This is a genomic window from Nocardia sp. NPDC006630, from assembly GCF_040611495.1.
Classification (GTDB): domain Bacteria; phylum Actinomycetota; class Actinomycetes; order Mycobacteriales; family Mycobacteriaceae; genus Nocardia.
The window spans coordinates 626,870-741,824 of sequence record NZ_JBEXOK010000003.1 but is presented as its reverse complement, the minus strand read 5'-3'; the positions used below and the strand labels follow the sequence as shown (position 1 = coordinate 741,824).

General features: G+C 66.2%; 107 protein-coding genes (2 of these 107 cut by a window edge). 54 read left to right on the top strand and 53 right to left on the bottom strand.

Annotated features, from left to right (window positions below; genetic code table 11):
• On the bottom strand, window positions 1-562 hold the 5' portion of the coding sequence (locus tag ABZX86_RS11575; RefSeq protein WP_355122492.1) for a TetR family transcriptional regulator. It extends 86 nt beyond the left edge of the window; only the first 562 of its 648 coding nucleotides appear in the window; it begins with the start codon at window positions 560-562; its stop codon lies beyond the left edge, outside the window.
• Between the two features lie 70 nt (window positions 563-632).
• Between ABZX86_RS11575 and ABZX86_RS11570 the strand changes: the two genes are divergently transcribed.
• Complete coding sequence (locus ABZX86_RS11570; RefSeq protein WP_355122490.1) at window positions 633-2,051, top strand: cytochrome P450; 1,419 nt, start codon at window positions 633-635, stop codon at window positions 2,049-2,051.
• A 22-nt stretch (window positions 2,052-2,073) separates the two neighbouring features.
• On the opposite strand, the gene ABZX86_RS11565 is transcribed toward ABZX86_RS11570, so the two are convergent.
• On the bottom strand, window positions 2,074-3,084 hold the full coding sequence (locus ABZX86_RS11565) for a hypothetical protein (RefSeq protein ID WP_355122488.1): 1,011 nt from the start codon (window positions 3,082-3,084) through the stop codon (window positions 2,074-2,076).
• 123 nt (window positions 3,085-3,207) lie between these two features.
• Here ABZX86_RS11565 and ABZX86_RS11560 point away from each other — a divergent pair, with 123 nt between their 5' ends.
• Window positions 3,208-3,999, top strand: coding sequence for a 3-oxo-5-alpha-steroid 4-dehydrogenase (locus ABZX86_RS11560; RefSeq protein ID WP_355122486.1), 792 nt, complete (start codon window positions 3,208-3,210; stop codon window positions 3,997-3,999).
• Here the strand turns inward: ABZX86_RS11560 and ABZX86_RS11555 are convergent.
• From ABZX86_RS11555 to ABZX86_RS11545, 3 genes are all read right to left on the bottom strand, one after another.
• Window positions 3,950-5,257: a sensor domain-containing diguanylate cyclase gene (locus ABZX86_RS11555; protein ID WP_355122484.1), complete on the bottom strand. Its 1,308-nt coding sequence runs from the start codon at window positions 5,255-5,257 to the stop codon at window positions 3,950-3,952. The two genes, ABZX86_RS11560 and ABZX86_RS11555, sit on opposite strands and share 50 nt — an antisense overlap.
• 34 nt (window positions 5,258-5,291) lie before the next feature.
• Window positions 5,292-6,101, bottom strand: a complete 810-nt coding sequence (locus ABZX86_RS11550) for an SAM-dependent methyltransferase (protein WP_355122482.1) — start codon at window positions 6,099-6,101, stop codon at window positions 5,292-5,294.
• A gap of 156 nt (window positions 6,102-6,257) precedes the next feature.
• Entirely contained in the window at window positions 6,258-7,037 is a 780-nt protein-coding gene (locus tag ABZX86_RS11545) for a M50 family metallopeptidase (protein WP_355122480.1), read from the bottom strand.
• 171 nt (window positions 7,038-7,208) lie between these two features.
• On the opposite strand from ABZX86_RS11545, the gene ABZX86_RS11540 reads away from it, so the two are divergent.
• Entirely contained in the window at window positions 7,209-8,354 is a 1,146-nt protein-coding gene (locus tag ABZX86_RS11540) for an LLM class flavin-dependent oxidoreductase (RefSeq protein WP_355122478.1), read from the top strand.
• Window positions 8,355-8,483: 129 nt separating this feature from the next.
• Window positions 8,484-9,590 (top strand): GGDEF domain-containing protein, encoded by a 1,107-nt coding sequence (locus ABZX86_RS11535; RefSeq protein ID WP_355122476.1) that lies wholly within the window; start codon window positions 8,484-8,486, stop codon window positions 9,588-9,590.
• Here ABZX86_RS11535 and ABZX86_RS11530 read toward each other — a convergent pair.
• From ABZX86_RS11530 to ABZX86_RS11515, 4 genes are all read right to left on the bottom strand, one after another.
• On the bottom strand, window positions 9,554-9,997 hold the full coding sequence (locus ABZX86_RS11530) for an SRPBCC family protein (RefSeq protein ID WP_355122474.1): 444 nt from the start codon (window positions 9,995-9,997) through the stop codon (window positions 9,554-9,556). The two genes, ABZX86_RS11535 and ABZX86_RS11530, sit on opposite strands and share 37 nt — an antisense overlap.
• 331 nt (window positions 9,998-10,328) lie before the next feature.
• The gene (locus tag ABZX86_RS11525) at window positions 10,329-11,066 is read right to left on the bottom strand and encodes an ABC transporter permease (protein ID WP_355122472.1); all 738 of its coding nucleotides are present in this window, start codon (window positions 11,064-11,066) and stop codon (window positions 10,329-10,331) included.
• Window positions 11,066-11,809: an ABC transporter ATP-binding protein gene (locus tag ABZX86_RS11520; RefSeq protein WP_355122470.1), complete on the bottom strand. Its 744-nt coding sequence runs from the start codon at window positions 11,807-11,809 to the stop codon at window positions 11,066-11,068. The genes ABZX86_RS11525 and ABZX86_RS11520 overlap by 1 nt, the downstream gene beginning before the upstream one ends.
• Before the next feature lie 11 nt (window positions 11,810-11,820).
• The gene (locus ABZX86_RS11515; RefSeq protein WP_355122468.1) at window positions 11,821-12,483 is read right to left on the bottom strand and encodes an LppX_LprAFG lipoprotein; all 663 of its coding nucleotides are present in this window, start codon (window positions 12,481-12,483) and stop codon (window positions 11,821-11,823) included.
• A gap of 73 nt (window positions 12,484-12,556) precedes the next feature.
• Between ABZX86_RS11515 and ABZX86_RS11510 the strand changes: the two genes are divergently transcribed.
• From ABZX86_RS11510 to ABZX86_RS11500, 3 genes are all read left to right on the top strand, one after another.
• A complete protein-coding gene (locus ABZX86_RS11510) occupies window positions 12,557-12,910 on the top strand; it encodes a helix-turn-helix transcriptional regulator (RefSeq protein WP_355122466.1) in 354 nt (117 codons plus the stop codon).
• Complete coding sequence (locus tag ABZX86_RS11505) at window positions 12,895-13,578, top strand: permease prefix domain 1-containing protein (RefSeq protein WP_355122464.1); 684 nt, start codon at window positions 12,895-12,897, stop codon at window positions 13,576-13,578. The genes ABZX86_RS11510 and ABZX86_RS11505 overlap by 16 nt, the downstream gene beginning before the upstream one ends.
• A gap of 124 nt (window positions 13,579-13,702) precedes the next feature.
• A complete protein-coding gene (locus ABZX86_RS11500) occupies window positions 13,703-14,305 on the top strand; it encodes a hypothetical protein (protein WP_355122462.1) in 603 nt (200 codons plus the stop codon).
• Window positions 14,306-14,331: 26 nt separating this feature from the next.
• Here ABZX86_RS11500 and ABZX86_RS11495 read toward each other — a convergent pair whose 3' ends face one another.
• From ABZX86_RS11495 to ABZX86_RS11470, 6 genes are all read right to left on the bottom strand, one after another.
• Window positions 14,332-15,246, bottom strand: coding sequence for a 2-hydroxyacid dehydrogenase (locus ABZX86_RS11495; RefSeq protein ID WP_355122460.1), 915 nt, complete (start codon window positions 15,244-15,246; stop codon window positions 14,332-14,334).
• A gap of 57 nt (window positions 15,247-15,303) precedes the next feature.
• Window positions 15,304-15,459, bottom strand: coding sequence for a DUF6131 family protein (locus ABZX86_RS11490; RefSeq protein ID WP_355122458.1), 156 nt, complete (start codon window positions 15,457-15,459; stop codon window positions 15,304-15,306).
• A gap of 9 nt (window positions 15,460-15,468) precedes the next feature.
• Window positions 15,469-15,933 (bottom strand): hypothetical protein, encoded by a 465-nt coding sequence (locus ABZX86_RS11485; RefSeq protein ID WP_355122456.1) that lies wholly within the window; start codon window positions 15,931-15,933, stop codon window positions 15,469-15,471.
• Window positions 15,934-16,192: 259 nt separating this feature from the next.
• Entirely contained in the window at window positions 16,193-18,928 is a 2,736-nt protein-coding gene (locus ABZX86_RS11480) for a non-ribosomal peptide synthetase (protein WP_355122454.1), read from the bottom strand.
• A gap of 26 nt (window positions 18,929-18,954) precedes the next feature.
• Entirely contained in the window at window positions 18,955-19,779 is an 825-nt protein-coding gene (locus ABZX86_RS11475; RefSeq protein WP_355122452.1) for an SDR family oxidoreductase, read from the bottom strand.
• Complete coding sequence (locus tag ABZX86_RS11470) at window positions 19,769-20,770, bottom strand: alpha/beta fold hydrolase (protein WP_355122450.1); 1,002 nt, start codon at window positions 20,768-20,770, stop codon at window positions 19,769-19,771. Before ABZX86_RS11470 ends, ABZX86_RS11475 begins: the two co-directional genes overlap by 11 nt.
• Window positions 20,771-21,041: 271 nt before the next feature.
• Here ABZX86_RS11470 and ligD point away from each other — a divergent pair, with 271 nt between their 5' ends.
• The 4 genes from ligD (at window position 21,042) to ABZX86_RS11450 (ending at window position 25,542) form a co-directional block, all read left to right on the top strand.
• Window positions 21,042-22,013, top strand: coding sequence for a non-homologous end-joining DNA ligase (gene ligD, locus ABZX86_RS11465; RefSeq protein ID WP_355122448.1), 972 nt, complete (start codon window positions 21,042-21,044; stop codon window positions 22,011-22,013).
• Window positions 22,014-22,084: 71 nt separating this feature from the next.
• Entirely contained in the window at window positions 22,085-22,504 is a 420-nt protein-coding gene (locus ABZX86_RS11460) for a pyridoxamine 5'-phosphate oxidase family protein (RefSeq protein ID WP_355122446.1), read from the top strand.
• Window positions 22,505-22,662: 158 nt separating this feature from the next.
• Window positions 22,663-24,054: an amino acid permease gene (locus ABZX86_RS11455; RefSeq protein ID WP_355122444.1), complete on the top strand. Its 1,392-nt coding sequence runs from the start codon at window positions 22,663-22,665 to the stop codon at window positions 24,052-24,054.
• 96 nt (window positions 24,055-24,150) lie between these two features.
• Window positions 24,151-25,542, top strand: coding sequence for an FAD-dependent oxidoreductase (locus ABZX86_RS11450; RefSeq protein ID WP_355122443.1), 1,392 nt, complete (start codon window positions 24,151-24,153; stop codon window positions 25,540-25,542).
• Here ABZX86_RS11450 and ABZX86_RS11445 read toward each other — a convergent pair.
• Window positions 25,512-26,159, bottom strand: a complete 648-nt coding sequence (locus tag ABZX86_RS11445; protein WP_355122441.1) for a TetR/AcrR family transcriptional regulator — start codon at window positions 26,157-26,159, stop codon at window positions 25,512-25,514. The two genes, ABZX86_RS11450 and ABZX86_RS11445, sit on opposite strands and share 31 nt — an antisense overlap.
• Window positions 26,160-26,224: 65 nt before the next feature.
• Between ABZX86_RS11445 and ABZX86_RS11440 the strand changes: the two genes are divergently transcribed.
• Window positions 26,225-27,244, top strand: coding sequence for an oxygenase MpaB family protein (locus ABZX86_RS11440; protein WP_355122440.1), 1,020 nt, complete (start codon window positions 26,225-26,227; stop codon window positions 27,242-27,244).
• Window positions 27,245-27,264: 20 nt separating this feature from the next.
• Entirely contained in the window at window positions 27,265-28,617 is a 1,353-nt protein-coding gene (locus ABZX86_RS11435; protein WP_355122438.1) for an oxygenase MpaB family protein, read from the top strand.
• A 32-nt stretch (window positions 28,618-28,649) separates the two neighbouring features.
• Here ABZX86_RS11435 and ABZX86_RS11430 read toward each other — a convergent pair whose 3' ends face one another.
• From ABZX86_RS11430 to ABZX86_RS11420, 3 genes are all read right to left on the bottom strand, one after another.
• A complete protein-coding gene (locus tag ABZX86_RS11430; protein WP_355122436.1) occupies window positions 28,650-28,997 on the bottom strand; it encodes a hypothetical protein in 348 nt (115 codons plus the stop codon).
• Window positions 28,998-29,092: 95 nt separating this feature from the next.
• Window positions 29,093-29,743 carry a LysE family translocator gene (locus tag ABZX86_RS11425; protein WP_355122434.1) on the bottom strand — a complete coding sequence of 217 codons (651 nt, stop codon included), beginning with the start codon at window positions 29,741-29,743 and terminating at the stop codon, window positions 29,093-29,095.
• A 29-nt stretch (window positions 29,744-29,772) separates the two neighbouring features.
• A complete protein-coding gene (locus ABZX86_RS11420) occupies window positions 29,773-30,519 on the bottom strand; it encodes an SDR family oxidoreductase (RefSeq protein WP_355122432.1) in 747 nt (248 codons plus the stop codon).
• A gap of 60 nt (window positions 30,520-30,579) precedes the next feature.
• On the opposite strand from ABZX86_RS11420, the gene ABZX86_RS11415 reads away from it, so the two are divergent.
• Complete coding sequence (locus ABZX86_RS11415) at window positions 30,580-30,933, top strand: helix-turn-helix domain-containing protein (protein ID WP_355122430.1); 354 nt, start codon at window positions 30,580-30,582, stop codon at window positions 30,931-30,933.
• Between the two features lie 8 nt (window positions 30,934-30,941).
• Here ABZX86_RS11415 and ABZX86_RS11410 read toward each other — a convergent pair whose 3' ends face one another.
• Window positions 30,942-32,948: an APC family permease gene (locus tag ABZX86_RS11410; RefSeq protein WP_355122428.1), complete on the bottom strand. Its 2,007-nt coding sequence runs from the start codon at window positions 32,946-32,948 to the stop codon at window positions 30,942-30,944.
• Window positions 32,949-33,121: 173 nt separating this feature from the next.
• Between ABZX86_RS11410 and ABZX86_RS11405 the strand changes: the two genes are divergently transcribed.
• Window positions 33,122-33,898: a GntR family transcriptional regulator gene (locus ABZX86_RS11405; protein ID WP_355122426.1), complete on the top strand. Its 777-nt coding sequence runs from the start codon at window positions 33,122-33,124 to the stop codon at window positions 33,896-33,898.
• Window positions 33,899-33,975: 77 nt separating this feature from the next.
• Here the strand turns inward: ABZX86_RS11405 and ABZX86_RS11400 are convergent, their stop codons facing one another.
• Window positions 33,976-34,284, bottom strand: a complete 309-nt coding sequence (locus ABZX86_RS11400) for a hypothetical protein (protein WP_327140178.1) — start codon at window positions 34,282-34,284, stop codon at window positions 33,976-33,978.
• A gap of 137 nt (window positions 34,285-34,421) precedes the next feature.
• Complete coding sequence (locus ABZX86_RS11395) at window positions 34,422-34,598, bottom strand: hypothetical protein (protein ID WP_355122424.1); 177 nt, start codon at window positions 34,596-34,598, stop codon at window positions 34,422-34,424.
• Between the two features lie 495 nt (window positions 34,599-35,093).
• Between ABZX86_RS11395 and ABZX86_RS11390 the strand changes: the two genes are divergently transcribed.
• Both ABZX86_RS11390 and ABZX86_RS11385 read left to right on the top strand, forming a co-directional pair.
• Complete coding sequence (locus ABZX86_RS11390; protein ID WP_327140176.1) at window positions 35,094-35,330, top strand: DUF397 domain-containing protein; 237 nt, start codon at window positions 35,094-35,096, stop codon at window positions 35,328-35,330.
• A gap of 85 nt (window positions 35,331-35,415) precedes the next feature.
• Window positions 35,416-36,300 carry a helix-turn-helix transcriptional regulator gene (locus tag ABZX86_RS11385; RefSeq protein WP_355122422.1) on the top strand — a complete coding sequence of 295 codons (885 nt, stop codon included), beginning with the start codon at window positions 35,416-35,418 and terminating at the stop codon, window positions 36,298-36,300.
• Between the two features lie 116 nt (window positions 36,301-36,416).
• Here ABZX86_RS11385 and ABZX86_RS11380 read toward each other — a convergent pair whose 3' ends face one another.
• The gene (locus ABZX86_RS11380; protein ID WP_297621562.1) at window positions 36,417-36,665 is read right to left on the bottom strand and encodes a hypothetical protein; all 249 of its coding nucleotides are present in this window, start codon (window positions 36,663-36,665) and stop codon (window positions 36,417-36,419) included.
• A gap of 308 nt (window positions 36,666-36,973) precedes the next feature.
• Window positions 36,974-37,210, bottom strand: a complete 237-nt coding sequence (locus ABZX86_RS11375; RefSeq protein WP_355122420.1) for a hypothetical protein — start codon at window positions 37,208-37,210, stop codon at window positions 36,974-36,976.
• A 232-nt stretch (window positions 37,211-37,442) separates the two neighbouring features.
• Between ABZX86_RS11375 and ABZX86_RS11370 the strand changes: the two genes are divergently transcribed.
• Both ABZX86_RS11370 and ABZX86_RS11365 read left to right on the top strand, forming a co-directional pair.
• Window positions 37,443-38,276, top strand: coding sequence for an acyl-CoA thioesterase domain-containing protein (locus tag ABZX86_RS11370; protein WP_355122418.1), 834 nt, complete (start codon window positions 37,443-37,445; stop codon window positions 38,274-38,276).
• Between the two features lie 424 nt (window positions 38,277-38,700).
• A complete protein-coding gene (locus tag ABZX86_RS11365) occupies window positions 38,701-39,996 on the top strand; it encodes a lipase family protein (protein ID WP_355122416.1) in 1,296 nt (431 codons plus the stop codon).
• Window positions 39,997-40,074: 78 nt separating this feature from the next.
• On the opposite strand, the gene ABZX86_RS11360 is transcribed toward ABZX86_RS11365, so the two are convergent.
• Entirely contained in the window at window positions 40,075-41,625 is a 1,551-nt protein-coding gene (locus ABZX86_RS11360) for an acyl-CoA carboxylase subunit beta (RefSeq protein WP_355122414.1), read from the bottom strand.
• A 160-nt stretch (window positions 41,626-41,785) separates the two neighbouring features.
• Here ABZX86_RS11360 and ABZX86_RS11355 point away from each other — a divergent pair, with 160 nt between their 5' ends.
• From ABZX86_RS11355 to ABZX86_RS11345, 3 genes are all read left to right on the top strand, one after another.
• Window positions 41,786-43,162 carry an AarF/ABC1/UbiB kinase family protein gene (locus ABZX86_RS11355; RefSeq protein WP_355122412.1) on the top strand — a complete coding sequence of 459 codons (1,377 nt, stop codon included), beginning with the start codon at window positions 41,786-41,788 and terminating at the stop codon, window positions 43,160-43,162.
• 78 nt (window positions 43,163-43,240) lie between these two features.
• Window positions 43,241-46,423 carry a carboxyl transferase domain-containing protein gene (locus ABZX86_RS11350; RefSeq protein WP_355122410.1) on the top strand — a complete coding sequence of 1,061 codons (3,183 nt, stop codon included), beginning with the start codon at window positions 43,241-43,243 and terminating at the stop codon, window positions 46,421-46,423.
• Between the two features lie 42 nt (window positions 46,424-46,465).
• Window positions 46,466-47,611: an acyl-CoA dehydrogenase family protein gene (locus ABZX86_RS11345; protein ID WP_355122408.1), complete on the top strand. Its 1,146-nt coding sequence runs from the start codon at window positions 46,466-46,468 to the stop codon at window positions 47,609-47,611.
• A gap of 1 nt (window position 47,612) precedes the next feature.
• Here ABZX86_RS11345 and ABZX86_RS11340 read toward each other — a convergent pair whose 3' ends face one another.
• Window positions 47,613-48,227, bottom strand: coding sequence for a TetR family transcriptional regulator (locus ABZX86_RS11340; protein WP_355122406.1), 615 nt, complete (start codon window positions 48,225-48,227; stop codon window positions 47,613-47,615).
• Window positions 48,228-48,337: 110 nt separating this feature from the next.
• On the opposite strand from ABZX86_RS11340, the gene ABZX86_RS11335 reads away from it, so the two are divergent.
• The 15 genes from ABZX86_RS11335 (at window position 48,338) to ABZX86_RS11265 (ending at window position 61,089) form a co-directional block, all read left to right on the top strand.
• Window positions 48,338-49,564: an alkane 1-monooxygenase gene (locus ABZX86_RS11335; RefSeq protein WP_355122404.1), complete on the top strand. Its 1,227-nt coding sequence runs from the start codon at window positions 48,338-48,340 to the stop codon at window positions 49,562-49,564.
• Window positions 49,564-49,770, top strand: coding sequence for a rubredoxin (locus tag ABZX86_RS11330; RefSeq protein WP_355122402.1), 207 nt, complete (start codon window positions 49,564-49,566; stop codon window positions 49,768-49,770). Before ABZX86_RS11335 ends, ABZX86_RS11330 begins: the two co-directional genes overlap by 1 nt.
• Entirely contained in the window at window positions 49,760-49,945 is a 186-nt protein-coding gene (locus ABZX86_RS11325; RefSeq protein ID WP_355122400.1) for a rubredoxin, read from the top strand. Before ABZX86_RS11330 ends, ABZX86_RS11325 begins: the two co-directional genes overlap by 11 nt.
• The gene (locus ABZX86_RS11320; protein WP_355122398.1) at window positions 49,942-51,090 is read left to right on the top strand and encodes an FAD-dependent oxidoreductase; all 1,149 of its coding nucleotides are present in this window, start codon (window positions 49,942-49,944) and stop codon (window positions 51,088-51,090) included. The genes ABZX86_RS11325 and ABZX86_RS11320 overlap by 4 nt, the downstream gene beginning before the upstream one ends.
• A 292-nt stretch (window positions 51,091-51,382) precedes the next feature.
• Window positions 51,383-52,198 carry an ABC transporter permease gene (locus tag ABZX86_RS11315; RefSeq protein ID WP_297621659.1) on the top strand — a complete coding sequence of 272 codons (816 nt, stop codon included), beginning with the start codon at window positions 51,383-51,385 and terminating at the stop codon, window positions 52,196-52,198.
• Window positions 52,198-53,067 carry an ABC transporter permease gene (locus tag ABZX86_RS11310; protein ID WP_355122396.1) on the top strand — a complete coding sequence of 290 codons (870 nt, stop codon included), beginning with the start codon at window positions 52,198-52,200 and terminating at the stop codon, window positions 53,065-53,067. The genes ABZX86_RS11315 and ABZX86_RS11310 overlap by 1 nt, the downstream gene beginning before the upstream one ends.
• A 3-nt stretch (window positions 53,068-53,070) precedes the next feature.
• Window positions 53,071-54,099: an MlaD family protein gene (locus tag ABZX86_RS11305; protein ID WP_355122394.1), complete on the top strand. Its 1,029-nt coding sequence runs from the start codon at window positions 53,071-53,073 to the stop codon at window positions 54,097-54,099.
• A complete protein-coding gene (locus ABZX86_RS11300) occupies window positions 54,096-55,103 on the top strand; it encodes an MCE family protein (protein WP_355122392.1) in 1,008 nt (335 codons plus the stop codon). The genes ABZX86_RS11305 and ABZX86_RS11300 overlap by 4 nt, the downstream gene beginning before the upstream one ends.
• Entirely contained in the window at window positions 55,094-56,113 is a 1,020-nt protein-coding gene (locus ABZX86_RS11295) for an MlaD family protein (RefSeq protein ID WP_355122390.1), read from the top strand. The genes ABZX86_RS11300 and ABZX86_RS11295 overlap by 10 nt, the downstream gene beginning before the upstream one ends.
• Window positions 56,113-57,048 carry an MCE family protein gene (locus ABZX86_RS11290; protein ID WP_355122388.1) on the top strand — a complete coding sequence of 312 codons (936 nt, stop codon included), beginning with the start codon at window positions 56,113-56,115 and terminating at the stop codon, window positions 57,046-57,048. The genes ABZX86_RS11295 and ABZX86_RS11290 overlap by 1 nt, the downstream gene beginning before the upstream one ends.
• On the top strand, window positions 57,045-58,052 hold the full coding sequence (locus ABZX86_RS11285; RefSeq protein ID WP_355122386.1) for an MlaD family protein: 1,008 nt from the start codon (window positions 57,045-57,047) through the stop codon (window positions 58,050-58,052). The genes ABZX86_RS11290 and ABZX86_RS11285 overlap by 4 nt, the downstream gene beginning before the upstream one ends.
• Window positions 58,049-58,999, top strand: coding sequence for an MlaD family protein (locus ABZX86_RS11280; RefSeq protein WP_355122384.1), 951 nt, complete (start codon window positions 58,049-58,051; stop codon window positions 58,997-58,999). The genes ABZX86_RS11285 and ABZX86_RS11280 overlap by 4 nt, the downstream gene beginning before the upstream one ends.
• 229 nt (window positions 59,000-59,228) lie before the next feature.
• Entirely contained in the window at window positions 59,229-59,816 is a 588-nt protein-coding gene (locus ABZX86_RS11275) for a hypothetical protein (RefSeq protein WP_355122382.1), read from the top strand.
• Window positions 59,741-60,457, top strand: coding sequence for a TetR/AcrR family transcriptional regulator (locus ABZX86_RS11270; protein WP_355122634.1), 717 nt, complete (start codon window positions 59,741-59,743; stop codon window positions 60,455-60,457). Before ABZX86_RS11275 ends, ABZX86_RS11270 begins: the two co-directional genes overlap by 76 nt.
• On the top strand, window positions 60,454-61,089 hold the full coding sequence (locus ABZX86_RS11265) for a TetR/AcrR family transcriptional regulator (protein ID WP_355122381.1): 636 nt from the start codon (window positions 60,454-60,456) through the stop codon (window positions 61,087-61,089). Before ABZX86_RS11270 ends, ABZX86_RS11265 begins: the two co-directional genes overlap by 4 nt.
• Window positions 61,090-61,282: 193 nt before the next feature.
• Here the strand turns inward: ABZX86_RS11265 and ABZX86_RS11260 are convergent, their stop codons facing one another.
• Window positions 61,283-61,705 carry a cupin domain-containing protein gene (locus ABZX86_RS11260; RefSeq protein ID WP_355122380.1) on the bottom strand — a complete coding sequence of 141 codons (423 nt, stop codon included), beginning with the start codon at window positions 61,703-61,705 and terminating at the stop codon, window positions 61,283-61,285.
• A gap of 178 nt (window positions 61,706-61,883) precedes the next feature.
• Between ABZX86_RS11260 and ABZX86_RS11255 the strand changes: the two genes are divergently transcribed.
• Window positions 61,884-62,771: a helix-turn-helix transcriptional regulator gene (locus ABZX86_RS11255; RefSeq protein WP_355122378.1), complete on the top strand. Its 888-nt coding sequence runs from the start codon at window positions 61,884-61,886 to the stop codon at window positions 62,769-62,771.
• Between the two features lie 89 nt (window positions 62,772-62,860).
• A complete protein-coding gene (locus ABZX86_RS11250; protein ID WP_355122376.1) occupies window positions 62,861-63,742 on the top strand; it encodes an aldo/keto reductase in 882 nt (293 codons plus the stop codon).
• A gap of 98 nt (window positions 63,743-63,840) precedes the next feature.
• On the opposite strand, the gene ABZX86_RS11245 is transcribed toward ABZX86_RS11250, so the two are convergent.
• On the bottom strand, window positions 63,841-66,213 hold the full coding sequence (locus tag ABZX86_RS11245; RefSeq protein ID WP_355122374.1) for a tetratricopeptide repeat protein: 2,373 nt from the start codon (window positions 66,211-66,213) through the stop codon (window positions 63,841-63,843).
• A 233-nt stretch (window positions 66,214-66,446) separates the two neighbouring features.
• Window positions 66,447-67,058 carry a hypothetical protein gene (locus ABZX86_RS11240; protein WP_355122372.1) on the bottom strand — a complete coding sequence of 204 codons (612 nt, stop codon included), beginning with the start codon at window positions 67,056-67,058 and terminating at the stop codon, window positions 66,447-66,449.
• A gap of 81 nt (window positions 67,059-67,139) precedes the next feature.
• Here ABZX86_RS11240 and ABZX86_RS11235 point away from each other — a divergent pair, with 81 nt between their 5' ends.
• A complete protein-coding gene (locus ABZX86_RS11235; RefSeq protein ID WP_355122370.1) occupies window positions 67,140-68,231 on the top strand; it encodes an amidohydrolase family protein in 1,092 nt (363 codons plus the stop codon).
• 76 nt (window positions 68,232-68,307) lie between these two features.
• On the opposite strand, the gene ABZX86_RS11230 is transcribed toward ABZX86_RS11235, so the two are convergent.
• The 3 genes from ABZX86_RS11230 to ABZX86_RS11220 are packed head-to-tail and all read right to left on the bottom strand — an operon-like array spanning window position 68,308 to window position 70,810.
• Complete coding sequence (locus ABZX86_RS11230; protein WP_355122368.1) at window positions 68,308-69,477, bottom strand: erythromycin esterase family protein; 1,170 nt, start codon at window positions 69,475-69,477, stop codon at window positions 68,308-68,310.
• A gap of 34 nt (window positions 69,478-69,511) precedes the next feature.
• Window positions 69,512-69,916: a DoxX family protein gene (locus tag ABZX86_RS11225; protein WP_355122366.1), complete on the bottom strand. Its 405-nt coding sequence runs from the start codon at window positions 69,914-69,916 to the stop codon at window positions 69,512-69,514.
• Between the two features lie 36 nt (window positions 69,917-69,952).
• A complete protein-coding gene (locus ABZX86_RS11220) occupies window positions 69,953-70,810 on the bottom strand; it encodes a cyclopropane mycolic acid synthase family methyltransferase (RefSeq protein WP_355122364.1) in 858 nt (285 codons plus the stop codon).
• 296 nt (window positions 70,811-71,106) lie between these two features.
• On the opposite strand from ABZX86_RS11220, the gene ABZX86_RS11215 reads away from it, so the two are divergent.
• On the top strand, window positions 71,107-71,925 hold the full coding sequence (locus tag ABZX86_RS11215; RefSeq protein WP_355122362.1) for an expansin EXLX1 family cellulose-binding protein: 819 nt from the start codon (window positions 71,107-71,109) through the stop codon (window positions 71,923-71,925).
• Window positions 71,926-72,020: 95 nt separating this feature from the next.
• Window positions 72,021-72,950, top strand: coding sequence for an alpha/beta hydrolase (locus ABZX86_RS11210; RefSeq protein WP_355122360.1), 930 nt, complete (start codon window positions 72,021-72,023; stop codon window positions 72,948-72,950).
• A gap of 10 nt (window positions 72,951-72,960) precedes the next feature.
• Here ABZX86_RS11210 and ABZX86_RS11205 read toward each other — a convergent pair whose 3' ends face one another.
• Entirely contained in the window at window positions 72,961-74,364 is a 1,404-nt protein-coding gene (locus ABZX86_RS11205) for a wax ester/triacylglycerol synthase family O-acyltransferase (protein WP_355122358.1), read from the bottom strand.
• A gap of 269 nt (window positions 74,365-74,633) precedes the next feature.
• Between ABZX86_RS11205 and ABZX86_RS11200 the strand changes: the two genes are divergently transcribed.
• Window positions 74,634-75,284 carry a cutinase family protein gene (locus ABZX86_RS11200; RefSeq protein WP_355122356.1) on the top strand — a complete coding sequence of 217 codons (651 nt, stop codon included), beginning with the start codon at window positions 74,634-74,636 and terminating at the stop codon, window positions 75,282-75,284.
• 128 nt (window positions 75,285-75,412) lie between these two features.
• Here the strand turns inward: ABZX86_RS11200 and ABZX86_RS11195 are convergent, their stop codons facing one another.
• A complete protein-coding gene (locus ABZX86_RS11195) occupies window positions 75,413-77,446 on the bottom strand; it encodes an SDR family oxidoreductase (RefSeq protein WP_355122354.1) in 2,034 nt (677 codons plus the stop codon).
• Between the two features lie 437 nt (window positions 77,447-77,883).
• Between ABZX86_RS11195 and ABZX86_RS11190 the strand changes: the two genes are divergently transcribed.
• Window positions 77,884-78,372 carry a hypothetical protein gene (locus tag ABZX86_RS11190; protein ID WP_355122352.1) on the top strand — a complete coding sequence of 163 codons (489 nt, stop codon included), beginning with the start codon at window positions 77,884-77,886 and terminating at the stop codon, window positions 78,370-78,372.
• On the opposite strand, the gene ABZX86_RS11185 is transcribed toward ABZX86_RS11190, so the two are convergent.
• Together ABZX86_RS11185 and ABZX86_RS11180 are read right to left on the bottom strand one after the other, a co-directional pair.
• Window positions 78,362-79,225 (bottom strand): amidohydrolase family protein, encoded by an 864-nt coding sequence (locus ABZX86_RS11185; protein WP_355122350.1) that lies wholly within the window; start codon window positions 79,223-79,225, stop codon window positions 78,362-78,364. The two genes, ABZX86_RS11190 and ABZX86_RS11185, sit on opposite strands and share 11 nt — an antisense overlap.
• Window positions 79,226-79,238: 13 nt before the next feature.
• Window positions 79,239-79,979, bottom strand: a complete 741-nt coding sequence (locus tag ABZX86_RS11180) for an SDR family oxidoreductase (protein WP_355122348.1) — start codon at window positions 79,977-79,979, stop codon at window positions 79,239-79,241.
• Between the two features lie 102 nt (window positions 79,980-80,081).
• Between ABZX86_RS11180 and ABZX86_RS11175 the strand changes: the two genes are divergently transcribed.
• Window positions 80,082-81,236 (top strand): transposase, encoded by a 1,155-nt coding sequence (locus ABZX86_RS11175; RefSeq protein WP_355122346.1) that lies wholly within the window; start codon window positions 80,082-80,084, stop codon window positions 81,234-81,236.
• A gap of 46 nt (window positions 81,237-81,282) precedes the next feature.
• Here the strand turns inward: ABZX86_RS11175 and ABZX86_RS11170 are convergent, their stop codons facing one another.
• The 10 genes from ABZX86_RS11170 to ABZX86_RS11125 form a co-directional block, all read right to left on the bottom strand.
• The gene (locus ABZX86_RS11170) at window positions 81,283-82,497 is read right to left on the bottom strand and encodes a glycosyltransferase (protein WP_355122344.1); all 1,215 of its coding nucleotides are present in this window, start codon (window positions 82,495-82,497) and stop codon (window positions 81,283-81,285) included.
• A gap of 13 nt (window positions 82,498-82,510) precedes the next feature.
• The gene (locus tag ABZX86_RS11165; RefSeq protein ID WP_355122342.1) at window positions 82,511-83,833 is read right to left on the bottom strand and encodes a glutamate-1-semialdehyde 2,1-aminomutase; all 1,323 of its coding nucleotides are present in this window, start codon (window positions 83,831-83,833) and stop codon (window positions 82,511-82,513) included.
• Window positions 83,826-85,121, bottom strand: coding sequence for a GNAT family protein (locus ABZX86_RS11160; RefSeq protein WP_355122340.1), 1,296 nt, complete (start codon window positions 85,119-85,121; stop codon window positions 83,826-83,828). The genes ABZX86_RS11165 and ABZX86_RS11160 overlap by 8 nt, the downstream gene beginning before the upstream one ends.
• Window positions 85,118-86,443: a glycosyl hydrolase family 28-related protein gene (locus ABZX86_RS11155; protein WP_355122632.1), complete on the bottom strand. Its 1,326-nt coding sequence runs from the start codon at window positions 86,441-86,443 to the stop codon at window positions 85,118-85,120. The genes ABZX86_RS11160 and ABZX86_RS11155 overlap by 4 nt, the downstream gene beginning before the upstream one ends.
• A 65-nt stretch (window positions 86,444-86,508) precedes the next feature.
• Window positions 86,509-87,801, bottom strand: a complete 1,293-nt coding sequence (locus tag ABZX86_RS11150) for a GNVR domain-containing protein (RefSeq protein WP_355122338.1) — start codon at window positions 87,799-87,801, stop codon at window positions 86,509-86,511.
• Window positions 87,801-89,210: a hypothetical protein gene (locus ABZX86_RS11145; protein WP_355122336.1), complete on the bottom strand. Its 1,410-nt coding sequence runs from the start codon at window positions 89,208-89,210 to the stop codon at window positions 87,801-87,803. The genes ABZX86_RS11150 and ABZX86_RS11145 overlap by 1 nt, the downstream gene beginning before the upstream one ends.
• Before the next feature lie 28 nt (window positions 89,211-89,238).
• Window positions 89,239-90,243 carry a glycosyltransferase gene (locus ABZX86_RS11140; RefSeq protein WP_355122334.1) on the bottom strand — a complete coding sequence of 335 codons (1,005 nt, stop codon included), beginning with the start codon at window positions 90,241-90,243 and terminating at the stop codon, window positions 89,239-89,241.
• Window positions 90,240-91,514 carry an oligosaccharide flippase family protein gene (locus ABZX86_RS11135; protein WP_355122630.1) on the bottom strand — a complete coding sequence of 425 codons (1,275 nt, stop codon included), beginning with the start codon at window positions 91,512-91,514 and terminating at the stop codon, window positions 90,240-90,242. Before ABZX86_RS11135 ends, ABZX86_RS11140 begins: the two co-directional genes overlap by 4 nt.
• Window positions 91,515-92,388: 874 nt before the next feature.
• Window positions 92,389-93,561, bottom strand: coding sequence for a glycosyltransferase family 4 protein (locus tag ABZX86_RS11130; RefSeq protein ID WP_355122332.1), 1,173 nt, complete (start codon window positions 93,559-93,561; stop codon window positions 92,389-92,391).
• Between the two features lie 4 nt (window positions 93,562-93,565).
• Window positions 93,566-94,609 (bottom strand): glycosyltransferase family 4 protein, encoded by a 1,044-nt coding sequence (locus ABZX86_RS11125; protein WP_355122628.1) that lies wholly within the window; start codon window positions 94,607-94,609, stop codon window positions 93,566-93,568.
• A gap of 245 nt (window positions 94,610-94,854) precedes the next feature.
• On the opposite strand from ABZX86_RS11125, the gene ABZX86_RS11120 reads away from it, so the two are divergent.
• The 5 genes from ABZX86_RS11120 to ABZX86_RS11100 all read left to right on the top strand — a co-directional run bounded on the left by ABZX86_RS11120 (window position 94,855) and on the right by ABZX86_RS11100 (window position 103,224).
• Window positions 94,855-96,468 (top strand): serine/threonine-protein kinase, encoded by a 1,614-nt coding sequence (locus ABZX86_RS11120; RefSeq protein ID WP_355122330.1) that lies wholly within the window; start codon window positions 94,855-94,857, stop codon window positions 96,466-96,468.
• Between the two features lie 141 nt (window positions 96,469-96,609).
• On the top strand, window positions 96,610-98,097 hold the full coding sequence (locus ABZX86_RS11115; RefSeq protein WP_355122328.1) for a DUF222 domain-containing protein: 1,488 nt from the start codon (window positions 96,610-96,612) through the stop codon (window positions 98,095-98,097).
• Window positions 98,098-99,726: 1,629 nt separating this feature from the next.
• Complete coding sequence (locus ABZX86_RS11110; RefSeq protein WP_355122326.1) at window positions 99,727-100,830, top strand: serine hydrolase domain-containing protein; 1,104 nt, start codon at window positions 99,727-99,729, stop codon at window positions 100,828-100,830.
• A 157-nt stretch (window positions 100,831-100,987) separates the two neighbouring features.
• The gene (locus ABZX86_RS11105) at window positions 100,988-102,358 is read left to right on the top strand and encodes a polysaccharide pyruvyl transferase family protein (RefSeq protein WP_355122324.1); all 1,371 of its coding nucleotides are present in this window, start codon (window positions 100,988-100,990) and stop codon (window positions 102,356-102,358) included.
• A 29-nt stretch (window positions 102,359-102,387) separates the two neighbouring features.
• Complete coding sequence (locus ABZX86_RS11100) at window positions 102,388-103,224, top strand: glycosyltransferase family 2 protein (protein WP_355122322.1); 837 nt, start codon at window positions 102,388-102,390, stop codon at window positions 103,222-103,224.
• 33 nt (window positions 103,225-103,257) lie between these two features.
• On the opposite strand, the gene ABZX86_RS11095 is transcribed toward ABZX86_RS11100, so the two are convergent.
• A complete protein-coding gene (locus ABZX86_RS11095) occupies window positions 103,258-103,884 on the bottom strand; it encodes an MspA family porin (RefSeq protein ID WP_355122320.1) in 627 nt (208 codons plus the stop codon).
• 113 nt (window positions 103,885-103,997) lie between these two features.
• Entirely contained in the window at window positions 103,998-105,119 is a 1,122-nt protein-coding gene (locus tag ABZX86_RS11090; RefSeq protein WP_355122318.1) for a methyltransferase domain-containing protein, read from the bottom strand.
• A 14-nt stretch (window positions 105,120-105,133) separates the two neighbouring features.
• On the opposite strand from ABZX86_RS11090, the gene rfbC reads away from it, so the two are divergent.
• Entirely contained in the window at window positions 105,134-105,691 is a 558-nt protein-coding gene (gene rfbC, locus ABZX86_RS11085) for a dTDP-4-dehydrorhamnose 3,5-epimerase (RefSeq protein WP_355122317.1), read from the top strand.
• 6 nt (window positions 105,692-105,697) lie between these two features.
• On the opposite strand, the gene ABZX86_RS11080 is transcribed toward rfbC, so the two are convergent.
• The 4 genes from ABZX86_RS11080 to ABZX86_RS11065 are packed head-to-tail and all read right to left on the bottom strand — an operon-like array spanning window position 105,698 to window position 109,432.
• A complete protein-coding gene (locus tag ABZX86_RS11080) occupies window positions 105,698-106,726 on the bottom strand; it encodes an SDR family oxidoreductase (RefSeq protein WP_355122626.1) in 1,029 nt (342 codons plus the stop codon).
• A gap of 2 nt (window positions 106,727-106,728) precedes the next feature.
• Window positions 106,729-107,379 carry a PIG-L family deacetylase gene (locus tag ABZX86_RS11075; protein ID WP_355122315.1) on the bottom strand — a complete coding sequence of 217 codons (651 nt, stop codon included), beginning with the start codon at window positions 107,377-107,379 and terminating at the stop codon, window positions 106,729-106,731.
• Window positions 107,376-108,158, bottom strand: coding sequence for a sugar phosphate nucleotidyltransferase (locus ABZX86_RS11070; RefSeq protein ID WP_355122313.1), 783 nt, complete (start codon window positions 108,156-108,158; stop codon window positions 107,376-107,378). The genes ABZX86_RS11075 and ABZX86_RS11070 overlap by 4 nt, the downstream gene beginning before the upstream one ends.
• Window positions 108,155-109,432, bottom strand: a complete 1,278-nt coding sequence (locus ABZX86_RS11065) for a class I SAM-dependent methyltransferase (RefSeq protein WP_355122311.1) — start codon at window positions 109,430-109,432, stop codon at window positions 108,155-108,157. Before ABZX86_RS11065 ends, ABZX86_RS11070 begins: the two co-directional genes overlap by 4 nt.
• A gap of 548 nt (window positions 109,433-109,980) precedes the next feature.
• On the opposite strand from ABZX86_RS11065, the gene ABZX86_RS11060 reads away from it, so the two are divergent.
• The 3 genes from ABZX86_RS11060 to ABZX86_RS11050 all read left to right on the top strand — a co-directional run bounded on the left by ABZX86_RS11060 (window position 109,981) and on the right by ABZX86_RS11050 (window position 113,518).
• Entirely contained in the window at window positions 109,981-111,459 is a 1,479-nt protein-coding gene (locus ABZX86_RS11060; RefSeq protein ID WP_355122309.1) for a sugar transferase, read from the top strand.
• A gap of 101 nt (window positions 111,460-111,560) precedes the next feature.
• Window positions 111,561-112,796 carry a cytochrome P450 gene (locus tag ABZX86_RS11055; protein ID WP_355122307.1) on the top strand — a complete coding sequence of 412 codons (1,236 nt, stop codon included), beginning with the start codon at window positions 111,561-111,563 and terminating at the stop codon, window positions 112,794-112,796.
• A gap of 23 nt (window positions 112,797-112,819) precedes the next feature.
• A complete protein-coding gene (locus tag ABZX86_RS11050) occupies window positions 112,820-113,518 on the top strand; it encodes a TetR/AcrR family transcriptional regulator (protein WP_327140116.1) in 699 nt (232 codons plus the stop codon).
• A gap of 117 nt (window positions 113,519-113,635) precedes the next feature.
• Here ABZX86_RS11050 and ABZX86_RS11045 read toward each other — a convergent pair whose 3' ends face one another.
• Window positions 113,636-114,955 carry the 3' portion of an NACHT domain-containing protein gene (locus ABZX86_RS11045; RefSeq protein ID WP_355122305.1) on the bottom strand. 1,713 nt of this gene lie beyond the right edge of the window, so only the last 1,320 of its 3,033 coding nucleotides appear in the window; its start codon lies beyond the right edge, outside the window; its stop codon occupies window positions 113,636-113,638.

Below are 114,955 nucleotides of genomic sequence, written 5' to 3'. Positions count from 1 at the left end.
CCACCTTCAGCCCGCCGTCGAGCCACACCAGAATCAATTCCGCGGCGCCGCCCGTAATGAGCTGCGCCAGTGCGGTGAGCGCGGTGTCCTGCCCCTCGGGGATGTCCAGCAGCATGCGGGTCTGCTCGATGATCGTCTCGGCGACCTTCCGCATGCCCGCGAAGCGCCGCCGCATGAGGGCTTCGCTGCCGTAGGCCTGCGCGAAGGCGATATTCGCGCGCCGCGGATCATCGGTCATGGCGATGATCAGTGCGGCCACTCCGGCGCGAATCTTGTCCTCGGGTTCGCCGGGGGTCTCGGCCATGGTGAGCTGGGCCTGCTCCAGGGCCGCCTGCTGCACCTCGTCGAGGAGGGCGCCCGCGAGCGCGTCGAGATCCGGGAACGATTCGTAGAAGAAGCGCGGCCCGACCCGGGCCTGCTCGCACACCCCGCGCACGGTCAGTGCGGCCAGGCCCTGGGTCCCCACAATGTCGAGTGCGGCTTCGAGGAGCCGCCGCCGCCGCTGTTCGCGTCGTTCATCGGTGGAGGTTCCGCGATAGGTCCCGCTGAAGGCGCGCGTCACCTTCACAGCTTCGCACAGATATTGGGAAACGAGCGTTTACGGAAACAAGTGTTTCCGCTAACGTGAATGCATGGTGCCTCGTAGAGCCGTGCTGAACCATCGAATTCAAGGTCGTGCCGCCGGGGTGCTGGAGCGATATCCGTCCGCGCCCCGGGCCCTGGCCGCCCCGCCGCCCGGCAGCGGGCTCAAACCCGTCATGGGTGATTACGGACCGCCGGGCATCGGCCACATCGTGAGCATGCTGGCCGATCCGCTCACCTTCTCGCGCCGGCGGATGCGCCGCTACGGCCCGGTGCAGTGGACGGGTGGTTTCGGCCGCCGCATTGTCGGGGTGAGCAGCCCGGAGGCCGTCGAGGAACTGGTCCTGGATCGCAAGCATGTGTTCTCGGCGCAGCAGGGCTACGAATTCCTCATCGGCCCGTTCTTCCGGGGCGGAATCCTGTTGCGCGACTTCGACGAGCACAGCTACCACCGTCGCATTCTGCAGCAGGCCTTCACCCGCCCGCGCCTGATCGGCTATCTCGACCTCACCACGCCCCGCATTGTCCGCGCCGTCGACGGCTGGCGGCCCGGCCGCGATTTTCCGCTCTACGACCACGTCAAACAGCTGCTCCTGGAGCAGGCCACGGTGGTGTTCGCAGGCGCCGAACTGGGTCCGGAGGGCACCCGGCTGGCGCATGCCTTCGAAGACGCCGTGCGCGGGGGGCAGGCCGCCATTCGCACCAATATGCCCGGGGGAGTGTGGAATCGGGGCCTGCGGGGGCGGCAGACGCTGGAGGAGTACTTCCGCCGGGAAGTGCCCGCCAAGCGCGCCGGCGAGGGGGACGATCTGTTCAGTGTGCTCTGCCGCGCCACCACCGAGGACGGCGAATCCTTCAGTGACGCAGACATTGTCGACCACATGATCTTCACCATGATGGCCGCGCACGACACCAGCACCAATGCCATCTCCATGCTGGCCTACGAGCTGGCCCGGCACCCGCAGTGGCAGGAACGCCTGCGCGAGGAGTCCCGTGCGCTGGGCAAGTCCACGCTCGACTACGGGGATGCGGACCGTCTCATCGGCTTGGATATGGCGTTCCGGGAGACGCTGCGCATGTACGCGCCGGTCGGCCAGATCGTGCGGCAGGCCATCAGCGACACCGAGATCTGCGGGTACTTCATCCCCGCCGGGACCCTGATCATCGCCGGGGCGTTCACCATGATGCGCGCCGAGCAGAACTGGCACGATCCCGACGTCTTCGATCCGGAGCGCTTCGATCCGCAACGCGCGGAAGACAAATCGCATCGCTACGCCTGGCCGCCGTTCGGCGGCGGTGCGCACAAGTGCATCGGCCGGTACTTCGGCGGTATGACGGTGAAGGCCGTGCTGCACCGCATGCTGCTCGAGTACCGCTGGAGCGTGCCCGCCGGCTACGAGGTGCCGCTGGTGGCCGGTACCGGACCCAAACCCGCCGACGGGCTGCCCATTCACCTGCAGCGACTCTGACGCCGGTGAAAGGGGCTGCGGCTCAACGCACGTCGCGCGGCACCCCGAGTTCCGCATCGAGATAACGCAACTCGGGATCGCGCCGCCGCCCGTTGCGGAAGGCCCGGAACACCAGATCCTGCGGGTGCTGCACGGCGAACACCTCCCGGAAGGTTGTCACCGTCCGCTGCGGCGCGCTGAGCAGTCGCGGGTTGTGCCCGGCTCTGGCCTGTGGACCCTCCCAGATGAGCGCCGCCCCGCCGGGCACGCTGTGCGGTGCGAAGCTCCAGCCCAGATCCTGCATGCGCCGGTCGAATTCGCCCGCGCCGAGCCCGGCGACGTCCCAGCCGCTGGCCTCGTTGAACAGCTGCCGCCCGTGCAGAAATTGCACGAAGCACGGATCGGGCCCGGGATGCGGGGTGCTGAGATTGATCACGCCGTCCCAGGGCAGGGTGGTGAGCGCCCAGGCCAGCCGGATCTCGAAATCGGCCCAGTCGGCGCACTGGGTGGTCGCATTGCGCTCGCTGGGGCGATCGGCGGGCAGCCCGTAGGCGCGGACGGTATCGGGCGCGTCCAGGCTCCAGGCGCTGAAGCGCAGCCGATCCGGTGTCATGGCCAGGCCCCGATCCAGCACCGCCACCACCGATTCCGCGATCTTCCTGCGCTGCTCCAGGGGTGCGCCGCGCCGCCAGCCGGCGGCCCATTCGCGCGCCAGTTCCGGTTGCTCCTGCACCCGCTGCACCGCCCGCCACTGCGGATCCGGTGTGGCGGTATCGGATTCGAGCGGCAGCGGGCACGGATCCCAGGTGCCCTCCGGCTGCGCCCGCAGTGCGGTGCGTAGTCGCTCGGCGTCAGCGGGATCGTCGGGGACGGTGATCAGCACTTCGATCTCACTGCCCTGCTGCGCGAAATGCGCATGGCGCCCGGTGTTTTCGTCGCGCGCCTGCATGAATCGCGGATTCCAGTCCAGGCCGAATCGATCGGCCGCCTCCTCGTCCTCCTCCAGGAAGAACGGCATCCACTTCAGGAGTACATCCCAGCCCTCTGCACCCATCTACGCCTCCCTCCAGGCTCTCGCCAACCTACCGGGCGGTTAGGTGTCCTGCCCGCGTATGGGTACCGGATCGTATGCCCGGCGTGGTAGAACCTGTTCTAGTTTTACTACGAAGGACCATGAATGAACTGGTATACCGGTAACACCGTCTACGACACCGTGCTCACGATCGCGTTCGCATTCGCCGCGTTCGTGCTGGTGGGCGGGCTGTTCGGGCAGAGCCCCTACGGCCGATTCGCCACCGCCAAACTCGGCCTGAACCTGAACCCGAAACTCGGGTGGTGGCTCATGGAGATTCCGGCCACCGTGGTGTTCGCGGTCGCGTACCTGACCGGACCGCACCGGTTCGAGCCCACCTCGCTGGTGCTGGCGGGCATCTGGATCCTGCACTACGCCAATCGCGGCTGGTTCTTCCCGCTCTCCATCCGCCAGGTGCCAGGCAAGACAAGCAGTTTCAATGTTTCGGTGCTCGGCATGGGCATGCTGGTGACCTGCATGCACGGGTACCTCAACGGCGCGCTGTTCAGCCATGACTACCTGGGGCAGTACGGCACCGGCTGGCTGACCGATCCGCGCTTCCTCGTCGGCCTGGTGGTGTACCTGTGCGGTTTCGGGCTGCTGGTCAGCTCGGAGTGGATCGTTCGCAATCTGCGGGACAAGAACAATCCGGGCGCAACGGAATACAAGATCCCGTTCGGCCTGGGCTTCCGATTCGTCACCAGCCCCACCTATCTCGGTGAGCTGCTGGCCTGGGCGGGCTTCGCGCTGCTCACCTGGGCGCTGCCGGGTGTGGTCATCTTCCTGATCACCTTCGGCAATCTGGTGCCGCGCGCCTTCGCCACGCACAAGTGGTACCGGGAGAAGTTCAGTGATTATCCGGCGGAGCGAAAAGCGCTGCTGCCCTTCGTGATCTAGCGGCCTTATCGCGGTACATGGCGGTGTCCACGGCATGCATGAGCTCGTCGATGGCGGTCGAATGGGTATCCACCAGCGCGGTGCCGATGCTCGCGCCGACCGTCACCGACAGGCCCGCGACATCGAACGGCTGGCGCAGCGCCCCGAGAATGCTGTCCGCCACGGCCGTCAATTCCTCACGGCCCGAGCAGTGTTCGACCAGCACGATGAATTCGTCACCGCCCAGCCGCGCGGCCACGGCGTTCTCCGGCAGGACGGCGCGCAGCCGCTGCGCCACATCGCAGAGCACCCGGTCGCCGGCGGTGTGGCCGCGGCGGTCGTTGATCTCCTTGAACCCGTCCAGATCCAGATAGCACACGCCGACCTGACCGTCCGCCGCGGTGAGCCGGTCGAAGAACAGCAGCCGGTTGGGCAGACCGGTGAGCGAATCGTGGTGCGCGTCGTACCAGAGCTGATCGGCGAGCTGTTTGCGTTCGGTGACATCGACGGTGACACCGATGAGGAAGCGCGGATTGCCGTCGCTGTCGCGCACCACGGACATGGACAGGTCGATGATGGTGATGGTGCCGTTCGGGCGGGTGTGCACCGATTCGACGCGGAAGCTGTCCACCTCACCGGAGAACAGCTGCTGGAAGCGGGCGAAGGCATCGCCGATATTCATCGGCCCGAGAATGTCGGCCACCGAGCGTCCCGGCATGGATTCGGCTGGGACGCCGAGCACTTCGGCCATCGCATTGTTCACATCGACCACCTGGCCGGTGGTGATATCGATGGTGCCGATGCCCACCGACGCGCCCGCGAAGATGGCCTGGAACCGCGCCTCCGACAGTTGCCGCCGCGCCTCGGCCTCCCGGGCCGCGGTCAGGACGGCGGCCATGGTGCTCTCCTGCTCGGCCAGTGCGGCATTGCGCAGGCCCGCGGTGAAGGCGGCGGCGAATTCGGCGGCCACCTCGATGGCGCGTTCCCGAACGGGAACGAACTCGGGGCAGTCGGGATCGGGGCAGACGGCGTCGACGAGGTCCTTGCAGAGCACCAGTACCGAGCGGTGCACCGCAAGGGGGTCACGATAATTGGCCGCGACCAGCGCCGCGGCCGCGTCGGCCGCCACCGTTGTCACGCCGGTGCCGCGCACCGCCTCGATCAGTCCGACGGCATAGGGATCCAGCAGCTGCTCGACCTGGGTGCGGTTGAGTGTGGGCGCGACGGCGCCGTCGAGCATGGCCGCCCATCGCACCGCCAGTTCGTGTGCCGCACCCACCGCTAACCCCCTGCCCCGAAAGTCCTACTCCTGCTCAGCCTTTGCGCCCCACACCGGCCAAACCGAGTGAGCGGCCGGGTGCTTCGTGCTGATCGCGTTCGGATTCGGGCCGCCACACCGGCAGCTCGACCACGCCGGGCTCCACCAGGTCCCAGCCCTCGAAGAATTCGGTGATCGCCTCGCGCGAGCGGAAGTGGATGCCCACATTGCTCTTACCGGCCGCGTTCGCGCCGAGTTTGGCGGCATCCTCCGGCCGGGAGGCCGAGGAGAGATGCGAGAGGGCGATATAACTGCCCGCGGGCACCGCGGCGCGCACCGTGGCGACGGTATCGGCCGGACGGTCGTCATCGCCGAGCAGGTGCAGGACGGCGAACAGCAGGACGCCGACCGGCTGCTCGAAATCGATCATGCCGCTCTCGCGGGCCGCGGCGAGCAGATCGACCGGCTTGCGCAGATCGGCCTCGATGGCGGCGGCGTGGTCATTGCCCTGCAGGATGGCCCGCGCGTGTGCGACGGCCACCGGATCGATATCGGCGTACAGCACCCGGCAGCCCGGGTCGATCTCCTGCGCGATCTCGTGCACATTGCCCGCGGTCGGAATGCCGGAACCGATATCCAGGAACTGCCGGATGCCCGAATCCACCAGGAAGCGCACCGAGCGCCGCAGGAAGGCGCGATTGCTCAGGGCCAGTCGCGGCAGGTCCGGCACCAGCGCCTTGCCCATTTCGGCGGCCCGGCGGTCGATATCGAAATTGTGTGAGCCGCCCAGCAATGCGTCGTACATGCGAGCCGGACTCGCCTGCGCCATGTCCACGCCCTCCGGGGCCCATGCCGGTCTTTCCATCCCACACCCTCCTGCACTGACGATCGAACCCGGCCGGACGATCGAGGAAGGGGTTCGCCGTGTTCCCGATCACCCGGACGGTGCACCGCGAATGTTAGCTCGCATTCTCCAGAAATCTTGTAGCGGCATCGATCTCGTGATGTTGCGCGAGGTTCGTCACCGCTCGGCGGACGCGGAACACGTGTTGTGAGTGAGCGGCGGCACGCACACTCCGGTCACGTCGTTCAGCAACAGCCGGGCGCCCAGCACCAGTGAGCACAGGGCTACCGCTCCGAACGCCAATACCCACAGTAGTCCGGGTACGCGAGTGAGGCGCGCCAGCTGATCGGCATCGGAATTGGGTTCGTTCCGGCGATTACGCTGCAACTCGATCACCGGTCGCACCGCGGCCAGCAGCAGGAACCAGGCCGCCAGATAGGCCACTGCCGCCTGAACGGTATCGGTGCCGAACCAGGAGACCAGGAAGATCAGCCCGCCGGTCAGGAAGACCGTCAGGAGGCCGTATCCATTGCGTACCTTCAGCAGCAGAACCGCCAGCAGTGCGATGGTCAGCCACAGCATGAGGGTGATGCGATGTGCCCCCAGCAGTGCCGCGTAGCCCAGACCCAGCAGCGCGGGTGCGGGATAGCCGGCGGCGCTGGTGAGAATCATGCCGAGCCCGTACGGCTTTCCGCTCGAGACGGTGAGTCCGGAAGTGTCCGAATGCAATCGGATGCTGTTGAGCCGCCGTCCCGTCAGCAGCGCCGTGAACGCGTGTCCGCCCTCGTGCGCGATGGTCACCACATTGCGCAGAATCCGCCAGGTCGGGCGGAAGGCCACCAGTAGCAGCGCAACAACTCCCGTGCCGACCACCAATTGCCACGGCTGTGCGGACTGCTGGGATGTCACCCGATCCATGATCGTGCTGCCGCGTTCGATCAACTCTGCGCTCTGCATCGCCGAACCATAGCGAGTGTCGCCGTCCGGGGCCAGATCACCGCTGGACAGATGGCTTTTCGCGGGGTACGGGCGCGGGGCGGATGCGCGCAATCACCGGACGTGACAGGGGGATCGACGCGATAATCGGCGAGGGCCCGATTCCGGTGTGCCCGCCGAGAGGAGACCATCGTGTCGGACTCGCAGCAGAAATCATTCGCGGTAGGCACCCTCGCCGGTGTGAATCCGCCCTTGGCCGCAGCGCGCCTCATGGTGCGGATGGCCCGGCTCGGACGGCTGGATTCGGTGCTGGCACCGGATCATTTGATCGGTGTATTCCCACGTGCGGTGTGGGACAGCGACTTCACGCCACAGGCGAAGGCGGTCGCGAGCCCGGACGAACAGTTCGACTACGCGCCATTGCTCGCGCATCTGGCCGCCGGGGCGGGCCGGGTGCAGCTGGGCGTCGGTGTGACGGATCCGCACCGCCGGCATCCGGTATTGCTGGCGCAGACCTTTCTCACCCTCGCGCATATGACGAAGGTGCCGCCCATCCTGGGGATCGGGTCCGGTGAGCGGGAGAACCTCGATCCGTACGGGTTCACCTGGAATCGCCCGGTGGACCGCCTGGAGGAGGCGCTGCAGGTGCTCCGCGCGGCGCTCACCGCGACGGAGCCGCTCGAATTCTCCGGTAGGTATTACAAAATCGACAGGGCGCCAATGGATTTGACGGCGCCGCCCGGGCGGATGCCGCAGGTGTGGATCGGTGCGCACGGACCGCGCATGCTGGAGTTGACGGGGCGATATGCCGACGGATGGTATCCGTGGGAGTCGATGTCACCGGACGAGTACCAGCGGCGGCTGGGGCTGGTGCACGCCGCTGCCCGCGCGGCCGGGCGCGATCCGGCGGCGATCGTGCCCGCCCAGATGCTCTCGATCGTCACCGCGCGTACGCAGGCGGGAATCCGGCGGCTGCTGCGCAATCCGTCGGTGCGCTATCTGGGTCTGATGGCTCCGGGCGCGGTGTGGACGCGCTGCGGCGCGAAACATCCCTTCGGAGAAGACTTCCGGGGTCTCATCGATCTGATGCCGCACCAATTGACCCGAGCCGAGGTGCTGGCGGCGATCGAGGAGGTTCCGGACGAGGTCCTGCACGAGTGGCTCGTGATCGGCACGCCCGCGGAGGTGCTGGCCCGAGTGCGCGCCCTGGCCGATGCGGGACTGCGGCACGCCATCATCTTCCCGTCCTCCGCGCTGGTGTCCAATGCCGATGCGGCCTTCGGCTACGGCGTGGTGCTGTGGCTGGCGGCCCGGCTGCGCCGCCCACCGGCGGAGTGACATGGATTACAGTCCATGCGGTTGCTGCATTATGGCTGAATAGACTGCGATACGCAGCCGGAGCGGGGTGTCCGGTGCTGTGCGGTTCGTCAGTGCAGGAGGGTTCGTCCGGCGCCGAGGGGGCAGTACATGCGGGTTGGTCTGCGGTTACTTCGCGATTGGTGGCGTGAGGACGTCGACTACGGATGGGTGGTCGACGCGATCGCGTCCCGGTCGGCACTCGGGGTGCTCAAGGTTGCTATCGGTGTGTGCGGGTTGGTGGCGCCGGCGATCTGTGTGCTGATGCTGCTGTCGCCGCAGGCGCCGGACGCGCCGCTGGGGCGGGCGGTGCTGTGGCTGCTCGTCGGTGCCGGAGTGGCCTGGGGTGTGCGCTGGGTTGTGCTGCCTTGGCCGGCCGAGGCGGAATCGCTGGTGCTGGTGGCGATCGCCGATGTGTCCGTCACCGTGGTGTGCGCACTGAGCCCCGGCTATGTGGTGCGGTCCGTGGGAATGCTGCTGCTGTTGATCGTCGGCATCTATGTGAGCGCGTTCCATGCTCCGAAAGCTCTTGCCGTGCACACGATGTGGTCACTCGGCTCGGCCGCGCTGCTCGCGGCTCCGCTGATCGGCAGCGGCGATGTGACCTCGGCGGCGATCATGATGCTGGGTATGGCCGCGGCCGTCGTGGTACCGCCCGGACTGCAGTTCTGCTACTGGGTGCTGCGCAGCGAAATGCTTTCGGACCCACTGACAATGCTGCTGAGCCGGCGCGGGCTCGACTACCATTCGGCGGCCCTGCTGGCGCGTCCGTCACTGCTGCCGGTATGCGTGATGATGATCGACCTCGACCGGTTCAAATCCGTCAATGACAGGTTCGGGCATACCGCCGGTGACGAGGTGCTGGTGTGCATCGCCGATCGATTGCGCCGGGCCGCACCCGCCGGCAGCATCGTCTCCCGCTTCGGCGGTGAGGAGTTCGCGGTCATCGTGCGGTTGCCCGGTGCGGCGGCGGTGGCCGCGGCCGAGCGATTACGCGGCGCCGTTGCCGCGCCGATCGGTTCGATATCGGTCACTGCCAGCCTCGGGCTCGCAATCGTCGATATGGCGGCCATCGGTGATCGCCGGGGTACTCGGGACTCGCTGCGGGAGATCCTCGGATCCGCGGACCGGGCTATGTATCAGGTGAAACAGCGGGGTGGTGACGCCGTCCTGGCGGCGCCTCATTCATGCAGTGCGCAAGCGAGTTCGGCTAGTTGACCGAGGGTGCGGTCGAGCTGCTCGTAACCGTGCTTTTCCAGCACCTTCGTCACCGAGTCGGTGATCAGCAGTCCGGTGAAGGTGATGCCCGCGGTGACGGTCGTGCCGGCCGCCGTCCCCTGCAGCCAATAGGTGAAATCGCATTGCACACCGGTCTGCCCGATGCCGCGCAGCACCACGCGATTGGGTTCGTCGAGTCGCCGCGCGGTCCACTCGACCTCCTCGGCCATACCGTGGATCAGCACCTCGGAGACCACGGTCGAGCCTTCCATCAGGCGCTCGGGCGGTTTGCCGACGAATTCACGGTGGATGCCGAACCAGTGTTCCCATGTGGTCGGAGAAATAATGGTGTTGAACAGTGCCTCGGGGGTTCCGGGCAGATCTCGGCTGAGAAGTATCGCTCCCAATGCGGCTCCTGGGTGGTATTGGCAGCGCCCTGTTCTCGAATACCGGTTACTGTGTGCCACAGATACTTTCGTGGTGCACCACAAACCATTCGATCGAATGTGCTTGAAGTCAAAGGGAAGTAGCCCTCCACGGACAAAGAGGTGGTCGAGAGTGGTTGCGCTGGTGCGGATTGCCGACCGCCTCCGAATAATTCCCCCCGAGCCGACGCGGTTGATCTTGGCACACGGAAAACGGCAGCACAACAGGAATGTAAACCCAGATTAACGGTGATTTTGCAAATGAAATCGCATTCTGATGATCATGTGGCACAGGAGGTTTCGGCCCCGTCGATCAGCGGGTCTGGCGGCGCAGTGTGGCCGCGCCGCCGAGCAGGGTGGCAATGGCGAACAGGGCGATGGCCAGCAGGTCCAGCCAGAGTCGGGTGGTCGGGAGCGGGAAGGTGCCCACCTCGCCCATGGCCTCGGCCGCGTAGCGCAGCGGCATGACATCGCCGGCCCACTGCAGGGCGGTGGACATTTCCGCGCGGGGCCAGATGAGTCCGCAGAGCAGAATCTGCGGGAAGACGATGGCCGGCATGAATTGCAGGGCCTGGAATTCGGTGCGGGCGAAGGCGCTGGTCAACAGCCCGGTGCAGCAGCCGAGAATGGCCGTGCTGACAGCGATCAGCAGGACCGTCGCAATATTTCCCTGGGTGCGCAGACCGAGCAGGCCGTAGGCGACGGCGCAGGCGACGCAGGCCTGGATGGCCGCCAGGGCGGCGAAGGCGATGGCATAGCCGAAGAGCAGATCGAGTTTGTGCACGGGAGTGCTGAGCAGGCGTTCGAGGGTGCCGCTGACGCGCTCGCGCAGCATGGCGACACTGGTGATGAGGAACATCGAGGTGAAGGGGAAGATGCCCAGCAGCATCAGCCCGATCTGATCGAAGATGTCGAGACGGTCGACGAAGATGTACCGCAGCAGGGCCAGCAGCAGACTGGGGACGGTGATGACCAGTGCGATGGTGCGCCGATCGTGCCGGACCTGGGTGAGCACGCGCGCGGTGGTGGCGAGAGTGAGCGAAACAGTCATCAGGCGAGCACCTTTCGGTCGTCGGAGTCGCCGGTCTGCTGCAGGATCAGGCGCAGGAACGCGTCCTCGAGATTCGGCGCACCGGTGGCGGCGCGCAGGTCGTCCGGTGTCTCGTCGGCGAGCAGTCGGCCGTCCCGCAGCAGGAGCAGTCGCTCGCAGCGGTCGGCTTCGTCCATCACATGACTCGAGACCAGCAGGGTGGTGCCCGCATCGGCGAGGGTGTGGAACCGGGCCCAGATATCGCGGCGCAGTACCGGATCGAGGCCGACGGTCGGTTCGTCCAGGACCAGTACGGCCGGGTGCGCGAGCAGTGCGCAGGCCAGGGAGACGCGGGCGCGCTGGCCGCCCGAGAGCGCGTCGACCATCCGATCGGCGATATCGGCGAGGCCCACATCGCGGATCGCGGCTTCGGCGGAGGCCGCGCCGGTGCCCTGGATCTTGGCGAAATAGCGAGCGTTCTGGCGGATTGTCAGATCGCCGTAGACCGAAGGCTGCTGTGTCACATAGCCGACCTGCCTGCGCAATTCGGCCGTACCCGCAGGACGGCCCAGGACGGTGACACTGCCGGACCGGATGCGCTGCACGCCGACAATGGCGCGCAGCAGTGTGGTCTTGCCCGATCCGCTGGGGCCGAGCAATCCGGTCACACTGCCCGGCGGCAGCGCGAAGCTGATATCGCGCAGGACCTCCTGCTTACCTCGGCTGACACTCAGATCCAGCACATCGATTGCGCTGTCGGTCATTTCGGAATCCTTCATGATTGCTTGCCCGGTAGGGAGGCTGCCTGTGATTTGGACACCGCGACATTCAGATGAGCGTCCGGGTGCTCGGGAAATCCGAGGATGGTCTGCAGCGGCAGATGGGCTCCCCGTACACGGACCCATATGGTCAGAGTCGCGTCCTCGGTGGCGCCCGGCAGTATCGCCGCGAGCGATTCGGCCGGTACCGCCGCCTGGATCTTGAACGCATCGATGCCGGTGAACTGTTCGCGCCCAACGGTTTCCGGATCTCGCAGTGAGCGCAGCAGCCGGGCGAGCCCGCCGTCGCGCCCGATCATGCCGCTCGGACTGGGGAATCCGGACGGCAGCGGGACGAGAGTTCCGTTGTCGGATCTACTGAAAACCTTGCCCTGGGAGGCGACGAACCGCGTCACCGATCCGGTGGGCAGTGTCGCCGTGCCGGTCGCGCTGCCGCCGTCGCTCTTGGCGACATCGGCCTCCAGTCCGCGCAGTGGGAAACCCGGCACCGACCCCTCGGCCTGGAGCACCAGATGTGCGGAATCTATTGCGCCGGCGGAGATTGCGGCATCGCGCATCATCAGCCCGGCATCGGGCAGTCCCCCCGATCCGTCGGCGCAGCCGGTCAGTACACCGGCCGTGGTGAGCGCGAAAATCGCGCTCGCAATCCTGTAGCGCACCGGGACCTCCTATGGGTAGGGACGCTACCCATAGGCTAGGGCACTTTCGCCTTGAAGGGTAGGCTTGCTACCCATGAGTGCAGAAGTGCTGAAAGGGCACCTGGACGGGATGATCCTGGCCGTGCTCGCCGCCGGACCGCGCCACGGCTACGGCGTCATCGATGCCCTCCGCACTCGCACCGGCGGCCGTTTCGATCTGCCCAAGGGCACCATCTATCCGGCCCTGCATCGGCTCGAACAGGCGGGGCTGATCGACGGTGCGTGGTCCAGGGAGGGTGGCCGGCAGCGGCGCACCTATACCCTGAGTGCTGCCGGGCATCGGCAGCTCGGACAGGAGCGGGCGTCCTGGCGGGACTTCGTCGCCGCGGTCGGCGCTCTGATGGAGGGGAACGCTGTCATGGGGGAAGAGCCTTGGCCCGCACTGTGATCGACGACTATCTCGACGACCTGGGTACGCGGTTGTCGGGCACCTGGTGGGAACGCCAGGCGATCCTCGCCGAGATCGGCGACGGGTTGAACGACGCCGTGGAACATTATCGCGCGCAGGGGCTTTCGCTGGAACGAGCAAGTACCGCCGCCATCGAGGAATTCGGCGGTCCGACGGTCATCGCCGCCGAGTTCGTACCGGTGCTGTCCTCCAAGCGGATTCACCGCTACGGCTGTACGTTCACCGCGATCGGGCCGGTCATCGGTGTGCTGTGGGGTACCGCTGCGCTCCTGGGTTCGTTCAGTGCGGTACCGCGGTCGCTGACGATCGCCGGCCTGGTACTCATGGGCTTCGCGGTTGTCGTCGGCGTACCGTGCACCGCCTTGGCCATCGCGTCCACCGGCCGGGCGAGCCGCGTGGTGCGCATCCCGACGCGACTGGCCGCCAGGGCGCTACTCGTCACCGCGACGGTATCGGTGTTCATCGACGGAACCCTGCTGATCACCCTGATGACCCTGCTCGCCGAGGCTCCTCGCGATCTGGTCATCCTGCCGGTGACTCTCGGTGCGCTGGTGAGTATTACGCGCATCAGTATCGCGGTGACCAGCGTGCCGCGCCTCGGCCCGGCCCGCTGCGCACCGGCCCTGTGGACCACGCCGCCGGCCTAGACACGCCGCCTGCCAACCGTTGTGGCCAGATTGCCGCTGGACAGATGGCTGTTCAAGGGGTATTTAAACGGGTACTGCTACCGATGACATCGGTGCAGTGGCGCCGTGGAGGGAGGTGGTCCAGGTGCCGGAGGGTCCTTCAGCTGTGGTGCGGGTGTGGCGGGTTCGACCGTGGAACCCCAATCCGCTCATGCGTGTTTCGGATCGGTTCGAGGTCCTGGTGCGGGTGCTGGCGGTGCTGGCCGTGGTGGTGGCCGTGCCGATCTCCGGCGCCATCGGAACCGTGAGCTATACCGGCGCGGTGGCGCGGATCGCCGCACAGGACGCGGGCAAGACGCAGGTGACCGCCACGCTCACCGCCGATGCGCAATTGCTGCCGACGGCGGATCACTATGGCGCCCAGCCGGACCGATACCAGGTGCCCGTGCAATTCATGTTCGACGCGCACGCCAGGACCGCCACCATCGAGCTTCCGAAACCGCAATTGTCGGGGTCGACCACCGCGCTGTGGATCGGACCGGATGGAAATCCGGCCACGGCTCCGGCGCGACCGGGTTCGGCCGCGGCCGAGGGAGTCGGCACCGGGCTGGCCATCCTGGTCGAAAGCTGGTGCGCCACTGCCGCATCGGTGTGGATCACCGCCGCCGTGCTCGATTCGCGGCGTAGCGCCCGCTGGGAGCGGGAGTGGCGCCTGCTGAATCGGCCGATCGGCAAGGATTCGCTGTAGCCGCCGGCGAGATCATCCGGGGGAGATCAGTATTCGCCGTGCACGAGATTCTCCGGCGCCTCCCCGGCGAGATAGCGGCCGATCTGGCGGGTCGCAATCGCCCACCCACGTTCCTGTGCGCCCCGGCTACTGCCGCCCACATGCGGGGTGAGCAACAAGCCGGGCGCGTCCCACAGCGGATGGCCGGCGGGCAGCGGCTCCGGATCGGTGACATCGAGAACGGCACGCAGACGGCCGCTTCGGAGCTCGGCCAGCAGCGCATCGGTGTGCACCACCGGGCCGCGGGCGGCATTCACCACAATCGCGCCGTCGGCCATGCGGGCCAGGAAGGCCGCATCCACCATGCCGATGGTCTTACTGGTCACCGGCACCATGAGCACCACAGCATCGAAATCGCCGAGCAGCTGCGGCAGTTCGTCCACACCGTGCACTCCCTCGCGGGCATGCGTACCGACCAGGACGCTCGTGGCATCGAACGGTGCGAGTTTGCGCTGCAGTTCCGCGGCCAGATCGCCGGCGCCGATGATCAGAATCCGCTTGCCGGACAAGGTGTCCGTCTGATGCTGCGTCCAGCGGTGCTCCCGCTGCGCCGTCGCGAACCCGATGAATTCCCGGTACACGGTGAGCAATCCGGTGATCGCCCATTCGGCGGTGCTCGCCCCGTGCGCTCCGCGGGCGATGGAGACCTGCACGCTCGCGGGCACCTTCCCGACCCAGGCCTCCGCACCGGCGGTCAGCAGCTGCACCAGCCGCAGTTTCGGTAGCGCCCAGGTCATCTGCACCGCTTCGGGGCCGACCAGGAAACCGGGCACCAGCACCTCGGCCTCATCGGCCCCCGCGGGCAGCGGCTCGCCGAGCCGGAAGCGCAACGCCCGCACGCCCTCCAGACGCGAAACCGCCGCGAGGCCGTAGTCATCCGGAACCAGCACCGTCACCGTCATAGGTTTCAAGCTAGTGGATGGGCCCCGCGGCGGTCCGCGAGCATTACTCAGAGACAGTTAGTAATACCAGCGCCTGCCGCCGACCGGGCGGCCCATCGAGCCCAGTGCCCACAGCACCAGACCGGCGACGATGGCGATGATTCCCAGCGTGGTGACGATCGGGATGCCGACCAGCCAGCCGATGACGAGCAGAACAATACCGAGAGCAATCATGACTAATTCCTATTTCGATTTGGAGAGCGAAGTAGCCGGCTTCGCGGGCGTGGAGCGGTTCATGAACCGGTTGAAGGACCAGGTCGGCTGCGACGGCGCTGCTGCGGCCGCCTTCTTCGGATCCGCCGGCAGGGCAGATCGTTTGGGCGGCTGCGGTTCCGGTACCGGCTTGGTGGTCAGTTCGCGCCGGGCCGCAGCCATTTCGCGACGCGAGTTCCGGAGATCGCGGCGTGCCGCGACCCCGCGCCGGGACGTGGCCCACGTCCCGGCCAGCAGCATGATCAGCCCACAGGTGCCGATCGCCCCGATCAGGATGCCGTAGGCGAACAACAGGCCGGACGATCCGGCATAGGTGTGCTCGAAGACGGTGAAACCGCCTGGAATCAGATGATTTTCGCCGCTGTTGGCGGCAATGCCGGCAACCCCGACCACCACAGCGCCGATGAGGACGACGAGCCCGATGATGATGAACATAGGGCGGCAATTCCCGCTCCCGGCAACATCAAACGTGCAGGAAGCGGTGTTGTCCGCCCTTGCCCGCAACGGGTCTCGCCGGGGTCTACCGAACCCCCATGCGGAAGAGGATGCCGGCGAAGAGCAGAACCAGATCGGAAATGACCATGACACTTCCTCGCTGTAGACGGGCACGCCGATGCTCCAGCGTCTCCTTTTCGGAGTAACCGCAGCGATCAGGTCCAAACGTGCCGGGGTCTGCCCGGCACGTCGTCCCTGCTCAGTGCGCCTTTTCGCCGATGGCGGCCAGCAGGTCCTTGAACACCGGGTACTGGTACACCATGCTCAGGGGCATGGGGACCGCGTTCTTGCCGAGCTCGGTGCTGAGGTGGATGGCCGCGAGTGAGTTTCCGCCGGAGAGGAAGAAGTTGTCGTCGGCGCTCGGCTCCACGCCCAGGACCGAGGACCACACCTTGGTGAGAATCGGTTGTGTCCCGCTGGTTTCCGGTGCGGGCTCGGACTCGGGTGCCGAATCGGCCTGGTGCGGACCGCTGTCCGGCGCCGGCAGGCGTGCGATATCGGCTTTTCCATTGGTGGTCAGTGGAATCTTGTCCACGACCGTGTAGAACGCGGGCCGCATGTACGAGGGCAGCATGCGGGCGACCGCGCCGCGCAGTTCCGGCAGATCCAGCTCGTCGCCGACCAGGTAGGCATCGAGGCGGGTGGTGGCGAACTGGCCTTCGGCCCGGTGGCACACCACGATCGCGTCGCGGACGCCGGGTTGGCGCCTGAGGCAGTTGCGGATCTCGTCGAGTTCGATGCGATAGCCGTTGATCTTGACCTGGTGGTCGATGCGGCCGAGATGTTCGAGCGTGCCGTCGGGGCGGAGGCGTCCGAGATCGCCGCTGCGGTACCAGCGCTGTCCGTCCGGGCCCGCGACGAACTTCGTCGCGGTCAGGGCGGGCTTTCCCGAATAGTAAAGCGCCAGACCGGCACCGGCGACGACGATCTCACCCGGAAAGCCCGGGGGAGCGGGCCGCAGATCCGGACCCAGCACGGTGGTGTGCCAACCCGCGATGGCATGCCCCACCGATCGGGGCGCGCGCAGTGTGGTGTGTTTGGTGACCGGTTGCACGGTGACGTGGACGGTGGTCTCGGTGATGCCGTACATATTGATCAGCCGGCAGCGATTTGCCGGGTAGCGGTCCAGCCAGGCGGCGGAACTGCCGGCCTGCAAGGCTTCTCCGCCCAGGATCACCAACCGGACCGTGTCGAGCAGCGGCGCCTGCGCATCGAAACTCACCAGGTGTGCGAAGGCCGACGGCGTCTGGTTCAGCACCGTCACACCGGCACCGCGCAACAGCTCGTGGAACTGCCGCGGATCGCGCGCCGCGCTCTTGGGCACCACGGCCACCGCGCCGCCGGTGGCCAGCGCGCCCCAGATCTCCCAGACCGAGAAATCGAACGCGGGGGAGTGGAAGGCGCTCCACACATCGGTCTCCGAGAGCGAGAACTGCTCGGTGAGCGCGTCGATGAGGGCGAGCACACTGCGGTGCGCGATCACCGTGCCTTTGGGCCGGCCGGTGGTGCCCGAGGTGTAGATCGCGTAGGCGGGTGCGTTCTCCGACAATCCTTGCGGCAGTGCGGCATCGGATGTCTCCGAGGTTGCCAGGGCCGAAATGTCCACCGCACGAGCCGAATCCGGTACCGCGCCGAGCAACTGCGGCTCGACCACGGCCACCCGCGCACGGGAGTCCTCGATGATGTATCGCAGCCGTTCCATCGGGAATTCGATATCGACGGGAACGTAGGCCGCGCCGCACTTCCAGATGCCCAGCATGGTGGCGAAGAGCGTCGCTGATTTCGCCGCCGCGACCACCACGAAGTCACCCGGGAGCACCCCGAGCTGCAGCAGCCCCGCCGCGATGCGCTGCGATTGCGCCTCGAGTTCTCCGAACGAGGTCGACGTGGTCGCGTCCAGCACCGCGGTCGAGGAGGGGCGGTCGGCCGCATGGGCGGCAATGCGCTGTTCCATTCGGCCACCCGCACCGGGGGCGCGTACGGCCTCGACCGAGATCGATTCCGGGACATCGGCGTAGGCGATATCGAGCAGTCGCAGATCCGGGCCCTTCGCCTGGATCTGCGCGTAGACGAAGCCGAGCACCTGCGCGATCTGATGGATGAACTCGGCCGCTTCCTCCGACCGGGTCCGCAGCAGTACCCGGGCGATGCCGGGATCGGACGTCGGATGGATCGCGATGTCGAAGTCGTGCGATGCGGCCGGCTTCGGAAGGAAAACGCCTGGCGCGTCGGTGTAATCGATGATCCGCACCGACCGCAGGCCGTGGTCGGATTCCGGCCCTGCCGCGGTTGCCTCCGGCGTGGCGGCCGAGAGCTGAGAAACGACGTCCCCGATCGAACCGTGCACTCCGAATTCGCAAGTGCCGGCACCGGATTCGGAGAACATTCGCGCACGGGCGGCGGGTGACCGCAGCAATAAGTCAGCAGTCGCCAGATCGACCGCGAGCGCTGCGGTATCCAGGAATCGGCCCAGCACAATGACGGCCGCAGCAGCCAATTCGGTGGTCTGGTACGCCTCGCCGAATTCGATGTCGATCGCGCCGGCCAGTGCGTCGGACGTGTCGGGCAGGGCCGGTAACGACCGTGCGCCGGCGCGATCGAACTCGGCGAGCACACCGCTGAGGTCACCGTCCGCCAGCAGCACCATATCGGTGACACCGCCGAGATAACTGGTGCAGGTCAGCCGGGCCCGCAGCCCCGGGGCCAGCGGATGTGCCCGCTGCTGGCGCACGATTCTGTCCGCCGGATTCGACGCGGAGTCGAAAGGGGCGCTCTGATACCAGATTCCGATGGTTTCGGGATCCCCGCCGAGCGCTTCGGCGCACCGGGCGGCAAGGGCGTCGACACCGCCGGGCGTCGAGACGCGGACCGCGATTCCGGCCGGGTGCGAGGGGGTTTCGAGTCCGTCATCGGTGACGTCGTGCATTGTTTTCATGACTGCAGCTTCTGTCCGAGGGCCGATTAACGAGAGGTGAAGCCGCCGTCGACGGTGACGATCGAACCGACCACGCTCCGGCTTCTGCTGGAAGCCAGCCACGCGACAGTCTCGGCAATGTCCTCCGCGGCGACCAGCGCGTTGGAGGGTTGATCGCGCAGGAACATCTGCTCGTGGTCGCCGTTCAGGTCGAGTGCGTTCGCCACCTCGCGCAGCATTCTTCCTTCGAGTTCCGGTGCGTCATGGACCGATCCGGGGCACACCGCATTGACGCGGATTCCGTGGGGAGCCAGATCCAGCGCGGCGGCCTTGGTCAATCCGACCAATCCGTGCTTGGAGGCCACGTATCCCGCGAAATGCCGGTATCCCACCAGGCCGGCCGTGGACGCGATATTGATAATGCTGCCCGAGCCCTGCTGCTTCATTATTCGCGCGGCCGCGGACAGGACCTGGAATGGTCCGGTGAGATTGATATCGAGCATGGTCGACCAGTCGTCGGAGGTCACCTCCTCGACACTGCTGCCGGAGGGACTGACAATCCCGGCGCAGTTGACCACAACGTCCAGCCGCCCGAAGCGCTGCATCGCGAGCCGCATCGCTTCGTCGATATCACCGATATTCCGCACATCACCGGTGGCTGTTTCGGCATTCGCGCCCATGTCGACGCACAGTCGCCGGGTGTGTTCGAGCTGGCTCTCCGAACCCAGCGAATAGGGCACCTCGGAGGCGTCCTTGCCGATATCCATCAGCACCAGAGACATATTCGCCTCGGCCAGTCGAACGCTGCAGGCCCGCCCGATCCCGCGTGCCGCGCCGGTGACGAGCGCGACTAGATGATCCTCACTTGCCATGGGAGATACGCGTGGTTTCCGCAATGAACTCCAGGGTCTCCTCGAGCCGGTCGGCGAGGTACATATGGCCGCCCTGGACCGTCTCGATCGAGAAGTTGCTGGTGGTCGCATTGCGCCAGCCGAGCATATCGGCCTCCGACACCAGGGCGTCGTCGGTTCCGCGCAGCGCGGTGATGGGCACATCGATGACGGTGCCGCTACCGGCGATATACGACTCGTGCATGAGCACATCGGCCCGCAGGATGGGCAGAATCAGCTGTCGCATTTCCGGATTGGCGAGTGCGGGATGGGTGTAACCCGCGAAAGCCTCCACCTTCGCCATGAACTCTTCGTCGGTCAGCGTCGAGGCGCGCTCGCTGCGCGGATGCCAGGGATCGGGCGACCCGCTCACGAAAACGTGATCGACCATGGCCCCGAGGGCGAGGGCCGTCTCGAAAGCGAGAATTGCTCCCATGCTGTGGCCGAAGACCAGTATTCGGCTGTCCGAGTCGCTCTCTGCCCGCACGTAGTCCGCAACCTCGGCGGCCGCCGTCCGGACGTCTACGAAAGGCGGATCGATGAACCGCTCCTCGTGACCGGGCAGCTGGATCGGCAGGAGATCGATCCCTTCCGGGGACTTCGTGTTTCGAAAGAACGAAGCGCCGGAGCCAGCAAACGGAAGACAAACAAGCTTGAGATTCGACACTCGGCGATGATTGCATACGCCCGTGGTCGAGTCTCGAGTTCGGAGTTCAGGCAGTACCGCCCTGCTCGGAGCCACTGCCGCCACCGGGATCGGATTGCGCCTTGATCTGTCTTGATAGTTGAAACGAATCAAAGTCACTGTGACGCAGATCACTTTGTGTGCGAGGGTCCGCAATGAGACCGCCCGCCGGCAAGCGTCGGCAGCGGCCTCGGTGTCAGCCCTCCGAGAGCCGGTGCGCAGCAGGTTCACCGCCTGTGCGCCCGGGTGGAATTCGACGTCGGCTACCGCGCTGATCTCCCGCGCCATGGCAGCAGCCTGCCCAATGAACGGTTTGTGATAGGAGCCGAACGCCCACTCGGAAAAGCCACGGAACGTAAATTACGCGATATTCCGGTAACTCGCACAACATGGATCGCGGCCGCCACCGGCCTGCGCCGTTGCGTTAGGACCCGTGAAACTTTCTGGGTGACAACTGAATCGGAATGGCGCGGCGAGCCGCCGATATGTATTGGCAATTATTTGGCAAACTATCGCCATGTCTTTTTTGCCCGATTGTCTACACGGGTAGCGGCGCACCGTGCCCTGGCCGCTCCCCGGTGTTCCCGCGCCCATGCTGGCGATCGGGGGAGCGCCGCCGGATGCGGCCGGCTGGGCCGTGGAGATGAAGTGGGACGGGGTGCGGATCATCGCGGTGTGCGAGGCCCGGCAGTGCCGGCTCTACAGCCGCAACGGCAATGACGTCGGCGGTTCCTATCCCGAGGTGGTCGCCGCACTGAAAGTGTTGTCGGGGAACGGAAATCTGATACTCGACGGCGAGATCGTGGCGCAGGAACCTGATGGCGCTCCGTCCTTCGGGCGGCTGCAGCGCCGCATGCATGTCGCGCTGCCCGGGGAGCAGCTGGTGGCGGAGGTCCCGGTGCAGTTCTTCGCCTTCGATGTGCTGCGCATCGGCGCTCGCGACACCATGCCGGAGCCGTATCTCGAGCGCCGGAAACGGCTGGCCGAAGTGGACTTCGCCGCCCCGCTGTCCGCGCCGCCGCACTGGATCGAGGTCGATGCGCAGGCATTGCAGCGGGTGGCGCTGGAGCATCGGCTGGAGGGAATCGTCTCCAAGCGTGTCGATTCGGTGTATCTGCCCGGGCGGCGATCGCCCGCGTGGATCAAGACGCCGCTGCGGCAGCGCACCGAGGCGGTGGTTGCGGGCTGGACGCCAGGTGCGGGCGCGATGGGATCCACCTTCGGTTCACTGGTGCTCGGCGCCTATGACGAGAACGGCCGCTTCGTCTACATCGGCAATGCGGGTACCGGCTTCACCCAGGCGGCCCGCCGCATCATTCGCGCCACTCTCGGCGAAATCGAAACCTCGGCAAGTGCTTTCGACGAACCACCGCCCGAAGCCGTCGCGGCGGGCTGGCGCTGGGTGGACCCGATCCTGGTCGGAGACGTCGAGTATCGCGAATTCTCCGGTGCGCGCCTGCGTATGCCGAGCTGGAAGGGATTGCGCACCGACAAGGTTCCGGCGCAGGTCGACGTGCCGCCGCTGCGCTGAGTGGACTTGCGAACACCCGCTTGCGGCAACACAATTGGCGAAACTCCGGGAGATCGACCACAATTGGAGGGATGGGCGGCGAAGGGGCACGAAAGCTGCGCGAGCTCTCGGCTGCCGATTCGCTGAAGCGGTTGGCCGGCGCGCAGTACGGGCGAATTGTTTTATCGCGCCGCGGAATTCCGATCATTCGGCCGGTGAACCACATCGTCGAAGAGGATGCGGTGCTGGTGCGCGCGAATTTGGGCGCGAGTCTGCTGGGTGGTGACGGGCAGGTCGTCGCGTACGAGGCGGACGACTTCGACGAGCACACCCGCCGCGGCTGGAGCGTCATCGTCACCGGGGTCGCGCGCGTGATCACCGATCCGGAACAGGTGCAGCGCTACGAGACCCTCATCGATTCGTGGATCACCATGCCGATGGATCATCTGATCCGCATCGAGACCGAGGTGGTCACCGGTGTCGAGCTCGTCGATGACATTACCGGCGAGTAGTTCCACGACCGGCCCACTGTGACGGCCACTACGTCTCCGGTAGCGTGACACGCCGTTGGCTCGAGCACGGCAATCCGCCGGCAAGCTCGGCGTGGCCCGCGCATCTGTGCCGATGACGGCCGGGATGCGGTGCGGCCGCACGCACGTGGAAGGAATACATGACAGCCTCTGAGAGACAGACGCCGATCGAATCGGCCGAACTACCCGGGGACGAGGGCTACGCCCGGGGACTGTCACCGCGCACCATCCAGATGATCGCCATCGGCGGTGCCATCGGCACCGGGCTGTTCTACGGCGCAGGCGGGGCGATCGCACAGGCGGGCCCCGCACTCATCCTCGCCTACCTGGTCGCAGGCCTGGCCATCTTCATCATCATGCGGGCGCTGGGCGAGCTGCTCACCTACCGCCCGGTCACCGGCAGCTTCGCCGAATACGCGAACGAATTCCTGGGCCGCTTCGCCGGCTTCGCCACCGGCTGGACCTACTGGGCCGTCTGGGTGAGCACCTGCATGGCCGAGATCACCGTCGCCGGCAAGTACGTGCAGTACTGGTTCGACATCCCGCAGTGGGTCACCGCGCTGGTGGTGCTGGGCATTATGTTCGGGCTGAACCTGGTGTCGGTGAAGCTGTTCGGTGAGGGCGAGTTCTGGTTCTCCATCATCAAGGTCACCGCCATCGTCGCCATGATCGCCATCGGCATCGGCGTGCTCATCTTCCACTTCGGCCATGCCGTCAATCCGACGCCCGCCAATTTGTGGAACGACGGCGGTGTGTTCCCGAACGGTTTCGGGCAGGCGCTGCTGGTGCTGCAGATCGTGGTCTTCGCCTATGTCGGTGTGGAGCTGGTCGGCGTCACCGCCGGTGAGGCCCGCGACCCGAAGCGCACCCTGCGCAAGGCCATCAATACCCTGCCGTTCCGCATCGGCCTGTTCTACGTGGGCGCGCTCATCGTCATCATGTCGGTCTCCAGCTGGCGGAATTTCCATGCCGGGCGCAGTCCGTTCGTGGAGGTGTTCGAGCAGATCGGCATTCCGGGCGCGGCAGCCATCATCAACTTCGTGCTGCTGACCGCGGCGCTGTCCTCGTGCAATTCGGGCATCTACTCCACCGGCCGCATGCTGCGCAGTCTGGCGCAGCGCGAGGAGGCGCCCGCCAAGTTGGGCGCACTGAGCACCCGGTCGGTGCCCGCGACCGGTATCGCGGTATCGGCGGCGGTCATGGTGATCGGCGTGGCGGTGAACTACTTCTCCCCGGAGAAGGCCTTCGGCTACGTCACCTCGGTCTCCACCATGGGCATCATCTTCGTGTGGGGCATCATTCTGGTCTGCCACCTGATCTATCGCGCCCGCGTGAAAGCCGGACTGCTCCCCGCGAGCGACTATCGCCTGCCGGGCGCACCGGTGACTTCGCTACTGGCCCTGGCCTTCCTGGCGCTGGTCGTGGTGCTGCTGTTCTTCACCGATTCGGGCCGTACGGCCATCGTGGTCGGTGTCGTGTGGGGTGCGCTGGTCTGCGCGGCGTATCCGGTGCTGTCGCGTAAGCGCGCGTAAACGGCTGCTCCACCTCGCTTTTCGGGCGAATCAGGTACGCCCGTCGATGCGGCGGGCGTACCTTCCCTTCTGTAGGTTTCGGCTACGGGAGCGCGCATGAACGATCCGCGGCGGTATGTGGTCATCGGGGGCGGACTGGCGGGGCTGGCCTCCGCGGTGTGGCTGGCGGAGGCCGGTAAGCAGGTCACGCTGCTGGAGCGGCGCGGACGGCTCGGCGGGCGCACCCATGCCCTGGAAGTCGCCACCCTGCACGATATTCCGGACAACGGCCAGCATGTGATCGCCAGCGGCTACGACCATCTGTTCCGCTATCTGACCAGTGTCGGCACCCGGAAATTCGTGGAATTCCCGCACAGCGGCGTGCTGCGCTGGCCGGGCGGGCGCGCGACAACCATGGGCACCAAGGGTTTCCAGGCGCTGCGCGCACTGCTGGGTGCGCATCCCGACGCCGGCCCCGTGGACCGGGCCCGGGCGGCGCTGGCCACCGCGCGCCTGGGCTGGCAGTGCCTGCATCAGCCCGGCGATCTGGCCGATCTCACCACCGATCAATGGTTCCGGCGGCTCGGCATGCCCGCCACCGCGCGGGTGGCGCTGTGGGACTGGCTGGCGCTGGGCATTGCCGCCGAACCGGTGCGACAGGAGTCGGCGAAGGTCTTCGCCGATGTGCTGGCCACCGGAATTCGCCTGGGCATCAAGCACAGACGGCCGGTCTCCATCGGCTACCCCACCACCGATCTCGACACCCTGTTCGTCACCGGCGCGCATCAGATCTTCGAGAAGTACGGCGTGGCGGTGAAATACCGTGCGGTGGCACGGCATATCGATATTCGGGACGGTGTGGTCACGGGGGTGACGCTCGCCGACGGCGATACCGTGCCCGCCGATGCGGTGGTGTGCGCGGTCCCCAACTCGTATCTGGGCGGCCTGCTGGACGAGCTCCCCGAGCACGACGAGATCTACGCGGCCGCCGACAAATTGGGCTACACGCCGATTGTCAGCACCAATCTGTACCTGGATCGCCCGCTCGGCACCGAGGGCGCCATGGAGGCGCTCATCGGCGGCGCGGAGGTCGTCGACCAGGTCTTCGATCGGCAGCGCATGCACGGCCGCAGCACCGAGCACGGGTGGTTGTACTGCCTGACCACCAGCGGCGCCTACGAGCAGATACACAAGCCGCACGATGCGGTCGTCGACGAGCAGCTGGCGCTGCTGCGCCGCTACTATCCGGCCGCCCGGGAGGCGAAAGTGCTGCACGCCCAGGTGGTTCCGATGCCGCGCGCCACCTTCTCACAGGTGGTCGGCACGGATGGGCTGCGGCCGGGGCAGGGCACCTCGGTGCCGACCCTGGTGCTCGCGGGCGACTGGACCCGCACGGATTGGTCGGCCACCATGGAGAGCGCGGCGCAGAGTGCCGCCCGCGCGGTGGATCTCCTGCTCGCCCTGCCCGAATACTCGCATCACGCTCGCGGCAACGGCTCCCGGAAGTAGTTGAGCACCAGCCGGGTGATATCGGCCAGGAAGCGGTCGCGAGGGATCGGCGGATCGTCGAGCAGGTAGCGAATGGTCAGATGTTCGACCACCCGCACCAGCATCCAGGCGGCCGCATCGGAGTCCACCTCGGCGGGCATGGCGCGGGCGTGCATGGACAGGGCCAGCCGCGCCAGCTCACCGATCTGCTGTTCGAAGGCCACGACCGTCGCGCCGGAGGACAGTCGCGGCGTCTGTTCGACCACGGCTCGCAGCAGTTCGCGGTGTGTGCCCAGGGCATCGAGCAACTCCGAAATCGTCTCCGGCACCGCGACTTCCGGATTGCGGGTCATATTGGCCACCACCCGGGTGCGAATGCGATCGGCGACCTCGGTGGTGTAGCGCTCGATCACCGCGGCCACCACGGCATCCTTGTTCGGGAAGTACTGGTACAGCGATCCGGGACTGATGCCGGCCGCCTCGGCGATCCGATTGGTCGAGGCGCCGTCGTATCCGTGCGCGATCAGCACCCGCTGACCTGCGTCGACAATGCGCTCGACCATGGCGCGCGAGCGTTGCTGCTGCGGCGATTTCCGGGGTGCGGCAGGTGATTTCGGGGGTGTGCGTTTCGGTGGCATAGCGTTTCCGCAGCGGTTGGGAATGCGAATTGAATGCGAGTAATTATTCGTGTCAGCCTGTGGCCATGGTGTCACAAGCAGCGGTTTCGCACGAGCCCCATCCCGAGCCGAGGCCGCTCGGACCGGACTCGCTGACGTGGAAGATCTTCGGCTCGCTCTACTACGGGCCGACGGGATTCTTCATGGGTATGGTGCAGAACATGCATCCCGGACTCGGTGCGGGCGTGGAATTCCACTCCGATATCGGGAGTGAGCCCTATCAGCGTGTCCTGCGTTCCTCCTACCCGATCCTCGGCGTTGTCTTCGACGGCCCGCGGGCGCGGCAGACGGCGCAGGAGATCGTCGGGTACCACCGCGAGATCAAGGGCGTCGACGCGCAGGGCCGCCGGTACCACGCGCTCGACCCGGGCACCTTCTACTGGGCGCACGCGGTGTTCTTCATGCAGACGCTGCGCACGGCGGAACATTTCATGGGCGGCCTGACCGGTCCGCAGCGCGAACAGCTCTGGCGCGAGCACTACCAGTGGTACGAGATGTACGGCATGAGCATGCGGGTGGTGCCGCAGTCCTGGAACGACTTCCGCCGCTACTGGCGCGATATGTGCCGCGACACCCTGGAACCGACACCGGCGGCATGGGACGTGTACAACCTCATCGATACCGCGCCGGTGCCACCGTTCCCGGTGCTGCGGCGACTGCCGGAGCCGCTGTGGGAAAAGGCGATTCGCCCGGCCGGAGCGGGCCTGGTCAAGTTCATCACCGTCGGGCTGTGTGATCCGGCCATTCGCGACACCATGGGCTTCCCCTGGACCGATCGTGATCAGTGGCTCTTCGATCGGCTCTGCCGGGCGATATCCGCGCTGAACCGCGTGACGCCGGACGAGGTGAAGTACGCCGCCCCGCGCGTGCGCGCCGCCCGCCGCCGGGTGGCGGGCAAGCGACCCCCTGATATGCCGCCACCGGAGGCGCCCGAATCACTGTGGCCCGCACCGGAACACCGCGCCGATCCCAAGCACTACTGCCCGGTCCACGCCGATCCGGGTGGCGGCGCGGCCACCACATTCCGTCAGCTGACCGGGTTCTAGAGCAGAAGGTGTCCAGAGTTATGCAGTCACTGACCGAAGTTCAGCCCGTCGACGGCAGACATCCGTACGACTACTACTACCGTCCCGGCATGCCGCTGCGCCCGCCGCCGCCCCGCGCGGTCGCCTCGGAACTGTGGTTCGAGCCGCGCAAATCCATGCTGTCACCATGGCTGGAGGTGCGCCTGGAACCCCTGCAGACGCCGCGCACCCGGCTCATGGCCGACCATCTGTGGCAGGGCGACGAACCCATGGACGAGGTGGTCGCGGCCTTCCGGCGACTCGGCACCGCCGGTGGTCGGCGCATGCTGAACCAGGCGCTCGCGCACGGCATCGACAGTGTCGAGGATCCACCGGCGGAGCTGGTGAATCTCTTTGCGCGCATCGACAATCCACCGGACTGGTACGACCCGGACCTGTGGGAGTACGGCCGCCGGCTCTGGATCAATGTCTCCACGGCCGGGAAGATGGCCATGGGCGTACAGGATTTCATGGGTACCTTCGTCGGCGCCGAGGTGGCCTCGGCGGTGGGGGAGACGGGGCGTTTCGTCAAGGACCCCTACCGCCGCAATCTCGAATCCGCCGTCTGGTTCGGCAGTGTCACCGCACCCGGCGCCCTGGAGCGCAGCTCGCCGATTCTGCACGACACCGTGCGGGTGCGGCTCATGCACGCGCAGGTCCGCGCCATGCTGCGCCGGCGCTGGGGTGACGAGCATTTCGCGCGGCACGGCAATCCCATCTCCAATGCCACCACCATGGGCGCGGCCGTCACCTTCGGGCTGACCCCGATGTGCTTCGACCACGTGCACGGACGGCGCTGCAGCACAAGGCAACTCGATGCGGTGATGCACTACTGGGCCTATATCGCCTACTGCTTCGGGGTGGCCGAGGAACTGATTCCGCGCTCGGCCGCCGAGGGCATGGAGATGGTGGACTATATGGTGGCCACCGCCGGGGTCGCACCGGAGCGGACGGCGAATATGGCAGGCGCCGCAACGCGCGGATTCAATCCGGCGTCACTCCTGGGTCGCGTCCAGATCGCGGCTACCGCACCGGCATTGGGTGTGTTCGCGTACTACAGCGGCCAGCCATTGGTGCGGACGCTGCTGGCGGATACGCCGCTGCGGTCGGTTCCGCTGCAGCCCTGGTCCGCCGCGACCGGCGTGGTCACCACCGCCGCCGTGCGGCTGCGCGCCCTCGATGATCAGCTGCCCGGCGCTCGCCGCCGGATGATCCGCCGGGCCGAACGCGTGGATCCGTTCTGGGACCGCAATATTCGCGTCGCCCGATTCCTGGCCGCGCGGGTCGGGATTCGGGGCACGCCGTTCGACCATCACGATGTGTCCGCGGAGGGAACGCCGCGGTGCCCGGTGTGAACCGACGGAGGTGCCCGGTGTGAACCGTTGGATCAGCCCGCGCCGCCCGCGATGCTCAGATAGATGACCATGGTGGTGAACAGGAACCACCCGGCGCCCTGCCAGATCGTCCACGGCCGCGCCGCCCGCCATTCCTGGAAGGTGATGACAAACGCGCCGAGACCGCCGAGCAGCAGCACAATGGCCGGTCCCAGGGCGACGGCGAGACGTGCGGCGGAATCGCACATCAGCGAGGCGTTCAGGCACTGCGGTCGCGAGGCGGCCCACACCAGGGCCAGCGCGACCACCATGCCCGTGAGAATCAGGACCGCCACCACATAGCGCACCGCACGCCGCAGTGTGGGCGGATCGTTCCAGCTCCTGCCGACGTCGTCGACCATGCCCGCACCTCCTCGCCGCCGTAGTGCCCGCTCGAACCCGCGGTTACCCACAAACATAGGCCCGTGCCGAAGGCGCCCGGCTGTCCGAGGTCGGCTCAGCGCGCCTCGGCCGCGAGACCGAGGCCCAGCCCCAACAGTACGGCGGCCAGCGCCCGCTCGACCCGCTGCCGGATCGCAGTGCGCCGCAACCAGGCTCCCGCCCGCTCGGCGGCCAGTACGACGCCCACACACCACAGGGTGTCGATGACGAGCTGAATCACCGCCAGCACCACCACGGTGGTCAGCACCGGGCCGTCGCTGGGCAGGAATTGCGGCAGAATCGTCAGCCCGAAGACGGCGGCCTTCGGATTGGCGGCAATGGAGACGAGCGCGGCGCGGAAGGCGGCGGCAGGGGTGCGGCCGCGCGGCAGCGCCGAGGTCAGCGCCGCCCCGAACGCGTCCTCGGCCGTGGATCGGCGGGCGCCGCGCCAGGCTTGAATGCCGAGCCAGATGAGCACCACCGCGCCCAGGACGTGGATGGCCAGGCTCAGCATGCGGTTGGCGATCAGTAGCGCGGACAACCCCGCGCCGCCGGCCATCGTCCACCCGAAGACGCCGATCTCATTGCCGGCCACCGCCGCCAACCCGGCCCCGCGGCCGTCGCGCACGGAACGCTGCAGGAACAGCGCGGTGGCGGGGCCGGGCAGCGCGGCCAGAATCAGGCAGGCGAGCAGGAAGGCGGGAAGGACGTGGACCAGGTGCGGCATCGAATGATGCTGTCACGCAGCCGCGGTGCTCACCAGCTGTTTTCCGCGGCGGGCAGCGCGAAGTCCCGGCCGCCGACGTACACGGTGTGCCCGGGCGCGGTATCGGCGGTTGTCGCATCGGCGACAGCGGTGGCGAATTCCTCGACCGTCGGCAGCGAGCCGTGTTCGCGTCGCGCGGTCACCGCATCCGGATCGCGGCGTTCCAGCAGCCGCACGATGATCGTGCCGTCGATCATATCGCCGGAGACGACCGTGAAACCGATTCCGCGACTGTCGAATTCGGGGATCATCTCACGCAGTGCATCCTCCCCGGCACGCTTGCTCGCGGCGATCGGCTCATACCCGGTGGGCACCGGGCGGGTGGCGGAGAAGTGCGCCTGATGACTGGTGACGAAGACAATGCGCCCGCCCGCCGGGAGGTGTTCGAGTGCGAGCCGCGCCAGCCGGGTCTGCGCATCGCGATTGAGCCGCATGGCGTACTCGGGTGCGGCATCGCGCTCGAGCCCGCCGGAGGCATTGAGCACCAGCACATCCAGCCGCCCGAACTCGCCGACCGTCGATTCGATGAGCGCTCGTGCGCTGTCCGGGTCGGCGATATCCGCACCGGCCACCGAGGCGCTGCCGCCCGCGGCGGCGATATCGGCCGCGATCACTTCCGCGCGCTTGCGCTTCTCCCGATAGTTGACGACCACGTGGTCCCCGCGTGCCCCCAGCACCCGTGCGGTCTCCGCACCGATGCCGCGAGATGCACCGGTAACCAACACGATTCGCTGCATGTCCAGTCCTTCCGGCCCTGATCGAACGCTTCTGATTCAGAACCACTATGGTAGTTCGAAATGAGAAGCGCAAGGCAACCCGCGGTGGGCAAGAGCCGCGCCCAGCACTCGGCAGCACCCTTGCTCGCCGCCATGGACCTGCTCGGACAGCGCTGGATGCTGCGCGTGATCTGGGAACTCGAACCCGGTCCGCTCGGCTTCCTGGAACTGCGCAGGCGCATGGGCAATTGCTCGTCGAGCATGCTGTCGGTGCGCATGCAGCGGCTGCAGGAGGCGGGCGTGGTGGTCAAGAAGCCGGACAAGTCCTACGAATTGACCGAGGCCGGAACTGAACTCGGGCAGGCGCTGGAACCGCTGTGGCAGTGGTCGCAGCGATGGGGCGCGGATCTCGAGGGCGCCGCCGGCGATGCGTAGGGCGGGATTCAGGCGTGGTCGCCGGGACCGGTGATGCCCCGCCGCACCTCACCCGCGCGATGCTCCATCGCCTGGAAGTCGCGGTTTCGCGAGGACTGCAGCTGGAAGGGCACGCTGGTCACCATGACGCCCGGTTCGAAGAGCAGCCGCGCCTTGAGCCGTAGCGAACTCTGATTGTGCAGCAGGTTCTCCCACCAGCGGCCCACCACGTACTCCGGGATGAAGACGCTGACCACATCGCGCGGGCGGGATCGGCGCTGGCGCTTGATCTCCTCCACGACCGGGCCGGTGATCTCGCGATACGGCGATTCGATGACCTTGAGCGGGATGCCCACATGGTTGCGATCCCAGGCGTCCGCTAGCCGGCGGGTATCGGACTCGTCGACATTGACGGTGACGGCGGTCAGCGTGTCCGGCCGGGTCGCGCGGGCGAACTGGATGGCCCGGTGGGTCGCCTTGTGCCAGCCCGAAACCAGCACCAGGGCATGCACGCGGCCGGGCAGGGTCTCCAGATCGTCCGGGTCGATATCCAATTCGGCCCGCACCGCCGTGTAGTGCCGGTGGATGAGCCACATGATGGCCACCAGAATCGGCATGGCGATGACCACCAGATACGCGCCGTGGGTGAACTTGGTGACCATGACGACCACCAGCACCACGCCGGTGAAGCACGCGCCGAAGGCGTTGATGGCCCGGGCACGGTGGATGCGCAGGCGGTCCGCTCTGCTCTGCTCCGAACGCAATTCGCGGTTCCAGTGCCGCACCATGCCGATCTGGCACAGCGTGAAGGAGGTGAACACCCCCACGATGTAGAGCTGGATCAGCCGCGTGGTCGACCCATGGAACGCGTAGATCAGAATCCCGGCGACGACGGCCAGCAGGATGATGCCGTTGGAGAAGGCCAGCCGGTCGCCGCGGGTGTGCAACTGCCGCGGCATATAGCGGCGTTGCGCCAGAATCGAATTCAGCAGCGGGAAGCCGTTGTACGCGGTATTGGCGGCCAGCACGAGAATGAGCGCGGTGGTCACCATGAGGTAGTAGAAGATGATGCTGTGCCCGCCGAAGACCGCGGCGGTGATCTGCGCGATGACGGTTTTCTGCGCGTCGTTGTGGCAGTCGCCCGGGAAACCGATGAGATCGCAGGCATTCTCGGTGACCTTGGTCTTGGTGATCATGGCCAGTGCGGTGACACCGGTGAACATGACGATGGCGATGACGCCCATGGCCGTCATGGTGCGGGCCGCATTGAGCGCCTTGGGTTTCCGGAAGGCGGGCACACCGTTCGAAATGGCCTCCGCGCCGGTGAGTGCGGTACAGCCGGAGGAGAAGGCGCGCAGCAGCAGGAAGGCCAGACCGGCGGTGGAGAGTCCGACCTGCTCGGCATGAATCTGATAGTGCGCGCTCTCGGCGACCGGGGTGTGGCCGAGCAGCATCTCGCCGAACCCGAACACGATGAGCACCAGCACGCCGATGATGAATCCGTAGGTGGGGATGGCGAACAGTCGACCGGATTCGCGCACGCCGCGCAGATTCATGGCCGTGAGGAAGGCGATGAAGGCGAGATTGATCGCGACCCGATACGGATTCAGGTCCGGGACCGCGGAGATGATGTTGTCGACACCGGCCGCGACCGAGACAGCCACCGTCATGACGTAGTCGACCAGCAGCGCCGCCGCCACGACCAGACCGGGCAGTGCGCCCAGATTCTCCGCCACCACCTCGTAGGAGCCGCCGCCGGAGGGGTACGCCTGCACCACCTGCCGGTAGGACAGCGCCACCACCGCGAGCAGCACGACCACGCCACCGGCCACCAATGGCGTGAAATGCAGATAGCTCAGCCCACCCAGGGTGAGAATGAGCAGGATCTCCTGGGTCGCATAGGCCACCGACGACAGCGGATCGCTGGCGAAAATGGGCAGGGCCAGCCGTTTCGGCAGCAGTGTCTCGCCGAGTCGATCGCTGCGAAACGGTCGCCCGAGAACAAGTCGTTTGGCGACATCGATCGGTGAAACCACGGTGGCTGAGCCTAAGCGGGAAATCCTGACGAACCGGTGCGCACGCCGTATGGATTCCGTAAAGATGCATGGAATCGCGGTGCTTCTTCTTGCGAGCTCCGAGACTTGTGCAGTTGTCCGACTAACCACATACACTGTCTGGGACGTGAACCAGATTCAGGAGAGGTGACACGATGGGTGACCGGACGGTCGTCGCCGACGTTGCAGACGAGTTGGCGCGCCGCGTGGCATCCGGGCAGTACACGCCCGGTGGCCTCATGCCGTCCGTTCGACAGGTCGCGGACGAGTTCGACCTGAATCGTGCGACAGCGCAACTGATTCTGGGACGGCTGGAGTCGTACGGATTCGTGGATGCGCATCGCGGCAAGGGATTCGTGATCCGCGATGTGCGCGCCGAGGGCGGTGTGGATGTGTACCGGCGACTGTTCCGGCTCTCCATGCCGGAGCCCGAACTGGCCGCCGATATGTTCGGCAATATCGTCGAGGAGGAGCGCGGCATCGCGCTGGAGGCCCTGCTCGCCTACACCGGCAGCGATCGCGGTATCGATCCTGGTGAATTCAAGGCCGATATCGACGAGCTGGAAACCCTTGCGCGCAGCGCGGATCCGGACCAGTACCGCATGCTGCGCATCGAACTGGGCCTACTGCGCCGGATGCTGACGGCGCTCGGGCATGTCATGCAGCGCGCGGTCCTCAACTCCATCGGTGAGATGGTGCTCGAGGTGCCGGAGGCGGTGCAGGCCTACTTCGCGGTCTCGCCGGATCTGCATGTGCTGGTCTGGCGCGCCCTGGTCGCGGTGTGGGAATCGGACAATGGGCCGAGTGAGGCGCAGCTGGCGCTGTTCGAGGACCTGTTCGGGCTCTACCACCAGAAGGTGGTGGCGCGATTCGAGGAGCTGGTGGGTACCACCGGCCTCGAAGAGGAGACCGTGCACGCCGCCACGGCGTAGTGGATTCGGCAGCACGGCGTCGTGGATTCGGCGGCGCGGGCTGCGGTTTCGGCCGGTCTTGTCTGAGACGACGGCGCCTACTGTCCGATGACGGCATTCATAATGGTGCCCGCGCTCGTGGCGATGATGCCGCCGATCAGCGCGCCCGCTATCTGCTTCGGGGCGGTGAGCGAGCCGCCGTTCCACTTCTCCCAGGCGAACTTGCCGCCGGCGAAGATGATGGCGAGAACCCCTGCCAGTAGTACGAACCAGGTGAAGTAGCGAACCAGCCGCATCAGCTTGTCCGCCACCGGCGGTGTCTCGGGCGTGGGGTTGCCCAGCTGGGCCAGGACGCTCTGGGTGAGCAGGTGCTGAGTGAGCACTTCGTGGGCAGCAGTCAGAATCATCTTGGCGCACTTCCACGAGAGGACGGGTTTCTCTATCCGGAGTACCCGCCCGGTGCCGTGTTGCGCAAGGGGAAGAATTCAGTTGCCGCACACAGGAATCAGCTGTGCGCCGGAATCACCTCAGCCGTGCACCGCGGTCAGTCGACGTCGTTGTCCGCCGAAAGGTATGCCACCGCAGCGAGATACTGCCGGCAGGCGAAGTGCTGATCGTGCACACGCAACAGGGCGCGCGCCTTGCGATAGTTGAGACTGCGCGGTTCGTTCTCGCAGCCGTCACCGGAGATATCGGTGCTGTGGGCGAGCATCTGTGTCATGGGATGCCTCTTGCCGAGGGGAAATGGTTCTCCTGAGTGTATGAGGGTGAAAGAGGCAGATGCAAGTACATCTGCACGGTCGAACACTCGTGTCGGAGGGGTTTCGTCCGTTTCGGTGTTGTTGTGGCGCCAGGGATTACGCGCCGGACCGCCGGCGTCCGGAATATCCGCATCGGGGCCTGTGTTCCGCCCCAGCGTTTCCCGCGGCCCGGAGGTTCGCCAGGTATTGCCCGTTGGTAGATAGCCAGCCGAAATGCCTTGGTAAATAAGACCTACCGGTACGTAATGTCAGATTTTCTTCACAACTTCGCAGCGCAAGATCGCTGAACAAGATCAAACCTGTTGTGTTGCAAAGGATATGCCCGATTTATGCCATCGATAGCGGGCTACCCGCGTGCTATCGTCGTTCTTGCGGTTGCAACTGCAAGAACATTTGGCCGAACATTTGCAAGTACTGGACCACCGTCTGCGGGCGGTACTGGCAAGGAGTCTGAAATGATGGAAATCCCGGCAACCCATCTCGACATCAACCCCAACGAACTCTCTTGGCGCAAGAGCACTTTCAGCAACCCCAGCGGTAACTGCGTGGAACTCGCGAAACTGGCGAACGGCGAGGTAGCCATGCGGAACTCACGGGACCCGGAAGGATCGGTGCTGGTCTACACCCGCCCCGAGATCGAATGCTTCCTGCTGGGCGCCAAGAGCGGAGAGTTCGACGATTTGGCGTTCTGAGCGGTAGCATTGGCAATCGGCGCGGTGGTACGCGACGTGCGGTTGTGGCCCACTGCCGGCAAATCCGAGCATCGGAGTGGACCCCATGATCGCAGAACCCGTTCCTCACGGTCGGGCGAATTCCGCTGTCGTAGACCGTGGCCCGACCGCACTGCGTATTGCAGTGGGCGGGCAGCTACGAAAGCTGAGGGAGCTCAACGGCATCACCCGGGAGGCCGCGGGTGAGCACATCCGTGGTTCCCACGCCAAGATCAGTCGCCTGGAACTCGGGCGAACCGGATTCAAGGAACGCGATATCCGGGATCTGTTGAGCCTCTATCACGTCGACGATCCCGGCGAGCGCGAGCAGTTCCTCGATCTGGTCCGCAAGGCCAATGAACCAGGATGGTGGCATCGCTACAGCGACCTGCTGCCACCCTGGTTCGAGACCTATCTAGGCCTGGAATACGCGGCCAAGTCCATCAGGACCTATGAGGGCCAACTGGTTCCGGGTCTGCTGCAAACAGCTGATTACGCGCGCTCCATCGTCGCTCTCGGTCATGATGAGGACGGTGAGCGGCGCGTATCGCTGCGTCGGCACCGTCAAGAACTGCTGACCCGCCCGAGCGCGCCCAGCTTCTGGGCCGTGCTGGACGAGGCGGTCCTGCATCGCCCGGTCGGCGGTGCAGCCGTTTTGCGTGAGCAGATCAATCAGCTGATCGAGATGTCGCAGCTGCCCAACATCACCATTCAGGTGCTGCCCTATTCGGCCGGCGGGCACGCCGCCGCGGGGAGCTCGTTCACCATGCTGCGATTCGCCGAGGCCGAGCTGCCCGACATCGTGTACCTGGAGCAGCTGACCAGCGCCCTGTACCTGGATCGCCGGCAGGATCTGGAACTCTACCGCCAGGTCATGGATCAGTTGAGCGTCCAGGCGGAGCCGCCGGAGCGGTCCCGCAAACTTCTGGAGAAGATAGCTGCCGAGCTGTGAGTTGAGATTCCAGCCCGCTTCGGCGGGCTGGTTCAACCGGTTCGAGAGTCGGTTCGAGACAAGGCTGCGGGGCCCCCGTAAAGGGGGCCCCGTTAGCTTGTGGCGGGTTATTCAGTTCATTGCCTGATGAAGCTGGAGGCGATACGCCAGAAGGCTTCTGGCTGCATCACGTGCAGATCCCAGTCATTCACCATCGCATGCGCGGTGGCAACTATTCGCTCGATATCAAAATCGTATCGAGTCGCCGCTCCGGTCGATTCGACCTGGTCAATGACGAAAGCGGTTGCAGTCTCATGTGAATATGACTGCTCCGGCTGGGTTCTTTCGGCAAACCCGAGTCGGCTGAGGTTGATCGGCTGATTCATAGAACGCCCCTGATGCCAAGCCGAGGGTTAAAACCGATGGCGCGGAATCGCCGGTGATCCACCGCTCGGCTCCCTGGTTGTCCCCTACGGTGCCTTGCACGATGAGTCTATGACCGTGCTCCGCGCAGATGCAAGTGCATCTGTAACCTCGAATATGAAGGGCCAGCAGCGATTTCGGCTTGCTAAAAGTTTGCGAGCTAACTTTTTCGGGGCAGTTTCCAGGGCTCTTTCCGGCCCATGGCCCGGCTGCGCTCAGAGTGCCTCATTCGCGGCGCTCAGGGCGCCTCATTCGCTGCGCTCAGTGCGTGTCACTCCCCGTTGCAGCGGGCGCGGTGCTGTTTGCGCACACAATCGCGATTGTGTTCGGCCACCACGAGTGTGATGCCGAGTGCCAGGCACAGCCCGCTGACCGCAGCGCCCAGGAACGCCAGCATGGCGAAACCGTAGCCACCGATGGTCAAAGTCAGTGCCATCGAGACGATTCCGATGGCAGCCAGTGTCAGTCCCGGCGAATTGCCGGACGGGTCGTCGATCGTGGCAGGCATCATCGCCACCCTTTCCGCCCTGCCCTTCAAGGCTGATAAACCGTGGGATACCCGTCGGAGCAGACGGTCAATCCGTGCCACGGCGGTGATGGTCCCGAGATGGCGCCGTGGGAAATGACATGCTGTGGGAAATGACACGGGCCGCTGGGCGGGCGTCGCATTGAAACGGGTTCTAGCTGTGTGTTAGGTCTGGGAGCAGTGGATTGATCGATTGACTTGGACAGGTGGACCCGTGGTGGATGTGCCGGCGTATTTCGATGTGGTGGACGGCGGGTTCGAGGCGACGCGTTTCGCGGCCAGTCAATGGTCCTCGGCGCAGGTGGTGGGCCCCGCGATCTGTGGCCTGATGGCACGGCAATTGGAGCTCGAGCACGCCACCGACGGTTTTGTGCCGGTGCGGCTCACCGTGGACATGTTCAGCGCGGCCCGTTTCGAGCACACCACCATGCCCACTGTGCGGGTCCGGGACGGTAAGCGGATCCGGGTCGCCGATGTGTCGGTGGTGCAGGGCGGCAAGGTGGCGGCGCGTGCCTCGGTGGTGCTGTTGCAGCCGTCGGAGCAGCCGCCCGGGCAGCTGTGGCAGCGCGAGTTCCAGCCGCAGCCGCCGTCGCTGGAGATCGCGCCGACCACCTCGCTGCCGCAGGTGCCGCTGTTCAACAGCGATGCGAATCCGGGTGAATGGTCGTCCGTGCCCACCGCGCACGAGAACAATGCGCGCAAACGCACCTGGCAGAACCCGATTCGGGTGGTGACGGGGGAGGAGCTGTCGCCCTTCCAGCGTGCGGCCATGGTCGGCGAGGCGACCAGCATGATGACCAACTGGGGTGATGCGGGCATCGGCTTCATCAATACCGATATGACCCTGGCACTGTCGCGGATGCCGCAGGCCGGGCAGATCGGCGTCGAGGCCGACAGCCATATCAGTGATCGCGGTATGGCCGTCGGTGTGGCCACGCTGTTCGACCGTGCGGGCGCCTTCGGCAGCTGCATGGTGACCTCGGTATCCAATGCCGGGCGGCAGATCAGCAGTGCGCAACTCGACGCGGTCATGAACGCGCGCGCCTGACCGGAACCTCGGCGGGCGCCGGAGACGGCGCAGATCGGGGGTGGGACCGAGACTGTTTCGATCCCGCCGATCCGCTACGGGAAGCACATGCGGCGACGGATACTCGTCAGGTGGCCTGTTACGGGTTGACCACAATGCTCGACGACTCGCCGGGTGCGGGGTGAGTCCGGGGCAGGTGCGATCGTGGGAACAGGCGTTCGACATCCACATGACCGGGGGATCGGTCAAAGGAGATCGGCACGGACTGGTCTCGATGTGGACTCGAACAGACTACGTCGGAGTGTCGCAGGTGGGCGCCCGTCTAGGCTCGCCAGGTCCGCTGAGCTACTGATCCTGTGGGGGTGTTGTGCTCCGTTGTCTGCGAATCGTCGCTGCCGCCTTGATGATAGGCGGATTTGCCGGCGTTGCGCATGCGCAACCGCCGGTGCAGCAGCCGTCCGGTGCGCCGATTTCGGGGCTGCTGCCCGCGTTTCAGCAATTTGTCGAGGCAGTCGTACCGCCGCCGCCGCTGCCCGATGCGCCCGCGACGCCGCTGGTGGACAGCGGCGGGCTGTCGCCGCAGCTCGCAGCCCTGCGCGCGGCGACGCTGCCGTCTCCGATCGGTGATGCGTTCATCGACGACTGGCCGGCCAACCTGGACGATTTCAGTGCCGGGCAGCTGATCCAGTGGCGTGATGTGACCGCTACCGCCGCGCCCGCCGTGATCGCGCCGGTGGTTCAGGTGGTGCAGTTGAAGTATCGGACCACCGATTCGCACGGCGCGCCGTCCTATGCCATTGCGTCACTGGTGATTCCGACCGGCGCCTGGACGGGCCCGGGGGAGCGGCCGGTGGTGGTCAATCTGCTGCCCATCAATGGGCTCGGGCGCACCTGCAATCCGAGTTACACAATGGTGCACGGCTTTTCGGATGCGACCAACCTCTCGGAGTACCTGCCGCCGGCCACCCAGCTGCCGCTGCTGCGCGGATACGCGGTGCTGATTCCCGATCACGAGGGTCCGCGGATGGCCTATGCCGAGCCGTTCGTGGCCGGGCACGCGGTGCTGGACTCGATTCGCGCGATGCGCGGGTCCATGCCGAAGCAGTTCGGGGACAGCCGATTCGGCCTGACCGGGTACTCGGGCGGATCCATCGCCGCCAAGGGCGCGGTGAAACTCATGTCGGACTACGCGCCGGAGCTCGCCGATGTGGTGGTCGGCGCGGCCATGGGCGGAGTGCCCGCCGATTACGAGATTCTCTCGCGCAGCATGAACGCGAATCTGGCCTCGGGGGTGTTCTTCGCCGCCACCTTCGCCATCGGCCGGGAGCGGCCGGAAATCCTGGCGCATATGAACAATCTCGCGCAGTGGATAGCGGTCGCGTACAAGAATCAGTGCATGTCCGCGTTCGGGCTACCCGGTGTGCTGCAGCTGCCGCTGGATGTCGCCGCCGATTTCCCGGACCCGCTGCACAGTCCGCTGGCGCAGGACATCTACCGCATCACCCGCATGGATGGGCGCAAATCGCCTGTGCCGCTGTATATCTACAATGGCGCGCAGGAGTTCTGGGTGCCCTCCGAAGGTGCGAAGAACCTCTACAAAGAACAGTGCGCCCTGGGTGTGCCCGCGGTGTATCGCAGCGTGCTCGGCGAGCACATCACCGCCGCCTTCACCGGATTCCCGGAGGCCATGCTGTGGCTCGACGCGCGATTGCGGGGCGAACCCGCGCCCAATGAATGCTGAACGCGCCCAACACATTCCGGAATATGAAGCTGCCCCCGGCCGCATCGGCCGGGGGCAGCTTCATACACGTGTGCCGATCTACATCGGGAACAGGTTGTGCTTACGCGGGTTCGGCTTGCGCACCGCGCCCTTGTCGCGCAGCAGCTGCAGCGCCTTGCGGATCTCCAGGCGGGTCGCCGAGGGCTCGATGACCGCGTCGATATAACCGCGCTCGGCCGCCGTCCACGGGGTGGCGACGGTGGCGTTGTAGAAGTCGATCATGCCCTGCCGCACCGCTTCCCGGTCCTCGGGTGCCGCGGCCTCTATCTGCCGCTTGCCGACGATCGGGATCATGGATTCCGCGCCCATGACCGCGAGCCGCGCGGTGGGCCAGGCCAGGCTGATATCCGCGCCGAGCTGCTTGCAGCCCATCACCGCGTAGCCGCCGCCGTACGCCTTGCGGGTCACGATGGTCACGATCGGCACAGTGGCCTCGATGAGCGCGCGGAACATGCGGCCGCCGCGCTTGATGACGTGATTGCGCTCCTCGTCCACGCCCGGCAGCACACCCGGGGTGTCGACCACATAGACCAGCGGGATATTGAACGCATCGCAGAGCCGGATGAAATGCGCGGCCTTGTCGGAGCAGGCCGCGTCCAGCGCGCCGCCCAGCACCAGCGGCTGATTGGCGATCACACCGATCGGACGGCCGTCGACACGCGCGAACCCGGTAATGAGATTTTCCGAAGTCTTGGCGCTGATCTCGTGGAACGCTCCGTCGTCGAAGATGCGCAGCAGGATGTCGTGCATGTCGTAGCCGACCTTGTCGGCATCGGGCATGAACTTGTCCAGCTCACGGTCATGATCGGTGAGCTCGGGCTCCAGGCCCGGATTCACGATCGGCGGCTGTTCGAGGCAGCTGGTCGGCAGGTAGCTCAGGTAGTCGCGCACCCACTGGAACGCTTCCGTCTCGGTCTTGGCGACGTGGTGGACGGTGCCGTTCTTCTCCAGCGCTCGGGCGCCGCCCAGCTCCTCGGCCGAGACCGACGCGCCGGTCACGGCCCGAATGACCTCCGGGCCGGTGACGAACATGTACGAATCCTCGGTGGCGACCAGGACATCCATATTGATGGGTCCGTACACCGAACCGGCCGCGCACTTGCCGAGCATGACGGCGACCATGGGCACATAGCCGGACAGGTCCTCCTGCAGGCGGCACATGATCGCGTACCAGGCCAGGGAGGCGACGCCGTCCTGAATGCGCGCGCCGCCGGAGTCGTTGATGCAGACCACCGGGCAGGCATTGTTGTAGGCGAAGTCCATCGCGGCGCGCACCCGGCGGCCGAACATCTCGCTGACCGAGCCGCCGTAGACGGTCTGATCGTGCGAGATCACCACGACCGGGCGGCCGTCGATATAGCCGCGGCCGGTGACCACGCCGTCGCCGTAGAAGGCATTGGAGTTGCCCGGCTGGCGGATGAGCGCGCCCATCTCGACGAAGGTGCCCGCGTCGAGCAGTATCCGTGCCCGTTCCCGGGCGCTGGGAATGCCCTTCACAAGTCTCTTCTGGATGCCCTTCTCACCGGAAGGTTCTTCGGCGATCTCCAGGAGCTTGCGCAGTTCTGCCAGCTTCTCCGCGGTACCCGTCATTACTTCGGTCTTGCCTTTCGCCTACATCAGGTGGAGCCGGATCACGACCCAGCCCGCCACGGTACCGTGCGCCACCCGTCCCTAACCACTGAACGGGTGGGTAACCTGCGCCGGGCACCACAGCAGACCGACCGGCTGGGACAGGGATACACTGCGGCGCGTGAGCTCACCGATGACTGTGCGAGCGGGGGCGCCCGAGGTGATCCGGCCGGATCTGGACACGTTCGGGTTCTCCGAAATGCGGCGAACGGTAATTGTCGGCGCGGTGCTGGGTGGATCGGTCACCCGCAGCGTGCTGCGTGGCGGACTGCGCAAGGCCAAGCGTAAACGCGCGGTGGCCGAGGGCGTGGTGAACGGTTTCGAATCGCTGGGCCCGATGTTCGTGAAACTCGGCCAGCTGATCGCCTCCTCGCCCGGCGCCTTCCCGCGCGAGCTGGCCGACGCCTGCCTGCGCTGCCTCGACGATATGGCGCCGTTCCCGTCCGCCGATGCGCGGTCGATCATCGAAGCCGATCTGGGCAAGCCGATTTCCGAGCTCTTCCGGTCGTTCGAGGATGAGCCGCTGTCCGCCGCGTCCATCGCCCAGGTGCACGCCTGCGTGCTGCACGACGGCCGTCCCGCCGTGGTGAAGGTGCAGCGTCCGGAGATCGGCCGCCGCATGATCGTGGATCTGCGCGCCGCGATGCGGCTGGCGCGCACCATGGAGAAGCGTTCGGAGAATGCCCGCGTCGCCAATACCCAAGGCGTGGTGCGTGATCTGTACGAGGCGACCGTCGCGGAGCTGAACTTCCTCATCGAGGCCGATAACCAGACTCGCGCCCGGGAGAACCTGGCGGCGTTCGGTGACAATACCAATGTTGTTGTCCCCGAGGTCTATTGGGAACTGTGCGGCCCTCGTGTGCTCTGCATGGAGCGCATGCGCGGTATGCCCCTGGACCGCTTCGACGATATCCGCGCCGTCCATCCCGATCCGGAACTGCTCATCCGCCGCCTGGTCAAGGCGTGGATGGAAAGTGTTGCGGTACACGGTCTCTTCCACGGTGACGTGCACGCCGGCAACCTCTGGCTGCTCGACGACGGCCGCGTGGCCATGCTCGACTTCGGCATTGTCGGCCGCATGGAGACCGAATGGCGTGAGTTCGTCCGCGCGCTGTTCTACGCCAGCTCCATCGACAACGATTTCCGCCCCGTGGCCCGCGCCCTCCGCAAACTCGATATGGTCACCGACGACAGCGGCGACGACGCCACCATCGGCCGCCAGCTGGCGGTTGCGCTGGGCCCCGTCCTGTCCGGCAGCCTCGACAAACTCGACCTCGGCGTCGTCTCGGCCCGTCTCCTGGAATTCGGCAAACGCCGCGGCGCCTCCGGCCCGCAGCAGCTCATCCTCATGGGCAAACAACTCGGCTACTTCGAGCGCTACGCCGTAGCCCTCGCCCCCGGCTGGAAACTGGGCCGTGACCTCTTCCTGTTCCGCAATGTCTTCCCCGAAGAGGTAGCCGCCAAGCTCGCCGCCGAAGGCACCGAACTTCCCGACTGAGGTCCGACTCGATCCCCGCGAAGACGTGGGTCAGCCCTACCTTCGACGATCACCGGGGTTACGGGTAAAACTGGCGGCATGCACATCGTTGTGGTGAACCGTGGGGAAGTGGCTGTCCGGGTGGTGCGGACCGCGCGGGAGAGCGGGTTCGCGACGCTGGCGGTGTACACCGACGATGAGGCCGGGGCCCTGGTGGTGCGGCTGGCCGATGATGCGGTGCGGCTGGCCGGGAGTGGGGCGGCCGCGTATCTCGGTATCGGTGAGGTGGTGCGGGCGGCCCGGAAGGCGGGGGAGGGCGCGCTGGTGCATCCGGGGTATGGGTTCCTCAGTGAGAGTGCGGAATTCGCGGAGGCCTGTGCGGCGGCGGGACTGGTGTTCGTCGGGCCGCAGGTGGAGGTGCTGCGGCTGTTCGGGGACAAGGTCGCGGCGCGGGCGGCGGCAGAGCGGGCGGGGGTGCCGGTATTGCCGGCGACGGGGAGTGTGGCCACGCCGGAGGAGATCGTCGAGCTGCTTGCCGCGCATCCGGGCGGGGTCATGGTGAAGGCCGCGGCCGGTGGCGGTGGGCGCGGTATGCGGGTGGTGCGGGATCCGGCGCAGGTGGCGGAGGCGTTCGAGCGCTGCCGGTCGGAGGCGCTGGCGGGGTTCGGTGATGATGCCGTGTATGCCGAGGCGCTGGTGAGCGCGGCTCGGCATATCGAGGTGCAGATCGTCGCGGACGGCGTGCGCGCGGTGGCGGTGGGGGATCGCGACTGCAGTGTGCAGCGGCGCCAGCAGAAGCTGGTGGAGATCGCGCCCGCGCCGAATCTTGGTGCGGGACTGCGGGAGCGGCTGCACGGGCAGGCGGTGCGGCTGGCCGAATCGGTGGGCTGCCGCGGTGTGGTCACGGTCGAATTCCTGGTCAGCGGTGAGGACTCCTGGTTCCTCGAGGTGAATCCGCGACTGCAGGTGGAACATACGGTCACCGAGGAGGTGACCGGGCTGGATCTGGTGGCGATCCAATTCGAATTGGCGCAGGGCCGCACGCTCGCCGAGCTGGAGCTGACGGCGACCGCTCCGCGCGGGTATGCGGTACAGGCGCGGGTGAATGCCGAAATCGTCACGGCCGGTGGGGATGTGCTGCCCAGTACCGGAATACTTACCCAGTTCGCTGCCCCGACCGGTGTGGGCGTGCGCGTGGATACCGCCGCATTCGGCGGCATGCGGCAGGGCGCCGATTTCGATTCCCTGCTGGCGAAGGTCATTACGCGCGGATCGTCGTATCCGGCCGCACTGCGGCGCGCGGCCGACGCCTTGGCCGAGACCGTGATCGCCGGCATCGAAACCAATCTCGCGGTGCAGCGGGCGGTGCTCGATGAGCTGAGCACTGCCGGTACGGTGCCGACCTCCTGGTTCGAACAGCGTATGAGCGAATTGGTCTCCCGGGCAGCGGATTACGCTCCGGCCCTCGTGCACGTCGCGGAGGTGGATCAGCCTGCGGCGGCCGCCGCCGATCTGGCGGAGGGGGAGCAGGCGCTGCGCTCGCCGATGGGCGGCACCGTGGTCACTGTGGTGGAGCCGGGCACGCTCGTGGCCGCCGGCGCCGAGGTGGCGGTCCTCGAGGCGATGAAGATGCAGCACGTGGTGCGTGCCGGGCAGCCGCTGCGGGTGCTGCGCCCGCTGGTCGGACCGGGCGATGTGATCGATCCGCACGCACCCCTGCTCGTCTGGGCGGAGGCCGATCACGCGGGTGAATCGGTGGAAAGTGAAGCGGTGGACCTGGATTCGATTCGGCCCGATCTCGCCGAGGTGCTCGACCGGCATCGGATCGGGCTCGACGAATCCCGTCCGCAGGCGGTAGCCAAACGGCACCGCCTGGGCCGCCGCACCGCACGGCAGAACATTGCCGATCTGGTGGATGACAATAGTTTCGTCGAATACGGCGCGCTGGCGGTCGCGGCCCAGCGCTTGCGCCGCAGTCCCGGGGATCTGATCGCGAACACTCCGGCCGACGGTCTGATCGGCGGCGTCGCCACCGTGAATTCCGATCACTTCGGCGCGGACGCGACCCGGGTCGTTGTCATGTCCTACGACTACACGGTGCTCGCCGGCACCCAGGGTATGCGCAATCACGCCAAGACCGATCGCATGCTGGAACTGGCTGCCGCCCAGAAACTTCCGGTCATTTTCTTCACCGAGGGCGGCGGCGGGCGTCCGGGCGATACCGACTACGCGGGCATCTCCGGGCTCGATGTCACCACCTTTCGCGCCATGGGCGCGCTCTCCGGCCGGGTCCCGCTGATCGGCATCGTGTCCGGTCGCTGCTTCGCCGGCAACGCGGCGCTGCTGGGCATGTGTGATGTCGTGATCGCCACCCCCGACGCGAATATCGGCATGGGCGGTCCCGCCATGATCGAGGGTGGCGGCCTGGGCGTCTACGCCCCCGAGGACATCGGCCCGATCGAGGTGCAGCGCCGAAATGGCGTGGTGCACATTGTCGCCGCCGACGAGACGGAGGCGGTGGCCATCGCACGCCGCTACCTCGCGTACTTCCAGGGCGCCGAATCCGAATGGGCCGCACCGGATCCGCGACTGTCCCGTCACGTGGTCCCGGAGGACCGGCTGCGCGCCTTCGATATTCGCGCCGCCATCGAATCCGTCGCGGACACCGGCTCGGTCCTGGAACTGCGCCGCGACTGGGGCATCGGTGTGGTCACCGCCCTGATTCGCGTGCACGGCCGCGCCTTCGGCCTGATCGCCAATGACTGCCACCATCTGGGCGGCGCCATCGACGCCCCCGCCGCCGATAAGCTCAGCGCCTTCCTGCGCCTGTGCGACGCACACGGCCTGCCTGTCGTATCACTCTGCGACACTCCGGGTTTCATGGTCGGCCCGGAAGCTGAAACGCAAGCCACCGTCACCAAGTTCAGCCGCCTGTTCATCGACGCGGCGGCCTTGTCGGTGCCATGGGGCACCATCATCCTGCGTAAGGGCTACGGGCTGGGGGCACAGGCGATGGCAGCGGGCTCCTTCCGCGCCCCGCGTTTCGTAGTCGCCTGGCCCACCGGTGAAATCGGCGGCATGGGCCTGGAAGGCGCAGTCCGCCTGGGCTTCGCCAAGGAACTCGCCGCCATCGAGGACCCGCTCGAACGGCAGACCGCCTTCGACAACCTGGTGAAACTGGCCTATGCCAATGGCAAGGCCCTGACCGCCGCCACCGTCCTGGAACTCGACGACGTCATCGACCCGGCCGATACCCGTCGCTGGATCGAGACATTGAGGTAGTGCCGCAGCGTTACTCTCGTTCTATCGACGAAGGAGCGCGGCGTGAACTACAGCAGCGAGCATCAGCAATTCCGGGCCACGGTGCGCCGGTACGTCGAGCAGAACATCAATCCGCACGTCGACGAGTGGGAACGCGCCGAGATGATGCCGCTGCACGAGATCTTCGCGGATATGGCGAAACTCGGCATGCTCGGCCTGGAATACGATCCGGCGTACGGCGGCCAGGGTGCGGATCACCTGTTCACCATGGTGCTGTGCCAGGAGATGGGCCGTGTGGCGGCCGGGTCGTTCCCCATGGCGTTCGGTGTGCAGGTGGCGATGGCGACACCCTCACTGCACGAACACGGCAGTGATGAGCTCAAGCTGGAGTATCTGGCGCCCGCCATGCGCGGCGAAATGGTCTGCGGCGTAGCGGTCACCGAACCGGAGGCGGGTTCCGATGTCGCCGGTATCCGCACCCACGCCCGCCGCGACGGCGACGACTGGGTGATCAACGGCTCGAAGATGTTCATTACCAATTCCGTTCAGGCGGACTGGCTCTGCACCCTGGTGCGCACCTCCGACGAGGGCGGCTACCGCGGGATGAGCCAGATCATCGTGCCCACCGCCACTCCCGGTTTCAGCGTCGCCAAGAAGCTCGACAAGCTCGGCATGCGCGCCTCCGATACCGGCCTGCTCACCTTCGACGATGTGCGAGTTCCGGTGCGCAACACCATCGGTGCGATCGGCCGCGGCTTCCAGCAGCAGATGTCGCAGTTCGTCATGGAGCGCATGTTCGGCTCCTACGGCGCACCCATCAGCTGCGCCCTGCAACTGGAGCTCACCCGCGACTACGCCCGCCGGCGCACACTCTTCGGCCAGCCCCTGACCGCCAACCAATACCTGCAATACACCTACGCCGAACTGGCAGCCCGCGTGGACATGCTGCGCGTCTACACCGAATCCATTGCCGAGCAATACATGTCCGGCACCGACGTCACCCGCATGGCCACCATCGCCAAACTGGAAGCCGGCCGCCTCACCCGCCAGGTGGTCGACTGGTGCCTCCAAATCCACGGCGGCATGGGCTATATGGAAGAAACCTGGACCGCCCGCGCCTTCCGCGACAGCCGCCTCCTCAGCATCGGCGGCGGTGCGGACGAGGTCATGCTCCGCGTCCTGTCCATGATGGACGGCTTCACCGCCTGACCTAGTCGCCGATGAGCGCGGGGGCGATGGTGCTCGCGATGACGGCACCGATCTGATCCACCGCTCGCTCGATCGAGCCGGTCGGTTGGAACAGGTGGCTGAGAGCAAGGCGGACAAGGGTTTCCGTCAGCGCGGCCAGTTCGGTGTCGGGGAGTGACGCGAGTTCGTATTGGGCACGGATCATGGCGGCGACGGCGTCGATCGCGCGCCCGAGCACGGGTTCGGGTTCGGTCATCAGGACCGGGAGCAGCGCGGTGTCCGGGGCGGTTCGGCCGGCGAGCACGGCTTTGAGCAAGGTGTTGTCCGCGCCGGTGCGCAGGGTGAATTCGACGGCCTGACGCAGGCCGGCCACCACATCGTCCGGGTGGACGGCGAGGCTGTCGGCGATGCCGATCAGGAAGGTGTCGACCTCCTGCTGGATGACGACCTCGGCGAGTTCGTGTTTGTTGCCGAACTCCTTGTACATGACCGGGCGGCTGACGCCCACCTCCTTGGCCAGGCGGGACATGTTCACTGCGCCCCAGCCTTCGGCGCAGACGATCCGCCGTGCGGTGTCGATGATCCGTTCGCGCAGGAGTTGGCGCATCTCGGTCTGGAAATTCGGCGCTTCAGCCACGATCCGATGGTACATGAGCTCGTCTTTCGTCTCGCCCGTTGACAATCGTCATTGAAGTGTATCTACTGAATACACTTCGTCAAGAAGTGTAAATGCCAAGGAGATCGACAATGACGACGTCTCGAATCAGTGAACCGGCCCCCGTAGCCCCGCCGCCGCAGTGGCGTGACCGCAAGCGCTACCTGTGGCTCTTCGGCCTGGTCGCACCGACCGCCCTCTTTCTGGCCACCGGCCTGGTCTGGGCCTTCGACGAGCTGGGCTGGCAGGCCGTGGCACCGGTGTGGTGGTGGATCGGCCCACTCCTGGTCTACGTGCTGCTGCCGCTGCTGGATCGCTTCTTCGGCCCGGACGGCCAGAACCCGCCGGACGAGGTGATGGAGTGGCTGGAGAACGACCGCTACTACCGGTACTGCACCTACGCCTACATCCCGTTCCAGCTGCTGAGCCTCGGATTCGCCTGCTACCTCTGGACGGCCACCGACCTGTCCTGGCTCGGCATCGACGGCGGCCTGGGTCTGGTTTCGAAGATCGGCCTGGCGCTGAGCATCGGCGTGGTCGGCGGCGTCGGTATCAATACCGCGCACGAACTCGGCCACAAGAAGGACGAATTGGAGCGCTGGCTGTCGAAGATCACGCTCGCCCAGACCTTCTACGGCCACTTCTACATCGAGCACAATCGCGGCCACCATGTGCGCGTCGCGACGCCGGAGGATCCGGCCAGCTCCCGCTTCGGCGAATCCTTCTGGACCTTCCTGCCGCGCAGCGTGGTGGGGAGTCTGCGCTCCTCGTGGGAGCTGGAGGCGGCGCGCCTGCGGCGACTGGGTAAGCGGCCGTGGACGATCCACAATGACGTGCTCAATGCCTGGCTCATGTCGGTGGTGCTGTGGGGCGTGCTCGCGGCGGTCTTCGGCCCGATCGTGCTGCCGTTCCTGGTCCTGCAGGCGGTATACGGCTTCGCCCTGCTGGAGACAGTGAACTACCTCGAGCACTACGGCCTGCTGCGTCAGCGCACCGCCAGTGGTCGCTATGAGCGCTGCACCCCCGAGCACAGCTGGAACTCCGACCACATCGTCACGAATATCTTCCTGTACCACCTGCAACGGCACAGCGATCATCACGCGAACCCGACCCGTCGGTATCAGACATTGCGCAGTATGGACGGTGCGCCGAACCTGCCCAGCGGGTACGCCTCCATGATCGGTCTGGCTTACTTCCCGCCACTGTGGCGCCGGGTCATGGACAAGCGGGTGGTGGCGCACTACGAGGGCGATATCACCCGCGTGAACATCCAGCCGAGCAAGCGTGACCGCGTGCTGACCCGGTACGGAGCCCGGTGATGGCCGCCTACCGTTGCCCGGTCTGCGACTACGTCTACGACGAGTCGAAAGGCGCACCGCGGGAGGGCTTTCCGGCGGGCACCCCGTGGTCCGCGGTCCCCGACGACTGGTGCTGCCCCGACTGCGGCGTCCGGGAGAAGCTCGACTTCGAATCCACCGCGGTCGCCACCGGCCCCGATCGAACAGGACGCGATCATGACCACTGATTACAAGCTCTTCCGCTGCCTGGTGTGCGGATTCGAATACGATGAGGCGCTCGGCTGGCCCGAGGACGATATCGCCCCCGGTACCCGCTGGGCCGATATCCCCGAGGACTGGTCCTGCCCCGATTGTGGTGCGGCCAAAGCGGATTTCGAGATGGTCGAGGTCAGTCGCTCGTGACTCAGCGAATCGTGATCGTGGGTGCCGGGGTGGCCGGCGCCACCGCGGCCAAGACACTGCGCAGCTCCGGTTACTCCGGTGAGATCGTGCTGCTGGGCGCGGAGGGCAGCCAGCCGTACCGGCGGCCCATGGTCTCGAAGGAACTGCTGGCCGGGACCGCGGTCGAACGGCGAATGCTGTTGGAGGCGGCGGACTTCTGGTCCGCGCAGGATATCGACCTGCGGACCGGAACGGCCGTCCGCGGGATCGATGCCGGACGCGCCCGGGTGCATATGACCGATGATTCCGAGATCGACTATGACGCACTGCTTCTCGCGACCGGAGCTCGCCCGCGCCGACTGCCGGGCGTCGGGCTGGGTGCGCACACACTGCGCGGCCGAGGCGATATCGCGCCGATCCGCGCGGCCATCGATGACGGATCGCTGCTCATCGTCGGCGCCGGGCTCATCGGATGTGAGGTCGCCGCGACCGCCGCCGGTCTCGGCGCGCAGGTGACCGTGGTGCACGCCGGACCGACTCCGCTGGACCGCGTCGCACCCGAGACCATCGGCGAGTTCTTCCGAAAGCTGCACGCGGACAATGCGGTCGAGATCCACACCGATGTGGTGCTGACCGATATCGAGGATGTCGCCGACGGGGTGCTCGCGACCGCGGCCGACGGCCGCCGGTGGACCGCCGGCGCGGCGCTGATCGCCATCGGCGCGGTTCCCGAGACCGCTCTCGCCGACGCGGCGGGAGTAGCGGTGGCCGACGGCATTCTCGTCGACGAGGACTATCGCACCTCGATTCCCGGGATATACGCCGCCGGTGATGCGGCCGCACGATTCGATCCCGAACTCGATGCGTATGTGCGAGAAGAACATTGGAACAGCGCACAGGCGCAGGGCGCGGCGGCGGCGAAGGCGATGCTCGGAGTGGCGCCCGACCGTGCGCAGGTGCCGTGGGGCTGGTCTACGCAGTACGGCCTGAATCTCCAGTTCGCGGGCCGCATTCGGCCGGGGGACGAACTCGAGGTACGGGGTGTGCCCGGCACTCCCGATATCGCGGTACTGGGCCGGCGCGGCGGCCGGATGACCGGTGCGGTGGCCATTGGCCGTCCCGCTGATATTCGCGCGGCACGCGAACTGATCGGTGCACGGGGCTAATTGCTCGCAAAAGTGAAATGCCGTCGAATCAATTCAAATTGATTCGACGGCATTGCCGTTTGCCAAGCCATTGCTCGACGCCGTTCGTAGTGAACGGCTATTAGTGTCTGAGTCGCGCATTCTGCCCCAGACCTGGCCACTTGGTCAAGCATTCGAGTGAAACCAGTGAAGACTGACACGTCAGTCCGAAAGCTGTATTACTGTCTCGGTCAGTCGGCAGCGGTCGAACAAGGGGACCGGTCGGCAGTGACCAGTAGTGGCAGTGGGGTGGTAGGCATTGGTCGACAAGGCCATTCGGGGGCCGGAGCCGTTCGTTCGGCAGGCAGTCGAGTTCGTTCTTTCCGGGTTGCGCACGTTCGGGCGCACCATTCAACTGGCGGTGGCGGCATTTCGCTACCTCGTCACCGATATCGTCGCCCTGAAACATCCGTGGCGTGACACCCTGCAGCAGGGGTGGTTCATAGTCAGCGTGACCGCGATTCCCGCTGTGCTGGTATCGATTCCGTTCGGCGTCATTGTCGCGGTGCAGGTCGGCAGCCTCACCCAGCAGGTCGGCGCGAGCTCCGTCTCCGGCGCGGCCGGTGGTCTGGGCGTCATCCGGCAGGGCGCGCCCATGGTGACCGCGCTGCTGCTGGGCGGCGCGGCCGGATCGGCCATTGCCGCCGATCTCGGCGCCCGCACCATTCGCGATGAGGTGGATGCGCTGCGCACCATGGGAATCGACCCGGTGCGCCGGCTGGTCGCCCCGCGGCTGGCGGCCATGCTCGTGCTCACGCCCCTACTCTGCATGCTGATCATCTTCATGGGCGTCTTCACCGGATATGTGATCGCGGTCGGCTTCCAGGGCGTCACGCCCGGCAGCTATCTGTCGGCCTTCGCGGCCTTCGCCAAGATGAGCGATCTCGGGGTGGCGATTCTCAAAGCCGTGCTGTTCGGCGTGATCGTGCTGATCGTGTCCTGTCAGCGCGGCCTGGAAGCCATGAACGGTCCCAAGGGCGTCGCCAATGCGGTGAACGCCGCGGTGGTGATCGGCGTGATCGCCGCCTTCGGTGTGAATCTTGTTATCACCCAGCTGGTTTCGATGTTCCTACCGACGCAGGTGGGCTGATGACCCAGGTTCCCGCACGCTATCAGCCGCTCGGCGCGGCCGGTCGGATCGTCGAACGCGGCGCGCAGGCCCCGCTGGGAGTCTTCGAATCCCTGGGCCACCAAGCGACTTTCGTCTACGAGGTGCTGACGGCCATCCCGCATACGCTGCGGGTGTATCGCCGCCAGACCATGCTCATTCTCTCCGATATCACCTGGGGCTCGGGCGCGATCATTGTCGGCGGCGGCACCGTGGCGGTGCTGGCCTTCCTCGGCATCGCGGTCGGCGGCTCCATCGGCGTGGAGGGTTTCACCGCGCTGAACATGGTCGGCATGGGCCCGCTCACCGGGTTCGTCTCCGCCTATGCCAATACCCGGGAAATGGCGCCCATGGTGGCGGCCATCGGATTCGCCGCGCAGGCCGGCTGCCGCATGACGGCCGAGATCGGGTCCATGCGCATCTCCGAGGAGATCGATGCGCTCGAGGCCATCGGCATCCGGCCCATGCCGTTCGTGGTGACCACCCGCGTGATCGCCGGTGTCATCACCATCGTGCCGCTGCACCTGCTCACGCTGATTCTGTCGTACCTGTCCTGCGCGACCGTGGTGAATGTGCTGCACGGGCAATCCTCGGGCACCTACTACCACTACTTCGACGCCTTCCTGCAGCCGAGCGATGTGCTCGCCTCGCTGCTCAAAGCGACGATCTTCGTGATCACCATCATTCTCATCCACGGCTACCAGGGCTTCTACGCCACCGGCGGTCCGGAGGGCGTGGGCCGCGCCTCGGGCCGCGCCATTCGCGCCAGCCTGGTGCTGGTGGTCATTCTGGACATGATCCTCACCATCGTGATCTGGGGCTTCGATGTCGGCATCAAGATTTCGGGGTGACCGATGAGCATGTTCAAGGATCATTCCGGGCGTAGTGCCGGACCGTGGATGCTGCGGCTGCGCGGTCTGGTGATCGCCGTCGTCCTCGTCACGGTCGCAATCGTCGTAAGTTCCTATGCGCGTGGATCGTTCGCCGACAAATTCGATCTGACCATCGATGCCGCGACGCTCGGCGAGGGGCTGGCGCCGGGTGCGGAGGTGAAATTCCGCGGGTACGCCATCGGCACCGTGCGCGAGGTGAATACCGAGGGCTACGGCCATCAGCGCATCGAGGTGCAGATCGACCGCAAGCAGGCGGCCGCGCTCACCGAGGGTGTCACCGCGCGCTTCACCTCGTCGAATGTGTTCGGCTCCAGTGCGATCGAGCTGGTGGCGGGGAGTGGCACCGCGCCGCTGCACGAGAACGCCACGCTGCAGATCGGGGAGAACGCCACCAATGCGACCGTCGCCGGGGTTTTCCGGCGGGCGGCCCGGCTCACCCAGGTGCTCGACTCCGCTACCGTCCATCGGCTTTTCGACCTGCTGCTGGACAATGCGAGCAGCCTGGAGCCGGTATTGCAGTCGTTCTTCGACACCGCGCGCATGCTGGCCGATGGACAGCAGGCGCCGGTCGGGCACTACCTCGGCATCGGTGCGGATATGACCGGAGCGTTCGCGGATCTGACGCCGTCGGCGGGTCATGCCGTTCTGGGGGTGCTCGAACAAGCCGCGTACTTCGGTGATCCGGCGAATCAGGATCGCACCAACAAGGCCACCGACGGGGTGAATCAGGCGGTGCTGCTAGGGATTTCGAATCTGCTGCAGCACAACAACCCCGAGCTGGAGAAGGTGCTGAGCGGTGTGCTCGATCTGGCGGTGCCGATCAGCGTATCGCTGGGCACGGTCGCCCCGGCCTACAACCGGATTCCGAATCTGCTGCGCGCCATGGACGGAGCCTTCCCGGTGGTGGACGGCCGAGTGCAGCTGCAACTCGATCTGATTGTGAAAACCATGCCGTACCTGGCTGATTCACTCGGGGGAGTGCCGAAATGAACGATGTCGTCAAGTCCTCCGTCAAGCTCGTGATATTCCTGCTCATCGTCTCGGCCTGCTCGGTGTTCATCGTGACCGCCCTGCGCACCCCGATTCCGGGTGACAAGGTCGGTTATGACGCCGTATTCACCGATGTGTCGGGCCTGTTCGCCGGTGATTCGGTGCGCATGTCGGGCGTCGCCGTCGGCAAGGTGGAAACGGTCGCGCTGGACGGCGCGCAGGCGCGGGTGCACTTCACCGTGAACACCGACCGGCCGATCTACGACAACACCCAGGCGGCGGTGCGCTACCAGAACCTCATCGGGCAGCGGTATGTCGAACTGCTCACCGACGGCGCCGGTGGCGCGAAACTCGCTCCGGGAAGCACGATTCCGGTGCAGCGCACCATTCCGAGCTTCGACGTCTCCAAACTGTTCAACGGCTTCAAACCGCTGTTCGACACCCTGGATCCCGCGCAGCTCAACCAGTTCGGCGACAATCTGCTGCGGGTGATCCAGGGCGACGGTTCGGGCATCGGGCCGGTGCTGTCGGATCTGGATACGCTCACCAAACACGCCAGCAGTAGTGAAGCGGTCATTGTGCTGCTGGTCCGCAATCTCGGCCTGGTGTCCGATGAGATCGGCGGTAAATCGAAGGCCGTCGGCGATCTGGTACAGCAGCTGGCGGACATTCTGCGCGAGTTCACCAGCAAGAACCAGATCATGCTCAATGCCATCGATACCGCCAAAGCCGTTCTCGGGCCGATGGTTCCGATCCTGGAGGAGGGGCGGGACGCCTATGACCAGGCCTACGGCCCGATCGATGGTCTGCTGCGCCGGCTGGTGCCGGCGACCGACCAGCTCACGCAGCTGCTCGCGATCACTCCGCAGGTGGTCACCGGCCTGAATCAGGCGGTGCCCGGCAATGGCGTGAAGCCGCGGATTACCTGTTCGCACGGGGAGGCCGCGGTATCCGGTATCGCGGGCGTCGTCCTCGCCAACCAGAACCTGGTGGTGTGCAATTGAAAGCGCTGGTGAAGTATTTCGGCGAGCTCATTCGTGAGGTGCTCGCCGGGCGCGGCGATCAGCCGACCCAATTGCGCTGGGGCATAGCGGGAGTCTCGGTGTGCGTGGTGCTGCTGCTGGCGGCGGGTGCGCTGTATGTGGTGCCGTTCGGACAGCGCACCTATACCGCCGATTTCAAGATCTCCGGCGGGGCGCGCTCCGGTGACGAGGTCCGGGTGGCGGGCATCAATGTCGGCAAGATCCGATCGGTGGATCTGGTCGGCGATCATGTCGAGGTCAGCTTCACGGTGAAATCCGAAGTGCACGTGGGTGATCGCGCGGCCGTGGAGGTCAAGATGCTGACCCCCATCGGCGGCCATTACCTGTCGCTCGCGCCGACGGGTGATAAAGACCTGGGGCGCAAGCACATTCCGCCCGACCGCACCGGAACGCCGTTCGAGCTCAGCGACATTCTCGACAAGGGCACACCCATCTTCAGCAAGGTGGATGCCGGCACCATGCGCAGTACGCTGGGCCAGCTCGACAAGGCGCTGGCCGGGCAGCCCGACGCACTGCGCAGCCTGGTCACCAATGCCAATGATCTGACCGGTGTGCTGGCCGACCGTACGCAGCAGTTGAATACGACACTGCAGATATCGGACGAGTACATCGGCGCCATTGCCGACGACAAGGCGCTACTGGCCGACTTCGTCCGCCAACTCGGCGGTGTCGCCGATTCGCTCGGCAATCGCAAGGACCAGATCGTGAGCATGTTCAACCTGGTCAAGCGGCTGCTGGTGGTGCTGCACCGCCCGATCATGGCCTACGGCGACAGCATCGAGCCGGCGGTCACGCAGTTCGAGCAGCTGTTCTCCAAGATCATGGAGGATCCGAATCGGATCGACACCGTCGTGAACGGGATGCGCGATGTAATCGCCAAACTCAACGGCATGCTCGGCACCCAGGTGAAGGCGGATCAGCCCGCCGACGGTGTGCAGGTGTGCATTCCCTACGAAGGCAAGGCGTGCTGATGCAGTGGATTCGCAAACCTCGGGGGAGAGCCGTACTCGCCATCGGGGTTGCCGTCGTGGTGATCGCCACGGTGGCCGCGGGTGTGACCTGGGCGAGCGCGGTGCGTGATTCCGAGCAGGACGTCTGCGCGGAGTTCACCGATACCGTCGGCCTCTACAAGGGCAATAGCGTGACCATGCTCGGCGTCGATGTCGGCACCGTCTCGAAGATCGAATCGCTCGGCGATCGCATGCGGGTCACCATGAAGGTCGGCGACAAGGTGACGTTGCCCGCCGACATCCAGGCCGTCACCATGTCCAGTTCGATTGTGACCGACCGGCATGTGGAGTTGACCAAGCCGTACACCGGTGGTGCGCGCTTCGATACCGCGAAATGCATTCCGCTGGACCACACCAAGACGCCCATCGGCATCAGCGAGGCGCTCGATTCCATGGGCAAGCTGGCCGGAGATCTGACCGGGCCGGGGGAGGCCAATGACACGCTGATCAATGACACCCTGACCGCCGCCGACAAGGCGATCGACGGTACCGGGCCGCAGTGGAATCAGCTGTTGCAGCGGCTGTCCGCGGTGGTCGGGGATCCGTCCCAGCGGGATGTGGTGTTCCGGCGGCTGGTGGACAATCTGGATCAGCTCACCACCATGTTCGTGAGCAATTGGCCGGATATGCAACTGGTGCTGGACAATCTGCGGGCCGGATTGCAGCTGATCGGTGAGTTCTCCACCGAATTCGCCGGCGCGGTGGATATCGCCGTGGAGTTCCTGCCGGTGCTGGCGCGCAATGCGGGTAAATACGATCAGCAGGTCTACGCACTGCTCGATCAGTATCTGCCGCAGGCGCACGACTTCCTGCAGCAGCATCAGGGTGATATCGGCAGTCTGCTCGCGCAACTGCCGCCGCTCGCCGCGCAGCTACCGCAGGCGGGTGCCCGATGAGGCGAGTACTGCTGCGGCTCGTACCGGCGCTGACCGCCGCGACCCTGCTGCTGAGCGGGTGCGGGGTGCGGGCCACCGATCTCCCCATCCCGGGGACCTATCCGAGCGGTGACACCTACACCGTCCGAATCGAATTCGGTTCGGTGCTGAATCTGCCGGACCGCGCGAAGGTGATCGCCGACGGTGTCGAGATCGGCATGCTCGACCACATCGATCTGATCGGCAATACCGCCGTCGCGACGGTGAAACTGCATACCGATGCCAAGCTGCCGAAGACCACCACGGCGGAACTGCGGCAGAGCACCATCCTCGGTGATATCCATATCGCGCTGGAGGCGCCGAAGAACGCGGACAGCGGTTTCCTGCACAATGGCGATGTCATCCCGATGTCGCAGACCGTGCCCGCCACCAATGTGGAGGACATTCTGCGGGCGCTGTCGAATATCATCACCGGCGGCCGGTGGACAGATCTGCAGAAGCTGGTGACCGACGTCAACGCGGCGTTCCCGTCCGATCCGGCCGAGCTGGACCGGATCAACAAGGCCGGGCGGGCCGCGCTCAGTGATATGGCTTCGCACACCGCCGACATCGATCGCATTCTGGCTGGGGCACAGCAGATTACGACCAAGCTCGCGGACGGGCGCCAGTCGGTGGATCGCATCCTCACGCTCGGGCCCGCGCGGGCGGCCGGTCTGGCGGATGTGCTGTTCAATGTGATCAAGCTGATCATCAGTGGTGGCCAGTTGGCGCAGAATGCGGGGGATCTGCTGCTGCCGCATATCGGCGACTTCCGCTCCATCGTCTCGATTCTCGCGCCGACGGCGGTGGCGCTCGGCAATTCCGATATCACACTGGCCGGGAATCTCGATACGTTCCACACGCTGCTGCGGGAGAAGCTGATTCCCTTCCTGAACTCACCGGATGTGCGGGTGCAGCAGGTGTCGGCCGATGCGCAGGCCGATCAGCTCATTTCGACCCTGCGCTCCATCGGGATGGTGCCATGAAACTCTCACTCTCCGGACCGGTCTCGCTGGTGCTGCTGACGATACTGACGCTGATCTGCGGCAGCTATATGGCCGTCGGCGTGCTGAATCTGGACCCGCGTCGCCAGAACAACACTGTCACAGTGCTTTTGGATTCTTCCGGCGGACTGATGAAGACCTCCGAGGTGACGCTGCGGGGCATGCCCATCGGGCGGGTGCGCGATATCGGGGCCACGATTCACGGACTGTCGGTGACGCTGGAATACGATGCGAAGTACCGGATTCCGGTGGACAGTCAGGTGCAGATCGCCAATCTGTCGGCGGCCGGGGAGCAGTTCCTCGACTTCCGGCCGACGGGAACCGCGGGGCCGTTCCTGCATGACGGCAGTATTGTGCCGAACCGGCAGGTCAAGACCGCCACGACCGTCGGTGACGCACTCGCCAAGATGGATGCGCTGACAGCGCAATTGGATCCGGCGCGACTGCAGCATCTGGCGACCACCGTGGCCGCCGGATTCCAGGGCCGCGACGCCGATGTGGCCAACCTGACCCGGGCGCTCGTCGGCACCGCGAATCTCCTGCACGACAAGCGGGATGAGATCGCGCGGCTGTACGCCAATGTGCAGACGCTCGGCGACCGTTTCGACGGCCGCGCACCGTCGCTCAGTGCCGCCGCGGGCGATATCGACTCGGCGCTGCCGGAACTGCTGCACATCATCGGCGCATTCCAGAACTACTCCTACGTCGGTGAGCATATTTTCGACGATCCGCTGGGGCCGCTGGTCACCAAGATCGACCAATACCTGTCCGAGATGGGACCCGACCTCGGGTTCATCGCCACCGCACTGAAGCCGTCCACCAGCGCCCTCAAGCCGCTGCGTGTGGATGCCGGATCGATTGTCGATCTGCTGGCCACAGTGTTCCCCGGTGATGGCGCAGCCCACGTCGGCGTCGAATTTCCTCGTTAGAGAGAAGGCAATCGTGAGTGAAACGGAAGAGCGTACGGAAGTGGTTGTGCTGGAGAAGGATTCGGTGACGGCGAGCGAGCCCGAGGCTGTTGACGCTGTCCCTGTGGTGACTGACGCGGCCCCTGTGGTCACCGACGCTGTCCCCGTGGTGACTGACGCTGTCCCCGTGGTGACTGACGCGGCCCCCGTGGTGACCGACGCGGCCCCTGTCATGACCGACACTGCCCCTGTGGTGACAGAGCCTCCGGTTGATCCGAAACCGTTGCGACTGCGGGGATTGCGCACTCGGGCCTATCCGATCGCGGTGGCCGCCGCCGCATTGTTCGCGGTCGTCGCGGTGGTCATGGGCGTGTTCTGGCACAACTCCACCGGTGATCTCGATGCGCTGCGCACCAGCAATTCCGACCGTGACCGGGCCGCCGAGGTGGCGAGCGATTACACCGTGCGCTCGCTGAACTACGACTACAAGAACCTGCCCGCTTTCTTCGACGGCGTGCAGCACGGCACCTCGGATGCCCTGCGCAACAAGTACACCCAGGTGCACGACACGCTGTCCAAGATCATGACCGGCGCGCAGGTGGTGGCGACCGGCAAGGTCGTGGGCACCTCGGTGGAGGCCAAGGGTAACGATCAGTACGCGGTGACCGTGTACGCCACCCAGCGCACCCAGAACATTCAGCAGACGGATCCGGCGACGGTGCCGAATCTGCTGCTGGTCACCGTCGCCAAGAGCGGTGGCGACTGGGTGGTCGTCGACTACGGCCCGAAGGATGGGGATGCGAAGGACGGCGGCCCGAAGGACGGGGCCGCGAAATAGTCCCGCGCACAGGCCGGCCGCCGCAGCACGAGCTTCCGCTGCGGCGGCGCCGGCAGATCATCGAAGCCGCCTACGAGGTGTTCACCGCTCACGGATATGAGGCCACCGCCATTTCGGAGGTGGCCGCGCGCGCCGGGATCGGGCAGGGCACGGTCTATCGGTACTTCGGCAGTAAACGCGAAATCCTGGATCACGTCATCGATTTCGGTGTCGAGAAGATCATGGACTCGGTGCAGATCGCGGCCTTCTTCGGCACGTCGGGCAGTATCGACGAACTGCTGGAATCGGTGCGGGCGGCGGCGGAGCGGTTCTATGGGCTGATCGAGCGGGAGCCGCAGCTGCTGCGCCTGTTCTTCGTGGAAGCCGGGGCCATCGACGACGAACTGGCGCAACGACTTCTGGGTTTCGAAGCGATGGCCGCCTCCCTGGTCGCCGTGGAGCTCGCGCGCGGCGTCGCGGACGGCTGGATTCGCGCGGATGCCGATCCGGAGGTGCTCGCGCACACCATTCTGACGCTGGTGGGTCCCGGCATGGTCCGGGAACTACTCGGCTCATCCGACCCCCGGCTGCGCGAGCGCAGCACTACAGTGATGCTGCACTTGTTGGAGAAGGCACTGCGTGCAAGAAGGGTGGCTTCGTGAGTGAGCCGGTGAAGACCGCTCGGCGGGCCGCTCGCGCGGAGCTGCGCCGCACCGAATTGGTCAGCGCCGCTTACGGTCTGGTCATGACGCGCGGCTTCCGCACCATCGGCGTGGACGATATCGCCGCCGCCGCGGGCGTCAGCCACGGCACCTTCTACAACTATTTCGACAATAAGCGCGACATCCTCGACGCCGTCATCGACCACTGCTTCGACCACATCCGCGAACGCCTCCTCGGCCCCGACGCCGACGCCGATCCGGCCACCATGGAAGCCTTCTGCGACCGCTACGCCCGCGTCATAGACCGCGGCTACGACCTCGTCGCCTCCGAGCCAGGTCTGGTGAATTTCCTACTCCTGGAAGCCTCTTCGATAGACGACGGCGTCATAGAACGCTGCCTGCACAATGCCCGCCTCTTCGGCGTCCAAGCAGTCCACCAGGTCGCCCGCGGCATGGAATACGGCTTCCTGGACCCCAACCTCGACGCGGACATAGCAGGCGAAGTCCTCCTCTCCGTCCTGGTCTCCGCCCTCTTCTCCGCCCTCCGCGCCGGCGAAGACGGCCTCACCCAAGACCGAGTTCGCCTCCAACTCATCACCTTCCTCTCCTCGGCTCTGACCGCCGACCCCTAGCTTCGGAAGGTGATGTCCCGTGGGGTCCTATGAGCCGTCCAGCCGTTCATGCGCGAGATCCGTTCTGCTCGAACAGTTCCCTGGCCACGGTCAGCGACACCAGCTTCGGTGCGAAGTCACCGATCAGCTGCTGGGCGGGGGACGGGCTGTCAGGCATGGGGTGAATCCCTTCTGTCGCAGGCGTTTTGCAGGCTCAGGATGGAGTGAGGTGCTGGGTGGCGTGGCGGTATTCGTCGTCGGTGACGTGCTCGCCCCAGGTGGTCTCGGGGGTCTGCGGATCGCCGGTGCCGTCCCAGATCGCCAGGTGGGTCATGAAGTGGTCGGCGGTCGCGCCGTGCCAGTGCCACTCGCCGGGCGGGGTGTGCACGGTATCGCCGGGCCGCATGACGATCACCTCGCCACCGCGCGAGACAACGAGCCCGATGCCCTCGGTGACGTGCAGGGTTTGCCCGAGGGCGTGGGTGTGCCAGGCGGTGCGCGCGCAGGGCGTGAAATGCACGGCATTGACTCGGGCACGCGAGGGCTCCTGGCCTTGGTAGATCTGGTCGAACCACACGTCGCCGGTGAACCACTCGGCTGGCCCCTGCACGGACGGCTGCGTGTCCAGACGCTTCATTGTCGAACTCCCTTCCGCTCTTCATGCTGATTGCTGTCAAATTGCTGGCTGATATGTAATCCGCCGGACTTGCTCACGAGTTCGAGTACACGCCGAATCCGGCGCCTGCGGGAGTGACCGCTCTTCCAGGTAACGGCAGTACCCCCTTTCCCGGGGTCGATGCGTTTACCGTGGAGAGATGGACGATCACCGGGCACAGGTCCGCGAGTTCCTCACCAGCCGCCGCGCCCGCATCACCCCCGAACAGGCCGGATTGCCCGCCTACGGTGGCAACCGCCGGGTGCAAGGGCTGCGTCGCGAAGAGGTTGCGCTGCTGGCCGGGGTCAGCATCGATTACTACGTGCGCATGGAACGCGGCAATCTGTCCGGCGCCTCCGACAGCGTGCTCGACAACCTCTGCCGCGCACTGCAACTCGACGACGCCGAACGTGCGCACCTGTTCGATCTCGCGCGCGCGTCCACACCCGTGCCTACTCGGCAGCGACGTACCACACCGGCCGCCGGGATCACCGATACGATCCAGCAGATCCTGGACGCCATTACCGACGCACCGGCCTGGGTGCGCAATGCCCGTCACGACCTGCTCGCGGCGAACTCCCTGGCACGCGCCCTGTACGCACCATTGCTCGCCGACCCCCGCCGGCCCGCCAACAATGCGCGATTCGTCTACCTCGACCCCGCATCCCAGGACTTCTTCGTCGATTGGGAACGTGCGGCCGACGACATCGCGGCAATGTTGCGTTCGGAAGCCGGCCGCCGGCCCGACGATAAGCAGCTCATCGAGCTCATCGGCGAACTGTCCACGCGCAGTGAGCAATTCCGGACGCGCTGGGCCGCACACAATGTGCGATTCCACCGGACCGGGCACAAGAAACTGCACCACCCCGTCGTCGGACGCCTCGATCTGAATTTCGAGGCGATGGAGTTTCCCGCGCATCCGGGGCTCACGCTGCTGGTGTACACGGCAGCGGCGAACACGCCGAGCTCCGACGGGCTGAAAATGCTCGCCACCTGGGCGGCAACCGAGAATCGCGATCACGACGCCGCACACCGCACCAGCGAGTAGAACGCCGAATGCCCCACTTCGCCGCGACACGTGCTGAGGGGTAAAGGCAGTGCCTGTCACCTCCGCGGGGCCGCGCTTAGCGTAGAGATATGACCGAAACCAAGATCGTCTTGAACAACGGCGTGGACATGCCGGCCATCGGCCTCGGTGTCTTCCAGACCCCGCCCGAGGCCACGACCGATGCGGTTACCGAGGCACTGCGCGTGGGCTACCGCCATATCGATACCGCCGCGGCCTATCTCAACGAACGCGAAGTCGGCGAAGGGATCCGGCGCTCGGGCATCGACCGCGACGACATCTTCCTCGAGACGAAGGTGTGGATCAGCGACTACGGCTACGACGCCACCCTGCACGCCTTCGACAAGAGCGCGGCCAAGCTCGGGGTCGAGCGGATCGACCTGCTGATCCTGCACCAGGCACTGCCGAGCCGTTTCGATCTCACCCTCGATGCCTACCGGGCCCTCGAACAGCTGCTCGCCGACGGCAAGGTGCGCGCCATCGGCGTCAGCAACTTCATGCCCGAGCACCTCGACGGCCTGCTGAACGCGACCGACGTCGTCCCGGCCGTGAACCAGATCGAACTGCACCCGTACTTCCAGCAGCCCGCGGTGCAGAAGGCGGACACCGAGCACGGCATCGTGACTCAGGCCTGGTCGCCCATCGGCGGCATCACCTCCTACCGCGACGCCCCCAAGAGCACCTTCCAGGACCCGACCCTGCTCGAAATCGCCCGGCAGCACGGCAAATCCGCCGCACAGGTGATGCTGCGCTGGCATCTGCAGCACGGCCGCTCCGTCATCCCGAAATCCACCAAACCCGCCCGCATCGCCGAGAACTTCGACGTCTTCGACTTCGAACTCACCCGCGAGCAAATCGCTGCGATCGACGCACTCGACACCGGAGTCCGCGGCGGCCCCGACCCGGACAGCATCACCCTGGAAACATTCGGCAGGGATATCCCCGAAGCCTGAGAACCCCCGGACCCAGCCAGTCGATCACCGGGTCCCGAGTTTCCACCGGGGAGGCCGGTGCCCGAGCTGCGCCATTGTCTGGACCCCATCTCCCGAGTTCAATCCGCTGATCGGCCCTCCGATGCGTGGGCCCTGGCGAGGTTGTTGCGGATGGTGAGGGTGGTGGGATGGTTGGGGCCCAGGACGCGTTCACTGTCGGTGAGGGTGGTTTCGAAGAGCGGTATGGCTTTGCCGAGTTGTCCACCCGTTTGGAAGGCGAAGGCGAGGTTGTTTCGGGAGACCAAGGTATCGGGGTGGTCGGGGCCGAGGAGCCGCAGGCGGTCGGTGAGGGTGGTTTCGTAGAGGGGTATGGCCTTGTCGAGTTGGCCTCCCGCTTGGTACGCGAAGGCGAGGCTGTTGCGGGAGATGGAAGTGCCGGGGTGATCGAGGCCCAGGATCCGTTCGCGGTCCGCGAGAGTGGTTTCGAGTGCGGCAATGGCTTTGCCGACTTGGCCTGCGGATTGATAGGCGAGGGCGAGGTTGTTCCGGGCGGTGAGGGTGGTGGGATGGTCGGGGCCGAGCACGCGTTGGCTGTCGGTGAGGGTGGTTTCGAAGAGCGCTGTGGCTTCGTCGAGTCGTCCTGCGGATCGATAGGCGAGGGCGAGGTTGTTCCGGGCGATCAGGGTGTCGGGGTGGTCGGGGCCGAGGACGCGCTCGCTGTCGGTGAGGGTGGTCCGGTGCAGGGGAATGGCTTTGCCGAGATTTCCCGCTGATCCGTAGGCCTGAGCGAGGTTGTTACGGGTGGTGAGGGTGTCGGGGTGGTCGGGGCCGAGAATGCGTTCGCTGTCGGTGAGGATGCCTTCGAGTGCGGAGACGGCTTTGTCGACTCGTCCCGCCGATGCGTAGATGGCGGCGAGGTTTGTCCGGTTGATGAAAGTGCGGGGGTGATCGAGGCCCAAGATCCGCTCGCAGTCGGCGAGGTTGAGTTCGAGCGAGCGAATTGCCTTGTCCAGTTGTCCCGCTGCGTAATACGCGAGGGCGAGGTTGTTGTGGGATACGAGGAGATCGGGATGGTCGCGCCCCAGAATCGGTTCGCTGTCGGCGAGATTGGTTTCGTAGAGGCGTATGGCTTTGTCGATTTGTCCCGCGAATCGGTATGCGCTAGCGAGGTTATTGCGGCAGGAGAAAGTGTCGGGGTGGTCGGAGCCCAGCACGCGTTCGCAGTCGGTGAGGGTGGCCTGGTAGAGGTGTATGGCCTTGGCTAGTTGTCCTGCGGATTCATATGCGTACGCGAGGTTGTTGCGGGCGACGAGAGTGTCGGGGTGGTCGGGGCCGAGGACCCGCTCATGGTCGGTGAGAGTCTCGAGTCCGAGGGGGATCGATCGGGTGACGTTGGCAGAGGTGATCATTTGCCGTACCGCCCAGCGGCGCAGTCGCAATGCGCGCGCTGGCATGGGGTCGGCTGCTCTGGTGGGTAGACGAGTGCCCCATAGGGCGTCGATATGATCGACGAGGTGAGCGCCTTCCTCGCGTCGAGTCCATGCTCGGTCCTCGCTGAAAATGTGCGCTTCCAGGAGGTCGAGTGCGCCGGCGACGAGTTCGTTTGTGGCGTTTGCGGATTCGGCTCGTTCGCGCAGGACTCGACCGGTCAGCCGGTGCATGATCACGGTGTCGGCAGCCGTCGACCACGACAGCAACGAAGCTTGTTCACATCGCTCCAGGGCTTCGTCGAGTCGGTCGTCCGGGTCGAGCAGTATGTCGCGGCGTACGCCCGCCGGTGAGAGCATTGCCAGCACCCCGATGAGCCGAGAGACCGCGGCGTCCAACCGGGGGTCATCGGTCAGTGTTTCGATGTTGTCGATCGACAATAGGATCGCCTGTGCCACCGATCGCGGGTAATCCTGGCCGGCCTTGCGGCCGAGGATTTCCGGCAGTGATCGCGCATCGAGCAGGTCCTGATAGCGCGCGTAGGTGAGGTGACGCCCGGTGATGGTCCCTGCGGCTGTCGACAACGCGAGAGGGTGATCACCCAGCACGGCCGCGAGCGCGTGCGCTCCGTCCTGGTCGGCCAGCTTGGTCGCGCCGCGGAGATAGTGGATTGCTTCCGAGCGGGTGAAGCCGGTGAGGTCGACAGTCTCACCCAATTGGTCGAAGGCGCGGTTGGTGCTGGTGATCAGGATCATTGTGCGGCCGGCGGCGGGTAGCAGTGGCCGGATTCGGTCCGGGTCGTCCGCATTGTCAAAGATCAGCAGCCCGGTTTCGCGAGAACCCGACAGATGTTCCCGGAGCCGTCGCGCTGAAATCGCTGAATCGCCCTGGGGGTCGGCGACTCCCAGACGATCGGCTATCTCGGCCAGTCCGGTCAGCGCGGTTTCGATGGTGCCGGCATTGACCCATCCCACCAGTCCGTGTCCGGTATCGATATCGTCGCGGGCCAAGGCTGCCGCGAGGTGAGTCTTGCCGGTTCCGCGCATGCCGATGACCGCCGCCACACGCGACCCGTCAAGCGCTGCGCGAATATCAGCGATTTCAGCGCGGGATACGAAATAGGCTGGCTTCTGCGGGATCTCGCCGGATATCACTCGCCCGGTGGGTCGAAGCGGCGGCACATGATCGTTGCTCGACGTTGCGGTGAGGACCTGGATTATGAAGTCACGGCCCGCTGAAGCGCCGGAGACCCCGATCAGCTGTGCGTGCTCGGCGGATGTGGCGGCGGTGGTACCGGTTATCGCCGCGGGCTGTGAGGGTGTGGCGGCTCCGAGTTGCCGGCGTGAATTCCGCTGATCTTGAGTGTGCCTTGAACTTTGGTGTCTTCGGCGATGACGGCGCTGCCACTGGAGGTGATATCGCTTATCTCGAGTTCGCCGGTTTCGACCCGGCGCAGTTGGACGCCGACGGCTTCGGCGACCTGCGGCGTGTGTTCCTGGATGAGGTTCAGCAAATGCCAGGCCGCAGTGCGGAGTTCCGGGTCGTCGGTGGCGCCGGCGTCGGTGAGTTCCTGGGCCAGGAGGGTGCGCTGGGCAGGTGCGATCGGGTGTGCTTCCAGCACGCTCACATCGACGGTCTGGTAGCGGTGGGTGATGAGTGTCTTGACGGCCTGGTAGGCGTCGGTGACGGCCTTTTTGGTGGTGTCGGTCAAACCTGCTGCTGCGCCGGCCGCGATCGCCGCGGCGATCATCGTCACTGGATCCATCCGCTCGAGCCTCCCCTTGATCTGTTGCCGGTTCATCGGCGAAACCCGGCCGTGAACCCTTGACGTCTCAGCGATACTAACCGTGTTCGGCTGTGGCGCTGGTTGTTTGGGTTCGTGGTGGTTCGGCTCGGTGTTGGCGCTCATGCCCGCTTCGGTCGCCGCCGATAGGGTGGATGGGGGGCGGTATTCGGACACCGCGACAGAAGTGCCGCATAGGAGGTTGGCGTGAATCCTGTTTTGTCAGAGGCTGGTTCGAAGATCGCATTGACCGGTGTTCGCGTTTTCGACGGTCGGGAGCTCGGGGAACCGGCCACCGTCGTGATCGACGGGGACGTTATCGGCACCGATCCCGGCGGGGCGGAACTGATCGACGCGGGTGGTGCGATTCTGCTGCCGGGGTTCATCGATGCCCATATTCATCTGCACGGCCCGCAGACCCTGACGCAGTTGGCCGACTACGGCGTGACCACCGGGCTCGATATGGCGACCTGGCCGCCGGAACGGCTGGCGGCGCTGCGAAAAGAGTCCGGTGCCAGCGATATTCGCAGTGCGGGCACCCCGCTGATCGGTGCGGGCGGTATGCACGCCAGGGTGCCGGGCATGTCCGATGCGGCGATCATCACCGATGCGGATCAGGCCGATCGCATGGTGGCCGAGCGGGTCGCCGCGGGGTCGGATTACGTGAAGATCGTGCTCGAGGCGCCGGGCGGCGGCGGACCCGATGCGGACGTGGCCGCGGCCGTGGTGCGCTCGGCGCATGCGCGTGGCCTGCGGGTTGTCGCGCACGCGGCATCGCTCGGCGCCTACCTCACCGGTCTGGACGTCGGCGCGGACATCCTCACCCACGTGCCGAGGGAGGCGGAAGTCGCTGGGGCCGATGTGCGGCGCATGGCTGAACAGGGCGGTATCGCGGTGCCCACCCTCGTCATGATGGAGGGCATCGCCAATGCGCTGGGCAGCGGCGGGATCGAGTACTGCCTCGCGACGGTCGGCGCACTGCATGCCGCGGGTGTGCCGGTCCTGGCGGGCAGCGATTCCAACGACCAGGTCGGGGTGCCGTTCCAGCCCGAGCACGGTGCCGCCCTGCACCGTGAGCTCGAACTGCTGGTCGCGGCGGGCTTGACCCCGGCCGCGGCCATTCGCGCGGCAACCAGCCTGCCCGCCAAGCATTTCGGACTGACCGATCGCGGCGTGATCGCACCGGGAATGCGCGCCGACCTGGTATTGATCGATGGCGACCCGCTGGCGGATATCCGCGCGACCCGTGCGATCACTCGGGTCTGGTGCGCGGGGAATGAGCACGCACTACGCGGGTGAAGTCGGTCTCTGCGGTCGGGTATCGATCGGACGCGGCGGATATAGCCACGCCAACACCATCTCTGACCGCCTGCATTTACGGCAGCCACCGCAGCGCAGACGCCTCGCGAACATGCACCAGGACATCGAAAGCGGCTGGCAGATCGGCGAACACCAGATGCGCCGCGGCATCGTTCGCCGGGTCGTAAATGCCGCTGATCACCCGCATTTTCACCGGCCCGAGCGCACCGTGGTGGCCGCGCAGATCCACCCAGTGCGCCGCAGGTTCGGCCACGCCCAGCACGGCGTCGAGGAAGTCCGCGGGCGGCGCGGGAACATCGACGATACCGAGGTCGCCGTGGTGGAATCCGATCGCCACCGAGGCGTACCGCGCGCCGTAATGCTGCCGCAGCACACTGCCGGCGGTGGGATGGTCGCCGGACCCGGTGGCGAGGGCGGAGCTGTGGGCGATGCCGTCCCAGTAGACGATTCGCCGCCCGGTCCGCGTCTGATAGTCGATCATCGCGGCGCCCCAGAGATCGTCATCGCCGACGAACGACCCGCGCCCCGCGACGCTGCGCTCGTGGAAATCGACAATGAGCCGCAGACGGGACCGGACGTCCTCCGGCACCCCGGCCAGTGAATTCAGCAGGGCCGCAGCGTCTCGCGCATCCTCCTGGAACGCCCGCCCCGGGTGGATTCCGCGTGCGCGCTGCACATGCTCGTCGGTGGTGTGCGCACTCCGGATCGGTTCGAGATGCGCGGAGATCTCGGCCAGCCGGTCCGGTGCGATCCGCCGCACGGCATCCAGCACCACGTCGTAATCCGCCGAATTCGCCTGTGCGGGTTTGACCGCGATGATCCGGACCGGATCCGCGCCGTGCTCGCGGTTGAAGTCGCGAATCCACTCCAGCGCCGCGGCCGTCTCGGCGGTCCGCCACGGCCGCCACGCCGTATCGAGCGCGGCCTGCGCGGTCCCTTCCCCGGTCAGCACGAAATGGTCGAGAACGGCGGCGACATCGGCGCTGTCCTGCAGTGCCACAGCGCGAAAGCCATACTGCTGCACCAGAATGCGGAACAGTCGATCGCGCACCTCGAAGGTCTCCTGCGCGAACCGCGTCGATTCGCCGATGCCCACCACGGCCGCCTGCGACAGGGAGCGCGCAATCTCCTCGAATGCGGTGTCGTCGAGGGGACGGAGAGCCGACGGCAGGTCGGACAGAGTGATGCCGGTCGAAGGTGCTGCCGGACTGGAGATCGCGTTCATGAGCCCAACTGTCCTAGCTCGACTTAGGTTGAGGTCAACCCGATGTGACCGGCCGCACTGGGCGTAGTCGTCGATCGTCGGGCCGCAGCGCCCAGGACACCACCGTCAGCACTGCGAGCACGGCCAGGATCCACAGCTCGCCGAGCGCATATCCGGTGGTCAGATGGGAGGCCATCGCGCTGGTGTAGACGAAGAAGGTCCCCGCATAGGCCCACTCCTTGACCAGCGGAATACGCGGCGCGAGCAGCGCCAGCGCCCCCAGCACCTTCCATACGCCCAGCAGCACCAGGAAATACGTCGGATAACCCAGATGCGTCACCAGATCCCGGACGTACTGAATCCGTGCGATATCCCAGATTCCGCCGACCGCCCCTTCGGCGCAGATCAACACCGTCGCCGTCCAGTAGGCGTACCGACGGTAGCCAGTCCAGCCCGTCATCACTCCATTGTGGCGCAGAATCGTTCCGGAGTCCGGCTACTTGACCAGCGTGAACTGCATGATGTCCAGGTGCCCGGCGTGGAAGTAGTGCGCACAGCCGGTGAGGTATTTGACGTAGCGGGCATAAACCTCCTCGGAGGTGAGGCGCACGGCCTCGGTGTGATGGGCCTGCAGGGCCGCGGCCCACAGATCGAGCGTGTGCGCGTAGTGCGCCTGCAGTGAATGGATGCGCTGGGTGTGGAATCCGGCGGCCCCGGCGAGTCCGGTCACCGTGGAGGGCTGGGGGAGTTGCCCGCCGGGGAAGATCTCCCGCTTCATGAAGATGTGGAAGCGGGCATCCTCACGGGTGACGGGAATGTTCAGCGTGCGCAGTTCCGCCAGTGTGCGGCCGATGATGGTGTGCAACAGCAGCCGTCCGTCCGCGGGCATCATGGCGTGGCAGCGGGCGAAGAATTCCGGATAGCGCTCCTTGCGGAAATGCTCGAAGGCGCCGATGCTCACGATCCGATCGGCCTTGCCGCGGAACTCCTCCCAACCCTGCAGCCGCACTTCGGCATCGGTGATGCCGAGCCGGTCCAGCCGCGCCCGGGTGTAGTCGAACTGGTTGCGGCTCAGGGTGAGTCCGATCACCCGCACCCCGTAGTGCTGTGCGGCGCGAATCATCGTTGCGCCCCAACCGCATCCGATATCGAGCAGGGTCATGCCCGGCTGCAGCCGCAGCTTCCCGAGTGCGAGATCGATCTTGGCCTGCTGGGCCTCCTGCAGGCTCATGGTGGCATCGGGGAAGTAGGCGCAGCTGTAGGTCATGGACGGGTCGAGGAACAGTGCGTAGAAATCGTCGGAGACGTCGTAGTGCGATTGGACTTGCCGATAGAACGGCGCGAGGTCGGGCATGAGGGGTGCTCCTGAATTCGGTGTACGCCAGGAGATACGGAGTGCGGCGGTGGTCCGTTCTAGATCTATGACACACCGGCGACTCGCCGACTGTTTCACTCCGAGTTTCCCATTCGACCCCGCCGCGACCGGCGCTGCTGCTTTCCTGAAGGGGGTCAGCATCGTTGCAGCAAACACAATTCGGAGGTTGGGGAGCGGCCATGCACCGCACAGGATACGAAGTGGTTCGCTCGAGCAGACCCTGGTTGTGGACGGCCCTCGCGGCGGCCGTGGTGGTGGGGACAGTAACGTGGGTCATGCGTCCCGAGCCCGTCGCCTGCCGCTCGGCGGCGCCGATCACCACCGTCCGCACCGAGCCCGCAGCAATAGCTCCCAGTTCGGTTACCACACAGCAGCTCCCGCCCCCGCCCCCGCCCCCGCCGCCTGCGCCGCAACCGCAGCTCGCACAGGCCCGCTTCTACGCCTTCAGTCCCGGCGTGGCGTGCTCACTGCCGGATCTACCCCTCGATGGTTACTACGTCGGCGTACCGACCGGTGAATACGCCGACTCCTCACCCTGCGGCACCTACGTCAATATCGACGGCCCCCTCGGCAGCGTGCGCGCACAGATCGTGGACCGCTGCCCGGGTTGCGCACCGCACCAATACGATCTGAGCCGAGCCGCCTTCGAGGCCATCGCCGACAGCTCCGACGGTGTGGCGCAGATCAAGATCAGTCAGGTGGTCGACCCGAATCCCGCACCGGAACTGTTCTACCGGGTGCAGCAGGGCTCGTCGGCGGACTGGATCGGGGTGCTCTTCTCCGGTGGCGGCAACTCCCTGCGCGCGGTCGACCTGCATTCGGATGCGGGCGGCGACTGGAAGCCGCTGCACCGCGGTTACGACAACTACTGGACCATTTCGGGCGCCGGTCCGGGCCCGTTCACCGCCCGGGTCACCGATGTCTACGGCCACACCGTGGAGGTCCCGGGCATCACCGTCACACCGGGGCAGTTGCGCTACACCGGAATTCGGCTCTACGACCCGGATCCGCCACCGGCCACCACGGTGGCCGCGCCGCCGCCACCGGTGGTCGTCACGACTGTGGTCCCGGCCCCATCGCACTGCAATTCGTGACGCGACGTACTCCTGCATCACACCGGGATTATGGCATCATCAACTGAAACGTGTTTCATTTTTGACCGTTGATGCGGCTTCCCGGGAGGCATTCGATGACGAAACCCAGCTCGGACTATTCCGAGGCGACCGAGTCCGGTGAGCGCCGGCGCAACCGCCGGCTGTCGCCGCGCATTTCGCGCTTGACCGAGGTTCCGCAGGGGGCGATGGTCGAGCTGCCCGGCCGGGGCAGCGCCTATGTGGTGGACCTGGCGGGCCCTGCCGCCGATTCGCCGACCATCCTGCTGCTGCACGGTATGGCCACCACCGCCATGCTCAACTGGTTCCCCTCGCTGCGCGAGCTCAATGAGCTCTACCGTGTGGTGCTCTTCGATCAGCGCTGGCACGGGCACGGAATCCGTTCCGAGCGTTTCGATCTCGACGATCTGGCCGATGACGCGATCGCGGTGGCCGAGGTGCTCGGCCTCGATCGCCCGGTGCTGGCCGGCTACTCCATGGGCGGCGTCATCGCGCAGCTGGCCGCGCACCGGCATCCGGACAAGGTCGGCGGAATAGTGCTGGCCGCCACCACCTATCGCTTCCAGGAGACCCGCCGCGAGCGGGCCTTCCACAAGACCTGGGGCCTGCTGGCGGCCTCCTTCGCCGACACGGCCCTGCGCCGCACGGAATTGCACAAGCAGAAGCTCCCGGTGCTGCCGCAGGCGTCGTGGCCGGTGGGCCGGATGGATCGCTGGGCCATGGCGGAGATGCGCAGTACCAGCGGCTGGGCGCTGGCGCAGGCCCTGGCGGTACTGGGTAATTTCGATGCGACGGAATGGCTCTCGACGCTGAAGGTGCCGACGGCGGTGGTGATCACCACCCGAGATCGGGCCCTGCCCGTCTACCGGCAGCTGGAGATGGCGAAAATGATTCCGGGAGCGGAGATCTTCCTCGCGAAGGCCGGTCACGCGGCCTGCGCACTCGAGGCGGACGTCTTTGTCCCGGTATTCCTCGAGGCCTGTCAATCGGTGGTCGGGCGGCTCTAGGCGCTGAGGCTCAGTGCTTTTCGCCGGCTGCCTTGAGCAGCTCGGCGATCACCTCGGGGACGGCGTCGGCGATCTTCTCGACATCGGGCACCAGTTCCTTGGCGGCGATGAAGCCGAAGTCCAGGTTGCCATTATTGGAGATGACGGTGGCGGTGAGCCCGGCGCCGTGGAATACCGGCCCGAACGGATACATCGAGGACACCCGCACGCCCAGGAAGTACATCGGGAAGTTGGGCCCGGGCACATTCGAGACCACCAGATTGTGCACGACCGGATGGTGCGAGGCCAGCTTCAGCGAGGAGTACGCGCGCGCCGCCAGCTGAAAAGTGTTGGGCGGGGCGTACTTCGCCCAATCCTGCAGGAAGTCGGCGCCGATGAGATCATGCTCCTCCTTGGCCCCGCGATTGTCCGCGGCAATCGCCTGCAGGCGTTCCACCGGATCGGCGAGATCGGTATAGAGCCGCGCGAAAATGGTGGAGACCTTATTGGTGCCCGCCTCGTGCCGGGACGTTTCGTGCACCGAAACCGGAACCGAGGCGATCAGTGAGGTTTCCGGCAGCTCATCGTGCAGTTCGAGATAACTGCGCAGCGCCCCGCCGACCACGGCGAGCACCACATCGTTGACCTTGACGCCGAACGCGGACTTTATCTCCTTGATATCAGCCAGGTCCGACTGCACGAAGGAGATCGAGCGATGCCGGGTGATTGCGTGATTGAACGGGGTGCGCGGTGCGGTGAACGGCAGTGCCATACCCCGGGTCTCGCCGCTGCCGCGCCGGCGCTGCACCAGCCCGGTCAGAATTCCGACGGTCTGCGGCATCATGCCGAACATGCCGAGCTTGCCCGGGAATTTGGCCAGGCCCTCGGCGGCCAGCACCAGATCATTCGGTTCCGCTTCGGCAGCAGGGGTTTCGGCGGGTGGCGAATAGGTCACGCCCGGCTCGAGATCGCACAGGTGCATCATCATATTGGTGCCGGTGATGCCATCGACGATGGCGTGGTGGTACTTGGAGATGACGGCGACCTTATGGTCCGGGAAGCCCTCCACCACCCACATCTCCCAGAGCGGGCGGGTGCGATCCAGCGGCCGGCCTGCGATATCGGCGGTGATCTCCGCCAGTCCCCGGCGGCCGCCCGGTGCGGGCAGGCCGACCCGGCGCACGTGGTAGTCCAGGTCGAAGTGGGAATCCTGCACCCACACCGGATGATCGAGATTGAACGGCACATTGTGCAGGCGGCGGGTCATGGCGGGAATGAGGTACAGCCGCCGGCCGAGTTCGGCTTTGAAGCTGTCGTAGTCGAATTCGCGTCCGTCCGCGGTGGGGTCGAGTATCAGCAGTGCGCAGACGTGCAGGAGTTGGGTATCCGTTTCGAGGTAGAGGAAGCTCGCATCGAGTCCGGTAAGTCGTTCCATACCAACACCCTATGAGAACTGGTTCTACTTTGCGCCCCGATTGCGGGGACCCGAAGGACCGTTCCGAGGCCGGTTCGTTGCCTCAAAATAGCTTGTAGAGTGCAAGTTTCGCAGTGATACAGATGCACACCAATTGGGTATCTCTCCGGTAGGACTCGTTGCCGCACAGTCGCCTTCTCCCTACCTTGGGTCACATGGCCCGGCGATTTGTCACTTGTCACTGACAAGAGTCACCGGGCCTCTCACAACGGCGTGAGAGGGTGAGAACAATGGGCGACCGAAGGGTTGTGCTGACTGGAAAGTGGCGTATAGCTTGGGTTCTCGCCGCCATATTGTTGGTGGCGAGTGTGTTCTTCCCACTACCTCGGGCCCACGCGGACGCATGTACCGACGTGGACGTGGTCGTGGCGCGGGGCACGGGCGAACCGGGCTGGCTCGGCGACGCGGTCGGCGATCCGCTATACGGAATGCTGCAGGACCGGTTGCCCGTGAGTACGAGTGCGTACTCCGTGAACTACCCGGCGGACTACAGCTTCAATCTGGGCGCGGGATCGGCGGATCTGGTGGGGCACTTGGCCGCTCAGGCGGCGGCCTGCCCGGCGCAGCAGTTCATTCTGGTGGGGTACTCGCAGGGTGCGGCGGTTGTGCACGCGGCACTGGGCACCGGCGCGGTGTCCTGGTATCCCGGCCGGGTGCAGCTGCCCGGTGACCTCGGCGACCGCGTCGCGGCAGTTCTGCTGTTCGGTGATCCCATGCGGGCCATCGGCTGGAATGTGCCGGGGCCGTTCATGTCTCGCACCGGTGACTGGTGCACCGGCGGCGATCCCATCTGCGGGGCGGGTGTTGATGCCAATGCCCACGTCGCCTATGGGAGCAGCTTCGTCGGCGCGGTGAACTTCGCGGCCAACCACGTCGGCTGAAGCCAGGGGAGGGGGTGGCCCCAACTCTCGGGAGCTCTCAGCTGTTGCGCCCCTGAAACCCCTTGCATCCGAACAGTTCGGCCCGGTGCGAATCTCGCACCGGGCCGAATGCTTTTGCGCGGGAGGCGTTACCAGTGCAGTCCCGGAATCCGGTTGGCAATGCGGGCCGCCGGGGCGGGCAGGCCCATCAGCGGTTGCACGATCGGCGCCAGGGCCAGCAGCGGGCTGCGCGATTCCTTCTTCTCGGCCGGTGCGGCGTCGCCGTCGCGAACCGGCTTGGTGGCCTTGGAATCTCCGAACATGTGGAAGCCCTCCGAGAGGATGGCGCGCTTGACCGACGGCATGACCATATCCACGATCTGGGCGAAAGTGCCGATGGGCGTATCGATGCGGCTGGGCCGGTGCTCCAGCGCCCGCACCACGATATCGGCGGCCTGATCGGGGGAATGCACCGGAATGGACTTGTACAGGTCAGTCGGCGCGATCATGGGCGTGCGCACCAGTGGCATCCGCACCGAGGTGAAAGTGATACCGGCATCGGCATTCTCGACCGCCGCGATCTCGCTGAAATTGTCCAGCGCCGACTTGCTCGCCACATAGGCGGCGAAGCGCGGCACCTTCGTCTGCACCGCGATGGAGGAGATATTGACGAAGTGCCCGAAGCGGCGCTCCCGCATGGACGGCAGCAGAGCCAGGATCAATCGCACCGCACCGAAGTAGTTGACGGCCATGGTGCGCTCGAAATCGTGCATGCGATCGGTGGAATTGAGCACCGAGCGGCGGATGGAGCGGCCCGCGTTGTTCACCACGAAATCGACGTGATCGTGGTCGGCGAGCACCTGCTTGACGAGCAGCTCCACCGACTTCTCGTCGGTGATATCGCAGATGTAGGCTTGGGCCGCACCGCTTTCCGCACGCACCGCCGCGGCGGCCGCATCCAGATCCTCGGGTGTACGCGCCACCATGAGCACGGTCGCCCCGCGCTTGGCGACCGCGTGCGCGGTGGCCAGGCCGATGCCGGACGACGCGCCGGTGACCAGCACGATGCGCTCCCGCAGTGGTTCCTTGCCGCCGCGGCGGGCGCGATCGGGGTCCAGGTGCGCCTCCCAGTAGCTCCACAGCTCGGCGGCGTAGGTGTCGAACTTCGGCACCTCGATGCCGGTGCCGCGCAGCTGGGCCCGGGTGAAGTCGGAGGAGAAGGCCGAGGCGAAGGCGGTGTGCGGGGCGACCTCGGCGGGAATGCCGAAGCGCTCGAGCACGAAATCGCGCACCGCCGGAACGCCGGGCAGTCCGCCGAGGGCGTGCAGCGCGGCATGGCTGCCGGGCAGCGTGCCGAAGCCGGCGGGCGCGCCGGCGGCGCGGGCCAGCGCGGCGTAGATCTGGCCGAACGGCTGCGGCTCCGGATTGGTGAGATGGAAGGTGCGGCCGATCAAACCCGGCTTGTTGACGAGTTCGACCATGGCGGCCGCCACATAGTCCACCGGAACGATATTGGTGGCGCCCAGATCGGGCAGTGGCATCGGCAGTTCCGACGGCAGTGCGGCCAATCCGGCAATGGCGGGGAAGAAGTAGTACGGCCCGTCGATCTTGTCCATCTCGCCGGTGCGGGAATCGCCGACCACAATGGCCGGGCGGTATACCCGCCAGCGCAGGCCGCGGCTTTCGCGCACGAGTTTCTCGGCCTCGAATTTGGTGCGGTGATAAGGCGAATCGAGACGCTGCCCGAGATCGAAGTCGTCCTCGAAGAACTTGCCCTTGTGATCACCGGCGACGGCAACCGACGAAACGTGGTGCAGCACCGCCCCGATTTCGGTGGCCAGCTCCACTACGGCGCGCGTCCCCTGCACGTTCGCGGCGTAGGTGCTGTCCTCGTCGGCGGTCATATCGTAGATGGCGCCCAGGTGGATGACATGGTCCGCGCTGGGTGCGTCCAGCTCGCCGGTAATGCCGTCGCGCAGTCCGAGTCCGGGTGCGGTGAGATCACCGACCAGCGGGAACACCCGATCCTCGGCGCCCCAGCCGAGGGCCATCTCGTGCAGTTTGGCGACCGACGCCTCACGAACCAGTGCATGGACAACAGCGTGCGGGTCGCGGTCCAGCAGACCGGCGACGACGCGACGGCCCAGGAACCCGGTACCGCCCGTGACGATGTAGGAAACCATCGTCCCCTCCTTAATGTACGAACATGTTGGTGCTCAACGTTGTTCGTCCGACATGCGTCGGTGGATGTGGACGATGAATAGAGAACGGCCCCCTAGCAGAATGTCGGGCCGCGGTAGGAACACCATCGTGCCTAACTGGTGAGTAACTTTACGGGGCGCTCAAAGCGCCTTCAACCGAAACGGGGATTTCCGGCATGTGGGACTGGTCACCCGGTAGCAATTCGAGTGTTTGTGTGTGACAACGGGTTTGGTGTAACCGTCGGTGCACTTAGTTATTCGGACGCAACTGGTCAATTGTCCTGTGTGGCCGGTCACGTGATTTTGCCCGAATCGCCCGGCTGAGCGGTACACGGATCCGCGCGTGTCTTATATGCCCGATCTGACGTTATGGTGTTTCGGTCTCGTCAGGAAAGAGCAGGCGATTGGAGCTGACACTCATGCCCGTCACGTTCTGGTACTCCCGAATCGTGTTCAGCGTGCTCGAGTTCTGGAACAACCTCGGCTACGAGATAGCCGGCGATCAGTACATCGCCGGCAGCGGCTTCGCCCGCGATGACCTCGGCTTCCGCAACTTCGTCGCCGACGGCGTGGTCTTCCGCCCCGGGCACTGCCCGGCGAAGAACAGCACCGTGCACGATCCCGCCGACCTCTGCGCCGTCGTGCAGGCCGTCCACGGGGAGAGTCAGGTCGGCGAGGCCATCGACAAACTGCGGGTCTACGCCATGCTCGGCATCCCCACCTACTGGATCGTGCGCGGCGACCAGGATTCCGACGATCTCGACGGCTTCATCAGCATGTACGAGCTGGTCGGCACGGACTACAAACTGACCGGCAGCCGCCGCGTCTCCCAGCTGCCGCAACCCGAGCAGCTCTCGATCGAGCGCGTGGCCGCCGCGGTCGAACGACTGGGCAGACCTAGAGTGTGAGCCCGTAGGTATCGGATGCGTTTGTGCGGTAGAAGAATTCGGCTTCCTGATCGGTGGCGTCGGTGCTGACCATTTGGTCGACGGTGGCCAGCAGCTCCGGATAGCTGCCCGCGATCGTCTCGACGGGCATATTCGAGCCGAACATGAGCCGGCGCCAGCCCCAGAGGTGGACGCTGCTCTCCAGCCAGAAGCCCAGCGACTCCCAGCTCAGGTCGGGGCAGATCAGGCCCAGCCCGGAGACCTTGCACAGCCACTGGGTTTCCTTGGCGGCCAGGGAAAGCGCATTGTGCCAGGCGGTGCGGTCGTCGGGGGCGGTGCTCCTGGGCAGCCCGAGGTGTTCGAGCACCACCCGCAGGTTCGGGTATCCGGCGAGGAAGTCGATCCAGTCGAGCATGTCGTCCGGGCGGGTGACCAGATCGAAGACGGCATCACGATCCTGCAGCCAGTGCGCGATGGTCTCGGCGGCGGGCGTGGCGGGGGACAGGCCCTGGAAGACCCGGATGCCGCGGAAATGCGCGCTGCGGGACTGCTGTTCGAGATGGTCCAGCAGGTCGGCCGCCGCAAGCGTGGGGTCCACGGTGGCCACCAGCGCGAAAGGCCGCTTGTCGGCGGCCGCAATCTCCTCGATCCAGCGGGTCTCGGCGAGGTAGGCCTGCGGCGCCGAGGTCGCGGAGACGTGCACCAGGCCGGCGATCTCGGCGCCCGCGGCGCGGTCGTAGTCGGGCAGCAGGAAGCGGCGGCCCAGATCGGGCTGTCCTGCGGCGCTGCCGAAGTCGCGTAGCTGCGGGTACCAGGGATGGGCCGTCGTGTCCCAGAGGTGCAGGTGGGCGTCGACTATGGGGAGGGTGGGCATGGTGGCGTCTCCTTCACTGCATGGTGATGCCGCCGCTGACGCTGATCAGCTGGCCGGTGAGGTAACTGGCTTCCGGGCTCGCCAGCCAGCAGATGAGGGCCGCGACCTCATCGGGCCGGCCCAGGCGTTTCATCGGAATGGCCTTCTGGAGGGCTTCGAGCTTGCCGCGGTGCTGCGCCATGGTGTGGGTGACCATTCGGCCCTCGATGGGGCCGGGACACACCACATTGACCGTCACCTCGTGCCGGGCGACCTCGCGAGCCAGCGATTTGGCAAAACCGAACAGCCCCGATTTCGAGGCGGCATAGGCGGATTCGCCCGCGGCGCCGGCGCGCGCGCCGTCCGAGGAGACGAAGACCATGCGTGCCCCGGATGCCTGCTGCAGGGCGGGCAGCAGGTGCTGGGTGAGCTGCATGGGGCCGCGCAGGTTCACCTGGTGCATGAGGTCCCAGTGCGCGACTGTGCTGTCCAGGAACGGCTCCACGATCGCCGCGCCCGCACACTGCACCAGCGCCGAGATACTGCCGCGCACCGCGTGCGCGGCGGCCTCGATACTGTCGTCGCTCCTCAGATCCAGGTGCAGCGCACTGGCTTTGGGACCGAGCTCGGCGGCCAGCTGCTGCGCCGCCGCCACATCGATATCGGCGATGATCACCTCGCGCCCGGCCGCCGCCAGTCGCCGCACCACCTCGCGGCCGATATCGCCCGCACCACCCGTCACGAGAGCGCCGCCAGCGCCATCGCCTTCACCCACAGCCTCACCCGTCATCAGATATTTGCGCGGATACCCCCTCGTTCACGAGGAAGAAGCGCCGTCCTCCATTCCGTGTCGGTGGTCGCGGTTAAATTATCAGGCGTGGATGAGTTGGTGCGGTACAACTTTCGCTTGCGGCCGGGCCGCGCTGCGGAATCTGCCCTGCTGGCCGAGTGGCATCGCTGCCGGTTCCTGTGGAATGAGGCGGTCAATCTGCAGAAGTCTGGGAACAAACCGACCTTCAGCAAGCTCAGCAAACTCCTGACCGAGGCCCGCGGGCGCAATTCGTGGCTGCGGGACGGGTCGCAGGTCGCGCAACAGCAGACGCTGCGGACCTACGCGCAAGCGCTCGCGCAGTCGTTCACAGTGAAGGGTCGAGGGCGGCCGAAAGTCAAGTTGCGCAAGATGACCCCGGTGTCGTTGGAGTACACGCGCCGCAACTTCGGCATCCGTGACGGTCGTCTCGTGCTGGCGAAGGGCGTCAGTATCCCGGTGGTGTGGTCGCGGGAGTTACCGTCCGAGCCGTCGAGTGTTCGGGTGACTCAGGATTCACTCGGGCACTGGTATGCCTCGTTCGTCGTCCGCCGCCCGACCGAGTCCGCCGCGCCGGCACACGGCGGTATCGGCATCGACTGGGGCGTTCGTGTCACTGCCACCACAACCGAGCCCTTGTTCGATTTGCCGTACCTCGGCCACCGCAAACGCTGCGCGGCCGAGCTGGCCCGAGCGCAACGCACGGTGGCTCGCCGGCGACGAGGCAAGCGTGGCCCACAATCGCGCGGGTACCAGCGAGCCGCTCGTCAGGCTGCGAAACTGCACAAGAAAGCGGCCCGGCAAACCCAGCATGATTCGCGGGTGTGGGCGAAAAGTATTGTCGAGAAATATGAGTTGATCGCGGTAGAGGACTTCGAGCCGAAGTTTCTGGCGAAGTCCTCGATGGCACGTAAGGCCGCGGACGCGGCGATCGGCGCGGGCAAGCGGGAGTTGATCGTGCATGGCAAGCGGGCCGGCCGGAAGGTGGTGTTGGTGCGGCCCGCCTACACAACTATGACGTGTTCGAGGTGTTTCGCGAGAGCCAAGCAGCAGCTCGAACTCGGAGACAGAACTTTCCGATGCCACCGCTGCGGGTTCAGCGCCGACCGGGATCGGAACGCTGCCAGAGTGATTCTGGCTGTGGCAGAGCGCGGCCACACACGTGTCGATGATGTAAGACATTCGGATCACCCTCTTAGGACGGGTGATCCGAATGCGGTCTGAGCGTGGAATCCTCGCCTACCGGCACGGAAGCGTTAAGAATAGTCTTTCAGCGACTGACTTGCGACACAACTTCGGCGATTCGAGTGCGAAATTCCTCCGGGGCGAAGGTCGCGGCGTGCTTGCGGATGGTGTCCCGGTCGTAGTCCAGGGGGTCGAAAGCGCGCATGGCACGGGCGAATCCGGCGACGACCTGCTCATCCGTACCGTGCGCTATGTGCTCGCCGGAGACGCCGGGAATCACCGTGTCCAGCGCCCCGCCCTCGCCGACCGCGAGCACCGGCGCCCCGCAGGCCATGGCCTCCACCGGAACGATGCCGAAATCCTCCACGCCGGGCATGAGCAGCGCGCGGCAGCGGCGGTACATATCGAGCAGCACCTCGTCGGAGGCCGGGCCCAGGAAGGTGGTCTCGGGACCGGCCAGGGTTTCCAGCTGGCGGCGAAAACGCCCGTCGCCCAGGATCACCAGTCGTACCCCGGCCCGCTGCGCCGCGAGAATGGCGAGATCGGGCCGCTTGTAAGGGACCAGTCGCCCGGCGAAGAGGAAGAACTCCTCCCGCTCGATGCTGGGGTCCGGGGAGAAGCGCTCCACCCGGACCGGCGGATTCACCACCGATGCCGGAATGCCCCACCAATCCCGCACCCGCTCGGCCACCGCCTGCGAGTTCGCGACCACATGTGCCAGCCGGGGCGCGGCCCGCAGCTCATGATGCCGGGCCAGTGCGCCCAGCGCCGTCAGCGCCAGCTGTCCGGCCGGACCGCCGCCCTCCTGCGCCCGGAATGCCTTGTCCCACGCCCACCGTGCCGGACTGTGCACATAGGCCACCACCGGCGCGGTGGTCGCGAATGCCGCCTGGGTCGCGAAGGCGTGATGGCTCACCACCACGGCGTCGTAATTCTCCGCCAGCGGCAGTCCGCGCAGCACCCGCGGTACGAAGGGCAGCAGCGGTGCGTGCGATCTGCGCCCGGTTGCCGCGTAGGCCCGCGACAGCCACGTGTGATGCAGCGTCCCGATCGGCTGATCGGCCCCGGTGGGTGCACCGCTGGTAGCGGAAAAGCGTTCGCCCGCAGCAGTGTCGGTGGATCCGGTGTCCTCGGAGGACATGCTCGCCGCCGCCAGCAGTGCCAGCGTGCAGGGTTCGTCGACGATGGGCGCGAAGACCGGCGCACCCGGCCAGGTCTTCATGAATTCCGCGACCACCGCCTCCGAACCGCCGTACTCGGTGAACCGCTCGTGGACGATCGCAATGCGCGGCGCATTCATCGGTGTGTACCTCTCACAGATCCGGCAGGCGGCGAGGGAAAGCAGTGCGGCGCAGGGCGGGAGCCACGGGCCGGCCGTTGAGCAGGCCGTCGACGGTCCCGTGTTCCAGGGCTTTGCGGTAGACGACGGCGGCTTCCGCGCAGGCGTCTACGGTGTGGTCGATATCGGCATCGGTGTGCGCGGCGGACACGACGAAGGACTGCCCCAGCACGCCGCGCTCGAGGAGCTCCTGCAGGAAGAGCGTCCGATAGGGCTGGGACGGTAGGCCTTCCGGGTCCTTGGTATGGAAGACCAGACAGGAGGGGCGACCCAGGACCCGCAGGTGTTCGCCGATACCGAGCTCGGCCGCGATGGCATTGACCCCGTCGGCAAGTCGCCGTCCGGCGTATTCCATCCGGCCGATGGGGTCGGTGGTCCGGTACGCCTGCACGACCGCGCGAAACGCTGCGAGAGAGCCGGTTTCGGGTCCGTGGGTGGTCGAGAGCAGGAACACCCGGTCGGCGTCGGTCCGCAGCCCGCCCAGCTCCATGTATTCGCGCTTACCGGCGAGCGCCGAGAGCGGAAAACCATTGCCCATGGCCTTGCCCCAGCAGGACAGGTCGGGCCGCACGCCGTAGAGCTGTTGTGCGCCACCGGAGGACCACCGGAACCCGGTGATCATCTCATCGAAGATGAGCAGCGCACCGTGCCGGTCACACAGTGCCCGAACGCCTTCCAGGAAGCCCGGTGCGGGTTCGGCCAGCGCCGTGCCCTGCTCCAGGATCACGCAGGCGATCTCGTGTTCCGTGAGCGCCGCCTCCAGCGCGGGCAGATCATTGAAATCGAATGTCACCGTGCAGGATCCGGGGATGCCCGCATTCATCTCGGTGGTGCCGATGAACCAGTCGTCCACGGAGAAGAACGGCTGATCGCAGATCGCCACCGTCTCCCGTCCGGTGGCCGCGCGTGCCAGCCGCACGGCGGCCGTGGTGGTATCGGACCCGTTCTTGGCGAATTTCACCATGTCCGCGCCCGGTACCAGGCTCAGGAAGTCCTGTGCGGCAAGCAGTTCCAGCTCGGTCGGCCGGGAGAAATTGACCCCCTCGGCAATGGTGCGTGCCACCGCCTCCACCACCGGTGCGTACCCGTGACCGAGCGTGACCGAGCGCAGCCCCATCCCGTACTCGACGTATTCGTTTCCGTCGCAGTCCCAGACCCGGGCGCCCGCGCCGCGCACCAGGACCGGCGCCATGGATTCGGGATACTGATCGGCCCCGCGCGCATAGGTGTGCGCTCCGCCCGGGACCACCTCGTGCAGACGGGACTGAATCTCATTGCTGCGGCTGAAATCACGCATGCGGCGCACCCCCGGTCGTCACGGCCCACAGGTCGTGATCGGTGCGGTGTCCGGAGCGTCCGACGAATCCGCGCATGGTTCCCTCCTTGAGCAGTCCCGCGCGTGCGGTGACCGCGGCCGATGCGGTGTCCCCCGATTCGATCTCCGTCGCCACCCGGAACAGGCCGAGATCGTGGAACGCGTAGTCCAGCAGTGCGCGCAGTGCCGCCGACCGCACATCGTCATCGGCGCGGGCCGGATCGGCCCAGACCTGGATCCGGGCCCGGCGATCGAAGAGGTCGAGATCGAGCAGCCGGGCTTCCCCGGCATAGCTGCCATCCACATCGATGACGAGCAGTAGGCCGTTCGGTGCGCGTACTCCCGCGGTACCGCGGAGGAATTCCCGCCACCAAGCGAGATGGCCACTACTGCTGGGGAATTCGCTTCCGGCGGCAATGGCGTTACGCCGCGCCGCCCGCCAGGCCGCGCCGTCGGCGGGCCGGAGGGTGCGCAGGACCGCGCCATCCACGCCCGGCACCGGCAGCGCGAGTGCACCCGCGGGCCATATCCGCCGTACGGACCGCCACAGCTGCCCGGCGCGATAGCGTGCCGAAACCAGGGCGATCGTCGACGCGGCGGGCATCCGGTCCGGCAGTGCTGCACCCGGCGGCACCGGCCCGGCGCGGCTGGCAAGGACCCATTCGATCCAGGTCTCGGTGAATCCCTTGGGCGGTATATCCGCACGCGTCATGGCCCACAGATCATGGTCGGTCCGCGCCCCGCCGACATCGAAATGCAAGACCATCCGGGCTTCCCTGGTGAACCAGATCTGCGCCGCGCCCTGCGAGGCCGCCCGATTGCCGGGTGAGATGGGCGCGGTGATCCGATCCAGCCCGAGCACGTCGAAACCGAAGTCGAGAATCGACGCGACGGCCACACCGGCGAATCCGTGCCGCGCCACCTCCGAGTCGATCCAGATCCCCATCTCGCCCTGCCTGGATCGCTGATCGATGCCGCCGATCTCCACCTGCCCGGCGAATCGTCCGTCGATCTCGATGACGGTGGCGATGCGCTTCCCCGTGCGTGCGGCGGTCGCCGCCTCCAAACACTCACGCACCCAGAGCGTCTCGGTGTGCCGCTGCTCCCATTCCAGCGGCGAGGTATGCCAGAAGGGTTCGATGAGGGCGCGATCGCGCAGCCGCAGCCGACGCCACATCGTGAAATCGGTGAAGCGCGGCGGTCGCAGGACCACCGCGCTGCCGTGCAGGTGTGCCGGTCCCAGCCGGACCCGGCCGAGCCCGGTGCTCATGCGGTGGGCCGCTGCTTGCCCAGTGACGAGGTCTTGACCGCGCCGTCCGTCCCCACCGAGAGCCGCCAATACGCACCTGCCGAATCCTTCATCACGATGCCCCCATCACTGCGATCGGAAAGATAAGCGCCACTGGGCAGCAGGGCTGATACGACACTGCCGCCGGGATCCTGCGCCTGGAAGACATCGGCGCCGAGCTGGCTGGCCTGGGCCACCATGGTTCCGGAGAATCGCGCCCCGTGAATGCGCCCGCGCCCGATAACATGCCAGCCGTCCGGAAAGGAGTGCGGGTCCACATCTTCGAAGGATCCGGAGATGAGATTGATGGCGGTGCCCTCCGGCGCGCCGGCCGCATCGATGCGGATCTCCACCGGCGGTGCGTCCAGGTCCGGATCGAACTGCACATTCGCCAGATACGGCTGCCGGCAGTAGATCAGATCCAGGCATACCTTGCGAGCCGCCACCTTGCAGTTCACCATGCCGAACTGGGCGGGCCCGCCGCTCTTCGCGCCGATGGACAGGGCCGTATCCGCCCCTTCGAACCAGACATTCGTCAGCCACCAGTCATTGGCGGGGCCGTCCACCACCAGGTGTTTATCGGTGGTGCGCGGATCGTTGTCGGAGACGAATTCCACATTGGCGAAGGCCATTCCGGCATTGTGGTCGCCGCCGGTGCCGAGCACGCCGATGTGATTGTTGGTCAACTTGGAGGAGGTCACGTAGTTCTGAATGCACGAGGTGACGATGCCGTAGCCGAAGTTGTTGATATCGCAATTGATAATGGCGGTGCCGCCGGTGTTCTGGTCGAGCACCACCCCGCGCTGATCGAAGTAGCGCGGCGCGTTATCGCTGAGGTGATTGCCGCGCAGCACCACCGAATCGAAGGTGCAGCGGAAGCAGTCCGAGAGCCGCACCGCCGTGGCCTTCGCGCCGGAGAGGTAGAAACCCATGCGGGAGAACCGAACCCGCTGTTTTCGCTGCAGGGAGATGAGCGTGTCGTCGCCCTCGTAGACAATGGTGGTGGCATCGCCGCCGTCGCCCAGCACGGTGGCGTAATCCGGCAGTGCCGGAAAGCTTTTCACCATATACTGCCCGGCCGGCAGATAGAGGACGAGAGGTTTGCCGCCCACCGCGGCGGCGGCCGCGAGCGCCGCGGTGTCATCCGCCTTGCCGTCGCCGACCGCGCCGAAATCCTTGACATTCCGGGCCGCGGGCGCGTCGGTGACATGCGGCGACCGGAATTCGGTATCGGAAGAGTCGTCCTTGGCGCAGGCCGCCGCCATCGGCAGCAGTGCCGCCACCCCCAGTCCTGCGGCCAGCATTCGCCGGCGGCGCACCCCGGCATCGCCCGGCGTGCGCTCGTCTCCGAGCCCCCTGTGCTCCTCGATCACCGTTTGACCAGGGCCAGCGGGCGCTGCAGCAGCTCCCGGAAGGCATGGCGCGGCCGCGAGAACACCACCGCTCCGATGAGCCGCTCATTGTTGTGCCCGAAGGTGGCGAGCGCGCCGCGCACCTGGCTCGAGGTGGTGTGCCCGAGTTCGATGACTCCGATGGTGGCATCGCAGCGGCGTGCCAGGGCAATGGCGTCGGCGGCCGTGCTCACCGGCGCGGCTTCGACCAGGATGTAGTCGAATTCGCTGCGCAGCTTGGACATGATGTCGCCGAAGCGATCGGAATCGAGCAGATCCGGGGTGCGGAAATCGAGCCCGCCCAGGGCCAGCACGCTGATCCCGACCTCCGGCCAATAGGTCACCGCGTCCACCGGGGAGGAGCTGCTGCGCAGCAGTTCCGACAGTCCCGGTGCGGCATTCACCGGAATCAGCTTGCTCGAACCCTGTCCGGAGGTGTCGGCATCCACCAGCACCACGCTCGCGCCGGTATCGGCGAAGGCGCGGCCCAGCCCGATCGCCACATCCGGCTCCGAATGCGGGGACAGTGAGGTCAGCAGCACGGTGGTGCGCTCCGGGTCCTCGGTGAGCCGGGTGCGCAGCCGCCGCAGTTCCCCCGCCGCGCCGGGGCGGCCGTCGTCGATGATGCCCAGAATCGGCACCGGCAGAATGCCTTCCAGATCCGAGGAGGTGTGCAGCCGCTTGTCGAGGCGGTCGCGGACGAAGGCCGCCCCCAGTCCCAGGGCCAGTCCGGCCAGGATGCCGAGCAGGTACAGCCGCTTCTTCTGCGGGCTGGTCGGCGCCGTCGGCGTCTGCGCCTTGTCGATCACATCGACGCGCGCCGCCGGAGCCGCATCGGTCTGAATCAGTTCGAGCTTCGAGACCAGCGCCCGGAACTGCGAGACCACCTCATCGGTGATCGTGCGCGCGCCATTGGCGGTGGAGTCGGTCGCCGAGATGACGATGATGGTGGTGGCCGGCGGTGAGGCCGCGGTGATGCGGCCGCGTAGATCGTTCACCGAAGCGGTCAGGCCCAGTTGATCTTTCACATACGTGGCGACCGTGACGCTGTTGGCCAGGTCCACATACGAGCGCACCCGCTGCTCGGCGGCCAGGCCGCCCTGATAGGAGTCATTGACCGAGGTGCCGGTCGCCATGGACACGTACACCGAACTCGAGGCCGTGTACACGGTGGGCAGCGTCCCCGCGTACGCATACGCGCCCCCGCCGCACACCAGGACCGCGACCACGATGATCGGCCACCGTCGCCGCACCAGGTGCCAGTAGTCCATCAAACCCATTGTGCTGTCCTCGTTTCCGCGGGTGGTATCGGTCCACTCGAAATTTCGTCCACCCGTCTTCGGTATTCACCGACGACCAGATAGGCCAGCCAGGCCAGCACGACGGCCTGCAGATTCTTGCCGACCGTTTCGACGGTGCCCAGAATGCCGCGCTCGAACAGCACCGGCACCTCGATGAGCGCCAGCCCGAGCACGGCCATGCCGATGAAGCGGCTGTAGAGGGAGTGGATCCAGACGATCAGCATGACGAAGGTGAACGTCACGCCCAGTGCCACACCGACATAGCCGCCCAGCACATAGCCCTCGCTGATATTGCCCTCGGCCAGCGATACCTGCACCGTGGACATATCCACCGAGGCGCCGCGCACCTGATCGGCCCAGGCCGCGCCGGATCGGAACTTCTCCGCGCCGAGCAACTGGGTGGGGACGAGACTCTGCAGGGCGTGCTGGGCCACCTGGCCCGGTGTCAGCCAGGAGTGCGGCCCGACGTACCAGGCATCGGTGGCGGCTTCCAGCAGATCGAAGCGCCGCAGAATGCTCAGGAAGGGTTTCACCACCGCCGGATACTGCGAATCGACGAGCGCTGCTTGGGATTTGGCTTCCGTGGTGGTTTTGAGGGACTGCAGCCAGCCGAACGCGCCGACCGCGATTCCGGTAATGCTCAGCACCCCGGCCACTTTGCCGCGCGTCCAGCCGGTCATGGCGAAGCGGACCGCAATGGCCAGCGCCGCGCCCATGATCGGCGTCTTGGACTGCACCACGGCGGTCCAGAGCAGCTCACCGCAGGTGAGCGCCCCGACCACCAGTGCGGTGGTGCGCGCGCTGTCGCTGCGGAAGTACACGATCAATCCGATGGCGCCGAGCGTGGCCAGAATGGAGACCAGGTTCAGGATCGGATTGGGGCTCTCGAGCTCACCGGCGCTGCCGCCGCTGCCGCTGGCGACGGCGGCCAGCCGGCCCAGGGTGCCGATGCCGTAGAGCAGGAACAGGGTCTGCGTGAAGACCGGGTTGCCCGCGAAATATGCTGCGCCGCCGGTTTTCTCGTTGATATTGTGCTCAGGTCGCAGTCTGGTCCACACCGCGTAGGCGACAACCAGTCCGGCGTACACCCACAGTCCGAACACCACCGGCTTCAGGACCAGGGCAATGCTCGCGTCGTAGCCGTAATCGGCCAGTCGCGGATCGGGCACATTGTCACCGAAGTTCGGCTGCGGCTGCACCCACAGCAGGACCGCCGGGCGCGCGACATAGGAAAGCGACCAGTGCGCACTCTGTGCGATCAGGAACACCCGGGCCACTCCCGGGAGGTACATGGCGGCGATAACCATGGTCGCCAAGGCGCCGGCGACAAGCAGAACGTGAAATTGCGCGAGGGCCATCAGCTCTTCTCCATCACCCATATGTTCGCGCCGGGTGGCCCACCGTTACTCATTCCAGGGTGTCGACGATCTCGTGCGCGCGGTCCAGGTAGCTGTGCCCGCCGCCGACTATGCGGCGGTAGCCCGCCTCGGCGACCTTGGCGACCTGATCCGGATACCGCGCGCAGCGCGTGAGGATCTCGTGCAGTTCGGTCGGGCCGGAGAACAGGAAGCATTCGGACTCGTCCTGCAGCAGCTCGGCGTGCTCATCGGTGCGCTCGCCGACGAAAAGCCCACCGGCGGCGGGCACTTCGAAGGTGCGGCAGGTGTGGGTATCGCGGTTGTCGGAGTTCAGCAGCACCAGGTTGGCGGTGACCGAGGCGACGGCGGTGGAGAAGTGCTCACCGTAGGCGGGGCCGCCGACCTGCGCGGCGGTCTGCCGGAGTGCGGGGATGCGCCGCCAGCCGGGACCGCGTAGGAGCATGGCGCCCTGGTGTTCCTGGGCGAGGGACACCAGCAGGTGCTGCCGGTCCGGGCGCACCGCGCCGATGAAACCGAGCAGGAAACGCCGCGCCCCGCGCTGGGCGCAGGGGTGATGCCAGGCCGGATCGTAGGCGCTGCGAACGAATTTCACGGCGCGTGCGCCCCGGGCTCGCAGCTCCGGGACATTGTGCCATTTGGTGGTGACGATGAGGTCCCACTGTGATTCGCAGGCCAGGTACGCCGGACTGGTGTTGTACGGATTGGACACGTCGTCGGGGCTGTAGTGCACATGCTGCCCGGCCGGGGTGTCCAGCAGTCGGTGCTGGTCCAGGTGGACGGACTTGAATGCGAACAGCACATCGGGCTTGAAAGCCGCTGCGGCGGTCTCGATCTCGGTGTGAATGGCCTCCACATCCCAGGGCGCGCGCCGGCGTGCGATCTTCGAGTACACCCACGGCGGCGACAATCGCGCGGGCAGGGTGACCGCGGTGGTATCGACCACGACCACCTCGTGTCCCGCCTGCCGGAAGCCGTCGGCCAGCGAGCGTGCGTTGCTCCCCACCCAGTCGTCTCCGACGAAGAGAAACTTCACGCCAAATCCCCTTTGCGCAACAAGACGGCGGCGGCCTGGAGCGCCCCGCTGCGCACCGCCCGTTCCCGGACGATGAGCCACCGCATTCGGATGATGTACCACACCGCGACACTGATTTCCGCGGATAGGGTGCCGTAGACGAGCGTCCACACCGACTGGGTGCGGGCCGCTGCGGTGAGCGCGACGAGCGCCACGCAGGTGCCGATGATCGCACCGATGAGCACCCCCAGTGTGTCCCGCTTGACCGGCAGAATCGCGGTTGTCACATAGGACGAGATGGTGGTGGCGGGAAGGATGAGTACCTCCACGCGCAGCATCGGGATCGCGCCGTTGAAATTGTCGGTGTAGATCAGGTGTATCAGCACGGGCGCCAGGACCCATACCGCGACCACCGCGAGGCAGGCGGCGAAGACGCAGGCCGCGAGCGCCTGAATCGAATTGCGCCAGAAGGATTCATGCGTGCTGCGCCGGGCCATACGAGGCAGGAGGGCGAAGCCGATGGGGTCCAGGGACGACTGGATCGCCCGGATGAGTCGGTCGCCCGCGGAGTAGAGACCCAGCGACGCCGCCGAGAGCACCGCGCCGTACACGGCTGCCGAGCCCTGGCCGTATCCGGTCACCAGCAGCCGTGAGGTGAAGACCGGTGCGGCCATCCGAAGCATGGCCTTGAGACCGTGCGGTCGTGTCGGACGACCATAGGTGTGCAAGGAATCCCACCAGGTAAGCCCGACCGGCGCGACCGACGAGATGAGCAGGCAGATCACGGCGAGCGAGGGGTTCGGGAAGCGGGGGAGCAGCACCACCAGCAGGACCAGATACCCGATCCGCCCGATGCCCTGATACATGGTCGATCGCCCGAACCGGCCCTGCCCGATGAGCAGCCAATCCTCCGAGGTCGACCAGAACCCGCCCGCGAACAGGCCGAGCAGCGCCATATGCAGCTGCGGTGGCACCCCGATCGCCAAACTCGCCAGCAGTGCGGCGCCGAGCACACTCAGAGTGGTGCCGCGAACCGCGAGATACGTTCCGCGCATGCGGTTCACCTCGATGCGGCTGGACACCTCGTCGTGCACCCGCGCGGCCAGAAACGAGGTGATCCCGAGGTCCACCATGAGCGACCCGATGAAATACGACGACATACCGATCGCCAGCAGACCGGTACCGTGCGGCCCGAGCGTGCGCGCCAGCAGCGGCACCGTCACCAGCGTGATGACGTACTGCCCGTACTTGCCGAATGTCACCAGCCCGATATCGCGCAGAATGCTGCCTATGGTGCCGAGCTTGCGCCGAGACGGCTTGCGGTGTCTCCCATGGCCCGAACGCTGCGACGCCTCCGTACCGGGCAGCTCGACCTGCACCGCCGACGGCGCATACGCCCGGGTCTCATCCCGCAGCGGCGCGGGTCCGACCTCGGATTCCCCGAGCACCGCGGCACTGGCGGCGGCCGCCCCGTCCACGAGACCCACCGCGTCCATGAACAATTGCGCGGTGTCCGGCCCGGCGGCCGGAGCGGAGCGTCCGGCCCCGTTTACCGGCGGCCCACCGGGGTGAATGCCCCCGCCCGGTGCGGCATTGTCGCCTGAACGCGAACCGTTGGCGGGCGGTTCGCCGGGCTGCATGCCACGGTCTGGTACAGCACCGTCGCCTGAACGCGAACCGTTCGTGGATGGTCCGCCGGAGTGGATGCCCAAGCCTGGTGCGGCGTTGTCGCCTGAGTGCCCACCGTTCGCCGGTGGTCCGCCGGGGTGAATGCCCCAGTCCGGCACGGGATTGCCTGCGGAGAAGGTTCCATTTGCAGGCGGCTCGCCGGGCTGAACGGCCATACCAGGCACAGGGCTGTCGAAGTTCTTGCCGTCCGCGATGGAGTCGGCGTGCGTGGGTGGTCCGGCGAAGGGCGCCCAGCCGTTGCGCGGTCCTGCGAAACCTGAAGCGGTGCGGGGCATTCCGGGGGATGCCGGAGTAGCTCCACGGCGAGGGTCCGCGTCCGAGTGGCCGGGCGGTACGGGTGCGGCGCCGGGGGATTCGCCGGGGGCCCGCCCGTCCTCGGTGGCCAGGCTGTGGCGCAGGATGCGGCGCTGGCGGAGTCTGGAGAGCGGGTAGAGCGGGGTGGTGGGTGGGTCGTATCCCGGGGGTGGTTCGGGTTGGTCATCCATGGCGCCACCGGGATCCGGGGAGCCGGGTGAGGAAATCGGTGACTGCGCGGGCGGATTCGGCGATATCGAAATCCCGGGCGCGGAAGCGGGCGGCCTCCGCGAGTTTGGCGCGCAGTTCCTGATCGGCGATGAGGGTGTCGAGGGCGTGCGTCAGCTGGGCGCGGTCGCCCGCATCCACGAGCAGGCCGTTCACGCCGGGGTCCACGATCTCCTCCGGACCGCCGGGCCGGGTGGCGATGACGGCGCAACCGGCGCGCATGCCCTCCACGACCACTTGTCCGAAGGGTTCGGGCAGCACCGAGCAGTGCACGAGGATATCCGCGTGCCGCAGATAGGGTTCCGGATCCTCGACGTGACCGGTGAAGGTGACGGGCAGGTCCAGCGCGGTCGCGTGCACCTCGAGCTCTGCGCGGTAGGACTCTTCGTCGAAGAAGGTGCCCCCGACCAGAAACACCTCGCGCGGCTGGATTCTCGCGTCCGCCAGGGCGCGCAGGAAATGGTCCTGCCCCTTCCACGGGGCGAGGCGGCCGACCACGGTGATGACGGTTTCGCCGGCCGGGCGCTGCTCGGCGCGGGTGATCGCCGCGCTGCCCTGCGCGAGATCGGTGAACTCCGGGGTATCGAATTCGACTCCGGGATAGGCCACCAGCGCGTGCCGCCGCCAGATGTAGAGCGAGGCCAGGGTGCCGCGGCTATTGGCGATACAGCCGCGCGCGACCAGCCAGCCCAGCAGTCGAATGGCCGGCGCCAGCCAGCGCCCGAAGTAGTCCGCCGAAATCCGGTCGTGCACATGCCAGATCAGCGGCACGCGTGCGCGCCGCGCCGCCACCGCGCCCATGAGCAGCGCTTTGGTGCTACCAGCCACCACCACTGTCGCCTCCAGTTCGCGGACCGTGGCGCCCAGCGCCCAGCCCAGCCGAACCAGTCCCGCGCAGCCACTGAGCAGACTGCGGAGACCGGCCTTCTGGATGGTCATCGCTCTGGAGTCGAAATCATTGCGCACCAGTCGGGTTTCGATCCCGCGCTGTTGCGTACGCCGCACCATCGGCCCGTCCTCGGTGTAGATCACCGCGGTGTGCCCCGGGGGCATGGCCGCAACCAGGCGCAGCGTGGCGAGTTCGGCTCCGGAGGGAGCCGCGGTATGGGCGAGGAAGACGGCCTTCACAGGTTCACCCGGCCAATTCGGCGTAGATATCTCGATGCCGGTGGGCGGCGATGTCCCAGGAGAAGGTTTCGGCATGGGCGCGGCACTTTGCCGGATCGGGCCGGGTACCCGACAGGGCGTCGGCGATACGGGCGCTCAGGGCCCCGGCGTCACCGGGCGGCACAATGAGCGTGGCATCGAGGTCACGCACCGAATCCGGTAGTCCGCCGCAGTCGGACACCACGGGAGCCCGCCCTGCCGCAAGGGATTCCAGGGCGATGAGCCCGAACCCCTCGAGTGCGAGCGACGGCACGACCGTGAGATCGGCCTCCAGATAGAGCGCGGTGAGTTGCTCGTCGGTGACCGGTCCGGTGAAGACGATCGAGCTGTCTCCGGCCGCCGATTCGCGCAATTCCGTTTCGGCAGTACCGGTTCCGACGATCACGAGTCTCGCCTCGGGATGCGCGGCGACAACATCGGGCCAACCGCGGATGAGTACGTCTATACCCATGCGCCGTTCCAGTCGCCGTACGCAGAGCACCATGCCGGTGGGTTGCGTGGCTTGCGGTGGCGGGAACCTGCCGAGGTCGACCCCCGGCGGAACGATCAGCACTTTGTCCTCGGCCACGTGGTAATCGTCGATGAGCAATTGCCGAAAGTGGTTGGACAGCACAATGAATCGATCCGCTCGTGCGTATCGCAGCCGCTCGACGAGATACTTGGCCCGTACCGGCCGATCACCCTCTCCGGCCATTCGGCTTTCCGCCGCCCATGGTCCGTGAAAGTGCACGACCAGCGGATTCCGCCCGAGGGGCGAGGCCCCGTACAGGGCGAAATGTCGATCCAGCACCGTTCCCCGCTTCAACTCCTCGCGATCCAGATAAGAAGTCCGTACCCGCCACCCAGTGGACCGACCGGTCGGGCCCCATGAGCCCGCGCCGATAGGCGCAGCACCGAAAGCTTTTGCGGTAACCGATATTTCCGGAATCCGCGCCAATGCGGAATAGAGATCGGTGAAGTACCGATTGAGCCCACCAGGTGCTGCGGAAAACCACTCGGACCCGTGCATATGCACGCGAAGCGGCTCAGCCAACAACCCTCACCCCCGGGTTTGTCACCCACTCGGACCGCGGTTGCGGCCCGAACGCCCTTGCAGCGCAAGTGTATGTCAATCGCCCCGGCCCGGCGAGCTATCGATTGGCAACCAACGGACCCTCCGGTTTCCGACCCCGAGCGCCGGTTGCCGCGCCTGCTCCCGCTCCCCGTGTGCGTTACGGTGATCGGCAGCATGTAGCAGTCGGAGGTAGTGAGGTCGTGGCGAGGACGCTCGCGCAGGGACAGACATTCGCGGGCTATGTGATCGAGCGTTTGCTCGGCGTCGGCGGAATGGGCGAGGTCTACCTGGCCCGCGATCGAGACCTGCCGCGCTCGGTAGCACTGAAGCTGCTCAACCCTGCCGTAGCCGACGACGCCGAGGTCCGCGCCAGATTCCTCCGCGAAGCCGATACCGCCGCGCGACTGGCACATCCGAACATCGTGGCCGTGTACGCCCGCGGCCGCGACGAGGACCGGCTGTGGATGGCCATGCAGTACATCGAGGGCACGGACGTCGCCGCAGCACTGCGCGACGGACCGATGCGCCCCGGCCACGCGGTGCGCATCCTCGGCGAAACCGCACGAGCACTGGACCACGCACATCGCGCCGGCGTCCTGCACCGTGACGTGAAGCCCGCCAATATCCTGCTGGCCTGGGGTCCTGAACAGCGAGTATTCCTGGCAGACTTCGGAATAGCGAAGGCCCTCGACCAAACCAGCGCACTCACCCGCACCGGTGAGATGTACGCCAGCTTCCAATACGCCTCACCCGAACAGTTCGAACTGCGCACGGATATGGACCAGCGCGCCGACATATACGCACTCGGCTGCACGCTGTTCCACATGCTCACCGGCGAGCTGCCTTATCCAGGGCCGACCACCGCGCAGCTGATCAACGGACACCTCAACGGGCAGATACCCCGGCCGAGCGAACGGAATCCGGCGGTACCGAGTGCGTTCGACGAGGTCATCGCGTGCGCGCTGGCCAAGGATCGCACGCAGCGGTACAGCACCTGCGGGGAACTGGCGGCCGCCGCAGCTCAGGCACTGACGGCGACGAATCACGGTGGTGCACCGTGGACTCCGCCGGTATCGGCGCCGAGGCTCTCTGTTGCCGACGGAACCGGAACAACACAGCACCCCCGAACGGCATTCGGGCAGTCGACTCAACACACTGCCGCGCCACTGCAATACGGCCCGGACGTGACCCAGTTGGCACCGGGAAGCTTCCGTCGGGACGGTGCAGTTGCGCCGCCCACTGGGTATGAGGTGCCCGCCCCTCCCCGGCCCCGCCTCAAGGCGCGAAAGCGGCTCATCGTCGCGGGGCTGCTCGCCGCGATCGCCGTTGCGGGCATCGGAGTCGGATTCGGCAGCGGGGCCTTGCGATTCACAATCGGCGCAAACACAGGTCCCGGTCCAGGTGGGCTCGTCCCCGGCGCCACCCAGACCGATGCCTCCCGTGACGCCGCGACCAAGGCCGCCTGCGACTACGGCATTCTGATGACAACCTACGACTACACCGACGGTGACGGCTGGCAGGCGAAGGTCGAGAACGGTGCCACCGGAACATGGAAATCTCAGGCCCAGCAACTGCTACCCGCTATCCGACTGCTTCTGGAGTCGGACTCCGAGCACACCCGGGGAACCGATTCGAAATGCACGGTCACTTCGGGGAATACGACCCACTACGAGCTCGCGGTGGATATCACCCAGGTGAACTCTACAAAGGGCAAATCCGACACGACCGATCACCAAAACGTCACCATGTCAATGGACTACGTAGACGGAAAGTGGTTATGCAGCAAGTGGGTCAGCCCACTATTCCCGTCTTGATGGTTGCAGTAAAGACCAAGAAGATAAAAGATGCCTGGACAAGAAGAAAAACCGAAAAGGAACAAATCGGAAATCTGAATAGCTTGATATCACAACCCATTTCGCCTTTCGGGGTCTGTTCTTCGGCGGTAGAATAGAGGTATGAATCCGGGGGGAGAAACCACCATCGTATCGAGTGCACACGCACTCGATACCGCCGTGGAAAACCTCCTCGACGCCTCCCTCACACCCTTGCTGGACGAGGAATTCATCGCCGTGATGCGTGAGGTCGAGACCAGCATGCGCAAGCTCGAAGCCGTCAAGCACCGGTTCGTCACCGAAACCTGCACCCGCAGCCTCTCGGCCCGTGCCGGATCAGCATCCCCGATCAAATTCCTCGAACAAACATTGAGGTTGAGCCACGCGGACGCGGCCTCGCGGGTCAACGCCGCCAAACAACTGAGCCCGCAACCAGCGCTCGGCGGGGACCTGGAACCGGAACTGGCGTATGTTGCCCAAGCCCAACGGGCCGGGGACATCTCGGTCGATCACGTGCGCCGGATCGCGCAGGTCCTCAAGCGCATCCCCTGTGCCGCCGACCCGGGACAGAAGGACCTGGCCCAGGATGTGCTGACCACCTACGCGCGCACCGGGAGCCCGGACAAGCTGCTCGATCTGGGTGAGGTCATCTTGGCGAACATCGACCCCGACGGCACTCTGACCCAGGACAAGGACCGCGAACGCATGCGGGGGCTGACCCTCGGTCGTAAGCGTGCCGATGGGATGTCGCCGTTGATCGGGGAGATCACCGAGCCGTTGCGGGAAGTGCTGGAGCCGTTGCTGGCCAAGTTCGCCCGCCCGGGCATGTGCAACCCCGCGGATCCGGACAGTCCTAAGGTCGCCGACCGCACCCTCGACCGCCAGAAACTGAAAGCTGCCGCCGAGCGTGATAACCGCTCGGCGGCGCAACGCAACCATGATGCGTTGTTGGCGGTGCTGCGTTTTCAGCTCGACCGCCCCAAGCTCGGCTCCCACCGCGGCCTGCCCGTGGAAGCGATCATCGTCATGCGTGTGGAGGACCTCGAGCGGGGTGCGGGGATCGCGACCACCGCGACCGGGGGCACCCTGACCATCCCGCAAGCCCTGGAACTGGCGGCCGGAACCCGACCCTTGTTGGTGGTGTTGAACAAGGCCGGACTGCCCCTGTATTTGGGGCGCGGGCGAGACCGATTGGCCACGCCCGCACAACGACTCGCGCTCATCGCCTCCGACAAGGGGTGCACCCGACCCGGCTGCAGCGCCCCCGCGAGCGTGTCGGCGGCCCATCACGTCACCGGGTGGGCCGAGGGCGGGCCCACCGATATCGACAACCTGACCTTGGCGTGCGATGGGTGCCACGCCATGATCCACGACGGGCCCGGTGGCTGGAAAACCATTGTCATGGGCGAAGACTCGCCTTACCCGGGCCGGACCGGGTGGATCGCCCCACCCCACATCGACCCCACCGGGACCCCGCAGGTCAATCACCTGCATCACACCGGTGAGCTGATGGCCGGTGCCCTGAGCGAGATCCGGGCCCGGGAACGAGTGCAACGCGAGCGACGGCGGGTATGGCTCGATGCCCGCAAAACCACCCCCACCCGCGAATAGCGGACCGCACCCCCTTGTGGACACCGTCAGGTTGATCCTGGCGGTGCTACAAGCCGTTGCCCACCAAGGTTGCACGGGCAGTGGGCCTCGAGCGGCGAACGAGCACAGCGGAACCCGTGCCGAGCGGACCGGCAGCGGCAGGCGGGGCACGATACCCGCAAGCCATCCCACCCGCGAATAGTGGAGCCCCACCGTCGCAGACATCGTCAAGTCGATTCTGACGGTGCTACAAGCCGTTGCCTACCAAGGTTGCACGGGCAGTGGGCCTCGAGAGGTGAACGAGCACAGCGGAACCTGGACTGTGCGGAGCGGCAGGCGGCAGCGGCAGGCGCGGCAGGCGGGGACGCGATGCCCACAAGCCATCCCACCCGCGAACAGCGGAACCCCTGTCAGCGCTCTTTGAAACCTGGCCACCGGCGCAGACATCGTCAAGTCGATCCTGACGGTGCTACGACAAGGCCCCGCCCACCAAGGGTTTCACGGCCGCCGACCCCAATCATCCAGAACCGGGAACGGCGACAGCAGCGGCAGCCCAGGCCGAACCTCACCCTCCCCACCGACTCCACAACCGCAGACCGCAACAGCGCACACCAGCGGTGCCAAAGACACTGCCCAACCACCGTTTCCACAGACACCGGCCGCCGCCGTGAACGAGCGCAGCGGAACCCGCACCGGATGGACCAGCAGCAGCAGGCGTGGCTCGTTGCCTGTGAGTCCACCCTCCACCCGGAACCCCCACCCGCACAGCAGCCCTCACACCGCAGACACCATCGCGTTGATCATGCCGATGCAACACTCGGGCCGAATCACCGCGCACCCCGTGCCATCGCCCACCGAACGCCCGGAACCTCGTGCTACCCCGCCACCACCATCAGCGCCGATCCCTCGAGCACCATGAACGTTGCCAGCCCGGGTCTTTCAGGCTCTTGTTCTTCGTTCCCTTGTCTCCAGGCGCCCTTGGTCTTTCGGGTCTTCGTCTTTTCGTGTTTTGTCTCTGAAACCGGACCACAACCAGTCTTCCGGCTGGTACCGCAGATTCCCTCGTGACCGCGGAAGGTCAACCGGGTACCCCACCCGACGCCACCAGCACGGCCATCTCGGGCCCTGCCCGCACCCACAGACCCAACACCACCCCTCGACGCAAACAACCCAGGTGCACCGGGCCTGCCTCGGCCTCGAATCCACCCGGAGCGGGCACCACACACGCCTTCTCAACGGCCGCACAGCAGGCGTCCACACGGCACAAACCCGATAACCGCTGTGCCGCTGAGACACCCGCTGTTCCGTCCTCAGGAGCCGACGGTTTCTATGCCGAAACAGTCGGTGCACCTGGGTTCCTTGCCTCCCGGGCAGGGTTGATCTGGCAGGGGTGCGGGCAAAGCCCGAGATAGCCGTGCTGGGCACGTGGGGAGCCGTACCCGGTTGACCTTCCGCGGTTGGGAAGGCTATCTGCGGTACCGGCGGGGGCGACCGGCTGTGGTCCGGTTCTCGAGAAGAAGACATGAAAAGGCATGGTTCGAACTCGCGTTCAGCGCAGTTCGTATGGCTTCCCGGCTGACTGCTACTTACCCCTCAGATGGAGGCATGATGCGCCGCTGTCCTGCAACATCCCAGTGTCTCGGAATCTTCGTGGCGACAGTACTTATCGGTTTTGGGGGAGGAGGGACGGGTGCTGCGGATCCGCTTTCCATCCAGGATCTGCTGCAGGCCGACTTGAACGAAGCGGTGTCCGGGGCGGATGTGCCGGGGGCGCAGTTGGTGTTGACCGATGGCAGTGGCACGCTCCAGATCGACAGCGGTGTGGGAGATCTGGGTACCGGCGCTGCCTTCCCTGACAACGCTCAGGTGCGAATCGCTAGTAATACCAAGTCGTTCGTCTCTGCGGTCATGTTGCAACTTGTCGGCGAGGCGCGAGTGGAGCTGGATGCCCCGGTCGAGCGGTATCTGCCGGGGGTGGTGCGGGGGCCGGGCGGGGACGGCAATATCGTCACCATTCGCAATCTGCTGCAGCACACCAGCGGAATTCCGGACTACATTCTGGATCTCGATCTGGAATCGGTTGCCGCCCTGCGGCAGTCGCGGTCATCGGACGATCTCATCAGGCTCGCCATGGCCAAGACCGCGGAGTTCACACCGGGGGATCACGCCGAGTACTCGAATACGAACTATCTGATCGCGGGGAAGGTCATCGAACGTGTAACCGGGCTTCCCGTCGGGGTGGAGGTGACGCGGCGGATTCTGCTGCCGCTCGGACTGCGGGATACCTACTGGCCGCTGTATCCGTTGGAATCGGTGATTCGCGGTCCGCATGCCCGGGCCTATCACGAATTCGACGGCACCCGCACCGATGTCACCGATATCGACCCCGGCTGGGGTCTGCCCGACGGGGCTATGGTCTCCACCGGCGCGGATATGAATCGCTTCTACATGGCGCTGCTGGCCGGGCGGGTGCTGGGCGCGGCGGAGCTGACCGAGATGGAACGTACCGTCCCGAGCGGAGATCTGCGTCGCTCGGAGGATTTCGGGCTGGGCCTGTTCCACTGGACCACCTCCTGCGGCATCGAGGCGTGGGGTCACGGTGGCACCATCCACGGCACCTTCGTCTACGGGGGCGCGACGGCCGGCCGCTCTGTCACCGTGAGCATGAATGAGCTGCCGGATATCATCGCCGCGAAGGCGCACGATATCGATCTGGACGGCGTGGTCGACGCCGCCCTGTGCGCTCCTCGATGAGGCCATAGCGCGAACACGACGCAGTGCGATAGATTCGCTGCGGATTCGTGCTCGGCACGAGGGGGTCCGTCTACTTCGGTGGTTGGGCGACCGCGGCAGCGCTGCCCCTCCGAACAGAACAACCGGTATTTACCGGGGCTCCGGAAGGAAATTCAGAGTGGGGACGTCTGGCGCGGGGGACAGTGCCGGGAAAAACAGTGCCGGGGGATTGAAGGTACTGGTCGACAACGGGGAGTATTGGCTGCGCAATCGCGGCGATATCGCCATGATGGTCATGACCGTGGACCGGCTGCGCGAGCACTGGCCACAGGCCCGCATCGGCATGCTCACCGACGAACCGCGGGTGATGCGCGCGGTGCTGCCGGAGGCCGAACCGGTCTTCGCGGGCGGCGGAGGGCATTGGGGCAGAAGCGGTTTGGGCGGTCAGCTCGATCAGGTCACCGGCACCCGGTTCCTCGGTCCGGCGGCGCTGCACTGGCGGGCCGCCACGGAGGTTCCGAAGCATCATCTGCGCGGGGTGCGCGATTGGGTGCGTAGTGAAGCGAACGCACTGATCGGCGGTGAGCAGGGGTCCGAGTCCGCGGGGATGCCGCCGCTGCCACCGGTTCCGGCCGCCGTCAGCGACGCCTCCCTGGTCATCGCGCAGGGCGGTGGCTATATGACCGATGTCGATCTGTATCAGGCGCACCGCACCCTCAATCTGCTGGAACACGCTCAGGGCCTGGGCATTCCGAATGTGATGATCGGCCAGGGCATGGGCCCCATGCGCGATCCGGAGCTGTTACGGCGGGCGGCCGAGGTGCTGCCCAAGGTGGACTTCATCGGCCTGCGCGAGGGGATGCGCGGTCCGAAACTGCTGGCGGAGCTCGGTGTTTCGTCGGACCGGATACTCGTCACCGGTGACGACGCCGTCGAATTCTCCTACCGCATGCGGCGTCCCGAGATCGGCGGCGATCTCGGCCTCTGCCTGCGCATCGCCGACTATTCGAAGGTCAGCGACTCCGCGCGCGACACCCTCGGCGCGGTGGTGCGCGCCCGCGCCGCCGAATTCGGCACGGCCCTGGCCCCGCTCATCATCTCCGAGTACGACGATGAGGATCGCACCCACACCCTGCCGCTGCTGACCGGCGCCGCCAAGGTGCGTGCCGTGATCGGCCGTGCCGGCACCGCGCAGGATGTGGCGCGTCAGGTCTCGCGCTGCCGGGTGCTGATCACCAGCGCCTACCACCTGGCGGTTTTCGCGCTGTCGCAAGGTATTCCGGCGGTCGCTGTAACGGCATCCCAGTACTACGACGACAAGTTCTATGGATTGGCAGATATGTTCGGCGCCGGATTGCGGGTCGTGCATCTCGACGCCGACAACCTCGAGACCGAACTGACACGTGCTGTCCGGGAATTGTGGGAGTCAGCGCCCGAATTGCGAGATACGCTGCAGCAGAAGGCAGTCGAGCAGATCGATACCGGCCGTACGGGGCTGGACCGAGTGTTCCGTCTCGTGGAGGAGGGGCCGGGGGGCCTGTCCGGCTAACCCACCGCCGCACCAGCTCAGGGGGAACAATGGTCAACCTGTCGGTGTGCGTGCCGGCCTACAACTCCGGACGCACACTGGGCGCAACACTGCGCTCGATTCTCGACCAGGACAACGCATTCGAAGTGATCGTCCTCGACAATGCCAGCACCGACGATACCGGCGCGGTGGCGAGATCCTTCGACGATCCGCGCATACGCATCGCCCGCAATGCAGAGACGCTGCCGATCGGCGAGAACTGGAACAAGGCCGTCTCGCTGGCCAGGGGCCGCCTGGTCAAGGTGGTCTGCGCCGACGATATCCTGCTGCCCGGCTCGCTGGAGGCGCAGCTCGAGGTCATGGGCGACAATGGAATCGCCATCTGCGCCTCGAAGTTCCAGGTCATCGACGAGGGCGGCAATATCGAGGAGACCGATCTCGGGCTGCCCGATCTGCTCGGCCCGCGCAATGCTCAGACGCTCATGCGCACCATTGTGCGGCGCGGCCCCGCCGATTTCGGGCCCACCGCCGCGGCCATGTTCCGGCGCAAGGATTTCGAACGGGTCGGCGGCTTCCGCGGCGATCTGGTCTTCCCCATGGATGTGGACCTGTTCGCCCGCGTCAGCGCCTTCGGCATGTTCTACGGCATGCAGCAGGTGCTGGCGGCCTGGCGCAATTCGAGTTTCAACCTGTGCAGCAATACCTCGACCGTCAGCAAGCTGAGCGAGATGCTGCGCTTCCACCATCGGCTGGGCCACGAGTACCCGCAGCTGATCGGCCGCGGCACGGTGTTCGGCGGCGATATGCGCTTGGCCCGCGCGGCCGCCGATCGAGCGCGTATCCGGGCGACGGCAACACTGTTGCGCCGCCCGGAGCTTTTGCACTGAACCGGTTTTCGGACTGAACCGGAGGCGGGCCGACTAACTGTGCGACAGCGGCCCGTAGGTGACGACCGTATCCCCGCCGCTGCTGGTGAGCCGCACGAACGGGCGGATAGTGGTCTGACCGAGGACGCCGGTCACCGTGCCGTGGAAGCCCGACATGGTGATGCAGCCGTCCTGCCCGGAGACATCGCCGCCGGCGGCGTCCACCGACTGAATACCCGGCCCGAAGCCCACATCCAGCTCGCCGCCCACCGTCGGAATGAGATTGAAGAAATTGAGCGCCGGGGGCTGCGTGATCTGGAACTCGAGGCTGGGCGTCTGGTACTGGAAGGAGAGCTTCCCGGTCAGCGTGGCCGGGTAGCCGACCTGATAGCCGATGGTGACGTGGCCGGTCCACTTGTCATCGGTCGGGGATGTGACCTTGAAACAGGCCTTGCCGCTGTGGAACCATTCGCGGGTCAGCGGGTTGCCGTCCAGCGGTGCGACAAAATCGATACGGGTGTCGGCGGAGATGGCTTCGATGGTGCGGCCCTGCTGATCGACGATCGAATTATCGGCATCGACTGCGGCGGTGGACATTCCGCCGCCCAGCGTCAGAAAGGCGGTGGCGGCGACTGCGGTCGCCGCGGCGCGCGTGACCACCACGCGCTGTGTGTTCCCCATGGTTGTTCCGTTCCCTCATCAGATTGACCGCGTAATCGCTACGCGTGCAATAGATTCCCCACTATTGATACACCACGGGCTCCACATCGCCCGCGGGTTGATCCTGTTGCCGCTCAGATTGTTTCGGGGATGTCGACCACCCACCTTCCCTCCAGCCCGGGCCACCGCGACCGCACCTCCTGCAATAGGTCCGGCAGTGTGAGAAGTACTCGATCCGGGTGGGCGGCAAGCAGTTCCGCCGGATCGATGATCGGGATATCGGTACCGGGCATGCGCCGGCCCTGTTTGGCGGGCGAGGCGTCGGCGACCGCCGCCAGCAGCCCACGGTGCGCTCCCGCCAGATGCAGTAGTGCGACTGCTCGGGAGGCGGCGCCGTAGGCGAAGATTCGGCTACCGGAAAGTGTTTCATACTCGAGCCAGCGGCGCAGGGCGGCGGCCTGCTGGTCAGCGGCCTGTTGCAGACTTCGCACGGCATCGGCGGCGGCCTCGGGTTCGCTGCCGAAGAGACTGATTTCCGCGTTCAGTATCCGTGCGACCTGCGAATCGCCGGTCGGCTCCACGGTTTCGGCCGGGCCGTGCACGGCCGCCACGAGAACCGTTCCGCCGTACAGGTCGAACCCCCAGGCCGCCGCGATCCGCATCCCCGCATCCGCGAGCAGCCTCCGCAGCGCGGTCAGCGAGTAGTACGCGAAGTGGCCGTGCCGCAGGGCATTCCACTGGCCCTGCTCGACGATGGCGTGCAGCGAGTGGAACTGCAGCAGCAGCACCCCGTCCGGCGCGGTAGCCGCGGCCCGCTGCGCGAAGGCGGCTCGCTGATCCGGTTCGTGCATGATGCCGAAGCAGTCGACCACCACATCGGCCGGTGCCTCGGTCTCGGTGAACCCGGTCAGCAGCGGCAGCCAGCTCCCGCCGTGCGGACTGCCGAATTCCCGTGTGGTGCGGCCGGTCAGCCAGCCCGCGGCCGAGACCCGGGCGAGGGCGTCGGCGGCTTGATCACGAAGCGCCTGCGGCTCCACCCCACGCGGTTCGGCGGTGACCGTATCGTCCTCGGCGAGCTGCGCCAGACCGCATTCGGTGCACAGGTCCATAGCCAGGGGATGGGTGCTGTCGAGCGCCTCCGCGGGCGCATCGAGGGGCGGAAAATGGTCTGCGGCAGGCATTTTGCCCAAATCCAGCACCCGGAACAGCGATCCGGCACCACAACCGCGACATCCCCGCGTCGGATCGGCGCTCATGGCACGATGACCTGGTGCTTATCGAAACCACCGAGCTCGCCGACGTCCTGGTGCTCACGCCGCAGCCCTACCGTGACGGCCGCGGCCTGTTCACCCGGACCTTCGATGCCGAGGAGTTCGACAGCTTCCTGCAGGCGCCCGGCTTCTCGGCGACCTTCCTGCAGGATTCGCAGTCCCGCTCCTATCGCGGCGTGGTGCGCGGTATGCACGGCCGGGCCGGGCGCGGTGAGGCGAAGCTGGTGCGCTGCTCGCACGGTTCGGTGCACGACGTGCTGGTGGATATTCGCCCGAACTCGCCGACCTTCGGGCAGCAGCAGGCTTTCCTGCTGGACGACACCGATTTCCGGAACCTGTTCGTGCCGGCCGGATTTCTGCACGGCTTCCAGGCGCTGAGCCCGGTGGCCGACGTCTGCTACCGCATCGACCGGCCGCACGATCCGGCCGAGGACATCGGCATCGCCTACGACGATCCGGATCTGGCCATCGCCTGGCCGCAACCGGTGACCGTGGTCTCCGACCGCGATGCCGCCGCCAATTCCTGGCAGCAGTTGCTCGCGGCGTTCGGGCACTGAGGGCATTCAGGCGCCGATCCGGATGCGGCGCAGTTCGTCGTCGAGCACGCCCGCATCCTTGAGCGAGGTCAGATGCGCGAGCCGGGTATAGCGCTGGAAGAAGGCGTCGGAGGTCAGCCCGCGTGCCACGTACTCGCGGTAGAGTTCGGCCGCGCCCTCCGGAATGCTCCAGATCGCCTCGAAGCCCAGTTCCTTGCGGGCGTAGGAGAAGTCGACCCGGTAGGACCGCGGGTCCGCGCCGCTCTCGCCGGTGATGGCCAGGGTGGCACCGGGGACCGCCTCGACCACGGACTGCGCGATCTCGGCGACGGTGAGGTTATTGGTCTCGGTGCCCACGTTGTAGGCCCGGCAGTAGATGGCCTCGGCCGGGGCTTCCAGGCAGGTGGCGAACGCGCGGGCAATATCCTGGGCGTGCACCAGCGGCCGCCACGGCGTGCCGTCGGAGAGCACCCGCACCTCACCGGTGAGCACCGCGTATCCGACCAGATTATTGAGCACGATATCGGCGCGCAGCCGGGGCGAGAAGCCGAAAGCGGTGGCATTGCGCAGGAATACGGGAGTGAAGCCGGAGTCGGCGAGCGCGGCCACATCGTCCTCGACCCGCACCTTGGATTCGGCGTACGGGGTGAGCGGCCGCAGGGGTGCGTCCTCGGTGACCAGATCCGCGCCCGCGGCGCCGTACACCGAACAGGTGGAGGCGTAGAGGAAGCGCTGCACGCCCGCGTCCTTGGCCAGCCGGGCCAGGCGCACCGAGGCGTGATGGTTGATGTCGTAGGTGATCTGCGGCGCCAGCGCCCCCAGCGGATCATTCGACAGCGCCGCCAGATGGACGACGGCATCGAATCCGGCGAGTTGATCGACGGTCACTTCGCGCAGGTCCACGGTGAGAGTCGGTGGTGCGGGCGGCGTTTCCCCGAGCACACAGTCGGCGAAGTACCCGATGTCCAGGCCGGTCACCTCGTGACCGGCTCGCTGTAGCTCGGGCACCATGACCGTCCCCAGATATCCCTGATGTCCGGTGACGAGTACGCGCATGGTCATGCACCTCCGAATGTGATGGTGGCCTTGTCGAGCAGGAATGCCTCGGCGTGCTGCGCCCGGCACTGGACGCCGCGCAGGCGGGAGAGGGCGAGGAAGGACTGCTCGTCGAACCAGTCCCGATTACGTTGTGAGGGATAGTGCTTCCACAGCAGCTCGGCCTTGAGCTCGGCGATCCCGGCTGGCAGCGGATGGAACACCGTCGGTTGCGGAGTGTCGTTCTCCCACTTGAGGATCTCGTAGCCCAGCACGAGATGATCGCGAAACTCGGTGGGGGTCAGCTCGGCCAGCAGCCGGTGATCCTGGTGGGCATCGCCGCGCTGCGGGGCGAACACCACCTCGGGACTGCTGCCGCGGCGCAGCGCCGCCACCGCATCCTTGACCCGCTCCCAATGCGCCGGGGCATAACCGTCCGGGACATCGAGAATGCGCAGATCCAGATCCGCGCCGGGGCAGAAGGCGGCGAGCGCGTCCTGTTCCTCCCCGGCCCGCTCGGTCCCGGCCCCGGAGAGCACGAGGGCTCGAACGCGAAGGCCGGGAACGGTATTCGACAGCGCCAGCAGGGTTCCGCCGAGGCCGATGGCCAGATCGTCGCAGTGCGCCGCCACCAGGGCGATCTCACGGACCGCGCCCGTGCCCAGTCGGATCATGGTGTGGGCTGCTCCCACACCATCCAGGGGCGATCGCCCGTCAGATATCCGGCGTCGAGTTCGGCGCGCTCCTTGAAGGTGTCGGCGGGCTTCCAGAAGCCGTGATGCTGATAGCCGAAGAGCTTGCCCTGCGCGGCCAGCGCGCCGCAGGCGTCCTCCACCAGATCACCGCCGGGCGGCAGATGATCGAAGATCTCCTGGGTGAGCACGAAGTAGCCGCCGTTCTCCCAGATGGGCAGGCGCGATACCGGAGTGATGTTCTTGACCTCGCCGGCCGAGTTCACATCCACGCAGTGGAAGGAGGACTGCGGCGGCACGATCATCATGGAGGCCGCGGCCCCGGATTTGCGGAAGTCGCTGACCACCTCGTCCAGCGGGGCGTCGGTGAGCACATCGGCGTAGTTGGCCAGGAAGTAGCGCTCGCCGTCGAGATGGTCGCGCACCCGCCGCAGTCGTTCTCCGATAGGGGATTCCACGCCGGTGTCGACGAAGGTGATGGTCCAGTCGCTGATATCGGACTGCAGCAGCTCGACCTGGCCGCCGCGAATGACGAAATCGTTGGAGACCGACTCCTGATAGGTCAGGAAGAAATTCTTGATGTGCGCGGCGCCGTAGCCCAGGCACAGGATGAAATCCTTGTGCCCGAAGTGCGCGTAGTAGCGCATCACGTGCCAGATGAGCGGGCGCGGGCCCACCATCTGCATGGGCTTCGGGATCATATCCTCGGTGCCGTTGCGCATGCGCATGCCGTAGCCGCCGCAGAACAGTACAACCTTCACTTCGCTTGCCTTTCCGCATGATTCGATGCGGCGGCGTCGTCGAGCGTCGCAAGGGATGCTGCGTGATGGAGGGTGGGGAGCGGATAGACGAGCTCGCCGCCCCGGTCGGTCACATGGTGCAATTGCGCGGTGATCTCGGTCTCCAGATTCCACGGGAGCACCAGCACCACATCCGGCTTGTCGGCGTCGATGCGCTCGGGTTCGTGGATCGGAATGCGGGTGCCGGGTGTGAATCTGCCGTGCTTGTACGGGTTCCGATCCACGGTGTACTCGAGTAGATCGGGGCGGATGCCGCAGTAGTTGAGCAGGGTATTGCCCTTGCCCGGTGCGCCGTAGCCGACCACCCGTTTGCCGGCGGCCTTGGCCTCGAGCAGGAAGCGGAGCAGTTGCTGGCGGACCAGTTCGGTGCGCGGTCGCAGTGCGAGATAGCCGGAGACGTCGTGCAATCCGGCCTCGGCTTCCTGGTGCAGCACCTCGGCCACGCGCTCGGAAGGCTCGGCCACGGCATCCGGACGTGCCCAGATGCGCAGCGAACCACCGTGTGTGCCAAGCAATTCCACATCGACCACGGTGAGGCCCGCGGTCGCGAGGGCGCGCTGCGCGGACAGCACGGTGTAGTACTGGAAATGCTCGTGATAGATGGTGTCGAACTGGCCCAGCGCCACCAGATTGAGCGCGTGATGCACCTCGATGGAGAGCCAGCCGTCGTCCGCGAGCAGTGCCCGCAGTGATCGGGTGAACCCCAGCAAATCCGGTATGTGGGCGTAAACATTATTGGCCACAACAAGATTCGCGGCGCCGTGCTCGGCGCGCACCTGCGTGGCGAGGTCCTCGTCGAGGAAGGCCGTCACGGTCGGCACACCCTTCTCGCGGGCGGCGGCCCCGACATTCACCGACGGTTCGATGCCCACGCAGGGGATGCCCTCGGCGACGGCGTGCTGCAGCAGGTAACCGTCATTGCTGGCGACTTCGATCATGAGCGATTCACTGCCCAGCCCCAGGCGGGCGATCGCGTCCTCGACGAAGAGTTTTGCGTGCTGCACCCAGCTGTCCGAATAGGAACTGAAATACGCGTATTCCGTAAAAGTCTCCGCAGGCGTGATGAGCGCCGGAATCTGTAGCAGCAGACAGCTTTCACAGACCCGCAGATGCAGTGGAAACGTGGGTTCCGGTTGGTCGAGTTCCGCCGCGGTGAGAAATTTCTCGCAGGGTGGGGTCGCCCCCAGATCGAGCACGCTGACCAAACGTTCGGACGTACACAGACGGCATTGCACGCGGAATCCCCACTTTCACCGAGACCGGTACCGGCGCAAGGCCGACTGCACTGTGGTCGGCTCGATCCGGCCTTACGTTACAACAGGATTCGCCAACTTCGCTGGGCTCGGCCGGTGGCAGGTGGGCGCCGGGGCGGCAATTTTCTGCGAGTCGCAGAACGGGGCAGGCGGTCGGCTACCACTCGAGTCTTGCAATTCAAGGGTTACTCCCACCTCACCCCGGGTGTGGCACCCGGCGCAACCTGCGTTTTCGTGATTAGGGGAAATACGGGGAAACGACCGGGAAACCGGTTGCGATGCTTCCGGCAACCTCGCGGAAACACTGGCAGCACACAAGTTTCACCGACGACAGTGGCGCAGTTGTGTAACATTCGGCATCTGGCCACCGAAAGAGTCGGCGGTCCCCCAGGTTGGCGCGTTGCGAAAACCCTTGGGGAGCCGACATTGTTCTGTCTTCCGTGGAACTGATCAGTGGGGATCGGAACCGAGTTCTCCCGTGGGGGAGGTGCGTTCGTTTCATGAGTTTCGAAGTTTCTTCTCGTCGAGCAGTGCGTGTAAATCGGCTGCCTCGACCGCTGCCGCGCTCCGATCGCGAACGCTGGCAAGGCGATTACGCACGCCGTCTGGCGGGTAGCGACCTGCTGGTCGTATGCCTGGCCATCGGAATGGCGCAGCTCATCCGCTTCGGCGGGCCGGCGGATCCGACGCTGGCCTCGAATCTGCCGCTGGAGGTTCGCTACACGGTGGTATCGGTGGTGCTCGCACTGGTCTGGTACCTGGCGCTCTCCCTCAGCGGCACCCGCTCACTACGTGTAATCGGCAGTGGCACAGAGGAATACCGACGGGTCGTTTCTGCCACGCTGCAACTGTTCGGTGGTGTAGCCATCGTGTCGCTGTTGCTGCGCGTGGACGTCGCCCGCGGTTATCTGGCAATTGCCCTGCCGCTGGGCATGTTCGGGCTCATGCTGGAGCGCCGGCTGTGGCGCGGGTGGGTAGCCAGGCGGCGCTCCCGTGGCGAATACCGCACCGCTGTGCTCGTGGTCGGCAGCCCGGAGGCGGCGCGGGCCATGGTCGCGGCATTCTCGCGGGATCAGGAATCGGGCTATCAGGTCATCGGAGTGTGCACCCGCGAGGAGGGCGACCTCGTCGAGCGCGGGCTGGAGGTCGGCGGCCGGGAGATTCCGATTGTCGGCACCGACCGCACGGTCATCGACGCGGTCCGCCGTACAGGGGCCGATACGGTCGCCGTCACCGCCACCGACAATCTCGGCCCGGCCGACTTCCGGCGCATGGCATGGGAATTGGATCCGCTGGGCGTCGAACTGATCGTCACGCCGGGCCTGGTGGACATCTCCGGCGCCCGGCTGACCCACCGCCTGGTCGCCGATATGCCCATGCTGCATGTGGAGAAGCCGCAGTATGACCGCGCCAAGTCGATTCGCAAGGCGCTCTTCGACTTCGGCTTCGCACTGTGTGCGCTGCTGGCCATCGCACCGGCGCTCATCGGCATTGCCATCGCGGTCAAGGTGAGCAGCCGGGGCCCGGTGTTCTATCACTCCGAGCGGATCGGGCGGGACGGGCATCCGTTCCATATGATCAAGTTCCGCAGTATGTACGCCGACGCCGATGCGCACATCACCGCGCTCATCGCCGGCAACGGCGGCAATCCGCTCTTCTTCAAGATGCGCGACGATCCCCGGGTGACGCGGGTCGGCCGGATCATCCGCAAGTACAGCCTCGACGAGCTACCCCAGTTCTTGAATGTGCTGCGCGGGGAGATGAGCATTGTCGGCCCGCGCCCGCAGGTGCGCCGCGAGGTCGATTCGTACGACGGGATCATGCGGCGGCGCCTGCTGGTCAAGCCCGGCGTGACCGGTCTGTGGCAGGTCAGTGGGCGCTCGGATCTGGCCCCTGACGATGCCATGCGACTGGATCTCTCCTACGTCGAGAACTGGTCGATGGTCTTGGATCTGCTGTTGATCTGCAAGACGATAGGGGCGGTGACCAGGGGAGATGGCGCGTACTGAGATCACACCTACACTCAAGTGAACATTATTTAGTAATAGGTGTTCACAAACGGGGCTGTGGTGTGATTCACTTCTCCGGAACGTGATCCAAAGGAGGAACCGTGTCCGCGCCGTCCATCCCCTCCGGGTTCGACTTCACCGATCCCGACCTGCTCGCACAGCGTCTGCCTGTCGAAGAATTCGCCGAACTCCGCCGCACCCGGTCCATCGCCTGGGTGCCCCAGATCGGCAGTGGCTTCAAAGACGACGGCTACTGGGCCGTCACCAAGATGGATGACATCAAGGAGATCTCGAAGACTCCGGAGGTGTACTCCTCCGAGGAGAACACCGCTGTCATCCGCTTCTACGACGACATCATGCGTGAAGAGATCGAGGTCCAGCGCTATCTGCTGCTGAACCAGGATCCGCCGCGGCACACCAAGCTGCGCCGCATCGTGTCCAAGGGCTTCACCCCGCGCGCGGTCGAATCGCTGCGCAACGCACTGCGTGACCGCGCCGAGCGAATCGTGCACGAGGCCAAGAAGACCGGCTCCGGCGACTTCGTCACCCAGGTCGCCTGCGAGCTGCCGCTGCAGGCCATCGCCGAGCTCATCGGAATTCCGCAGGAAGATCGCGGCAAGATCTTCGACTGGACCAACCAGATGATCTCCTACGACGATCCCGACTTCGAGGGTGACCACAAGGTCGCCACCGCCGAGGTCATGGGCTACTCGTGGAACCTGGCCGAAGAGAAGCGCAAGTGCCCGATCGACCTCGACGGCCACGCGGACATCATGTCCACGCTGCTCAATGCCGATGTCGATGGTGAAGCCATGGGCTCGGACGAATTCGCCTGGTTCGTCATCCTGCTCGCCGTCGCCGGCAACGAGACCACGCGTAATGCCATCACGCACGGCATGAAGGCGTTCGTCGACAATCCGGAACAGTGGGAGCTCTACCGCGAGCAGCGTCCGCGCACCGCTCCGGACGAGATCGTTCGCTGGGCCACCCCGGTCATCGCCTTCCAGCGCACCCTGCTGCAGGACACCGTGCTCAGCGGCCAGGAGATGAAGAAGGGCCAGCGCGTCGGAATGTTCTACTCCGCCGCCAACTTCGACGAGGAAGTCTTCGAGAAGCCTTTCGAGTTCAACGTCCTCCGGAACCCGAATCCGCATGTAGGCTTCGGCGGCACCGGAACCCACTTCTGTGTGGGCGCCAACCTCGCACGCCTGGAGATCGACCTCATGTTCAACGCCATCGCCGATGTGATGCCGAACCTGAGTCAGGTCTCCGATCCGGTCCGGCTGCGCTCGGGTTGGCTGAACGGCATCAAGAGCTGGCAGGTCAAATACGAATGAGTGAACCCCGTCGACGCGGCCGGATGCCTGCGGTAAGCGACGCAGACATTCGCCGCGTCGCGCGGTCACTGCTGGTGGAGCAGGGCCCGGATGCGATTACGCTGCGGGCCATCGCGCGGGAGCTGGGCGTCACCGCCCCCGCGCTCTACCGTTACTACGAATCCCGCGACCAATTGGTCGCGGCGGTGCGCACCGACGTCTGCGGCGATCTCGCCGCGGACCTCGAGGCGGCGGTCGCCGGGCTGCCCGATGACGCCGGTATCCGATTCTTCGCCGTCTGCCGTGGCTTCCGCAGCTGGTCCCTCGCTCACGCGCGCGAGTTCACGCTGGTCTTCGCCTCGCCGACCGTCGCCGGAATCGGCAGCGCCATGCAGCAATTCGGCGAACCGGTCGGGCGGTTGTTCCTCGGCGCCGCCGGTCGCCTGCTCACCGAGTACGAGATCGTCACCCCGGCAACGGAACTGATCCCGCCGGAACTGCGCGACGACCTCGTCCGGTTCCAGACCGACCTGCTGCGGGTCCTCGCCGAATCCGGTCAGAAGTTCCCCGCCGAGAAGCTGGACCTCGGCGTGAGCTACGTGATGATCCAATTCTGGGCCCGCCTCTACGGCCACGTAACCCTCGAGGTCTTCGGCAATTACCCGATCCCGATCACCCACCCCGACGTCCTCTTCGACGCCACCCTCGTCGATATCGGCCGCAGCATCGGCATGGTCGTCTGAGACGTCCCGAGCACGGGGCGTTCGGCAACCACCGCATTACGGTGAGCTACCCCCGACATGGACTTCGACGCAATGCTCACTGAGCTGCGCTGGGCACAGGCTTGTCGCGGGCCGATGTCAGGCGCGCTGTTGCCGATTCGCCTCGGCTGCTTGCAATTCCTGCAGAATCAGCCGGAAGTGGTTGGTGTTGGCCTGGTCTCGTTTCCTGATCACCCGGTCTACCTGGATCAGAATCAGTGCCACGACAACTGCGCCGACCGCGACGGCCGGCCAGCCGATCCAGTCGGCGATCGTCGACATACCGGGCACCGCCAATGCGGCCGCCGCGCAGCCTGTGACGATCGCGGTCGACCGCCACAGGATTTCGAGATCGGCCGCTACGATGACGACTTCCTCCAGATACCAGGCGATCGAGGCCGAGACGGCGAATACGGCGAATACGATCAGCATCGCCCAGGCGAGCCATATCGGCCCCCATGCCCAGGTGTGCGCGATGGTCCCGACCGCACGATAGATCCCGGCGCCGGTGAATATCAGGGTGGCGACCCCGGCCATCCCTCGCCACCACAGTGTCAGTCCCGCCGTACTGTGCTCGACGTCTTGCGTTGCTCGCGACCACAGTTCGGCTCGAGCCGCATCGTTTGCGGTGAATTGGAACACCAGCATGTACCTGATGAGTGCGCGCTGAACCGGTAGCGGCAGCGTGTCCAGCATTGCGATCTCGGACGCGGTGTACGAGAACCGTTGCAGGTATGTGTGCAGGAGCCGCCGCGAGTTCGGGCCGTGGCCGAGTCTGTCGCTGCGCAGGAACAGCTCCTGGTTGAGCTGTTGATCGCTCATCGCGATGGTGAGGGCTTCGCTTCCGGGCGGTCGACGGCGTAACAGAGTCAGGCTCGACAGCAGTACCACGATCCGTGGGTCCAGCCGTTCGATGAGGAAGTCCGGTGGGCTCGAGGTATTCGTCAGGTGGGCGACCCTCCGCATGAGCCGTGCGAATCGCCCCTGCGGGTCGGGCGTGAAGGGATCCCAGGCGCCGTCGAGTCCGGCGTAGGTGGTTGCCTCGGAGCCGAGCGGCGTGTGATCCTCCAGTGCCGCTTCGATATTCGGTTCTCGAATCAATGCACACAGCCACCAGGCCGACGAGGTCGCGCGCACATCGTCGGACCACACCATGCGTGCGAGTTCCATTGCCGCACTGGGCGTACCGATACTGCCGAGCGTGTCCACCGGCCAGAGCCGATCAGCCGCCACCGCATCGGCGAGGGCGGATACCGCGACTTCGCCCATCGACCCCGCGCACTCCTTGGTCAGCGCATCGTCGGTACGGACGGCCAGACTCACCAGAAACTGTGCGGCATCGGCACGACCGGACCGGGCCAGGGCGCGCATGGCACGCTCGGCCCCCGCCTCGGCCTGTGCTTCGAGGTGCCTGCGTAC

Coding starts and splice junctions, on each gene's coding strand:
- ABZX86_RS11230 (WP_355122368.1), bottom strand. CDS start 69,477: ATGAACGCGATCTCCAGTCCGGCAGCACCTTCGACCGGCATCACTCTG.
- ABZX86_RS11350 (WP_355122410.1), top strand. CDS start 43,241: ATGCACATCGTTGTGGTGAACCGTGGGGAAGTGGCTGTCCGGGTGGTG.
- ABZX86_RS11570 (WP_355122490.1), top strand. CDS start 633: ATGGTGCCTCGTAGAGCCGTGCTGAACCATCGAATTCAAGGTCGTGCC.
- ABZX86_RS11255 (WP_355122378.1), top strand. CDS start 61,884: ATGGACGATCACCGGGCACAGGTCCGCGAGTTCCTCACCAGCCGCCGC.
- ABZX86_RS11250 (WP_355122376.1), top strand. CDS start 62,861: ATGACCGAAACCAAGATCGTCTTGAACAACGGCGTGGACATGCCGGCC.
- ABZX86_RS11280 (WP_355122384.1), top strand. CDS start 58,049: ATGAAACTCTCACTCTCCGGACCGGTCTCGCTGGTGCTGCTGACGATA.
- ABZX86_RS11560 (WP_355122486.1), top strand. CDS start 3,208: ATGAACTGGTATACCGGTAACACCGTCTACGACACCGTGCTCACGATC.
- ABZX86_RS11330 (WP_355122402.1), top strand. CDS start 49,564: ATGGCCGCCTACCGTTGCCCGGTCTGCGACTACGTCTACGACGAGTCG.
- ABZX86_RS11240 (WP_355122372.1), bottom strand. CDS start 67,058: ATGAGCGCCAACACCGAGCCGAACCACCACGAACCCAAACAACCAGCG.
- ABZX86_RS11545 (WP_355122480.1), bottom strand. CDS start 7,037: ATGCAGAGCGCAGAGTTGATCGAACGCGGCAGCACGATCATGGATCGG.
- ABZX86_RS11185 (WP_355122350.1), bottom strand. CDS start 79,225: ATGCCCACCCTCCCCATAGTCGACGCCCACCTGCACCTCTGGGACACG.
- ABZX86_RS11435 (WP_355122438.1), top strand. CDS start 27,265: ATGCAGTCACTGACCGAAGTTCAGCCCGTCGACGGCAGACATCCGTAC.
- ABZX86_RS11385 (WP_355122422.1), top strand. CDS start 35,416: ATGATCGCAGAACCCGTTCCTCACGGTCGGGCGAATTCCGCTGTCGTA.
- ABZX86_RS11205 (WP_355122358.1), bottom strand. CDS start 74,364: ATGGAACGACTTACCGGACTCGATGCGAGCTTCCTCTACCTCGAAACG.
- ABZX86_RS11360 (WP_355122414.1), bottom strand. CDS start 41,625: ATGACGGGTACCGCGGAGAAGCTGGCAGAACTGCGCAAGCTCCTGGAG.
- ABZX86_RS11095 (WP_355122320.1), bottom strand. CDS start 103,884: ATGGGGAACACACAGCGCGTGGTGGTCACGCGCGCCGCGGCGACCGCA.
- ABZX86_RS11460 (WP_355122446.1), top strand. CDS start 22,085: ATGGGCGGCGAAGGGGCACGAAAGCTGCGCGAGCTCTCGGCTGCCGAT.
- ABZX86_RS11380 (WP_297621562.1), bottom strand. CDS start 36,665: ATGAATCAGCCGATCAACCTCAGCCGACTCGGGTTTGCCGAAAGAACC.
- ABZX86_RS11420 (WP_355122432.1), bottom strand. CDS start 30,519: ATGCAGCGAATCGTGTTGGTTACCGGTGCATCTCGCGGCATCGGTGCG.
- ABZX86_RS11190 (WP_355122352.1), top strand. CDS start 77,884: ATGCCCGTCACGTTCTGGTACTCCCGAATCGTGTTCAGCGTGCTCGAG.
- ABZX86_RS11405 (WP_355122426.1), top strand. CDS start 33,122: ATGGGTGACCGGACGGTCGTCGCCGACGTTGCAGACGAGTTGGCGCGC.
- ABZX86_RS11220 (WP_355122364.1), bottom strand. CDS start 70,810: ATGCCCGACCTCGCGCCGTTCTATCGGCAAGTCCAATCGCACTACGAC.
- ABZX86_RS11430 (WP_355122436.1), bottom strand. CDS start 28,997: ATGGTCGACGACGTCGGCAGGAGCTGGAACGATCCGCCCACACTGCGG.
- ABZX86_RS11450 (WP_355122443.1), top strand. CDS start 24,151: ATGAACGATCCGCGGCGGTATGTGGTCATCGGGGGCGGACTGGCGGGG.
- ABZX86_RS11520 (WP_355122470.1), bottom strand. CDS start 11,809: ATGACCGACAGCGCAATCGATGTGCTGGATCTGAGTGTCAGCCGAGGT.
- ABZX86_RS11100 (WP_355122322.1), top strand. CDS start 102,388: ATGGTCAACCTGTCGGTGTGCGTGCCGGCCTACAACTCCGGACGCACA.
- ABZX86_RS11445 (WP_355122441.1), bottom strand. CDS start 26,159: ATGCCACCGAAACGCACACCCCCGAAATCACCTGCCGCACCCCGGAAA.
- ABZX86_RS11300 (WP_355122392.1), top strand. CDS start 54,096: ATGAACGATGTCGTCAAGTCCTCCGTCAAGCTCGTGATATTCCTGCTC.
- ABZX86_RS11290 (WP_355122388.1), top strand. CDS start 56,113: ATGCAGTGGATTCGCAAACCTCGGGGGAGAGCCGTACTCGCCATCGGG.
- ABZX86_RS11495 (WP_355122460.1), bottom strand. CDS start 15,246: ATGACGGTGACGGTGCTGGTTCCGGATGACTACGGCCTCGCGGCGGTT.
- ABZX86_RS11050 (WP_327140116.1), top strand. CDS start 112,820: ATGCCTGCGGTAAGCGACGCAGACATTCGCCGCGTCGCGCGGTCACTG.
- ABZX86_RS11510 (WP_355122466.1), top strand. CDS start 12,557: ATGAGTGCAGAAGTGCTGAAAGGGCACCTGGACGGGATGATCCTGGCC.
- ABZX86_RS11080 (WP_355122626.1), bottom strand. CDS start 106,726: ATGCGCGTACTCGTCACCGGACATCAGGGATATCTGGGGACGGTCATG.
- ABZX86_RS11415 (WP_355122430.1), top strand. CDS start 30,580: ATGAGAAGCGCAAGGCAACCCGCGGTGGGCAAGAGCCGCGCCCAGCAC.
- ABZX86_RS11305 (WP_355122394.1), top strand. CDS start 53,071: ATGAGCATGTTCAAGGATCATTCCGGGCGTAGTGCCGGACCGTGGATG.
- ABZX86_RS11200 (WP_355122356.1), top strand. CDS start 74,634: ATGGGCGACCGAAGGGTTGTGCTGACTGGAAAGTGGCGTATAGCTTGG.
- ABZX86_RS11470 (WP_355122450.1), bottom strand. CDS start 20,770: ATGGCGCGGGAGATCAGCGCGGTAGCCGACGTCGAATTCCACCCGGGC.
- ABZX86_RS11075 (WP_355122315.1), bottom strand. CDS start 107,379: ATGATCCGACTGGGCACGGGCGCGGTCCGTGAGATCGCCCTGGTGGCG.
- ABZX86_RS11400 (WP_327140178.1), bottom strand. CDS start 34,284: ATGATTCTGACTGCTGCCCACGAAGTGCTCACTCAGCACCTGCTCACC.
- ABZX86_RS11335 (WP_355122404.1), top strand. CDS start 48,338: ATGACGACGTCTCGAATCAGTGAACCGGCCCCCGTAGCCCCGCCGCCG.
- ABZX86_RS11115 (WP_355122328.1), top strand. CDS start 96,610: ATGAATCCGGGGGGAGAAACCACCATCGTATCGAGTGCACACGCACTC.
- ABZX86_RS11125 (WP_355122628.1), bottom strand. CDS start 94,609: ATGCACGGGTCCGAGTGGTTTTCCGCAGCACCTGGTGGGCTCAATCGG.
- ABZX86_RS11285 (WP_355122386.1), top strand. CDS start 57,045: ATGAGGCGAGTACTGCTGCGGCTCGTACCGGCGCTGACCGCCGCGACC.
- ABZX86_RS11440 (WP_355122440.1), top strand. CDS start 26,225: ATGGTGTCACAAGCAGCGGTTTCGCACGAGCCCCATCCCGAGCCGAGG.
- ABZX86_RS11390 (WP_327140176.1), top strand. CDS start 35,094: ATGATGGAAATCCCGGCAACCCATCTCGACATCAACCCCAACGAACTC.
- ABZX86_RS11395 (WP_355122424.1), bottom strand. CDS start 34,598: ATGACACAGATGCTCGCCCACAGCACCGATATCTCCGGTGACGGCTGC.
- ABZX86_RS11225 (WP_355122366.1), bottom strand. CDS start 69,916: ATGACGGGCTGGACTGGCTACCGTCGGTACGCCTACTGGACGGCGACG.
- ABZX86_RS11485 (WP_355122456.1), bottom strand. CDS start 15,933: ATGTTCATCATCATCGGGCTCGTCGTCCTCATCGGCGCTGTGGTGGTC.
- ABZX86_RS11210 (WP_355122360.1), top strand. CDS start 72,021: ATGACGAAACCCAGCTCGGACTATTCCGAGGCGACCGAGTCCGGTGAG.
- ABZX86_RS11145 (WP_355122336.1), bottom strand. CDS start 89,210: ATGGGTGATGGAGAAGAGCTGATGGCCCTCGCGCAATTTCACGTTCTG.
- ABZX86_RS11565 (WP_355122488.1), bottom strand. CDS start 3,084: ATGGGTGCAGAGGGCTGGGATGTACTCCTGAAGTGGATGCCGTTCTTC.
- ABZX86_RS11455 (WP_355122444.1), top strand. CDS start 22,663: ATGACAGCCTCTGAGAGACAGACGCCGATCGAATCGGCCGAACTACCC.
- ABZX86_RS11090 (WP_355122318.1), bottom strand. CDS start 105,119: ATGAGCGCCGATCCGACGCGGGGATGTCGCGGTTGTGGTGCCGGATCG.
- ABZX86_RS11550 (WP_355122482.1), bottom strand. CDS start 6,101: ATGGAAAGACCGGCATGGGCCCCGGAGGGCGTGGACATGGCGCAGGCG.
- ABZX86_RS11325 (WP_355122400.1), top strand. CDS start 49,760: ATGACCACTGATTACAAGCTCTTCCGCTGCCTGGTGTGCGGATTCGAA.
- ABZX86_RS11150 (WP_355122338.1), bottom strand. CDS start 87,801: ATGGACTACTGGCACCTGGTGCGGCGACGGTGGCCGATCATCGTGGTC.
- ABZX86_RS11260 (WP_355122380.1), bottom strand. CDS start 61,705: ATGAAGCGTCTGGACACGCAGCCGTCCGTGCAGGGGCCAGCCGAGTGG.
- ABZX86_RS11310 (WP_355122396.1), top strand. CDS start 52,198: ATGACCCAGGTTCCCGCACGCTATCAGCCGCTCGGCGCGGCCGGTCGG.
- ABZX86_RS11490 (WP_355122458.1), bottom strand. CDS start 15,459: ATGATTGCTCTCGGTATTGTTCTGCTCGTCATCGGCTGGCTGGTCGGC.
- ABZX86_RS11475 (WP_355122452.1), bottom strand. CDS start 19,779: ATGGCAAGTGAGGATCATCTAGTCGCGCTCGTCACCGGCGCGGCACGC.
- ABZX86_RS11165 (WP_355122342.1), bottom strand. CDS start 83,833: ATGCGTGATTTCAGCCGCAGCAATGAGATTCAGTCCCGTCTGCACGAG.
- ABZX86_RS11525 (WP_355122472.1), bottom strand. CDS start 11,066: ATGACTGTTTCGCTCACTCTCGCCACCACCGCGCGCGTGCTCACCCAG.
- ABZX86_RS11480 (WP_355122454.1), bottom strand. CDS start 18,928: ATGAAAACAATGCACGACGTCACCGATGACGGACTCGAAACCCCCTCG.
- ABZX86_RS11215 (WP_355122362.1), top strand. CDS start 71,107: ATGCGTCCCGAGCCCGTCGCCTGCCGCTCGGCGGCGCCGATCACCACC.
- ABZX86_RS11195 (WP_355122354.1), bottom strand. CDS start 77,446: ATGGTTTCCTACATCGTCACGGGCGGTACCGGGTTCCTGGGCCGTCGC.
- ABZX86_RS11170 (WP_355122344.1), bottom strand. CDS start 82,497: ATGAATGCGCCGCGCATTGCGATCGTCCACGAGCGGTTCACCGAGTAC.
- ABZX86_RS11160 (WP_355122340.1), bottom strand. CDS start 85,121: ATGAGCACCGGGCTCGGCCGGGTCCGGCTGGGACCGGCACACCTGCAC.
- ABZX86_RS11425 (WP_355122434.1), bottom strand. CDS start 29,743: ATGCCGCACCTGGTCCACGTCCTTCCCGCCTTCCTGCTCGCCTGCCTG.
- ABZX86_RS11535 (WP_355122476.1), top strand. CDS start 8,484: ATGCGGGTTGGTCTGCGGTTACTTCGCGATTGGTGGCGTGAGGACGTC.
- ABZX86_RS11375 (WP_355122420.1), bottom strand. CDS start 37,210: ATGCCTGCCACGATCGACGACCCGTCCGGCAATTCGCCGGGACTGACA.
- ABZX86_RS11155 (WP_355122632.1), bottom strand. CDS start 86,443: ATGCTGGCCGCAGGACTGGGGGTGGCGGCACTGCTGCCGATGGCGGCG.